The organism is Streptomyces qaidamensis, assembly GCF_001611795.1.
In the GTDB taxonomy this organism is placed as follows: Bacteria; Actinomycetota; Actinomycetes; order Streptomycetales; family Streptomycetaceae; genus Streptomyces; species Streptomyces qaidamensis.
In genome coordinates this window covers 2,963,437-3,077,084 of sequence record NZ_CP015098.1, presented here as the reverse complement: position 1 = coordinate 3,077,084, position 113,648 = coordinate 2,963,437, and the positions used below count along the sequence as shown (strand labels likewise).

Below are 113,648 nucleotides of genomic sequence, written 5' to 3'. Positions count from 1 at the left end.
TCGAACGGCTCAGCGCGCACGGCCACGAGCTGGACGACGAACTCAAGCGCCTGGAGTCCGAGCCGGACCGCGCCGCGCTCACCGAGCGGCTGCCCGGGCTGCGCGAGCGCACCGAACGCATCACGCACTCGGCCGACTCGCTGCGCTGGGCGGCCCGCGACCGGGCCCGCCGCTTCGCGGACGACGACCTGGACTCGCTCAGCGCCCAGATCGACCTGGAGTCCGGGGCGCTGCGGCACTGGACGGCTCCGGAGCCGCAACCCACGTCCTCCACGCAGCCCCCGTCCTCGGCACAGTCCGCTTCCACGAGGCAGCAGGCCTCGTCCTCGGAACAGTCCGCGTCCGCCCGGCAGCAGGCCTCGTCGGCGCAGTCCGCGCCGCCGCCGTGGCCCGAGGCGCCCGCCGCCGATGCCGCCACGGCCGGTCAGACCTGGCCGGACACAGCGCAGTCCGGCTCCGCGCAGGAGCCGGTGCGGCCCGCCATCACGCCGCCGGCAGCGCGCCCGACCTACCCCTGGCAGAAGAAGCCCCGCCCCGAGAGCACCACTTGATCCGGCCACGCGCGCCGCAGGGCGCAGGGGCCGGACTGCCGCACGGGCGCTACGGCAGGTAACCTCCAGCTCATGTCCCGCCATGTCGCGATCGTCACCGATTCAACGGCCTACCTGCCGGCCCGGACGATGGAGCGTCACGGCATCACGGCGGTGCCTCTGACCGTGGTTCTCGGCGACCGTGCGCTGGAGGAGGGCACCGAGATCTCGACCCGCGCCCTCGCCCAGGCTTTGCAGAAGCGGCGCCCCGTGACGACCTCGCGGCCCGCTCCCGCGGTCTTCGAGGAGACGTACCGCAAGGTCGCCGAGTCCGGCGCCACCGGCATCGTCTCCCTCCACCTCTCCGCCGAACTCTCCGGTACGTACGACGCGGCCGTCGTGGCCGCACGGCAGTCGCCGGTGCCGGTGCGGGTGGTGGACACCGGCATGATCGCGATGGCGCTCGGGTTCTGCGCGCTCGCCGCCGCGGAGGCCGCGGAGTCGGGCGGGACGGTGGACGAGGCCGTCGCGGCCGCGGAGAAGAAGGCCGCCGGCACCTCCGCCTACTTCTACGTCGACACCCTCGACTACCTGCGGCGCGGCGGCCGTATCGGTGCCGCGCAGGCCCTGCTGGGGTCGGCACTTGCGGTGAAGCCGCTGCTGCAACTGGCCGACGGCCGTATCGAACCGCTGGAGAAGGTGCGGACCGCGTCCAAGGCGATCGCCCGCCTTGAGGAGATCGCGGCCGACCGTGCGGGCAGCGCCCAGGTGGATGTCGCCGTGCATCATCTTGCCGCCCCTGACCGGGCATCGGCCCTCGCCGACCGGCTGCGGACGCGAGTGCCCGGGCTGGCCGATCTGCATGTCAGCGAGGTCGGGGCGGTGATCGGGGCGCACACGGGGCCCGGGCTGCTCGGGGTTGTGGTTTCGCCCCGGTGAACGTTGCTGTGGAGCTCGGGTCGCCCGTGTGAGGGACGGAGTTGTCCACAACCGGGGATCGTCCACGGGAATCGAGCAAGATCATCGCGAGTGGGCCGAGGTGGCCGATCCTCGTCGCATGGCACTTCGATCACGTTCACGTACAGCGACCGCGACCAGTGGGCCGGGCCGTGGGCCGGCGTCCGACGGGCGCGTCCGTCATCGCCGGGATGCGCCTGTCGCACGCGGGCGGACCCGCCGGGATCATGCGTCGGCGGAGGAACTCCGGCGGCGGGCAGGGGTGTTGTTCGGCGAGTCGGTCGCGTCGGCGGCGCCTGCTGAGTCTGCCGAGCTTGCCGTATCGGCCGAGCTTGCCGGGTCGGCCGGGTCCGACCGGTCGGCTGGGTCTCCGGGGCGGACCGAGCCGGTCGAACGGGCCGGGGAGCGGCGGGAGTCGGGGCAAGGGCCGCCGGAGTCGCCGGGGCCACCGGGTTTCGTCGGTGTCGAAGGGCCCCGGCGAGGGCCGGCTGCCGTGGGTGCTTTCGCCGAGCCGGAGGGGCAGAGCGGTGGCGTGGCGGAGGGAGCCTGGCGGGAGCGGGCCGGGCTCGCGCTGCGGGAACGGATGCCGCTGTGGTTGCAGGCGAGGTGCGCTCTGGAGCGGCGGAATGTGCTGGCCCTGGCAGTGGTGCTGGTCGTCGCAGCGGGGTTCGCCGTGCAGCACTTCTGGGCAGGCCGCTCGCAGACCGTGCGGCCGCCGGAGGTGGTGCGGGCGGTGGTGCCGTTCGGGGAGCGGCAGGAGAGCGGACAGGAGGCCGGGGAGCGGGGATCGGGCGCTGCCGGGGTGCCTGCCGGTGCTCCCTCCGGATCTTCCTCCGGGTCCGTGAGGGCGGGGGCGGCCGCGATCGTCGTGGACGTCAGCGGCAAGGTCCGTGAACCGGGGATCCACCGGTTGCCGGCCGGATCGCGGGTGGCCGACGCGCTGCACGCGGCGGGCGGGGTGAAGCCGGGCACGAACACCGACGGGCTCAACCGCGCCCGGTTCCTCGTGGACGGCGAGCAGGTGATCGTCGGGGCACAGGCTCCCGTCGCGGGACCCGGGGCGGGCGGCGGTACGGCCCCCGTTGGCTCGGCCGGTGCGGCGGCGGGCGGAGCGGCCGCCCCGGCGGCTCCCGTCTCGCTCAACACGGCCACCGCGGACCAGCTCGACACCTTGCCGGGTGTCGGCCCCGTGCTGGCCCAGCACATCATCGACTACCGCACGCAGCACGGCGGTTTCCGTTCCGTGGACGAACTGCGTGAGGTGAACGGCATCGGCGACCGCCGCTTCGCCGACCTGCGGAACCTCGTACGGCCATGAGGAGCCTCCCCGGCCCGCCGTCCCGGCAGGACGAGGCCGCGTCCGAGCTCCGGCCCGCCCGGTCGTCCGTGCACGCTTCCTCCGGCACACGCCTCGGCACTGCCCGGCCACGCCAGGAGGGTCCGACGGACCTGCGGCTCGTACCACCCGCCCTCGCGGCCTGGGGCACGGCGGCGCTCATGCTCGACGCGGCGCCGGAACGCGTCCTCGGCGTCGTGATCGGCTGTCTGGTGGCCGTCGGACTGCTGGCTCTGATCCGGCGGCGCCGGACGGCGTCATGGCCGCGAGCCTCGGCCGCAGCCCTGCTGCTGTGCGTCGCCGCTGCTGCCGCCTCGGCCGGACTGCACGGGGCGGATCTGCGCCGGGGGCCCGTGCCCGGCCTGGCGCGGGAGTACGCGACGGTGACCGCCGAGGTCGAGCTCACGTCGGACCCGCGGCTCACCCGGCCGAGGGTCCGGGGCGATCACGCGGCTCCGGCGGCCGTGCTGATCGACGCCGACGTGCGGCGCGTCCAGGGGGCGGGAGGCACGGCGGTGACGACACGGGCGCCGGTGCTGCTGATCGTCGACGTGTCCAAGGCCCCTCCCGGCCGGGCGACCGGTGCGCCGGGGCGGTCACCGTGGCTCGGCCTGCTGCCGTCGACGCGGTTGCGGATCAGTGCGCGGCTGGTGCCCGCGATGACGGGCGGCGACCGGATCGCTGCGGTGCTGCGGGTGCGGGACCAGGGCGAGCCGGACGTGGTGGGAGAGCCCTCGGGGCCGCAGCGGCTCGCCGGGCGGCTGCGCACCGGGCTGCGCGAGGCGACCGACGGACTGCCCGCGGACGCCCGGGCGCTGCTGCCGGGGCTGGTCGTGGGGGACACCTCGCGGATCACTCCGGAGTTGGAGGAGGCGTTCAAGGAGACCGACCTCACACACACTTTGGCCGTATCCGGGGCAAACTTCACAATCCTTCTCGCGCTGCTGCTCGGGCCGCCAGGGCTGGCGCAGCACGTCGAGCGGCGGGGGCTCGCACCCCGGCTCGGCATCTCCCTGCGCGGGACGGCGGTGCTCGGAGGTGCGCTCTCGCTCGGGTTCGTCGTCGTGTGCAGACCGGACCCGAGCGTGGTGCGGGCCGCGGCCTGCGGGGCCGTGGCGCTGCTCGCTCTGGCGACCGGCCGCCGCAGATCGATGATTCCCGCGCTGGCGACGGCGGTCCTGCTGCTGGTGCTGTACGACCCCTGGCTCGCGCGGAGTTACGGGTTCCTGCTGTCCGTCGTGGCGACCGGCGCCCTGCTCACGCTCGCGCCGCGCTGGAGCGCCGGGCTGCGGCGGCGTGGCGTGCCCGCGAGGCCGGCTGAGGCGCTGGGCGCCGCCGCAGCCGCGCAAGCCTTGTGCGCCCCCGTTGTCGCCGTGCTGTCGGCGCGGGTGAGCCTGGTGGCGGTGCCCTGCAACCTGCTCGCGGAGTTCGCGATCGCGCCGGCGACCGTGCTGGGGTTCGCGGCGCTGGCCACGGCGCCGGTGGCGATGCCGGTGGCCGAGACGCTGGCCTGGTGCGCGCACTGGCCCGCCGAGTGGATCGCGCAGATCGCCCGGACCGGGGCGGCGCTGCCGGGCGCGGGAGTGGACTGGCCGGGCAGGTGGACGGGCGCGGCGCTGCTCCTGGCCGTGACCGTCGTGGTGGTGCTCGTCGGGCGGCGGCTGCTCGGGCATCCCTGGTGGTGCGGGGTCTGCGGAGTGCTGCTGATGCTGGTGGTGGTGCAGCCGCCGCCGCTGGCCCGCGTGGTCACGGGCTGGCCGCCGTCGGGCTGGCGGCTGGTGATGTGTGACGTGGGGCAGGGCGACGCCCTGGTGCTCGCGGCAGGTGAGGGGACCGGCGTGGTGGTGGACGCGGGGCCCGACCCGCAGCTCGTCGACCACTGCCTGCGCTCACTGGGCATCAGCAGGATCCCGCTGGTCGTCCTCACCCACTTCCACGCCGATCACGTGGCGGGCCTGCCCGGGGTGCTGCGCGGGCGGGCGGTGGGCGCGATCGAGACGACGGGGTTCGAAGAGCCCGCGGACCAGGCCGCGTTCGTACGAAGACTGGCGGCGGCACGGCGGATCCCCGTGACGCGGGCAGCGGCCGGGGAGCAGCGGCGTACGGGGGAGCTGGCCTGGCAGGTGGTGTGGCCGCCCCCCAGCCCGCCGCCGGACTCGCCCCCAGGGGTGGCTCCGGGGCTGCTTCCGGCTCACCCGGCCCCGCCGGCTCAACCGGCCCCACCGGCGCCGGAGGGGCCGAACGACGCCAGCGTCGCCATGCTGGTCCGCTCGGGCGGACTGCGCCTGCTGCTCCTCGGGGACCTGGAGCCCCCGGCGCAGCGGGCACTGGCCCGCTCGCCGGCGGCTGAGGCGCTGGAGGGTGTGGACGTGCTGAAAGTCGCTCATCACGGCTCGGCCTACCAGGATCCGGGCCTCATGGGGCGGGTCGCCCCGAGGCTGGCCCTCATCTCCTGTGGTGAGGACAACTCGTACGGCCACCCGGCGCCCGGCACGGTCGCGGCGCTGCGCGACTGGGGCGCGGCGGTGCTGCGGACGGACCGGGACGGTGCGCTCGCGGTCGTGGGAGGGGGCGGAGAGCTGAGCGTGGCGAGAGACTGAGGGCATGAACTCAGCACAGGTTGATGCCTACCTTCGCCGACTGGGAGTCGAGCACCCGGCGTGGCCCACGGTCGACGCGCTGCGCGAGCTGCACCTGCGCCATCTGCAGACCGTGCCGTTCGAGAACCTCTCGATCCACCTGGGCGAGGAGATCGTGCTGGAGGAGAAGCGGCTGCTGGACAAGGTGGTGGGCGCGCGGCGGGGCGGGTTCTGTTACGAACTCAACGGTTCCTTCGGGGCGTTGCTCGCCGCGCTGGGGTACGACGTGGCACTGCTGGCGGCGCGGGTGTACGGCGACGAGGGGCGGCTCGGGATTCCCTACGACCATCTCGCGCTGCGGGTGCGGACGGTGGACGGGGGCGACTGGCTGGCCGATGTGGGGTTCGGGGCGCACAGCCACCTTCCGCTGGCGTTCGGGGACAGGGGAGAACAGGAGGATCCGGGCGGCACCTTCCGCATCGTCGAGGCGGAGCCGGACGCGGCCGGGGTGCGTGGCGGGCACGGCACGGTGGAGGCGGCGGACCTGGACGTGTTCCGGGGCGGCACACCGCAGTACCGCCTGGAGGTGCGGCCGCGGGTACTGGGCGACTTCGTGGCCGGCGCGTGGTGGCACAGCACGTCGCCGGTGTCGCATTTCACGCGGTCGCTGGTCTGTACGCGGGTGACGCAGGACGGAGGAAGGATCACGCTCAGCGGGCGCAGGTTCACGGCGACGGCGGCCGACGGGACGCGGGAGGTGCGGGAGCTGGAGACGGACGAGGAGGTGCTCGGGGTGTACCGGGAGCGGTTCGGGATCGGGCTCGACAAGGTGCCGGCACTGCGCGATCCCGCGTAGACGCGCAGCAGCCAATTCCGGCCGCACAGGGCCACACACGGCCACACGCTGCTACACAGGACCACTCGGGACCACACGGGGCTACTCGTGCGTAGTGCCAGCACATCTGCTGGATTCCCGTGATGTGGTCCCGTGTTGCCCCGAAAGCCTCACCAGTGATCGAATGCGTCTTCGGCATTGTGTGATCAACAGTGATCAACAGGCGATTTCGAGCCACTCAGGGAGTCGTGGATGATCGGCCGCTGGCGGGGAAGCCGCACCAGCCGGGTGCAACGGACGAGTCCCCTGGCGGCGGTGCCGACACCGCCGAGCGCGGGAGTGCTGGCCTGCCGGGTGCTGGACCCGGTCAACGAGCCGGTCAGACACGCGGAGTTCGCGGTGACGGACGCCGCGGGGCGGCCGGTGGTCAGCGGGGGAGCGGACCCGTACGGGTCGTTCGTGACGACGGTGCCCGCCGGGGAGTACCGGCTCGCGGTGTCGGCGGACGGGTACACGCCGTACCGGGCGACCACGCAGGTCGCCGAGAACACCCTGGCGTCCCTCGGGGACGTGACGCTCCAGGTGGCCCGGCCGCCGGAGCTCCCCGGCGCCGGTGACTGGGAGATCGAGTCGGCGCACTCCTCCATCGGCTTCACCGCGCGGCACATCGGACTGGCCCGGATCCACGGGCAGTTCAAGTCGTTCGCGGGGGTCATACGGGTCGCCGATCCGGTGGAGCGCTCGGCGATGCACGTGGTGATCGACGCGGCGTCCATCGACACCAACATGAGGATGCGCGACGACCATCTGCGCTCGGCGGACTTCCTGGACGTCGAGCGGTTCCCGACGCTGGAGTTCTACAGCGAACGGTTCCTGCACAAGGGCGGGAACCGGTGGGCCGTGACGGGGGCGCTGTCGCTGCACGGCGTGACGCGGACGGTCACGCTGGACACGGAGTACCTGGGGCTGGGCAACGGCATGGAGGGCGAGGTGCGGGCGGCCTGCCGGGCCACGACCGAACTGCACCGGGACGACTTCACCGTGAACTGGCAGACGATGCTGGCGCGTGGCATCGCGGTGGTGGGGCCGAGCATCAGGGTCGATCTCGACGTGCAGGTCGTCCGCAAGGGCTGAGCGGCAGGGCCGCGACGCGGTGTCGGACAATGTCCGGCGTGAGTGATGTGCGACATGTGCTGGTGCTGCCCGACCGCGACGCGGCGGAAGAGGTGGTGGAGGCGCTGCGGGAGCGGTTCGGGGTCGTCGAGGAGCCCCAGCTGGTGCGGGACGCGCTGGCCGGGGAGGACGACGCCGAGGACGCGCAGTGGCTGGTCGTCCTGCGGGACGAGGACGGGCGGCTGGACGCCGGGGAGCTGGACGGGCTGGCCGGTGAGTGGGAGGGCTGGCGGGAGGAGCCGTAGCGGCTCCCGGCCGGGTGCGAGGGCGGCCGGCGTCGCCGCACGTCCGGGTTCGTCGGGGCCCGCTGTCAGTGGCGCGTGGGATGCTTGTCGCGATGGCCAGGAAGACTGCGAATGACGATCCCCTCGCCCCGGTGACGCTCGCCGTGGGCCAGGAGGACCTGCTCCTCGACCGTGCCGTGCGGGAGGTGGTGGCCGCCGCGAAGGCCGCCGACGCCGACACGGACGTACGGGACCTGACCCCGGACCAGTTGCAGCCGGGCACGCTCGCCGAGCTGACGAGCCCGTCGCTCTTCGCGGAGCGCAAGGTCGTGGTCGTACGCAACGCGCAGGACCTGTCGGCCGACACGATCAAGGACGTGAAGGCGTACCTGGGCGCTCCCGCCGAGGAGATCACCCTCGTGCTGCTGCATGCCGGCGGGGCCAAGGGCAAGGGGCTGCTCGACGCGGCGCGCAAGGCGGGGGCGCGTGAGGTGGCCTGCCCGAAGATGACGAAGCCGGCGGACCGGCTGGCGTTCGTGCGGGGCGAGTTCAGGACGATGGGGCGATCCGCCACGCCGGAGGCGTGCCAGGCGCTCGTCGACGCCATCGGCAGCGACCTGCGGGAGCTGGCCTCGGCGGCGTCGCAGCTGGTCGCGGACGTCGAGGGGACGATCGACGAGGCGGTCGTCGGGCGGTACTACACGGGGCGGGCCGAGGCGTCGAGCTTCACGGTCGCCGACCGGGCGGTCGAGGGGCGGGCGGCGGAAGCCCTGGAGGCGCTGCGCTGGTCGCTGGCGACCGGGGTGGCGCCGGTGCTGATCACGAGCGCGCTCGCGCAGGGCGTCCGGGCGATCGGGAAGCTGTCGTCCGCGCGCGGGGGCCGGCCGGCCGACCTGGCGCGGGAGCTGGGGATGCCTCCGTGGAAGATCGACCGGGTGCGTCAGCAGATGCGGGGCTGGACTCCGGACGGCGTGTCGATCGCACTGCGGGCCGTGGCCGAGGCGGACGCGGGAGTGAAGGGAGGGGGCGACGACCCCGAGTACGCCCTGGAAAAGGCAGTGGTCACCATCGCCCGAGCGGCCCGTTCCAGAGGACGCGGCTAGCCGCTCCCGGGTGTCCCCGGCCGAACACCGGGGACACCCCCACCTCCTCACAAAACCGGCTCCCCCACCCCCAGCAGGTTCCCCTCGCTGTCGCGGAACCAGGCGCCGCGTTCGCCCCGGGCGCCCTTGCTCGGGTAGTTCCCCTCGATCTCGGCGATTCCGCCCTGCGTGCGGAAGCCGGGGGCGTCGACCTCCTCGAAGACGACGCCGCGCCGCCGGAGCTCGGCGACCGCTGCCTCGATGTCCTCGACCTCCAGCGCCATCTGCGTGAACGTGCCGGGCGAGGACCCCGTGGAGCGGAACAGGACGAACTCCGCGCCGCCGCACCGGTAGAGCAGCCCGCCGGGCCGCTCGTCGACGGGATCCAGACCGAGTTTCTCCGAGTAGAAGCGCCTCGCCCGCTCCAGGTCCTGGGCGGGGAGCCTGGTCGCCACGCGGATCAGGACCGGCGCGCTGGTGTCGTCTGTGTCCATGTTTCCACTGTGCCGTGATCGAGTCGCCCTCCTCCTGTCGAAGAGGAGAATCGGGTGTATCAGCCGTACGTCGCCAAGTGACGGAGAGGTGGCGAAGACCATGGCTGAACACCCGCACGCAGCGCTGGTCCGCAAGGGATTCGAGGCGTTCTCACGCGGTGACATGGACACCCTGCGCGGACTGATCGCGGGGGACGCCACCCACCACGTACCCGGAGATCACCCGTTGTCGGGTGACTTCAAAGGGGTGGACTCGATCATCGAGATGTATGAGCGGCTCGGCGCGGAGACCAACGGGACGATGCGTGCCGAACTGATCGGCATCGGTGTCGACGGCCGCGGTCACGCGGTCGGCATGACCCGCTTCACGGCCGAGCGCAACGGCAAGACCCTCGACGACACCGGCTGCATCATCTTCCGGATCGTCGGCGACAAGGTCACCGACCTCGACGAATGCGTCGAGGACATCGACAAGAACAACGAGTTCTGGTCCTGAACAGGCCGAAGGCCCCGCCGGCCGCTCTGGGGAAGAGCGGAAGGCGGGGCCTTGGATTCAAGCTGCTGGATCCGCGCCCGCGTGGCGAACGCAGGCCGCGCGCGGATCCGAGGGGTGCCGGACGGGAGCGGATGAGAGAGGGCCCGCTCGATTCCCTCCGGCGTCACATCAGATGTCAGCCCTTGAGCGCGGCGACCTTCTGAGCCAGCGCCGACTTCTTGTTGGCGGCCTGGTTCTTGTGGATGACGCCCTTGGAGACGGCCTTGTCGAGCTGACGCGCGGCGACGCGCTGGTACTCGGTGGCCTTCTCGACGTCACCCGCGGCAGCAGCCTCACGGGCCTTGCGGATCGCGGTCTTGAGGGAGGACTTGACGGCCTTGTTGCGCAGCCGGGCCTTCTCGTTGGTCTTGATCCGCTTGATCTGGGACTTGATGTTCGCCACGAATGAGCCTTCTCAGGTTCTGGCACGAGACCGCACGGATACCGCACGACGACCGCACCGGGTGATTTCTTGAGGTAGCGCCTCCTGCGAGAGGGCACGAGGCACAGCCACCCAGGCTACCAGCGGCCCCTTCCGCGGCCCAAACCCGTCCGTGGTCCCCACCCGTGGGACCATGGAGGCTACGTATCGATCCGACCCGAGACCGCAGACACTGCGGACGCCTCAAGAATCAGGACCCTGCGTGCCCGCGATCCCCAGCCACGTGCCCGAGCCGAGCCGTACCGATCCGGCTCTGATCCGCAACTTCTGCATCATCGCGCACATCGACCACGGCAAGTCCACGCTCGCCGACCGGATGCTCCAGCTGACCGGAGTGGTCGAGCAGCGGCAGATGCGCGCCCAGTACCTCGACCGCATGGACATCGAGCGCGAGCGTGGCATCACGATCAAGTCACAGGCGGTGCGTCTGCCCTGGGCTCCGACCCATGACAAGAGCAACACGCACATCCTCAACATGATCGACACCCCGGGGCACGTCGACTTCACCTACGAGGTCTCGCGGTCGCTCGCGGCCTGCGAGGGCACCGTGCTCCTCGTCGACGCGGCCCAGGGCATCGAGGCGCAGACTCTCGCCAACCTGTACCTGGCGATGGAGAACGACCTCAAGATCATCCCTGTGCTGAACAAGATCGACCTGCCGGCCGCCCAGCCGGAGAAGTTCTCCGAGGAGCTCGCCAATCTCATCGGCTGCGACCCCGAGGACGTGCTGAAGGTCTCCGCCAAGACCGGTCTGGGCGTCGAGGCGCTGCTCGACAAGGTCGTCGCCGAGGTCCCGGCGCCGGTCGGAGTCAAGGACGCCCCCGCCCGCGCCATGATCTTCGACTCCGTCTACGACTCCTACCGCGGTGTCGTGACGTATGTCCGCGTCATCGACGGGCAGCTCAACAAGCGCGAGCGCATCCGAATGATGTCCACCAACGCCACCCACGAGCTGCTGGAGATCGGGACGAACTCGCCCGAGATGCTCGCCGCCGACGGGCTCGGCGTCGGCGAGGTGGGCTACCTCATCACCGGTGTGAAGGACGTCCGCCAGTCCAAGGTCGGTGACACCGTCACCAGCCAGCAGAAGGGGGCCACGGAGGCGCTCGGGGGCTACAAGGACCCCAAGCCCATGGTCTTCTCCGGGCTCTACCCGCTGGACGGCTCGGACTACCCCGAGCTGCGCGAGGCCCTGGACAAGCTGCAGCTCAACGACGCCGCGCTGGTCTACGAGCCGGAGACCTCCGCCGCCCTCGGCTTCGGCTTCCGCGTCGGCTTCCTCGGCCTGCTGCACCTGGACGTGATCCGCGAGCGGCTGGAGCGCGAGTTCGGTCTCGACCTCATCGCCACCGCGCCGAACGTGGTCTACCGCGTCCTCATGGAGGACGGCACCGAGCACACCGTCACCAACCCCAGCGAGTTCCCCGAGGGCAAGATCTCGGAGGTCTACGAGCCGGTCGTGCGGGCCACCATCCTGGCGCCCAGCGAGTTCATCGGCTCGATCATGGAGCTGTGCCAGACCCGGCGCGGCACTCTGCTCGGCATGGACTACCTCTCCGAGGACCGGGTCGAGATCCGCTACACCCTGCCGCTCGCCGAGATCGTCTTCGACTTCTTCGACCAGCTGAAGTCCAAGACCCGCGGCTACGCCTCGCTCGACTACGAGCCCACCGGCGAGCAGACCTCCAGCCTGGTCAAGGTCGACATCCTGCTGCACGGCGACAAGGTCGACGCCTTCTCGGCGATCACCCACAAGGACGCGGCGTACGCCTACGGTGTGCGGCTCGTCGCCAAGCTGCGCGAGCTCATCCCGCGGCAGGCCTTCGAGGTGCCCATCCAGGCCGCCATCGGCTCCCGGGTCATCGCCCGCGAGACCATCCGCGCCATCCGCAAGGACGTCCTCGCCAAGTGCTACGGCGGTGACATCTCCCGTAAGCGGAAGCTGCTGGAGAAGCAGAAGGAAGGCAAGAAGCGGATGAAGATGGTGGGTTCCGTAGAGGTTCCGCAGGAGGCCTTCATCGCCGTCCTGTCGAGTGATGACAGTGCGGGGTCGGGCAAGGGCAAGAAGTAATCACGGATTACCGAGGGTTACACCGCAATCCGGGTTGAACAGGGGCCCGCCGTGTGAAAGTGCGGCGGGCCCTGTGCGTACGTGGGGTAGCTCTCTGTACGAAGTGACAGGCACCGGCCCCTTACGCAGGGGCCGGTCGCCCTTTACTCTGATCCCTGCTCGATAGTTACTCACGAGTTAAACAAGAGCCGTGAGTGAACCCAGCCGCACGTGAGCCAGCCGCATTGTCGCGGGCCCCGGAGGATGTCGTGAGCGACGCACAGACCCTGATCGAGAACCGTCCGCCGTCCGTGGCGGGCCTCTTCCTGGAGCGCGTGACGGCCACGCCGGACGCCGAGGCCTTTCGGTATCCGGTCCCGTCGTCGGCGGGCCAGGGCCCGGACGAGTGGAAGTCGCTGAACTGGGCGCAGGCAGCCGAGCGGGTCTACGCCATCGCGGCGGGCCTCGTCGAGCTGGGTGTGCAGCCCGAGCAGCGCGTCGCCCTCGCCGCCGGCACCCGGATCGAGTGGATCCTCGCCGACCTCGGCATCATGTGCGCCGGCGCGGCCACCACCACGGTGTATCCGCAGACCAACGCCGACGAATCCGCGTACATCCTGTCGGACTCCGAGAGCCGGGTGCTGATCGCGGAGAACGCCGAGCAGCTGGCCAAGGCCAAGGAGAAGCGCGCCGAGCTGCCCGAGCTGACGCATGTCGTGGTGATCGACGCGGCAGGGGTGGAGACCGCCGACTGGATCCTCACCCTGGAGGAGCTGGAGAAGCGCGGCGCGGCCCGGCTGGAGAAGGACCCCGACCTCATCAAGGAGCGGGTCGGCGCGATCACCAAGGACCAGCTGGCCACCCTCATCTACACCTCCGGCACCACGGGCCGCCCCAAGGGTGTGCGCCTGCCGCACGACAACTGGTCGTACATGGCGAAGGCGATCGCCGCGACCGGGCTGGTCAGCACCGAGGACGTGCAGTACCTCTGGCTGCCCCTCGCGCACGTCTTCGGCAAGGTGCTGACCTCCGGGCAGATCGAGGTCGGGCACGTCACCGCCGTGGACGGCCGGGTCGACAAGATCATCGAGAACCTGCCGGTGGTGCAGCCGACCTACATGGCGGCCGTGCCGCGCATCTTCGAGAAGGTCTACAACGGCGTGGCGGCGAAGGCCCGGGCGGGCGGCGGCGCCAAGTACAAGATCTTCCAGTGGGCGGCCGACGTGGCCCGCGAGTACGCCAAGGTCTCGCAGGACAACTTCCGCCGGACCGGGACCGCCTCCGTGCCGTTCGGTCTCGGCGCGAAGCACAAGGTCGCCGACGCGCTGGTGTTCGCCAAGATCCGCGAGGCCTTCGGCGGGAACCTGCGCGCGTGCGTCTCCGGCTCCGCCGCCCTCGCGCCGGAGATCGGCTACTTCTTCTCGGGCGCCGGCATCCACATCCTGGAGGGCTACGGACTGACCGAGTCCTCGGCGGCGTCCTTCGTGAACCCGGGCGAGGCCTACCGCACCGGCACGGTCGGCAAGCCGCTGCCCGGCACGGAGGTGCGGATCGCCGACGACGGCGAGATCCTGCTGCGCGGCCCGGGCATCATGGAGGGCTACCACAACCTGCCCGAGAAGACCGCCGAGGTGCTGGAGCCGGACGGCTGGTTCCACACCGGGGACATCGGAGAGCTGTCGCCCGACGGGTACCTGCGGATCACCGACCGCAAGAAGGACCTCATCAAAACCTCGGGCGGCAAGTACATCGCCCCGGCGGAGGTCGAGGGGCAGTTCAAGGCGGTGTGCCCGTACGTGTCCAACATCCTGGTGCACGGGGCCGACCGGAACTTCTGCACGGCGCTCATCGCGCTCGACGAGGTCGCCATCACCGACTGGGCCAAGGACAACGGGCTGGAGGGCAAGTCGTACGCGGAGATCGTCGCCGCGCCGGTGACCGTCGAGATGGTCGACGGGTATGTGAAGCAGCTCAACGAGGGGCTTCAGAGGTGGCAGACGATCAAGAAGTTCCGCCTTCTGCCGCGTGACCTCGATGTCGAGCATGGTGAGATCACGCCGAGTCTCAAGCTGAAGCGGCCCGTGGTCGAGCGGGAGTACAAGCATCTGATCGAGGAGATGTACGACGGGTCTCGCGAAGCCTAGGGGGTGGCGGGGGCTGTGGGGCGGCTGCCGGCCCGCTGTGGCTTGTCGCGCAGTTCCCCGCGCCCCTAAGTAGCCTGCTCCACCCGGCGTCGAAGGTCCTGGATCTCCGCGCGCAGGCATTCCACCTCTCTGCCTTTCCGGTAGAGGTCCAGGAAGACGCTGACCTTGGCCCTGAGCACCCACGGGTCGAAGGGCTTGGTCACGTAGTCCGCGGCGCCGGTCGCGTAGCCGCGGAAGGCGTAGCCCGAGTCGTCGTCCGCGCCGGTGAGGAAGATGATCGGGACGTCACGGGTCTGGTCGAGGCGTTTGATGTGGGCGGCCGTCTCGAAGCCGTCCATGCCGGGCATGCGGATGTCGAGCAGGATCAGGGCGATGGGCTGCCGCAGCAGGGCCTTCATCGCCTCCTCACCGGACCGGGCGCGTACCAGCGGCTCGTTGAGGGAGGCGAGGACGGCCTCCAGGGCGGTCAGATTGTCCTCCATGTCGTCGACGAGGAGGATTCCGGCGGGTTCGGGGTGAGGGGCCGTGCTGCTCATACCTCTTCTTCCGCGCCCTCGGGGTCCAGCAGTTCGCACACGACCGTCAGCAGGCCGTCGATGTCCACCGGCTTGGGCACATAGTCGTTGGCGCCCCGGGCGATGGACTTCTCCCGGTCTCCGGGCATCGCCTTCGCGGTCAGGGCCACGATCGGCAGGCCCGCCCAGCGGGGTGTGCGGCGGATCGCGGAGATGGTCTCGTAGCCGTCCATCTCCGGCATCATGATGTCCATCAGGACCAGTTCCACGTCCCCGCTGCGCTCCAGCGTCTCGATGCCCTCGCGGCCGTTCTCCGCGTACAGCACGGTCATGCCGACCCGGCCCAGGACATGGGTGAGGGCGAAGACGTTGCGGATGTCGTCGTCGACGATCAGCACCCGCCGGCCGGCCAGGACCCGGCCCGGCCTGCCGGACGTCCACGCCTCCAGCTTGGTCGGAGACGGCCAGGCGTCATCCGCGTCGTGCGTCACCGGGAACGACTCGGCGGCCGGCCGCAGGGGCAGCGGCGGGCCGGTGGGGTCCTCGGGGACCGGTGCCGGCGCCGGGTGACCGGGGCTGACGACCGGGACGTAGAGGGTGAAGGTGGAACCCTTGCCGGGCGCGCTCTCGGCGACGATCCGGCCGCCGAGCAGGCCCGCGATCTCCCGGCTGATGGAGAGGCCGAGGCCGGTCCCGCCGTACTTGCGGTTGGTGGTGCCGTCGGCCTGCTGGAACGCCTCGAAGATCACCGGGAGTTTCTCCGGCGCGATCCCGATGCCGGTGTCGGACACCGAGAACGCGATGACGTCGTCCGTCTCCCGAACGGAGCGGTGCTCGGCGTCCTGCACTCGGTCGACCCGCAGCTCGACCTTGCCGGACGCGGTGAACTTGATCGCGTTGGAGAGCAGGTTGCGCAGGATCTGCTGGAGGCGCTGCTCGTCCGAGTACATCTCGCGCGGTACGCCCTCGCCGACCGCCACCTCGAAGGCCAGCCCCCGGTCGAGGGTGAGCGGGCGGAAGGTGGCGTGGACGTAGTCGAGCAGTTTGATCAGGGGGAGCCGCTTGGGGCGTACGTCCATTCGGCCCGCCTCGATCTTCGACAGGTCGAGGATGTCGTTGATCAGCTGGAGCAGGTCGGAGCCCGAGCGGTGGATCGTCGTCGCGAACTGCACTTCCTGGTCCGAGAGATGGCCGTCCGGGTTGTCGGAGAGGAGCCGGGCCAGGATCAGCAGGGAGTTCAGCGGCGTGCGCAGCTCGTGCGACATGTTGGCCAGGAACTCGGACTTGTACTGGGAGGACGTGGCCAGCAGGGCGGCCTTCTCCTCCAGTTCGGCGTTGGAGCGCTGGAGTTCGCCCTGCTGCTTCTGGAGTTCGTCCGAGCGCTCCTGGAGCTGCATGGCCAGGCGCTGGGACTCGCCGAGCAGGGACTCCGTGCGGGAGTTGGCGATGATCGTGTTGATGGCGACGCCGATGGTGTTGACGAACTGGTCGAAGAAGGCCAGATGCACGTCGGAGAAGCGGGAGAAGGAGGCCAGCTCGATGACGCCGAGGAGCTTGTCCTCGAAGAGGATCGGGATGATGACGATGGTCGTGGGCGCTGCCTCGCCGAGCCCGCTGTTGATCTTGATGTAGTCGGGCGGGGCGCCTTCGACCAGGATCCGCTTCTTCTCCCGGGCCGCCTGCGCGACCAGACCGTGCACGGGCAGGCCGCCGGTCTCGACGGTGGCGTCCTGGGCGGCGCCGTAGCCGGCGATGAAGGCCAGACCCTTGGTGGGAACCGCCGCGCCGTCCTCCTCCGGGTCGGCCAGGTAGAACGCGCCGTACTGGGCGTTCACCAGCGGGGTCAGCTCGCGCAGTATCAGGTCGGCGACCTCCATCAGGTCCCGGTGGCCCTGCATCAGGGCGGCGAGCCGGGCCAGGTTGGATTCCAGCCAGTCCTTCGCGCGGGTCGTCTCGCGCAGGTTGGCCACCATCAGGTTGATGTTGTCCTTCAGCTCGGCGACCTCGCCCTGCGTCTCCACCGTGATCGAGCGGGACATGTCGCCCTGGGCCACGGCCGAGGCGACCTCGGCGATGGCGCGGACCTGGGTGGTGAGGTTGGACGCGAGTTCGTTGACGTTGGTCGTCAGACGCTTCCAGGTGCCGTAGACGCCCTCCACCCGGGCCTGGCCGCCCAGTCGGCCCTCGGAGCCGACCTCGCGGGCGACGCGCGTGACCTCCGAGGAGAAGGAGGACAGCGTGTCGACCATCGTGTTGATGGTGGTCTTCAGCTCAAGAATCTCGCCGCGCGCGTCCACGTCGATCTTCCGGGACAGGTCGCCCTGCGCCACGGCCGTGGCGACCTGGGCGATGTTGCGCACCTGGGAGGTGAGGTTGTCGGCCATGTAGTTGACGTTGTCCGTGAGATCCCGCCAGACCCCGGAGACGCCCAGCACCTGGGCCCGGCCGCCGAGCCGCCCGTCGGTACCGACCTCGCGGGCCACGCGGGTCACCTCGTCGGCGAAGGCGCGCAGCTGCTCCACCATCGTGTTGACGGTGTCCTTCAGTTCGAGGATCTCGCCGCGTGCGTCGACCGTGATCTTCTTCGACAGGTCGCCGTTGGCGACGGCGGTGGTGACCTGGGCGATGTTGCGGACCTGTGAGGTCAGGTTCAGCGCCATGAAGTTGACGTTGTCGGTGAGGTCCTTCCAGACGCCGGAGACGCCCCGGACCTGGGCCTGGCCGCCGAGGTTGCCCTCGGTGCCGACCTCGCGGGCGACGCGGGTCACCTCGTCGGCGAAGGCGGAGAGCTGGTCGACCATCGTGTTGATCGTGGACTTGAGCTCCAGGATCTCGCCCTTGGCCTCGACCGTGATCTTCTTGCCCAGGTCGCCCTGGGCGACGGCGGTGGACACGAGCGCGATGTTGCGCACCTGCGAGGTGAGGTTGTCCGCCATGAAGTTGACGTTGTCGGTGAGGTCCTTCCAGACGCCGGAGACGCCCCGGACCTGGGCCCGGCCGCCGAGGTTGCCCTCGGTGCCGACCTCGCGGGCGACGCGGGTCACCTCGTCGGCGAAGGCGGACAGCTGGTCGACCATCGTGTTGATCGTCGACTTGAGCTCCAGGATCTCGCCCTGCGCGTCGACCGTGATCTTCTGGGACAGGTCGCCGTTGGCCACGGCCGTCGTCACCTGGGCGATGTTGCGGACCTGTGAGGTCAGGTTCGACGCCATGAAGTTGACGTTGTCGGTGAGGTCCTTCCAGACCCCGGAGACGCCCCGGACCTGCGCCCGGCCGCCCAGCTGGCCCTCGGTGCCGACCTCCCGGGCGACGCGGGTCACCTCGTCGGCGAAGGCGGAGAGCTGGTCGACCATCGTGTTGACGGTCAGCTTCAGCTCCAGCAGTTCGCCGGTCGCCTCGACCGTGACCGTACGGGTCAGGTCGCCGCGCGCCACCGCGGTCGTCACGGCCGCGATGTCCCGCACCTGGGCCGTCAGCCGGGACGCCATCGTGTTGACGGCCTCGGTCACGTCCCGCCAACTGCCCGACAGGCCCTGCACCTTGGCGCGGCCTCCGAGTCGCCCCTCGGTGCCGACCTCGCGGGCCACCCGCGTCACCTCGCCGGTGAACAGGGAGAGCTGGTCCACCATCTTGTTCACGGCCCGGCCCAGACGCCGCAGGTCACCGCGTAACTGCCGCGTCCCGTCGTGCAGATCGACCCGCTGGGTCAGATCGCCGCCCGCCACCGCGTCCAGGACGCGCGTGGCGTTCGCCGCCGGGGCGACCAGGGCGTCGAGCAGCTGGTTCACGTCGTTGACCCGGGACGTCCACAGGCCCTGGCCCGGGCTGGCCGAGAGCCGCTCGTCGAGCCGGCCGTGGCGCACCAGCTCCCGTCTGACGCGCTGCACCTCGGTGGTGAAGTGGACGCTGCGGTCCATGATCTGGTTGAAGACCGCGGTGAGTTCGGCCGCCATCCCGTGGCCGGATTCCGGCACCTTGCTGAAGTCGCCGTCGCGGGCGGCTGTCATGGCGGCGAGCAGGGGACGTAGATCGGATGCACGAATCTGACCGTCTTCGTACCGGTCTTCGACCACAGGAGTAGCACTGTTCTCACTCATGGCGGCCCACTTCGGTAACTCGGCGCTTATGGGCGTGGTCAGTCTGTCACTCTGTCGGCATCGACTGTGGCGTATTCGTACGAACTGCCCGGGGAGCTGTCCATGGGGGCCATTCCGACGCAACGGGAGACCGCTTCCCGTGCCTCAGAGGCGCCTGCACACGCTGGGGAGACGCCTGTGCCCGTCCAGGAAGGCTCCGTTTCCGAGGAGCCCGCACCTCGTGCGCAGGCGCACGCGCCGGGGGGTGCGCGGGCGTGCGCGACCCTGCCCGGCAGTTCGCTCGCGCCGGGCGCCGCCCGTGCTCTGGTGCGCGCGGCACTCACCGAGTGGTCCGGGCTCGGCCTGCCCGGCGCCGAGCACCTCACCGACCGCCTCGCCGACGACACCGCGCTCGTCGTCAGCGAACTCGTCACCAACGCCGTCGTGCATGCCGGCACCGACGTCGAGATGGAGTGCCGGCTGGAGGGCGACGCCCCCGGCACGGCCGCGCTCGTCGTCGAGGTCTCCGACCACCACCCCTCCCGCGCGCCGCGCGGCAGCGAGCCGGAGGCGCCGCACGGCACCCCCGAGCACGGGCGCGGCCTGCGGCTCGTCGGCGCGCTCTCCGAAGCGTGGGGGATCACGTACCGTACGGGCCGCAAGACCGTCTGGGCACGGCTGCCCGCCGGGGGGTCCACGACGGGCGAGCAGATCGAGGCGTACGCCGGGGAGCACGCGCTGGGGCGCGGTCTGCGGGTCGCGGAGATCCTGGCACCCGCGCCGCACCCGGGCGACGAGGCGGGGGAGGCCCCAGGCAGCCGGCGTGGCGCGGGAGAGCCCTGGGATCTGCGTGAGGCCGGAGAGACCTGGGGCTCGCGTGAGGGCGGAGAGGCACGGGACTGGCCGGACTTACGGGAAGCCGACGGCCTGCGTGACTGGAACGACCTGCGGGACTGGCGGGACCGGCACGAGAACCGCCTCGGACGCAACGGGCCCGACGGCGCCTGGCTCGGCCGCGGCGCCCTCTCCTTCCTCGCCGAGGCCTCCGACCTGCTGGCCGGGCAGCTCGACGAGGACCTGGTCGCGGCCCTCGCCGGGCAGCTGATCGTGCCGCGGCTGGCCGACTGGTGCGCGGTGTGGCTGGAGGACGAGGCCACAGGCGGCGGCTGGAGCGGCGGAGCCGGCGTGGGCGGACCGCGCCTCGCCCGGGTCTGGCACGGCAGCGAGAACCGGATCGAGGAGCTGCGCCGCGTCCTGGAGAAGGACCCGCCGCAGCCGTTCGACCCTACGGGGACGTCCCCGTTCGAGCGCGGCCGGGAGCGCGGCGGCTCCGGGCCCGTCGACTACCCCTGGCCCGGCGAGGCGCTCGGTGACGGCGAGCCCGGCGCGGCCCTCGCATACCGGCTGGTCGCCGGGGGGCGCCCGCTGGGCACCCTCGTCATCGGACGCTCCGGGAAGGCCGGCTTCCCCGACGAGATCACCGGCCTCGTCGAGGACCTCGGCCGCCGGGTGGCCCTCGCCATCGGCGCCGCCCGCCAGTACGCCCGCCAGGCCACCATCAGCGCCGTCCTCCAGCGCGGCCTGCTGCCCGGTGCCGTGGCCGAGATCCCCGGCATGCGCAGCGCCCTCGTGTACGAGCCGTGCGACAAGGGCGGGCCGAGCGGCGACTTCTACGACCTGTTCCCGGCCGGCGACGGCCGCTGGTGCTTCGCCGTCGGCGACGTCCAGGGCAAGGGGCCCGAGGCGGCCGTCGTGATCGGCCTGGCCCGGCCCTGGCTGCGGCTGCTCGCCCGCGAGGGCTACCGCGTCGCCGACGTCCTCGACCGCCTCAACCAGCTGCTGCTCGACGACGCCACGGAGGCCGCGGACGCGGCGGCCCGGGCCCTGGTGGCGGCGGGTGCGCGGCCGACCCCGCCCGGCGACGGCCCGCAGACGCGCTTCCTGTCCCTGCTCTACGGCGAGCTGGTCCCCTTCGACGGCGGGGTCCGCTGCACCGTCGCCTCCGCCGGGCACCCGCTGCCCCTGCGGCTCGGGGCGGGCGGCGAGGTCCACCCGTGCGCGCAGCCGCAGACCCTGCTGGGCGTCGTCGAGGACGCCACCTACACGAGCGAGACCTTCGAGCTGCGCTCCGGCGACACGCTGCTGTGCGTCACCGACGGCGTGACCGAGCGCCGCTCCGGCTCGCGCCAGTTCGACGACGGGGACGGGCTCGCCGCGGCACTGGCCGGGTGCGCCGGGCTGGACGCGGAGCTGATAGCCGAGCGGATCAAACGGCTCGTGCACGAGTTCGGGGCGCGGCCCCCGGCGGACGATCTCGCCCTGCTGGTGCTCCAGGCGGACTGACCGCGCGAGTGCTGGACAATGGAAGGCATGCCTTCCGCACTTCCCGACGGCGATCCCGTCCCCGACGACGGCACGCTGCCCGCGTCCGCGCTCGCCGGCGCCGCCGACCGCCCGCTCGGGTTCTACCTGCACGTCCCGTACTGCGCGACCCGCTGCGGCTACTGCGACTTCAACACGTACACCGCGACCGAGCTGCGCGGCACCGGCGGAGTCCTCGCCTCCCGCGACAACTACGCCGAGACGCTGGCCGACGAGGTCCGGCTGGCGCGCAAGGTGCTGGGCGACGATCCGCGGCCGGTCCGGACGGTGTTCGTGGGCGGGGGCACGCCCACGCTGCTGGACGCCGGTGATCTCGTCCGGATGCTGAAGGCCGTCCGCGACGAGTTCGGGCTCGCGGAGGACGCCGAGATCACGACGGAGGCCAACCCGGAGTCGGTCGATCCGGCGTATCTGGCGGCCCTGCGCGAGGGCGGCTTCAACCGGATCTCCTTCGGGATGCAGAGCGCCCGGCAGCATGTGCTGAAGGTGCTGGACCGCACGCATACGCCGGGGCGGCCCGAGGCGTGCGTCGCGGAGGCCCGGGGCGCCGGGTTCGAGCATGTGAACCTCGACCTGATCTACGGCACGCCGGGTGAGTCCGACGACGACTGGCGGGCCTCGCTGGACGCGGTGCTGGGGGCCGGGCCGGATCATGTCAGCGCCTACGCCCTGATCGTCGAGGAGGGGACGCAGCTGGCACGCCGGATCCGCCGGGGCGAGGTGCCGATGACCGACGACGACGTGCACGCCGACCGGTACCTGATCGCGGACGAGGTGCTCTCGGGCGCGGGCTTCAGGTGGTACGAGGTGTCGAACTGGGCGACCTCGGAGGCCGGGCGGTGCCTGCACAACGAGCTGTACTGGCGGGGGGCCGACTGGTGGGGGGCCGGGCCCGGTGCGCACAGTCATGTGGGCGGGGTGCGGTGGTGGAACGTGAAGCATCCGGGGGCGTATGCCGCTGCGCTGGCTTCGGGGAGGTCGCCGGGGGCCGGGCGGGAGCTTCTGAGCGACGAGGACCGGCGGGTCGAGCGGATTCTGCTGGAACTGCGGCTCAGGGAGGGCGTGCCGTTGTCGCTGCTGCGGGAGGAGGGGCTTGCGGCGTCTGGGCGGGCCCTGTCCGAAGGGTTGCTTGAGGAGCGGCCGTATGCGGAGGGGCGGGCCGTGCTCACTCTGCGCGGGCGGTTGCTGGCGGACGGGGTCGTGCGCGATCTCGTGGACTGAGGTGCTCGGCGTCGGTACTGAGGGCGGGGCGTCGCGCAGCCCGGCGTAGCGGGGCGCCGCTCTCCTTGGGACGGGTGCCGCCCCTGGCGGCACGCATGCCCGCAGCTACGCGGTCACGAAGTCGATCAGTTCTTCCACCCGGCCCAGCAGTTCCGGCTCCAGGTCCTTGTACGAGTGGACCCCCGACAGGATCCGCTGCCAGGCCGCGCCCGTGTTCTCCGGCCAGCCCAGCGCCCTGCACACCCCCGTCTTCCAGTCCTGGCCGCGCGGGATTCGGGGCCAGGCGTCGATGCCCAGGGACGACGGCTTCACCGCCTCCCAGATGTCGATGTACGGGTGGCCCACCACCAGTGCGTGCCCGCTCGTCACCGACTGGGCGATGCGCCACTCCTTCGAGCCCGGCACGAGGTGATCCACCAGGACGCCCAGCCGGGCGTCCGGCCCGGGGGCGAAATCGGAGACGATCGACGGGAGGTCGTCGACGCCCTCCAGGTACTCCACGACCACGCCCTCGATGCGCAGGTCGTCACCCCACACCTTCTCGACCAGCTCGGCGTCGTGCCGGCCCTCGACGTAGATGCGGCCGGCGCGGGCGACACGCGCGCGTGCGCCGGGAACGGCCACCGAACCGGAGGCCGTGCGAGTGGGACGCGCGGGGCCGCCCGGCGCGGGGCGGACGAGCGTCACCACCCTGCCCTCCAGCAGGAAGCCGCGCGGCTCCATCGGGAAGACCCGGTGCTTGCCGAAGCGGTCCTCCAGCGTCACCGTGCCCGCCTCGCAGCGGATCACCGCGCCGCAGAAACCCGTCCCCTGCTCCTCCACCACCAGGCCGGGCTCCGCCGCGACCTCGGGCACCGGCTTCGGCTTCTTCCACGGCGGGGTCAGATCGGCGGAGTACTGGCGCATTCGAATGACGATAGGAGAAGGCGGACGGCGATCACCGCGACACGCCGAAACGCGCCGCCAGCGCGTCCCGTTGCGCCCGCACGAACGCCGCGTCCACCACCGCTCCGTGACCGGGCACGTACAGCGCGTCCTCGCCGCCCAGGTCGAGCAGCCGGTCCAGGGCCGCCGGCCAGTGCGACGGCACCGCGTCGGGGCCCGCCTGCGGCTCGCCGGACTCCTCGACCAGGTCGCCGCAGAACACCACCTCCGGATCGCCCGGCACCAGCACCGCCAGGTCGTGCGCGGTGTGCCCCGGGCCGACGTTCGCCAGCAGCACCTGCCGTCCGCCGCCCAGGTCGAGGGTCCACTCGCCGGAGACCAGGTGGCCGGGCGGGGCCAGCCGCTCCGCCGCCTCCTGGGCCGCGGGCGCCGCCAGGCCCTGGCGCACCCCGTCCTCGCGCAGTTCCTCGCGGTCCCGCACCCGCGTCAGCAGCGCGTCCACGCCCACCGCGCCGAACACCTCGGTGTCCGGGAGCGCCGCGGCGCCGAAGACATGGTCGAAGTGCGGGTGGGTCAGCGCGAGATGTGTCACACGGTGACCGGTGAGTGCCCGCGCCTGCGCGCCCAGTTTCGCGCCCTCGGCGAGGCTCGACCCCGCGTCGATCATGAGGACCGCCCCCTCTCCGGCGACCAGCCCGATCGTGCAGTCCCACACCGGCAGCCGGCACCGCCCCACACCGGCGGCCACGCGCTCCCATCCGAGGTCTTCCCAAGTCACCGTCATAGGGCGACGCTAGCGGTGCGCCCCGCTCGGGGCACGGCGCCGCACGACCAGCCTTGCCGGGGGAGTACCCCACCGCCGTACACTGGGCGGGGGAATGCTGGCACTCGCACGCGCAGAGTGCCAGGCTCGACAGACAGGACCACGAGCGGACGACTTCTGGAGGTGTGCGCGGTGCTCAGTGAACGCAGGCTTCAGGTGCTGCGCGCCATCGTCCAGGACTACGTCGGCACCGAGGAGCCGGTGGGCTCCAAGGCCCTCACCGAGCGGCACAGCCTCGGCGTCTCCCCGGCGACCGTCCGCAACGACATGGCGGCCCTGGAGGACGAGGGGTACATCGCCCAGCCGCACACCAGCGCCGGGCGCATCCCCACCGACAAGGGCTACCGCCTGTTCGTCGACAAGCTCGCCGGAGTCAAGCCGATGACCGCGCCCGAGCGGCGCGCGATCCAGAACTTCCTGGAGGGTGCCGTCGACCTCGACGACGTCGTGGCGCGCACGGTACGGCTGCTCGCGCAGCTCACGCGCCAGGTCGCCGTCGTGCAGTACCCGTCGCTGACGCGCTCGACCGTGCGGCATGTGGAGTTGCTCTCCCTGGCGCCCGCGCGGGTGATGCTCGTGCTGATCACGGACACGGGGCGGGTCGAGCAGCGCGTGGTCGACTGCCCGGCGCCCTTCGGCGACGCCTCGCTCGCGGATCTGCGCGCGCGGCTCAACAGCCGCGTGGCGAACCGCCGTTTCGCGGATGTGCCGAGTCTGGTGGAGGATCTCCCGGAGGCGTTCGAGCACGAGGACCGGGGTACGGTCTCCACGGTGCTCTCCACACTCCTGGAGACGCTCGTCGAGGAGAACGAGGAGCGGCTGATGATCGGCGGCACCGCCAATCTGACCCGCTTCGGGCATGACTTCCCTCTCACGATCCGGCCGGTGCTGGAGGCGCTTGAGGAGCAGGTCGTGCTCCTCAAGCTGCTCGGCGAGGCGCAGGATCCGGGCGTGACCGTACGGATCGGTCACGAGAACGCCCACGAAGGACTCAACTCCACGTCCGTCGTGTCGGTCGGCTACGGTTCGGGCGGCGAGGCAGTCGCCAAGCTCGGCGTGGTCGGACCGACCCGCATGGACTACCCGGGAACGATGGGAGCGGTACGCGCAGTGGCACGGTACGTCGGACAGATCCTGGCGGAGTCGTAGTGGCCACGGACTACTACGCCGTACTCGGCGTGCGCCGCGACGCGTCGCAGGAAGAGATCAAGAAGGCCTTCCGGCGGCTCGCCCGCGAGCTGCACCCGGACGTCAACCCCGATCCGAAGACCCAGGAGCGGTTCAAGGAGATCAACGCCGCTTACGAGGTGCTGTCGGACCCGCAGAAGAAGCAGGTCTACGACCTCGGCGGCGACCCGCTCTCGCAGGCCGGCGGCGGCGGCGCGGGCGGCTTCGGAGCCGGCGGTTTCGGGAACTTCTCGGACATCATGGACGCGTTCTTCGGCACGGCGTCGCAGCGCGGACCGCGCTCGCGCACCCGCCGCGGCCAGGACGCGATGATCCGCATCGAGGTCGAGCTCGACGAGGCGGCCTTCGGCACGACGAAGGACATCCAGGTCGATACGGCCGTCGTCTGCAACACCTGCAGCGGTGAGGGCGCGGCCCCGGGCACCTCCGCCCAGACGTGTGACATGTGCCGCGGCCGCGGTGAGGTCTCGCAGGTCACCCGGTCCTTCCTGGGCCAGGTCATGACGTCCCGTCCGTGCCCGCAGTGCCAGGGCTTCGGCACGGTCGTGCCGACCCCGTGCCCGGAGTGCGCGGGCGACGGCCGCGTCCGGTCCCGCCGCACGCTCACGGTCAAGATCCCGGCCGGTGTCGACAACGGCACGCGGATCCAGCTCGCCGGCGAGGGCGAGGTCGGTCCCGGCGGCGGTCCGGCCGGTGACCTCTACGTCGAGATCCACGAGCTGCCGCACAGCACGTTCCAGCGGCGCGGCGACGACCTGCACTGCACGGTGACGATCCCCATGACGGCGGCGTCCCTCGGCACGAAGGTGCCGCTGGAGACGCTCGACGGCATGGAGGAGGTCGACATCCGCCCGGGCACCCAGTCCGGCCAGTCGATCCCGCTGCACGGCCGGGGTGTCACACACCTGCGCGGCGGCGGACGAGGCGACCTCATCGTCCACGTCGAGGTCCAGACCCCGAGCAAGCTCGACCCCGAGCAGGAACGCCTGCTGCGTGAGCTCTCCAAGCTGCGGGGCGAGGAGCGGCCGACGGGGCAGTTCCAGCCGGGGCAGCAGGGGTTGTTCTCGCGGTTGAAGGATGCGTTCAACGGTCGCTGACGTGAGTGGTCCGGCCGCTGCCCGGGGGCCCGGGGGTCGTCCTCCGGGCAGGCGCAGTCGGCCGGGCGGCAGGGGTTGTTCTCGCGGTTGAGGGACGCGTTCAACGGTCGCTGACCGGGCGCCCCTCAGGCGACAAGAGGCGCTTGTTCCTCTGGTCTATGCCAGTCGGCAGGCCGGTTTCGGAGTTGTTCGGAGGACGTGACAACATGCGGTCATGTCCTCCGCACTGACCGATCTCTTCCCCCACCCGATCGTGCAGGCCCCCATGGCGGGCGGCGTCTCCGTACCCCAGCTCGCCGCTGCCGTGTGCGAGGCGGGCGGGCTCGGGTTCCTCGCCGCCGGGTACAAGACCGCCGACGGGATGTACCAGGAGATCAAGCAGATCCGGAGCCTCACCGGCAGGCCCTTCGGCGTCAACGTCTTCATGCCGCAGCCGGAGTACGCCGACCCGGCCGCCATCGACGTCTACGCCCACCAGCTGGCCGGCGAGGCCACCTGGTACGAGGCCGAACTCGGCGACCCCGACAGCGGACGCGACGACGGCTTCGAGGCCAAGCTCGTGGTGCTGCGCGACAACCCCGTACCGGTGGTGTCGTTCCACTTCGGCGTCCCGAGCCGTGAGGTCGTCGACGCCCTGCACCGCGTCGGCACCTTCGTCCTGGCCGCCGCGACCACCCCCGACGAGGCCCGGGCCGTCGAACGGGCGGGCGCGGACGCGGTCATCGCCCAGGGCATCGAGGCCGGCGGCCACCAGGGCACCCACCGGGACGTCCCCGAGACGGACGGTTCCGGCCTCGGGCTGCTGTCGCTGATCGCCCAGGTCCGCGAAGCCGTGAGCATCCCGATCGTCGCCGCCGGCGGCATCATGCGCGGCGGTCAGATCGCCGGTGTGCTCGCGGCGGGCGCGAGCGCCGCCCAGCTGGGCACCGCCTTCCTCGCCACGCCCGAGTCGGGCGCGAACGCCCTGCACAAGCGGGCCCTGACCGACCCCCTGTTCGTCCGCACGGAGCTGACCCGGGCGTTCTCCGGGCGGCCCGCGCGCGGTCTCGTCAACCGGTTCCTGCGCGAGCACGGCCCGTACGCGCCCGCGGCCTACCCCGAGATCCACCACCTCACGTCGCCGCTGCGCAAGGCCGCCGCCAAGGCCGGTGACGCGCAGGGCATGGCGCTGTGGGCCGGGCAGGGGCACCGGATGGCGCGGGAGCTGCCCGCCGGACAGCTGGTCGAGGTGCTGGCCGGGGAACTGGCCGCCGCCCGGGCCTCGTTGACGGGCGGGGGCGTGCTGTGACCGCGCCGGTGTTCGTCGTCGAGCACTTCGACGCGGGCGGCGGCGGCCGGTACGTCCTGGACGGACCGGAGGGGCGGCACGCCGTCTCCGTGAAGCGGCTGCGGGCCGGTGAGGACGTCGTGCTCACGGACGGGGCCGGCCGCTGGGCGGACTGTGTCGTACTCGACACGGAAGGCAAGGACCGGCTGATCCTCCAGCTGGACTCGGTGTCCGAGGAGCCCGAGGAGCAGCCCCGGGTCACCGTCGTCCAGGCGCTGCCCAAGGGCGACCGGGGCGAGCTCGCCGTCGAGACGATGACCGAGACCGGCGTCGACGCGATCGTGCCCTGGGCGGCGGCTCGCTGCATCACGCAGTGGAAGGGCGACCGCGGGGTCAAGGCGCTGGGCAAGTGGCGGGCGACGGCCCGGGAGGCAGGAAAGCAGTCCCGCCGGGTGCGCTTCCCGGAGGTCGCGGAGGCGGCCACGACCAAGCAGGTCGCCGCCCTGCTCGCCGGGGCGGACTTCGCCGCCGTGCTGCACGAGAGCGGGGACGCGCCGCTGGCCACGGCCGAACTGCCGGCCACCGGCGAGATCGTCCTGGTCGTGGGGCCCGAGGGGGGCGTGGCGCCGGAGGAGCTGGCGCTGTTCGAGGAGGCGGGGGCGCAGGCGTACCGCCTCGGACGCAGTGTGCTGCGCACATCGACCGCCGGGACGGCCGCCGCGGCCGTACTCCTGGCACGCACCGGACGCTGGTCCTGACCGTTCCCAGGGACTGAGCGGGAGTGAGTCCTGTTGCCGCGGGACCGGTCGGTGAGGGCCGAGGTGCTCGGCGAACCGGGCGACACGGCGGCCGGTCACCGCTCCTTGGTCGTGCTGCGGGTGGACGGGCTGGACGCGCACTGCGAGGAGATCACGATGCGCGGCGCCACGGTGCTGCACGGCCCCGCGCCCATGACGGACCGGATGCGGGTGGCGCATCTCAAGGACCCCGAGAGCCACTTGGTGGAGCTCCAGGAGTGGCTGCTGCTGCGCGGCTGACGCCTTTGCGCCCTACCGCGCGGCCTCCGTCAGTGGCAGGCTCCCCTTCATGGGGGCTTCGAGGAGGAATCGGCTGGGGCCGCGCGGTCGGCGGGTGGCGGTCGCGGCGACGTTCGCCGCGGTGGCGGTGGGAGGCGCTGTGGCCTGCGAGCCGGGCAGCATCAGCTCGGCTTCCGTCGCGTACACCACCGACGAGACCGTGACCAAGGAACTCAACCGGCAAAAAGCGGGCGTGCGTTGGCTCACCTGCACCGCCTCCTACGGGGAGAGCGGCGGGAAGTCGTCACCCTCGGCGCGTGAGCGGACCGTCGCGACCGTCGACTGCGAGGGCGAGACCGACGACGGCAAGGACATCACCGTCGACGGCAAGGTCACCCACGCGGTGGACGGTGCCTGTGTGCGCGGGAACATCACGGCCAAGGTGGCCGGCAAGGTGTGGTTCGAGGTCGACGGGCTCGGCGACTGCAACTCCACCAGTCCGCCCCCCGTCGGCGGGCCGCCGGCCGGGCAGCCCGGGCCGACCGTCACCGTGACCGTCACCCAGACCATCTGGTGCGAGCAGTATCCGGACTGCCGCCCCGTCGAGGGCAAGTGATCCGAACCCTGTCCGTGCGGCGTCGTCCCTGCATAGGGTGATCAGGTGACATCGTCTGCTTACCTCCGGTTCCCCCATGTGCACGGCGACCTGGTCGCCTTCACCGCCGAGGACGACGTGTGGCTCGCCCCGCTCGACGGCGGCCGGGCCTGGCGGGTCAGCGCCGACAACACGCCGGTGACCCAGCCCCGCATCTCGCCCGACGGCACCACGGTCGCCTGGACCTCCACCAGAGACGGCGCCCCCGAGGTGTTCATCGCCCCCGTCGACGGCGGTCCGGCCAAGCGGCTGACGTACTGGGGGAGTCTCAAGACGCAGGTGCGCGGCTGGACCCCGGACGGCGAGGTCCTGGCGATCAGCACCGAGGGGCAGGCGAGCCTGCGCCGCACCTGGGCCCGTGCCGTCCCGCTGGACGGCGGCCCGGCCATCACCCTGCCGTACGGGCCCGTCGGCGACGTGGCCCACGGCCCGCACACGGTGCTGCTGTCCGCGCCGATGGGCCGCGAGGCGGCCTGGTGGAAGCGGTACCGGGGCGGTACGGCGGGCAAGTTGTGGATCGACCGTGAGGGCGACGGGCAGTTCGTGCGGCTGCACGAGGACCTCGACGGCAACATCGAGTACCCGCTGTGGGCGGGCGACAGGATCGCCTTCCTCTCCGACCACGAGGACACCGGAGCGCTCTACTCCTCCCTGGCCGACGGCTCCGACCTGCGCCGCCACACACCTCTCGACCGGTTTTACGCCCGGCACGCCGCGACCGACGGCACCCGTGTCGTCTACTCCAGCGCCGGTGAACTGTGGGTGCTGGACGACCTGGAGGGGGCCGAGCCGCGGCGGCTGGACGTGCGGCTGGGCGGACAGCGCGCCGATCTCCAGCCGTTCCCGGTGAACGCCTCCCGCTGGTTCGGCTCGGCGTCCCCGGACCACACCGCGCGCGGCAGCGCGGTCGCCGTGCGCGGCTCCGTGCACTGGGTCACCCACCGCGCCGGCCCGGCCCGCGCACTGGCCGCGACGCCCGGGGTGCGGGCCCGGCTGCCGCGGACGTTCCGCGCGGACGGCGAGGAATGGGTGGTGTGGGTGACGGACGCCGAGGGCGACGACGCCCTGGAGTTCGCGCCCGCCACCGGACTCGCACCCGGGGCGACTCCGCGCCGGATCGCCGCCGGGCAGCTCGGCCGGGTGCTGGACCTCGCCATGGCGCCCGACGGCAGCCGGGCCGCGGTCGCCTGCCACGACGGCCGCCTGCTGCTCGTGGAGCGGGAGACGGGCGAGGTGCGCGAGGTGGACCGCAGCGAGGACGGCGATGTGTCCGGGCCCGTCTTCTCGCCCGACTCGTCCTGGCTGGCCTGGTCCCACCCCGGCCCCCGGCCCCTGTGCCAGCTGAAACTCGCCAACACCACCGATCTGTCGGTCACCGAGGCGACCCCGCTGCGCTTCCAGGACTACGCGCCCGCGTTCACGATGGACGGCAAGCACCTCGCGTTCCTGTCGACCCGCTCCTTCGACCCGGTCTACGACGAGCACGTCTTCGACCTGGCCTTCGTGGTGGGCGCCCGGCCGCATCTGATCACCCTCGCGGCCACCACGCCCTCCCCGTTCGGGCCGCAGCGGCACGGCCGGTCCTTCGAGACGCCGGACCGGGAGGAGACCCCCGACAGCGAGGGCACCCCCACCACCCGCATCGACCTCGAAGGCCTCGGCGACCGCATCGTGCCCTTCCCGGTCGAGGCCGCCCGCTACACCAACCTGCGCGCCGCCAAGGACGGCGTCCTGTGGCTGCGCCACCCGGTCACCGGTGTACTCGGCGCGTCCCGGGCCACCCCCGACGACCCCGACCCCAAGTCCGAGCTGGAGCGCTACGACCTCGCCCAGCAGCGCGTCGAGCATCTCGCCGTCGACGCCGACCACTTCGCGGTCAGCGGTGACGGCAAGCGGGTGCTGCTGTGGACCGACGGGCGGCTGAAGGTCGTGCCCAGCGACCGGCGCGCCTCGGGCGACGACGACAGCGACAGCAACATCACCGTCGACCTGGGCCGCGTACGCCAGTTCGTCGACCCGGCGGCCGAGTGGCGCCAGATGTTCGACGAGAACGGCCGCATCATGCGGGACCACTTCTGGCGGCCCGACATGAGCGGCGTCGACTGGGACGGCGTCCTCGACCGCTACCGCCCGGTCGTGGAGCGGCTCGCCACCCACGACGACCTGGTCGACCTGCTGTGGGAGGTCCAGGGCGAGCTCGGCACCTCGCACGCCTACGTCACCCCACGCGGCGGCCACGGCCACGGCCCCCGCCAGGGCCTGCTCGGCGCCGACATCTCCCGCCATGAGGACGGCAGTTGGCGGGTCGACCGCATCCTGCCCTCCGAGACCTCCGACCCGGACGCCCGCAGCCCGCTGGCCGCCCCCGGCGTCGCGGTACGCCCCGGGGACGCCCTCGTCGCGATCGCGGGACAGCCGGTCGACCCCGTTCTCGGCCCCGGCCCGCTGCTGATCGGCACGGCGAACAAGCCGGTGGAGCTGACCATCTCGCCGTCCGGCGGCGGTGACCCCCGGCACGCCGTCGTCGTCCCGGTCGCCGACGAGGAACCCCTGCGCTACCACGCCTGGGTCGCCGACCGCCGCGCCTACGTCCACGAGAAGTCCGGCGGCCGCCTCGGCTACCTCCACGTCCCCGACATGCAGGCCCCCGGCTGGGCCCAGATCCACCGCGACCTGCGCGTCGAGGTCGCCCGGGAGGGCCTGGTCGTCGACGTCCGCGAGAACCGCGGCGGCCACACCTCGCAACTGGTCGTCGAGAAGCTGGCCCGCCGCATCGTCGGCTGGGCCGTCCCGCGCGGCATGCGCCCCTACAGCTACCCGGAGGACGCCCCCCGCGGCCCTGTCGTAGCCGTCGCCAACGAGTTCTCCGGCTCCGACGGCGACATCGTCAACGCGGCCATCAAGGCTCTGGGCCTCGGCCCGGTCGTCGGCACCCGCACCTGGGGCGGCGTCATCGGCATCGACAGCCGCTACCGCCTGGTCGACGGCACCCTGGTCACCCAGCCCAAGTACGCCTTCTGGCTGGAGGGCTACGAGTGGGGAGTGGAGAACCACGGCGTGGACCCGGACGTGGAGATCGTCCAACGTCCCCAGGACCACGCGGCGGGCAAAGACACCCAACTGGACGAAGCAATCCGACTGGCACTGGAGGCACTGGAGGCCAGTCCCGCGAAAACGCCCCCAGGCTTGCCCACCTGAGGGGCGCGGGGCTGTGTCGATCTGCGGCTCCGCCGCGTGGGCGCGACCAGCCACAACGCACCCGCAGCCGACGACGATACGATGCCCAGGTCGGACCGCACCGGCCCAACCCTCGGAGGAGACATGGCAGGGGAGCCCCAGGAAGACTGTCTGTTCTGCAAGATCGTCGCAGGCACCGTCCCGGCGACGATCGTCCGCCAGACGGACACCACCATCGCGTTCCGCGACATCAACCCCCAGGCTCCCACCCACGTCCTGATCATCCCCAGGGCGCACCACGAGAACGCCGCCGCCCTCGCCGCCGCCGACCCGGCGCTCACCGCGGACGTGCTCCGCGAGGCCCAGGCCGTCGCCGACGAGGAGAAGCTCGACAGCTACCGCCTCGTCTTCAACACCGGCAGTGGCGCCGGCCAGACGGTGTGGCACGTACACGGCCACGTGCTCGGCGGCCGCGGCCTCGACTGGCCTCCGGGGTAATCCGCCTTGTCCGTACGTGAACTCGTGGTCCTCGGCACCGCCAGCCAGGTCCCGACCCGGCACCGCAACCACAACGGCTACCTCCTGCGCTGGGACGGCGAGGGCATCCTCTTCGACCCCGGCGAGGGCACGCAGCGCCAGATGCTGCGTGCCGGGGTCGCCGCGCACGACCTGAACCGGATCTGCGTCACGCACTTCCACGGCGACCACTCCCTCGGCCTCGCCGGCGTGATCCAGCGCATCAACCTCGACCGGGTCCCGCACGAGATCACCGCCCACTACCCCCGCTCCGGGCAGCGCTTCTTCGACCGGCTCCGCTACGCCACCGCCTACCGCGAAACCGTCGGCATCACCGAGGCCCCGGTCGCCACCGACGGGGCGCTCGCCCGCACGGGCGGCTACACGCTGGAGGCCCGGAAGCTGTCGCACCCGGTGGAGTCCTACGGCTACCGGATCGTCGAGCCCGACGGCCGCCGCATGCTGCCCGAGCGACTCGCCGCGCACGGCATCAAGGGCCCGGACGTCGGCCGCATCCAGCGCGAGGGGGAACTCGGCGGGGTCTCACTCGACGACGTCAGCGAGACGCGGCGCGGGCAGCGGTTCGCGTTCGTCATGGACACCCGGCTGTGCGACGGCGTGTACGCGCTCGCCGAGGGCTGCGACCTGCTCGTCATCGAGTCGACGTTCCTCGACGACGACGAGGAACTCGCCGTCGAACACGGTCACCTGACAGCGGGTCAGGCCGCGCGGGTGGCCCGGGACGCCGGCGTGCGGCACCTCGTGCTGACCCACTTCAGCCAGCGCTACACCGACCCGGACGAATTCGAGCGGCAGGCCCGGGCCGCCGGGTACGACGGCGAGCTGACCGTGGCCCACGATCTCCTGAGGGTGCCGGTTCCGAAGCGTCGGTGAAACAGCCGTACGATGAATTGATGTTCCTCCCCAAAGCCGAACTGCACCTTCACATCGAAGGCACCCTGGAACCGGAACTCGCCTTCGAGCTCGCCGCGCGCAACGGTGTCACGCTGCCGTACGCCGACACGGACGAGCTGCGCGAGGCCTACCGGTTCGAGGACCTGCAGTCCTTCCTGAACCTGTACTACGAGCTCATGGCCGTCCTGCGCACCGAGCGGGACTTCGAGGACCTGGCGAACGCCTACCTCGCCCGGGCCGCCGCGCAGGGCGTGCGGCACGCGGAGATCTTCTTCGACCCGCAGGCCCACACCAGCCGCGGGCTGGACATCGGCACGGTCGTCGAGGGGCTGTGGCGGGCGCTGGGGAGCAGCGAGGCCAACCACGGTGTCTCGACCCGGCTGATCCTGTGCTTCCTGCGCGACGAGTCCGCCGAGTCGGCCCTGGCCACGCTGGACGCCGCCAAGCCCTACCTGGACCGGATCACCGGCGTCGGCCTCGACTCCGCCGAGGTCGGGCACCCGCCGGTGAAGTTCCGTGAGGTCTACGAGGCCGCCGCCGCCCTCGGACTGCGGCGGGTGGCCCACGCCGGTGAGGAGGGCCCGCCGGAGTACATCACCGAGGCGCTGGACGTCCTCGGCGTCGAACGCGTCGACCACGGGCTGCGCTGCGTGGAGGACCCCGCGCTGGTGGAGCGGCTTGTGCGCGACCGGGTGCCGCTGACGCTGTGCCCGCTGTCCAACGTCCGGCTGCGCACGGTCGACACCCTCGCCGACCACCCCCTGCCCGCCATGCTGGACGCCGGCCTGATGTGCACGGTCAACTCCGACGACCCGGCCTACTTCGGCGGCTACGCCGGCGACAACTTCGACGCCGTGCGCGCCACCCTCGGCCTCACCGACGAGCGGCTGCGCGAGCTCGCCCGCAACTCCTTCCTCGCCTCGTTCCTGGAGGACGACGAGGAGCTGCGGGCGCGGTATCTCGCCGAGGTGGACGCCTACGAGTTCCAGCGGAAGCCGTAGGGCCTCAGAAGACCTCCGACCCCGCCTTGCCGTAGGCGCGCTGGGCGGGGACGGCGGCGGCCTCCACCGAGATCTCCACCACCGGCTGCTCCGGGGCCCCGATCTCGGGGACCGCGCCGGTGGGCGTGCCCGTGGCGGCGGCGACCAGCGCGGCCGGGTGGCCGCCGCGGCGGCGGATCGCACCGGGCAGCAGCGGACGGCCGCCGGTGTGCAGGGCGACGGCGGTCATCGGCAGGGCGATCACCAGCAGCCCGGCACCCAGGACCGCTCCCATGACCGGGAACCCGGCCTGCGCCGACAGCACGCTGCCGGTCAGCGGCCCGGCGGCGGTGCCCAGCGAGGACGCCGAGCCGACCAGCACCGCCCAGCGGCCGCGCGGGTCGAGCGAGGCCGCGAGCCCGATGAGGTACGACAGCACCACCGGGTAGAGCGTGTTCCAGGCGATCTCACCGGCCGCGAAGCTCCTCAGGTCGGTCGCGGAGGCGCTGAGCACGATGCAGGCGGCGATGAGGACCGTGCCGCCGCCGATGGGTATCGCGCGTCCGAGACGGGCCCCGAGGGCACCCGCCGCGAGGACCCCGGCCAGCCCGGCGCCCAGGCCGAGGGCGAAGACCACGCCGACGGTGGCCTCGCCGAGGTGCACCTGCTCCAGGCCTATCCGGCCGCTCACGCCCCACAGGGAGTTCTGGGCGAGCGACCAGCACACCATGGCGGCGGCCAGCACCAGCCCGGAACGGGCGTGCGGCAGCCGGGCCTTGTCATGCCGGGCGGGCGCGACGGGTACACCTGCGGGGAGGCGGCCCGTGAGCGGCCAGACGGCCAGGGCCGTGAGGGCGATCGCGGCCAGCGGCAGACCGTGGCCCGGGCCGAGGTGCGGGACCGTCAGATACACGGCGCCCGCGAGGGCGGACACGGTGAGCAGCCCTGCCGTGGAGGCCCGGTGCGGATCCCGCTGACCCGCGATCAGGGTCGCGGCGACGGTCGTGGCCGTGCCCGAGCCGAAACCGCCGACGACCGCGCCGACGATGACCGCGGGGACGGCGGTGCTCAGGGCCGCGCCGCCGTAGCCGAGCAGGGCCAGGGCTAGGCCGAGCCGGGCGAGGGTGCGGGCTCCGATCCGTTCGACCCGGGAGGCCAGGACGAATCCGGCGGCGGCCGAACTCAGCAGCAGGGCACTGCCGACGGCACCGGCCTGGGTGGCGGAGAGCGGAAGGTCCGAGTCGAGTCTGCCGACGGTGGTGGGCAGCAGATACGGAGCGAGGTACCCGGCCGTGAAAAGGGCGACGGGGGGCCGGGGGGGGGTGCGGGGGGCGAACACGGGCGTTCCCAGGGCATGCGAAAGGAGCGGGGAAAAGGGGGGTTGGGCGACGACCGTCGACGGACAGGAACGCGCGAGCAATTTGTATCAAGCACGTAGTCGCCCACGGGAACCCGGGGCGTGTGATCTGGAGCACGTTGCGTTTGGGGTGGTGAAGCCCGGGTAAACGAGCGTCTTTCGTCAGGCGTCGAGCGGGCTTTCGCCGGCGCTCGTGGGCGCCTTCGCTGACGCCGATGCACTCGCCGGCGCCAGTGCATTCGCTACCGCCAGTGCACCGATCCGGGCCCCACCGGAACGCTCGCCTCGGCCTTCGCCCGGATCTCCCGCATCACGGCGACGATCCGCTCCTCGTGCGCGGGGGTGAGCCGGGCGACCGGCACCGAGCAGCTGATCGCGTCCTGCGCCGGGGTGTCGTAGCGCAGCGCGAACCCGAAGCCGACGATGCCCCTCACGCCCTCCTCGCGGTCCACGGACCAGCCGCGCGACCGGATCCCGGCGAGGTCGGCCGCCAAGGACTCCCTGCTCGTGTGCGAGTTCGGGGTCAGCGCCTCGTACGGCCCCTCGGGCAGCTCCCCGTCCGGGCGTTCCGCCAGCAGGGCCTTGCCCAGGGCCCCGGCGTGCGCGGGCAGCCGCCGCCCCACCCGGCTGATCGTGCGCAGGTACTCGTGCGACTCCCGGGTCGCCAGATACGCCACGTCCCGGCCGTCCAGCCGGCCCATGTGGATGGTCTCGCCGAGCGCTTCGGACGCCTCGTCTAGGTAGGGGCGCACGGCCCGGACGCGCGGGTCGGAGTCGAGGTAGCCGGTGCCGGTGAGCAGGGCGTGGATGCCGATGCCGTACAGGGAGCCGGTGACGTCGGTGCGGACCCAGCCGCGCGAGATCAGGGTCTGCAGCAGGGCGTACATCGAGCTGCGCGGGACGCCGAGTTCGTCGGCCAGCTCCTGGAGCCGGGCCGGGCGGTCGCCGCGCGCGGCGAGGAGTTCCAGCAGCTCGACCGTGCGTGCCGCGGACTTCACCTCACGGACGCCCCCTGTGTCTGACATGCACCGATGGTAATCGGGCCGCACTGGGCGGTTGACGTTCGCATACACAACCCTCATTCTCATACGTAGATGCCATCTATATGAGGAGATGACTGGGAGATGACGACCGTGAGCGCCGGACCGGTGGCGGTCGCGCAGCGGCTGCGGGAGGGGATGGCCGACGGTGTGCTGTCGTTCCCGCTGACCGCCTTCCGCGACGACGGCACCCTCGACCCGGACGGCTTCCGCGCCTACGTCGCCGAGCGGCTCGCCGCCGCCCCCGGAGCCGTGTTCCCGGCCTGCGGCACCGGCGAGTTCTTCTCGCTCGACGAGGACGAGTACCGGCAGGTCGTCACCATCACCGTCGAGGAGGCGGCGGGCCGCGTCCCCGTCGTCGCGGGCACCGGCTACGGCTGGGCCCAGGCCGTCCGGTTCGCGCGCATCGCCGAGGACGCCGGAGCCGACGCGCTCCTCGTGCTGCCGCACTACCTCGTCACCGCCCCGCAGGACGGCCTGGTCGCACAGCTGGAGCAGATCGCCGCCCGCACCCCGCTGCCCCTGATCGCCTACCAGCGCGACCAGGTCGCCTTCACCGCCGGCTCGCTCCGCCGCATCGCCGCCCTGCCGAACGTCATCGGCCTCAAGGACGGCCACAGCGACCTCGACCGGCTCCAGCGCCTCACGCTCGCCGCCCCCGAGGACTTCCTGTTCTTCAACGGGGCCTCCACCGCCGAGATCCAGGCCCGCGCCTACGCCACCGTCGGCGTCCCCGCCTACTCCTCCGCCGTCCACGCCTTCGCCCCCGAGATCGCCTGCGCCTTCTTCACCGCCCTGAGCACCGGCGACCACGGCACCGTCGACAAGCTGCTGCGCGACTTCTACGTCCCGCTCGTCGAACTGCGCGACCGCGTCCCCGGGTACGCCGTGTCGCTGGTGAAGGCGGCGGCCCGGCTCCGCGGCCACTCCGTGGGCCCCGTCCGGGCCCCGCTCACCGACCCTTCGCCGGCCGATCTGGCCGCCCTCACCGCCGTCCTCACCGTCGGACTCGACCTCGTGGGAGCCGCCCTGTGAACCTCACCATCACCGACGTACGGCTCACACCGATCCTGGTCGCGGACCCGCCGCTGCTGAACACCCAGGGCGTGCACCAGCCGTACACGCCCCGGCTGATCGTCGAGGTCGTCACCGCGGACGGGATCACCGGCCTGGGAGAGACCTACGGCGACGCCAAGTACCTGGAGCTGGCCCGGCCCTTCGCCGAAGCGCTGAAAGGGCGCCAGGTCAGCGATCTGAACGGCCTGTTCACGGTCGCCGACCAGGTCGCGGTGGACGCGTCCCGCGTCGAGAACGCCGTCGACGTCGGCGGGCTGCGCGGCGTCCAGACCGCCGACAAGCTGCGGCTGTCCGTCGCCTCCGGCTTCGAGGTCGCCTGCCTCGACGCCCTCGGCAAGGCGCTCGGACTGCCCGTGCACACCCTGCTCGGCGGCAAGGTCCGCGACACCGTCGAGTACAGCGCCTACCTGTTCTACAAATGGGACCACCACCCCGAGGGCGTGCCGGCCGAGAAGGACGACTGGGGCGCCGCCGTCGACCCGGCGGGCGTGGTGGAACAGGCCCGCCGCTTCACGGAGCGGTACGGCTTCACCTCCTTCAAGCTCAAGGGCGGCGTCTTCCCGCCCGCCGAGGAGATCGCGGCCGTCCGGGCGCTCGCCGAGGCCTTCCCGGGACACCCGCTGCGCCTCGACCCGAACGGCGCCTGGTCCGTGGAGACCTCCGTGCAGGTGGCCCGGGAACTCGGGGACGTCCTGGAGTACCTGGAGGACCCGGCGCTCGGCACGCCCGCCATGGCCGAGGTCGCCGCGCGGACCGGGGTGCCGCTCGCCACCAACATGTGCGTGACGACTTTCGCCGAGATCGAGGAGGCGTTCACCAAGGGCGCCGTCCAGGTCGTGCTCTCCGACCACCACTACTGGGGCGGACTGCGCAACACCCAGCAGCTCGCCGCCGTCTGCCGCACCTTCGGCGTCGGCGTCTCGATGCACTCCAACACCCACCTGGGCATCTCGCTCGCCGCGATGACCCACGTGGCCGCCACCGTCCCGAACCTCCACCACGCCTGCGACTCCCACTACCCCTGGCAGTCCGAGGACGTCCTCACCGAGCGGCTCACCTTCGAGGACGGCAGGGTCGCCGTCTCCGACGCCCCCGGCCTCGGCGTGGAACTCGACCGCGAGCGGCTGGCGGTGCTGCACCGGCGATGGCTGGACGACGACGGCACCCTGCGTGACCGCGACGACGCGGCGGCCATGCGGATCGCCGACCCCGCGTGGGTGACCCCCGCGATGCCCCGCTGGTAGGCCCCCTCCCGCCCCGCGGCGAGGGCGCGCGAGGACCGGCGCGAGCCGACGGGACGGGTGGGTCCGGCGTGATCGGCGTCACGTTGTCGGTGATGTGGTGCAGACTGGCCTGGTCCGCACCACGTCAGGGAGCGCATCGTGACCGCGTCCACCGCCCCGGCCGGAAAGGGCCCCACCGGAAAGGGATCGCCCCGCCAGAGCCAGGTCGATCCCCTCGCCCCGCTGCGCACACCGGACGACCCGCCCTGGGACGTCTACCTCACCGGCACCGTCTTCCTGGACATCATCTTCACCGGCCTCGACTCCGCCCCGGTGCGCGGGACGGAGTCCTGGGCGCGTGGGATGGGGTCGAGCCCCGGCGGCGTCGCCAACATGGCGACCGCGCTGGCCCGCCTCGGCCTGCGCACGTCCCTCGCGGCGGCCTTCGGCGACGACCACTACGGCGACTACTGCTGGGACGCCCTGGAGCACGGTGAGGGCATCGACCTCTCCCCGTCACGCACGGTGCCCGGCTGGCACTCCCCGGTGACGGTCTCCATGGCCTACGAGGGCGAGCGCACGATGGTCTCGCACGGCCACGAGCCGCCCCACGAGGAACCGGCCCCGCAGTGCCCGCCCCGCGCGCGTGCCGCCGTCGCCTCCCTCGCCCCCGGCGTGAGCGCGCCCTGGATCGCACAGGCCGCCGGCAAGGGCACCCGCGTGTTCGGTGACGTCGGCTGGGACGACACCGGGGCGTGGGATCTGGCCGGGCTGCCCGACCTGCGGCACTGCGAGGCGTTCCTGCCGAACGCGGAGGAGGCGATGCGGTACACGGGCGCGGACTGCCCCCGGGCCGCCGCGCACGCCCTGACCGCGTACGTGCCGCTCGCGGTGGTCACCCTCGGCGCCGACGGGGCGTACGCGGTGGACCGGCGTACGGGGGAGACGGCGGAGGTGCCGGCCATCGCCGTCGAGGCGCTCGATCCGACCGGGGCCGGTGACGTGTTCGTCGCCGGGTTCGTGACCGGGACACTGGCGGACTGGCCGCTGGCGGACCGGCTGGCCTTCGCCGGGCTGACGGCGGCGCTGTCGGTGCAGGAGTTCGGCGGGTCGCTGTCGGCGCCGGGGTGGTCGGAGATCGCCGCGTGGTGGCGGAGGGTGCAGTCGGTCGAGGGCCAGTCGGCGGTGGCCCTGGAGAGGTACGGCTTCCTGGCCGACCTGGTGTCGGAGGAACTGGTGAGGCCCTGGCCGCTGCGGCGTGCCGTCCCCACGATCGGTTTCCGCCGCTCGGCGTGAGGCGCCCGGCCGCAACCCCGACTCCAAAACCCCTACGGCCTTGTCACTCCCCCGTCGTACCCTGGGAATCGCGAGGCCGCCCTCAGCTGCGCGGCCGTGACGAGGAGGAACCGCAGGCCTTCAGCGCCGGCCCATGACTCAATCATCGACAGCTCACACCCCCGCGCAGGAGCAGGCGAGAGCACAGTTCACTGTCCCCGCCCAACACCCCATGGTCACCGTCCTGGGGTCCGGCGACTCCCTCCTGCGCGTGATCGAGAAGGCCTTCCCGGCGGCCGACATCCACGTCCGGGGTAACGAGATCAGCGCGGTCGGCGACCAGAAGGACGTCGCCCTCATTTCGCGCGTGTTCGACGAGATGATGCTGGTGCTCCGCACCGGGCAGCCGATGACGGAGGACGCAGTGGAACGCTCGATCGCCATGCTCAAGGCGAGCGACAACGGCGAGAGCGACGGCCAGGAGACCCCGGCCGAGGTGCTCACGCAGAACATCCTGTCCTCGCGCGGCCGCACGATCCGTCCCAAGACGCTCAACCAGAAGCGCTACGTCGACGCGATCGACAAGCACACGATCGTCTTCGGCATCGGTCCGGCGGGCACCGGCAAGACGTACCTGGCGATGGCCAAGGCCGTGCAGGCCCTGCAGTCCAAGCAGGTCAACCGCATCATCCTGACCCGCCCCGCGGTCGAGGCCGGAGAGCGGCTCGGCTTCCTCCCGGGCACGCTCTACGAGAAGATCGACCCCTACCTGCGCCCCCTCTACGACGCGCTGCACGACATGCTCGACCCGGACTCGATCCCGCGGCTGATGGCGGCGGGCACCATCGAGGTCGCGCCGCTGGCGTACATGCGTGGAAGGACCCTCAATGACGCCTTCATCATCCTGGACGAGGCTCAGAACACGAGCCCCGAGCAGATGAAGATGTTCCTCACCCGCCTCGGCTTCGAGTCGAAGATCGTGATCACGGGTGATGTCACGCAGGTCGACCTGCCGGACGGGACGAAGAGCGGGCTGCGGCAGGTGCAGGACATCCTGGAGGGTCTGGAGGACGTGCACTTCTCCCGGCTCTCCTCCCAGGACGTCGTCCGGCACAAGCTGGTGGGCCGTATCGTCGACGCGTACGAGAAGTACGACACCACGCACGGCACCCAGAACGGCGCGCACAAGAGCCGCGGCAAGTCCGGGCACAAGGGGAAGTAGACACACACAGCACCATGTCGATCGACGTCAACAACGAGTCCGGCACCGAGGTCGACGAGCAGGCGATCCTCGACATCGCCCGCTATGCGCTCGCTCGGATGCGCATCCACCCGCTCTCCGAGCTCTCGGTGATCGTCGTGGACGCCGACGCCATGGAGCAGCTCCACATCCAGTGGATGGACCTCCCGGGTCCGACGGACGTCATGTCCTTCCCGATGGACGAGCTGCGCCCGCCCTCCAAGGACGACGACGAGCCGCCGCAGGGGCTGCTCGGTGACATCGTGCTGTGCCCCGAGGTGGCCACCAAGCAGGGGGCCGAGGCCGACACGCAGCACTCCATGGACGAGGAGCTTCAGCTGCTCACCGTCCACGGTGTGCTGCACCTGCTGGGCTACGACCACGAGGAACCGGACGAGAAGGCCGAGATGTTCGGCCTCCAGGCGGCCATCGTGGACGGCTGGCGCGCGGAGCGGGGCCTGACCGGCCCGTCTCCGGCGCCGACGGTCTCGTAACGCCGCCGATGAGTCCACAACTCGCCCTGGGCGCCATCGCCCTGGTCGTCGTGGCCTGGCTCGCCGCCTGCGCGGAGGCGGGCCTGGCGCGCGTCTCCAGCTTCCGCGCCGAGGAGGCCGTGCGCTCCGGCCGCCGCGGCAGCGCCAAGCTCTCCCAGGTCGCGGCCGACCCCACCCGCTACCTCAACGTGGCGCTGCTGGTCCGCGTCACCTGTGAGATGGCAGCGGCCGCGCTGATCACCTACGGCTGCCTGAAGGAGTTCGACGGCACCACCGAGGCCCTCCTGGTCGCCATCGCGGTCATGGTCCTCGTGTCGTACGTCGCCGTCGGCGTCTCCCCGCGCACCATCGGCCGCCAGCACCCCCTGAACACCGCGACGGTCTCCGCCTACGTCCTGGTGCCGCTGGCACGGATCATGGGCCCCGTCCCGTCGCTGCTGATCCTCATCGGCAACGCGCTCACCCCCGGCAAGGGCTTCCGGCGCGGCCCCTTCGCCTCCGAGGCGGAGCTGCGCGCCCTGGTCGACCTCGCCGAGAAGGAGTCCCTCATCGAGGACGAGGAGCGCCGCATGGTGCACTCCGTCTTCGAGCTGGGTGACACCCTCGTCCGCGAGGTGATGGTCCCGCGCACGGACCTGGTGGTCATCGAGCGTTTCAAGACCATCCGCCAGGCCCTCACCCTCGCCCTGCGCTCCGGCTTCTCGCGCATCCCGGTGACCGGCGAGAGCGAGGACGACATCGTCGGGATCGTGTATCTGAAGGACCTGGTCCGCAGGACGCACATCAGCCGCGACGCCGAGTCCGAGCAGGTGTCCACGGCCATGCGCCCGGCGTTCTTCGTGCCCGACACCAAGAACGCCGGCGACCTGCTGCGCGAGATGCAGAAGGAACGCAACCACGTCGCCGTCGTCATCGACGAGTACGGCGGCACGGCCGGCATCGTCACCATCGAGGACATCCTGGAAGAGATCGTCGGCGAGATCACCGACGAGTACGACCGTGAACTGCCGCCGGTCGAGGAGCTCGGCGAGGACCGCTTCCGCGTCACGGCCCGCCTGGACATCAGCGACCTGGGCGAGCTGTACGGCCTGGAGGAGTACGACGACGAGGACGTCGAGACGGTCGGCGGCCTGCTGGCCAAGGCGCTGGGCCGCGTCCCCATCGCGGGAGCCTCCTCCGTCGTAAACCTGCCCGACGGCCGGGCGCTGCGCCTGACCGCGGAGGCCGCCGCCGGCCGCCGGAACAAGATCGTGACGGTGCTGGCGGAGCCGGTCGGTCCGGCGGGCCCGCACGGCGAGGAGAAGCCGGAGTGACCCCGCAGGAGTTGCGCGCGTTCTGCCTGTCGTTCAACGCGGCGGTGGAGGACTTCCCGTTCAGCCCGGAGATCTCGGTCTTCAAGGTGCGGGGAAAGACGTTCGCCCTGTCGTTCCTCGACGCGCGCCCCCTGAAGGCCAACCTCAAGTGCGACCCGGAGGAGGCGATCCGGCTGCGCCGCGAGCACGAGGGACTCATCGTCCCCGGCTGGCACATGAACAAGCGCCACTGGAACACGGTCACGGTCGACGGCGACCTCCCGGACCAGCTGGTGCGGGAGCTCATCGAGGACTCGTACGACCTGGTCGTGGCGGGCCTGCCCCGAGCGGACCGCCTCCGCCTCGACCGCCCCTGACGCTTCCGTATGCTCGGATCATGACCGACAGCAGCGCGCTCGACCCCGAGGACCGCAAGATCGTCACCCTGGCCCGTTCCGCGCGGGCCCGCAACGGCGTGCCCGAGGGCGCGGCCGTACGGGACGAGACCGGACGCACCTATGTCGCGGGCACCGTGGCCCTCGACTCCCTGAAGCTCAGTGCCCTGCAGACGGCGGTGGCGATGGCGGTCGCCTCGGGCGCGACGTCCTTGGAGGCGGCGGCGGTCGTGACCGAGGCGGAGACCGCGTCCGCGGAGGACCGGGCGGCGGTGCGGGACCTCGGCGGTGCGGGGACGCCCGTGCTGGTGGCAGGGCCCGACGGAACGGTCCGGACCACCGTCACCGCTGGCTGAACTTCGCTGTAACCGGCGGTAATTAGGCCAGTTTTCAACCTTGCCGCCGCCTGCCCCCCACGCATCAATGGAACCGTCAGTTCCGACGGACCGTCAGGTTCGACTCTCGGCGGTGTGCCCGCATCCATGCGCCGAGCGGTCCGCCCCCCCACGGAAACGGAGCCGGAATCCCATGAGATGCAAGCGAATCGGAGCAGGTGCGGCACTGGCGGCCGGGGCCCTCGCGGTCACCGGGCTCGCCTTCGCCCCCGCAGCCCTCGCCGTCACCCCGCAGACGGCGACGATCAACGCCGACTGCGGCACCTTCGGCAGTGGCGAGGCCACCCTCACGGCCACGCAGGACGGCACCGCCGCCACCCTCACCGTCAAGTCCTCCGCCATCACCGCGCCGATCGGGCTCGGTGAGGACTCGATCTCGTCCACCCTCACCCTGGTGAAGAGCGGCGGCGGCACCGTCGACTTCACCGGCACGGAGAACCCGGCGATGGCCGCCGGGGCTCCCGTCGAGGTCGGCCCACTCAGCGGCACCGTGGCCTCCGGCGACAGCCTGGAGGCCTTCGGCGGCTCGCTGAGGATGACCGTCTTCGGCATCACCATCACCTGCACGGCGAGCGGGCCGCAGTCACCGGGCCCGTTCGTGTTCGACTGACCCTCCGCGCACAGGTGCGGGCCGGGTGCCTACAGGGCGTCCGGCCCGCGCTCGCCCGTCCGCACCCGCACGACCGTCTCGACGGGCAGCGCCCACACCTTGCCGTCGCCGATCTTGCCGGTGTGCGCTGCCTTCACGACAGCGTCGATGACGGCGTCGGAGTCCGCGTCCTCGACGACGACCTCGATCCGGACCTTGGGCACCAGGTCGACCTGGTACTCGGCGCCGCGGTACACCTCGGTGTGGCCGCGCTGCCGGCCGTAGCCGCTGGCCTCGCTGACGGTCAGGCCGTGCACGCCGAGTTCCTGGAGGGCGTTCTTGACCTCGTCGAGGCGGTACGGCTTGACGATCGCGGTGATGAGCTTCATGCCTGGGTGGTGACCTTCTGGGCGTGGGGGACGACGGAGGAGGAGACCGGGGCGCCGTGGCCCAGGACCCCGTGATCGTAGGCCGTCTCGGCGTGCACCGTAAGGTCCAGGCCGGTCTGCTCCTGCTCCTCGCTCGCGCGCAGGCCCATCGTGACGTCGATCAGCTTGCCGATCCCGTACGTCACACCGAACGCGTACACCGCCACCACGACCACGGCCACCAGTTGCCTGCCGAGCAGGCCGGGGCCGCCGCCGTGGAGGAGGCCCTCGGCGCCGCCCGTCATCGACCGGGCGGCGAAGACGCCGATGAGGAGCGTGCCGATGACACCGCCGACCAGGTGGACGCCGACGACGTCCAGGGAGTCGTCGTAGTTCAGCTTGAACTTCCAGCTCACCGCGTACGAGCAGACGGCACCGGCGGCGAGGCCGACGACCAGCGCGCCGAGCAGGGAGACGGACCCGCAGGACGGGGTGATGGCGACCAGACCGGCGACCGCGCCGGACGCTGCGCCCAGGGTCGTCGGGTGGCCGTCGCGCTTCTGCTCCACGAAGAGCCAGCCGAGCAGGCCGGTGCAGCCCGCGGCGAGGGTGTTGAGGAACGCGGCCGCAGCGAGACCGTTGGCACCGAGCGCCGATCCGGCGTTGAAGCCGAACCAGCCGAACCAGAGCAGACCGGCGCCCAGCATCACCATGGGCAGGTTGTGGGGGCGCATGGATTCCTTCTTGAAGCCCATCCGCGGGCCCAGGACCAGGCACAACGCCAGTCCCGAGGCGCCGGAGACGATCTCCACGGGCAGTCCGCCGGCGAAGTCCAGCGCACCCAGCCTCTCCAGGATCCAGCCGCCCGGGCCCCACACCCAGTGCGCGACCGGAACGTATACGAGCAGCGCCCACACCGGCACGAAGACCAGCCAGGCGCCGAATTTCGCCCGGTCGGCGACCGCGCCGCTGACCAGGGCGGCCGTGACGATCGCGAAGGTGAGCTGGAAGGTGGCGAACAGCACCGTGGGCACCGTGCCCTGGACGCTGTCCGGGCCGAGGCCGCTCATGCCGACGTGGTCGAGCCCGCCGATGAGCCCTCCGGCGGCGTCCTCGCCGAAGGCGAGCGAGTAGCCGGCCGCCAGCCACACCACCGTGACCAGGGCGATCGACACGAAGCTCATCATCAGCATGTTGAGCACGCTCTTCGTGCGGACCATGCCGCCGTAGAACAGGGCCAGGCCCGGGGTCATCAGCAGGACGAGGGCGGTGGCGGCGAGCAGCCAGGCGGTGTCGCCGGTGTCGGCGCTTGCGGCGGCCAGAGGCACGGTGTCTCCAACGGGTGGGGGCTCCGGGGGCTCGTCAGAGATTCACCGGCCTGCGTTTCCGGTTGTGTACGGGTGTGTTTCCGTGACGTTTCGTTGCGTGAGGGTTTCTGGAAGCTCACGGGGCACGTCCGGTGCGAGGCGGCTCCGAGGATCAGGGACAATGGGCGCCATGAGCGTTCGTACCCCGTCATCCGAAGAGCCGGCCGGAGCTGTCCACAGGGCTGGCTTCGCCTGCTTCGTCGGCCGCCCCAACGCGGGCAAGTCCACCCTCACGAATGCTCTGGTCGGCCAGAAGGTGGCGATCACGGCGAACCAGCCGCAGACGACGCGGCACACTGTGCGGGGCATCGTGCACCGCCCGGACGCCCAGCTGATCCTGGTCGACACCCCGGGCCTGCACAAGCCGCGCACGCTGCTGGGCGAGCGGCTCAACGACATCGTGCGCACGACGTGGGCCGAGGTCGACGTGATCGGCTTCTGTCTCCCGGCGAACGAGAAGCTCGGTCCCGGTGACCGTTTCATCGCGAAGGAACTGGCGTCCATCAAGAAGACGCCCAAGATCGCGATCGTCACCAAGACCGACCTGGTGGACGGCAAGACGCTCGCTGAGCAGCTCATCGCGATCGACCAGCTCGGCAAGGAACTCGGCTTCGAGTGGGCGGAGATCGTCCCGGTGTCGGCGGTCGGCGACCAGCAGGTGGGCCTGCTGGCCGACCTGATCGTCCCGCTCCTGCCGGAGGGGCCGGCGCTCTACCCCGACGGCGAACTCACCGACGAGCCCGAGCAGGTCATGATCGCGGAGCTGATCCGCGAGGCTGCGCTGGAGGGCGTCCGCGACGAGCTGCCGCACTCCATCGCGGTCGTCGTGGAGGAGATGCTCCCCCGTGAGGACCGCCCCGCCGACAAGCCCCTCCTCGACATCCACGCCTTCGTCTACATCGAGCGCCCCAGCCAGAAGGGCATCGTCATCGGCCCCAAGGGCAAGCGCCTGAAGGAGGTCGGCATCAAGTCCCGCAAGCAGATCGAGGCGCTGCTCGGTACCCCGGTCTTCCTCGATCTCCATGTGAAGGTCGCGAAGGACTGGCAGCGCGATCCCCGGCAGCTGCGCAAGCTGGGGTTCTGAGGCCCCGCGAGGCGGTTGCGCAAGTCCCGCCTCCTGAGGTCCGGGCGCCGCGCTATAAGGCCCTGCCCAGGCTCGCCCACACCGCGTTGCCGCCCGTGAGGGTCGAGCGGGTGATGCCCCAGGCGTCGGCTATCTCCCGTACGAGCAGCAGGCCGCGGCCGTTCTCGTCGTCGGGGCCGGGGCAGCGGTCGGGGATGCCGCGGCCCGTGAGGTCGCCGTCGTGCACCTCCAGCCGGAAGCGCGCGTCCGTCATCAGCTGCACGCCGCACAGGATCCGTTCGCCGAGCGTGTGCAGCACGGCGTTGGTCACCAGCTCGGACACGAGCAGCACGGCGTTCGCGCACGCCTCCTCGGGCACCTGCCACGCGGCCAGCCGCGCGCGCATGGCATGACGGGCGACTCTGACGCTGGTCCGCTGCGACGGCAGCTCCAGCCAGTCGGTGCGGTCCGGGCGCACCGCGTCCAGGAACCGGGGAGTGGATGTCGTGTGGGGGGACACGGCGATCGCCTTCCGTGGGGGGGGGGCGAAGTCATGGAAGGGGCGAGCGGACAACGGACCGGCCGGATGGGGGAGGGGACGCTTCCGGCACCCTGGTCACACAAGTAACTATGCTCGGAGAGCAGTTCACGCTGCAACCATCTCCCTGAGGATCCGTACGGCATCGTGCGCCGCCTGCTGGACGTGCTGCCCTCGGGCAGCGCCCTGGCGCTGAGCCACTGCACGCCCGACTTCGACCCGTCGACCTGGCAGAAGGTCACCGACATCTACACCTCGGCCGGGACCCCGGTGCGGTTCCGCTCCCGGGCGGACGTCGCCCGCTTCTTCGACGGCCTGGACCTGCTGGAGCCGGGCGTCGCGGTCGGCCACCGCTGGCGTCCGGACGCCGCGGAGGGCGACGCCCCGACGGACGCCGAGGTCAGCCTCTGGACCGGGGTGGGCATCAAGCCGTGGTGCCCTGCGCCCTCAGCAGCTCCCGGTACCAGTGGTACGACGCCTTCGGGGTCCGCTCCAGGGTGCCGAAGTCGACGTGGACCAGACCGAAGCGGCGTGCGTAACCCTCCGCCCACTCGAAGTTGTCGAGCAGGGACCACACGAAGTAGCCGCGCACGTCGACGCCCGCCGCCACGGCCCGGTGCAGGGCCCGGACGTGGCCGTCCAGATAGGCGATCCGGTCCTGGTCGTCGACGCCCGGGTACGAGCAGCCGTTCTCGGTGATGACGACGGGCGGGAGCCGGTCGCCGTAGCGGTCGCGGAAGGTGGTGAGGAGCTCGGTGAGGCCCTCGGGGACGACCGGCCAGCCGAAGTCCGTGACCGGTCGGCCCTCGATCTCGCGGACGGAGAAGGGCAGTTCGGCGGGCATGGTGACCCCGCCGAACTCGATCTCCGCGCCCTGCGGGGCACCCACCCTGGTCGGGGCGTAGTAGTTGATCCCGTACCAGTCGAGCGGCTCGGCGATCACCTTCAGATCGGCCTCGACGTCCCCGGGCATCAGCTCGCCGATGCCGTCCGGGTACCGGCCCAGCAGCAGCGGGTCCGCGAACAGGCGGTTCAGCAGCAGGTCGTAGAAGTCCGCCGCCTCCAGGTCCGCCGCCTCGGTCGACGCCGCCCAGGTCGGGCCGTGCGAGTTGGCGACGCCGACGTCCGTGGCGCCCGCGGCGCGCAGGGCCCGGACGGCCAGACCGTGGGCGAGCAGCTGGTGGTGGGCGACCGGCAGCGCGTCGAACAGCAGCTTCTTGCCCGGCGCGTGCACGCCCAGGGCGTGGCCCAGCAGGGTGTGCTCGGCGGGCTCGTTCAGGGTGATCCACTTCGTCACGCGGTCGCCGAGACGGCCGGCCACCTGGGACACGTACTCGGCGAAGCGCTCGGCCGTGTCCCGCTCCAGCCAGTCCAGGTCCGCGGGCAGGTCCCAGTGGAACAGCGTGGGCACCGGACGGACGCCCGCCGCGCACAGGTCGTCCACCAGCCGGTCGTAGAAGTCCAGGCCCTTCCCGGACCGCACGCGCGGCCAGGAGATGGAGAAGCGGTAGGCGTTCACGCCCAGCTCGGCCAGGAGCGCCACGTCCTCGCGGTGGCGGTGGACGTGGTCGCAGGCCACCGCCGCCGTCGAGCCGTCCTTCACCCGCCCCGGCTCGGCTGTGAAGGCATCCCACACGGACGGCTCGCGCTCGTCCGCACCGCCCTCGATCTGGTGCGCCGAGGTGGACACGCCCCAGAGGAAGCCGGCCGGGAAACGGGGGATCGGGTTGCCTGCGTCAGTCGCCATGCGCTGGATCATCCGTACCGGCGGTAACGGAAGTCAACGGCCGGGCGGGAAGGAGCTGTTGCCCGGCCGGTGGCGTGGACCCGTTACACCCCTTCCTCCGTCACGCCCCTTCCTTCAGCACCCGTGAGATCAGCTTCCGCTGCTCGTCCGTCAGCCGGGGATCCGCGCAGTACACCGTCTTGCCGTCCACCGTGAGCTGGTAGCTGAACCCGTCCGGGACCCCGACCGGGGGCGTGCTCCGGCCGGCGGCCAGGGCCTCCCCGGCCAGCGTGTGCCACTCGGAGGCATCGGGCCGGCCCGAGGTGTCCACCTCGGCATGCCGATCGATACCCGCGAACCCGCCCGTGCGCCGCACCTGAATACGCATGGCACCTGTCTAGTACGGAACTACAGGGTCCGCACCCCGACCTGCTCCCAGCCCTTCGCCACGGCGTCCAGCTCCTCCCCGTCGCCGAAGCGTTCCCGGGCGGCCTTGACGGTGAGCGTGGCGAAGTCGGGGAACATCGCGTCCTGCCTCAGCTCGCCGCCGGTCAGGACGTCGTACCAGACCTGCCCGGCCCGCTCCCAGGCGTGCCCGCCGAGGGCCGTGGCCGCGAGGTAGAAGGCGTGGTTCGGGATGCCCGAGTTGATGTGGACACCGCCGTTGTCGCGGCCGGTGCGCACGAAGTCGTCCATCGTCGCGGGCTGTGGGTCCTTGCCGAGGACGTCGTCGTCGTACGCCGTGCCCGGCTCCTTCATGGAGCGCAGCGCCGTCCCCGTCACCCGCGGGGCGAGCAGGCCCGCGCCGATCAGCCAGTCGGCCTCGGCGGCGGTCTGGCCGAGCGTGTACTGCTTGATCAGGGCGCCGAAGACATCCGACAGGGACTCGTTGAGCGCGCCGGGCTGGCCGAAGTAGGTGAGGTTGGCCGTGTACTGCGTGACGCCGTGCGCGAGTTCGTGGCCGATGACGTCGATCGGGATGGTGAAGTCGAGGAAGATCTCGCCGTCCCCGTCGCCGAAGACCATCTGCTCGCCGTTCCAGAAGGCGTTGTTGTAGTCGCGGTCGTAGTGCACGGTCGCGCTGAGCGGGAGGCCGTTCCCGTCGATCGAGTCGCGCTGGTAGGCCCGGAGGAACAGCTCGAAGGTGGCGCCGAGACCCGCGTAGGCGCGGTTGACGGTGGCGTCCTTGCCGGGCTTGTCGCCCTCGCCGCGGACCTTGTGGCCGGGCAGGTCGGTGCCGTGCCGGGCGTCGTGGATCGTGCGCTGCGGCCTGCCGTCGGCGACCGCGGCGACGGCGCTCGCGCCGATGACCGTCGTGAGGCGGCGCTGGGTGCGCTCGAAGGCGTCGCGCTGCAGGGTGCGGCGGGCCGGGCCGGCCAGCGCCGGGTCCTCGGCCTGGGCGAGCTTGTCGAGGACATGTGGCGGGACAATGGTGCAGAAGACGGGCTCGAAGCCCCCGTGGGTCGTCATGCCCGGCACCCTTGCACTGCGTGACGAACCTGTCACTAGTCGCCACCATGATTGGTGAAATACCGGGACAACGAACTTCACGCTCCGTGGCGAGTGGTATGGCGAAGTGGTATAGGGCACTTTTTGTCCCGTATGCGTGTCCGGTCCCGCATACTGATACGACCCCACGCGCCGGGGAGAGGCTCGGCTAGCATGCTGCGCATCATGCGTTTCGGGCTGCTTCTCCTTAGCTGCCGCGGCGAGGGCCTGTAGTCGAGGCCGACTCCCTCCCCGCGGAGCTTGGTGCTGCGTCGTCGGCCGTCCTTCCGGACACCCTCTGAGGAGCCCTAAGCATCATGGCGAACCGCCAGCAGCCCAGTTCCATGCCGATCCACAAGTACGGCCGCTACGAGCAGGTCGACATCCCGGACCGCACCTGGCCGCAGAACCGCGTCACCACCGCCCCCCGCTGGCTCTCCACGGATCTGCGTGACGGCAACCAGGCCCTGATCGACCCCATGTCGCCGGCCCGCAAGCGCGCCATGTTCGACCTGCTGGTGAAGATGGGCTACAAGGAGATCGAGGTCGGCTTCCCGGCCTCCGGCCAGACCGACTTCGACTTCGTGCGCTCCATCATCGAGGAGCCCGGGGCCATCCCCGACGACGTCACCATCTCCGTACTGACCCAGGCCCGCGAGGACCTGATCGAGCGCACGGTGGAATCCCTGAAGGGCGCCAAGCGCGCGACGGTCCACCTGTACAACGCCACGGCGCCGGTCTTCCGCAGGGTCGTCTTCCGCGGTTCCAAGGACGACATCAAGCAGATCGCCGTCGACGGCACGCGGCTGGTCATGGAGTACGCGGAGAAGCTGCTGGGCCCGGAGACCGAGTTCGGCTACCAGTACAGCCCCGAGATCTTCACCGACACCGAGCTGGACTTCGCGCTGGAGGTCTGCGAGGCGGTCATGGACGTCTGGCAGCCCGGCCCGGGCCGCGAGATCATCCTGAACCTGCCGGCGACCGTCGAGCGCTCCACGCCCTCCACGCACGCCGACCGCTTCGAGTGGATGGGCCGCAACCTCTCCCGCCGCGAGCACGTCTGCCTGTCGATCCATCCCCACAACGACCGCGGCACCGCCGTCGCCGCCGCCGAGCTGGCCCTGATGGCCGGCGCCGACCGCGTCGAGGGCTGCCTGTTCGGGCAGGGCGAGCGCACCGGCAACGTCGACCTGGTCACCCTGGGCATGAACCTGTTCTCGCAGGGCGTCGACCCGCAGATCGACTTCTCCGACATCGACGAGATCCGTCGTACGTGGGAGTACTGCAACCAGATGGAGGTCCACCCGCGCCACCCGTACGTGGGCGACCTGGTCTACACGTCCTTCTCCGGCTCCCACCAGGACGCCATCAAGAAGGGCTTCGACGCCATGGAGGCCGACGCGGCCGCCAAGGGCGTCACCGTCGACGACATCGAGTGGGCCGTCCCCTACCTGCCCATCGACCCCAAGGACGTCGGCCGCTCCTACGAGGCGGTCATCCGGGTCAACTCGCAGTCCGGCAAGGGCGGTATCGCCTACGTCCTGAAGAACGACCACAAGCTGGAACTGCCGCGCCGGATGCAGATCGAGTTCTCCAAGCTCATCCAGGCCAAGACGGACGCCGAGGGCGGCGAGGTCACGCCGAAGGACATCTGGTCGGTCTTCCGGGACGAGTACCTGCCCAACCCCGAGAACCCGTGGGGCCGGATCCAGGTCAAGAACAACCAGTCGACGACCGACACCGACGGCGTGGACACGCTGAAGGTGGAGGCCACGGTCGACGGCCAGGACACCGTCCTGACCGGTTCCGGCAACGGTCCGATCTCGGCCTTCTTCGACGCCCTGCAGTCCGTCGGCATCGACGTACGCCTGCTGGACTACCAGGAGCACACGATGAGCGAGGGCGCCTCCGCGCAGGCCGCCTCCTACATCGAATGCGCCATCGGCGACAAGGTCCTGTGGGGCATCGGAATCGACGCGAACACGACGCGGGCCTCGCTGAAGGCCGTCGTCTCGGCCGTCAACCGCGCGGCTCGCTGACCAGCCGTACGGGTCTGCGGCCACCGGCCGCTCACCGATGCCGCAGGGGCTCCGTCCGCCGATGTCCGGCGGGTGGAGCCCCGTCGCATACCGGCCATTGTCTGTGGAGGTCACGGAAAGGTCTCCTCCGGGGTGCTGACTCCTCGTCTCCGATGTGGCTAACATCACGCAAGCACGGCGACGTTGCCGTGCGGCATGACGGAGGTGCGACGTGCTGCCAGGACGGGGACGAAACGGTCATGCCGCCAGGCTTTCTCGCATCCTGGGCACCCGCACCGCGTGGACGGCCGCCGGTGACGGCGAGTTCTTCTGCCCCGGCTGCGGTGGCGACCGCAACTACCAGCGGCTGACCGGACAGCGCCGCTTCACCCTGCTCGGCCTGCCCGTGCTGCCGCGCGGCGAGACCGGCCCGGTCGTGGAGTGCGCGGCCTGCCGCCGCCACTTCGGCACCGACGTCCTCGACCATCCGACCACCATCCGCTTCTCCGCGATGCTCCGCGACGCCGTGCACACCGTCGCCCTCGCCGTACTGGCCGCGGGCGGCGCCGGTTCCCGCACGGCACTGGAAGCCGCCGTGCTCGCCGTGCGCGCGGCCGGCTTCGACGACTGCACGGAGGAGCAGCTGGCCGCGCTCGTCGAGGCGCTGGAGGCGGACACCGGCCGGATCACCGGCGAACCCTGCGGTGCGGGGCTGGCCATAGAGCTGCACGAGGCGCTGGACCCGCTCGCCCCGCACCTCGCCGGCGTCGGCCGCGAATCGATCCTGCTGCAGGGCGCCCGCATCGCCCTGGCGGACGGGCCGTACACCCCCGCTGAGCGGGACGTGCTGGCAACGGTCGGGGCGGCGCTCACCATCTGCTCCGACGACGTCACCCGGCTGCTGGCGGCGGCCGCACGCACGCCCTCGTAGGGCCCCCGCGTTACTCCACGGGGAGTAACGCGCCGACCGGACCGCCCCCGGCAGTAGGCCCCAGCTCACCCTCACGCCCGACGAACCGGCACCCGCCCGGCGGGAGTCTGGAGACCGATCCAGACACCCGACCGGAGGGAGCCGGACCCATGGGGGCCGTAAGGACGCGTACCGGGCGCAAGCGGGCCGTGCCCTGGGTGGTGGTCGGGCTCTGGCTCGCCGCACTCGTGCTGGTCGGGCCGCTCGCCGGCAAGTTCGCCGACATCCAGCAGAACCGCGCGGTCGACTACCTGCCCGACAGCGCCGACTCGACCCAGGTGGCGCGCATCCAGGACGAGTTGCCGGGCGGTGAGGCGACCGACCTGGTGCTCGTCTACCACCGGGACGGCGGCCTGACCGACGCCGACCGGCGCACCGCCGGCCGGCAGATCACCGAGGTGAGCGGCGCCTACGACCTGACGGGGGAGCCGCGGGGCATCCCGTCGAAGGACGGCTCCACCCTGATGTACCCCGTCACCAGCACCCAGCCGGGCCAGGACGAGGAGGCCCGGGACGCCTTCGTCGACGGGGTGCGGGACATCGCCGGGGGCGGCGGCGGGCTGAGCGTCGAGGTCGGCGGGCCCGGCGCGCTCAACACCGACATGAACAAGGTGTTCGAGACGCTCGACGCCACACTGCTGCTCGCCACCCTCGGCGTCGTCACCGTGCTGCTCGTCCTCATCTACCGCAGCCCCTTCCTGTGGCTGGTACCGCTCACCGTGGCGGGCGTCGCCGCCGCCGTGGCGATGGCCGCCGGGTACGGGCTGCACGAACTGTTCGACGTCACCGTCACCGGCCAGAGCGGCGGCGTGATGACCGTGCTCGTCCTCGGCGCCGGCACCGACTACGCGCTGCTCCTCATCTCCCGCTACCGCGAGGAACTGCGGCGCCACGAGCGGCCCTACGACGCCATGCGCACCGCCCTGCGCGGCTGCGGGCCGGCGATCCTCGCCTCCTCGGGGACCGTCGCGGCCGGGCTGCTGTGTCTGCTCGCCGCGGACCTCAACAGCAGCAGCGGCATGGGACCGGTCGGCACGATCGGGGTGCTCGCCGCGCTGGTCGCCATGACGACCCTGCTGCCGGCGGTTCTCGTACTGCTGGGACGGCGGGTGTTCTGGCCGCTGATCCCGGCGTACGGGAGCGAGCCGAAGGCCCGGCGGTCACTGTTCGCCGCGATGGGCACCTCGGCGACACGGCGGCCCGTCACCGTGCTCGTCACAGGGGGCGTCCTGCTCGGAGCGCTCGCGCTCGGCACGCTGAATCTGTCCGGGAGCATCAAGCAGGAGGACTCCTTCACCGATCGGCCCGAGTCCATCACCGCCATGCAGACACTGGCACGGGAGTATCCCGAGCGCAGCAGCCGGCCCGTGACCGTCATCGCGCCCGGGGAGCGGGCCGAGGCGGTGGGCGAACGGGCCCGGGCGACCGAGGGGGTCGCCGAGGTGGTTGCCGGACGGAGCGGGGCGGGGTGGACCGAGATCGCCGTCTTCACCACGGCGGCTCCGGAGACCCCGGCCGAGACCCGCACCATCGAGGCGCTCCGGGCCGGCATCGACCCCGAGGGCGCGTACGTCGGCGGGCCCAGCGCACAGCAGATCGACCTGGCCGGGAGCGAGGCGCGGGACCGGAAGGTGATCGTGCCGCTGGTACTGGCCGCCGTGTTCGTCATCCTGGTCGGGCTGCTGCGCAGTCTCGTCGCGCCGTTGCTGCTGCTGGCGGCGGTGGTCGCGGTCTGGGGAGCGGCGCTCGGCATCGGAGGGCTGGTGTTCGAGCCGGTCTTCGGGTTCGGCGGGACGGACCCGGGACTCGGGCTGCTGTCCTTCGTGTTCCTGGTCGCCCTCGGGGTGGACTACGGGATCTTCCTGATGCACCGGATGCGGGAGGAGTCCCTGCGAGGGGCCGAGCCGGAGGCCGCCGCGCTCACCGCCCTGCGGACGACCGGCGGGGTCATCGCCTCGGCCGGGGTGGTGCTCGCGGCGACGTTCGCGGTGCTGACGACGCTGCCGATGGTGGGGCTCGTGGAACTCGGGTTCGTCATCGCGGTGGGGGTCCTGCTGGACACCTTCCTGGTGCGTACGTACCTGGTGACCACGGCGAGTGTGCTGCTCAAGCGGCGGATGTGGTGGCCGGGGAAGCTCTCGCGGGCGCCGGAGCGGACGGTTCCGCCACAGGAGCGCGAGCCCGTGGCCGCGAACGCCCCCTGACCGACCGACGGCGTCCCTCCTCTCCCGGAGGGACGCCTTCCTCGCCGAGGATGACGCCTGTGCAGGCACCCACCACCACGACGGCGGCCTGGTCGCGTCCCGCGGAGCGGATCATGGCCGCGGTCAACCGCGATCCGCTGACCGCCCCGAACGCCCTCCGAAACGACGCGGTCCTCGCCCTCCTCGTCGCCGGCTTCTCCGCCGTCCTCGCGCTCACGGTCGACGACGGCCGCAGGCCCGACGCGCTCGGCTGGGCCCTGCTGCTCGTCTCCCACGTGCCGCTCGTGTGGCGCCGCCGCCGTCCGGTGCCCGTCCTGCTCGCCGTGATCGCCTGTGTCTTCCCCTACCACTTCCTCGACTACACGCACACGGCGGCCACCCAGGCCGCCTACGTCGCCCTCTACACCGTCGCCGTCACCGGCCGGCCGCTGCGCACCGTCCTGGTCGGCATCGGTGTCATCGCCTTGGCGGTGAGCGTGATGCTCACCATCAGCGCCCACGAGGCCCTGGGATTGCTGAAAGCGTCCGGCTGGGTCGTCGCCGCGCTGTTCTGCGGAGTCGACGTGCGCTTCTACCGTCAGTACGTCGCCTCCATCGTGGGACGCGCCGAACGCGCCGAACGCACCCGCGAGGAGGAGGCCCGGCGGCGCGTCGCCGAGGAGCGGCTGCGGATCGCCAGGGACCTGCACGACCTGCTGGCCCACAGCATCACCCTCATCGGCGTGCAGACCTCCGTCGCCGCCCACGTCCTGTCGGCCGACCCCGAGCGGCTCGACCGGGAGACGGTCGCCAAGGCCCTCGACGACATCGCCGAGACCTGCCGCAGCGCCCGCGGTGAACTCCGCACCACGCTGGAGGTGCTGCGCGAGCACGACTCCCCGGAGGCCCGCGGCCCGCTGCCCGGCCTCGACGGACTGCCCGACCTGGCGGAGGCCGCGCGGCTCGCCGGTGCCCGGGTCGAGCAGACCGTACGGATACGGCAGGCACCGCCCGCCGTGGGCGCCGCCGCCTACCGCATCGTGCAGGAGGCCCTGACGAACGCGGTACGGCACGCGGGGCCCGAACCGGCCGTCCGCGTCGAACTGGCGGAGCGGCAGGGCGCCTTGCATCTGTCGGTCCGCGACGGCGGCACCGGCCCGGGCCAGGGCGGCACACCGGGCTTCGGGCTCGTCGGAATGCGGGAGCGGGCCCGCAGCGTCGGTGGCACACTCGACGCCGGACCGCGTACCGGGGGCGGGTTCGAGGTCACCGCGGTCCTGCCGCTGACCACGACGGGGGAGAGGGACGGATGACCATACGGGTGCTGCTCGCGGACGATCAGACCCTGGTGCGGGAGGCGTTCGCGATGCTCGTGGAGTCTGCCCGGGACATGGAGGTCGTCGGCCAGGCCGCCACCGGCCGGCAGGCCGTGGAACTGGCCCGCGGCGCAGGCGCCGACCTGGTGGTGATGGACATCCGCATGCCCGACCTGGACGGCATCGAGGCGACCCGGCTCATCGCCGCCGACGAGGACCTCGCGGACGTCCGGGTGCTCGTCCTCACCACGTACGACACCGACGAGAACATCGTCGACGCGCTGCGCGCCGGCGCCTCCGGGTTCCTGGTCAAGGACACCAGGCCGGCCGAACTCCTCGACGCCATCCGCACGGTCGCGGCCGGCGACTCCCTGCTGTCCCCCGGGCCCACGGCACGGCTGATCGAGCGGTTCCTGCGCAGCCCCTCCGCGCCGGAGACCGGCGGGCCCGAGTGCCTGTCGGGCCGGGAGCGGGAGGTGCTCGCGCTGGTCGCGCGCGGCCTCAACAACACGGAGATCGCCGACGCGCTGGGCCTGAGCCCGCTCACCGCGAAAACCCACGTCAGCCGCATCATGGGCAAACTGGCGGCACGGGACCGGGCCCAGCTGGTCATCGTCGCCTACGAGTCGGGCCTGGTGACACCGGGCAGCGTCTGACGGGTGGGCGGGCTCTACAGCAGACCCGCAGCCGCCAGGTACTTGCCCACCTGTTCCACCTCGTCCGGCGACAGCGGGATCTGTGGTTCCGCAGTCGCCGGGCAGGCGATCACGCCGCGCAGGTGCAGCGCCGCCTTGAAGGCGCCGATCGCCGAGGAGTTCGGGCCCATCCGGGCCGGGTCGCCGACGCTCACCATGCCGAACAGGGCGCACAGGCGCTCCTGTTCGGCACGGGCCTCGTCCCATTCCCCGGCGCGGCACAGGCCGTCCAGGCGGACGTAGCCGTGCGGATCGACGTTGCCGAGGCCGGGCACCGTGCCGTCCGCGCCGATCGCGAGGGCCGCGTCGACGATCAGCTCGGAACCGGTCAGGGCGCTGAAGCCGGTGATGCCCCGGCGTTCCCGCACGCCGGTCACGACCTGGCGGAACGCGGCCAGATCGCCGCTGGAGTCCTTGAGCCCGGCCACCACGCCGTCCGCGGCCAGCTCCAGCACCACGTCGGCCGGCAGCTTCGTGTGGACGGCGACGGGAAGGTCGTAGGCGATCACCGGGACCGGGCTCGCCGCGGCGACCGCGCGGTAGTGGCGGGCGATCTCCGCCGGGTGGGTGCGGGTGTAGAACGGGGCGGTGACGACGACCGCGTCCGCGCCCGCCGCCGTCACCGACGCCACGTGGTCCAGGACCCGGGGTGTCGTCATGTCGATCGCCCCGGCCAGCACCGGAAGCTGCCCGCCCAGGTGCCCGGTCACCGACTCGACGACCAGCCGGCGCTGCCGGTCCGGCAGGAACGCGGCCTCCGAGGTCGAGCCGAGCACGAACAGCCCGTGCACCCCGCCGGCCACCAGATGGTCGACGAGCCCGATCAGCGAGCGGACGTCCACCTCGCCGTCCGGTGTCAGGGGCGTGCACACGGGCGGGATGACACCGGTCAGCGGGGTGAACGTCATGAGGCCTCCATCGGATCGCGCCGGTGGACGAGATCACGGGTCGACTCGTCCTCCCGGACAGGATGGTGGCAGCGGAAGCGGTGCGCGGGCGCCGACGCGGCGGAGAAACCCGGCATCTGCTCCGCGCACGTCCCGTCCGCCTTCCAGCAGCGGGTGCGGAACGGGCAGCCGCTCGGCGGACGGGTCGCCGACGGGACCGGGCCCGCCAGCGGGATCGGGTCCACCGGGTCGAGCAGGCCGGGCGTGGCGGAGAACAGGGCCCGGGTGTACGGGTGCCGGGCCCGGTCGGTGACCAGGGCGGCCGGGGTCTCCTCCACGATCCGGCCCAGGTACATGGTGATCACACGGTCGCTCATCCGCCGTACCGTCTGGATGTCGTGCGAGACGAACACCAGGGCCAGGCCCAGGCGTTCCTTCAGGTCCAGCAGCAGGTTGAGGATCTGCGCCCGGACCGACACGTCCAGGGCGCTCGTCGGCTCGTCCGCCACGACCAGGTCCGGGTCCAGCGCCAGTGCCCGGGCGATCGCCACGCGCTGGCGCTGCCCGCCCGACAGCTGCCCCGGCAGGGCGTCGGCGAGGGCCCGGGGGAGGCCGACCAGGGACATCAACTCCCTGACTCTCTCCTCACGTTGCGTGCGAGTGCCCCGGTCGTGCACGTCCAGCGGGTCCCGCAGGATCTGCCGGACGGTCAGACGGCGGTTCAGGGCCGTCGAGGGGTCCTGGAAGATCATGCCGGTGCTGCCGCCGACGGCCCGGCGGCGCTCGGCTGACGGCATCTCCCACAGGTCCCTGCCCCGGAAGGACACCGACCCCCGCGTCGGCCGCTCCACCCCGACCAGCACCCTGGCCAGCGTCGACTTCCCGCAGCCGGACTCGCCGACCACGCCGACCGTCTCGCCGGGGGCGATGGCCAGGTCCGCACCGGTCAGGGCGTACACCCGGTCGCGGGTGAACAGGCCGCCGCTGCGGGCCTTGTGGACGACGTGCGTGCCGGAAAGCTCCACCAGGGCGTTCATGTCACGACCTCCGAGGTGACCAGGTCGATCGCGGGGTGGTGGCAGGCCGCCGTGTGCGTCGGCGTGCCCAGCAGGCCGGGGGGCGTCGTACGGCAGGTCCCGGTGGCGAGCGGGCACCGGCCGGCGAAGCGGCACCCCGCGGGGAAGTCGGCCGGGGACGGCACGACGCCCCTGATCTGCGTCATCCGCTCCTGCGCCGACTCCAGCGACAGCACGCTGCCGAGCAGCCCGCGCGTGTAGTGGTGCGCCGGGGACCCGACCAGGTCGGCGGTCACGCCCGTCTCCACGATCTGCCCGCCGTACATCACCACCACCCGGTCGGTGACGTCCGCGACCAGCGCCAGGTCGTGCGAGACGAGGATCAGCGCGAAGCCCAGCTCCTCGCGCAGCCGCAGCAGCAGCTCCATGACCTGCGCCTGCACGGTCACGTCGAGGGCCGTCGTCGGCTCGTCCGCGACGATGAGCTTCGGGTCGCGGGACAGGGCCATCGCGATCAGCACCCGCTGGCGCTGCCCGCCGGACAGCTCGTGCGGGTAACTGCGCAGGGTGCGCTCCGGGTCGAGCCCGACCATCGTCAGCAGCTCGGCCGGAGCGCGGTGCCCACCGCGCCGCACGACCTGCTTCAGCTGGGCGCGGATCGTCATCGCCGGGTTCAGCGACGACAGCGCGTCCTGGTAGATCATCGCCATCTCGTGGCCGAGCAGCCCGCGGCGCACCCGCATCGGCTCGGCGAGCAGATCCCGCTGCCGGAAACGGACCTGGCCCCGCACGCGCGCCCCCTTCGGCTGGAGGCCCATGATCGCCAGGGCGGTGAGCGACTTGCCGCAGCCCGACTCGCCGACCAGCCCGAGCACCTCGCCGGGGTGCACCTCGAAGCTGATGCCGTCCACGACGTCGACGCCGCCGTGCCGCCCGTCGAAGCCGATGGCGAGGTTCTCCACCGCGAGCACCGGCTGACCGTCCCGGGACAGCCGGCGCGCCCGGGCCCGCAACCGCCGCGCGGCCTCCGCCAGACCGGGCAGCCGCACGACCTCCCCGCCGCCGGGCTGCGGCGCCTCCAGCCGGTCGTCGTCCTCCGGTACGTCCACCTCCCGGGCGGACGGGGCCGCCCACGCGTCGGAGACGCCCTCGGACAGGACGTTGAGCGACAGCACGGTGACCAGCATCAGCAGCCCGGGGAACACCGTCGCCCACCAGCCGCCGGTCAGCACCATGTTCTTGCCGTCCGCGATGACACTGCCCCAGGACGGGTCGGGCGGCCGCACGCCCGCCCCGATGAAGGACAGCGACGCCTCGAAGACGATCGCCTCGGCGACCTGGACCGTGCAGAACACCAGCACCGGAGCGGCGCAGTTGACCGCCACGTGCTTCAGCACGATGTGCGGGGTGCGGGCGCCGATCACCCGTTCCGCCGTCACATAGTCCTCGCCGTACTGGTCGAGGACGTTCGCCCGCACGACCCGCGCCACCGGCGGGGTGAACAGGAACGCGATCGCGCAGATCAGCACCGTGATGCCGCCGCCGAACACCGCCACCAGCACGGCGGCCAGCGCGATGCCCGGGAACGCCATGACGACGTCCAGGCAGCGCATCAGCGTCTCGTCCACCGCCTTGCGGGAGGTCGCCGCGACCGCCCCGAGCAGCGCTCCGGCCACCAGGGCCAGCCCGGTCGCGCCGAGCCCGATCGCGAGCGACCAGCGCGCCCCGTACATCAGCCGGCTGAGGATGTCCCGGCCGAGGCTGTCCTGGCCCATCCAGTGCCCGGCGGACGGATGCCCGGTGCCGTCCACCGGCGGCTGCTGGTCGAGCGGGTCGTGCGGGGCGAGCAGCGGCGCCAGCAGCGCCATCAGCACGACGACCGCCAGGAAGCAGACGGCGATCTTCGACAGCAACGGCAGCCTGCGCAGACCGCGCAGCCGGACGCCGGGCCGGGACAGCGCCGCAGTGAGACTCTTGCGGGTCATCATGGGGTTGCGTCCCTCAGTCGCGGGTTGACCAGCAGGTACAGGACGTCGATGACGAGGTTCACGACGACGAACCCGGCCGCCGTCGTCAGCACGACGCCCTGGACGACGGCCGGGTCGCCGTTCTTCACGGCGTCGATCATCAGCTTGCCCATGCCCGGCAGCGAGAAGATCGTCTCGATGACGACCGCGCCGCCCAGCAGGTAGCCGACCCGCAGGCCGAGGACGGTGAGCGGGTTGATGAGCGCGTTGCGCAGCACGTTCCGGCCCACGACCACCCGCGGCGGCAGGCCGCTGCCGATCGCCGTGCGCACGTAGTCCCTGTCCAGCTCCTCCACCACGGCCGTCCGCACGATCCGGGTCAGCTGCGCCGCCACCGGCAGCGACAGAGCGAAGGCGGGGAGGGTCATGGTCTTCAGCCAGCCCGTGAAGGAGTCCGCCGGGTTGATGTAGCCGCCGGTCGGGAACCAGCCCAGGTCGACCGCCAGGTACTGGATCATCAGCAGTGCCAGCCAGAAGCCGGGCGCGGCGACACCGGTCAGCGACACGACCCGGATGATCTGGTCGGGCAGCCGGTCCCGGTGGATCGCCGCGGTCACCCCGCCCACGAGGGACAGCACGACCGCGATGCCCAGGCCGAGGAACGTCAGCTGGAGGGTGAGCGGCAGCGCGGTGGTGACCTGGTCGATCACCGGCGCCCGGGTCAGTGCGCTGGTGCCGAGGTCGCCGTGGAGCAGGTCGGCGACGAAGTCCGCGTAGCGCACCGGCAGCGGGTCCAGCAGGCCGTGTTCCTCGCGGAAGTCGTGCAGCTGCTGGGGTGTCGGGTTGGCGCCCTGGAAGAACGCGGACGCCGGGTCGACGTCCGAGAACCGCATCACCAGGAACACGAACAGCACGATGCCGAGCATCAGCGGCACGAGCAGGACGACACGGCGGAGCAGGATCCGCAGAACGGCCGTCATACGCTCAGGCCCACTTGGCCTGGAGGAGGTTGATGCCCGGGTACGGCTGTGCCCTTATGCCGCTGAGCAGTTCCGGGTTCCAGGCGGTCATCAGCTCGTTGTGGACGACCGGGTAGAGCACGGCCTGCTCGGCGACGACGTCGATGTAGTCCTGGACCATCGTCTTCTTCTTCGCCGGGTCGGGCTCCCGGGTGGCCCGGTCCATGTCCTTGAAGAGCTGCCGGGCGACGGGGTCGGAGGCCCACCGCGTGTACTGCATCCAGAGGTTCTCGGGCCCGTAGTTGTAGTGCATGATCAGGTCGGCGTCGAGGCCGAACTGGTTGGGGTTCGAGGCGGCGGCCACGACCTGGTAGTCCTGCTTCTGGTCCATCTTCGTGAAGACGGCGGTGGTCTCCTGCGGGGACAGGGTCGTCCGCACTCCGATCGCGTCCCAGGAGGCCTTGACGGTCGGCAGGCAGTCGACGATCCAGCTGACGTTCACGGCCAGGATCTCGATGCTCAGCCCCTTCACCCCGGCCTGCTTCAGCAGGGCCTTCGCCTTGTCCGGGTCGTAGGCGTAGACCGTCCTGGCCCGGCGGTAGGACGGGTTGGCCTCGTCGAGGAAGGAGGTGGAGGGCTTGCCGTGGCCCTTGAGGGCGACCTCGACCATCTTCTCGGTGTCGATGGCGTAGTGCAGGGCCCGGCGCACGCGCGGGTCGTCGAAGGGCTTGTGCCCGGTGTTGAACATCAGGAACAGGTTGTTCATCCCGGCACCGCCGGCGACCGCCATCCCGCCGCTCTCCAACTGCCCGATGTTGGCGTACGGGATGTTGTCCGCGATCTGCGCGCCCGCGCTCGACCCCGAGATCTTCGCGACGCGGGGGGCCGCGTCCACGATCGTCAGCCAGTTCATCTTCCGGAAGGCGGGCCTGCGGGGGCCGTTGTAGCCGTCGAACGCCTCGAAGGTCGTGTTCGACTTCGGATGGTGCGCGGTCTGCCGGTACGGCCCCGAGCCGATCGCCTTGCCCTTGATCGCCTCCTCCCAGGCCCCCGGCCGGGAGAACACGTGCTTCGGCATGATCTTGGCGAGTGTCAGCCGTGAAAGACCGTCCGGGAAGGGGAACTTCAGCACCAGCTCGACGTTCCGTGCGTCGATCTTCCGGACTTCCTTCAGCCAGCTCGCGAAGAAGCCCTTGGCGAGGGTCTGGGTGCCCGGGTCGAGGATCCGCTCGAAGACGAAGACCACGTCGTCGGCGGTCACGGGCTTCCCGTCGTGGAACGTCGCGCCCGCCCGCAGGGCGAACTTCCAGGAGGTGCTGTCCGGATTCCCCGGCACTTCGGTCGCCAGCGCCGCGTACGGCTCACGGGAGATCGGGTCCGTGTCCAGCAGGCCCTCGTAGATGTGGTGGTTGGCGGCCATGGAGAACGCGGACGCCGTCTGGGTGGGGTCCCAGCTGCCGTCGTTGCCGTAGCCGATCACCGCGGTGAGGGTCCGGTCCCGGCCACCGCCGGTGCCGGTGTCGTTGGTGGACTGCGGACCGGACGAACAGGCCGACAGCGACGCGGAGACGGCGGCGGTCGCGCCGAGCGCGCCGGTGTACTTCAGGAACGACCGGCGGTGCGGCGCCGGCACGTCGGGGGTCACGTCGCGCACGGGTCCTCCAGCGAGATGCGGTGGCAGGGGACTGGCAGGGGAGATACGACGTCCTACGTCCTGGGGTCAGCGCGACCATAGGAGGGGCCGTGGGGGCGGTCAAGGGATCGCACACGAATGGCGTATCCACCCGAGGCCGGGCCATCGGCACCGCCTCCGACGTGAGTTGACCGCCTGTCAGGGGGAGTCCGCCACCGGGCGGACGAACGCGGAGCATGATGAGGAGCGTGAGCGAGCTGTGGAGCGAGAGTGACGCCGGTGCCCTGCGACTGCCCTCGGGCCGCCTGGTACGAGGCCGGGGCCTACGGCACCCCCTGAACCCCGACGCGCCCCTGCCCTCCTACGGCGTCTACCTGCTCGGCAGGCAGCCGCCGGAGGTCCCCTGGGAGTCCGCCTGGATCCACTGGCCCGACTTCCGCCTCCCGGCGGACCGGGCGGCCGCCCGCGCGGTGCTGGCCGGCGTATGGGAGCGGGCCGCCGGGGAGCGGGTGGAGATCGCCTGCGGCGGCGGACGCGGCCGCACGGGCACGGCCCTGGCCTGCCTGGCGGTGCTCGACGGCGTGCCGGGGGAGGAGGCGGTGGAGTACGTCCGCCGGCACTACGACCGGCATGCCGTGGAGACGCCCTGGCAGCGGCGGTACGTACGCCGCTTCGGCGAGGGACGAGCCTGATGAGCGTCTCCTTCGGCGCGGCACCTCATACCTCGGTCGCGCTGCCGTAGACCTTCGGCCGACAGCCGGCCCCGGCGCCCGCTCGGCACAGTGGGCGGCATGGAAGAGCCCAAGGGGATCAAGCAGGCGAAGGGGATCAGCCGGTCGCAGTTCCTGGCCGGGGCGGCGGCGGTGGGGATCGCCGGGGCGGTGGGACCGAAGGGGCAGGCCCGGGCCACGGAAGCCCGGCCCGGCCGGGGACTGCGCCGGCGGGGCGTCGTCTACACGGTCGGGGCGGGGGAGACGCCGGGCACCGCGTGGAGCGCCCGGCGGATGCGCCACGACATCCGGGCCATCCGGGACGACCTGCACGCCGACACCGTCGACGTCACGGGCGACGGCGTCGAACGCCTCACGAGCACCGCCGCCGAGGCCGCCGAGCGCGGACTGCACGTGTGGCTGCAGCCGACCCTCGGGGACGCCCCGCAGCGCGACATCCTGGAGCACCTCGCCGAGACCGGGCGGTTCGCGGAGCGGCTGCGCAGGCAGGGCGCGAGCGTCGACTTCAGCGTCGGCTGCGAGTTCTGGCTGTTCGTCCCCGGCATCCTGCCGGGCGAGACGGTTCTGGACCGGATCAGGCACCTCCAGAACGGCACGGTCGACTGGCCCCGGACGCTGCGCCGGCTCGCCGACTTCACGGCGAAGGCCGCGAAGGCCGGCCGCTCCGTCTTCAAGGGAAACCTCGGCTACGCCGCCGCCCAGAGCATCGACGACCCCGACTGGAGCCTCTTCGACATCGTCGGCATCGACTACTACGCGCACTTCGAGAAGCCGTCCGACCACGTCCGGGAGCTGAAGCAGTACCTGCGGTGGGGCAAGCCGCTCGCCATCACCGAGTTCGGCACGTGCGCGTACGCCGGTGCACCCGAGACCGGCGGCATGGGCTGGGACATCGTCGACTACGACAAGGAGCCGCCGGAGATCAAGGGAAACCCGGTCCGCAGCGAGCGCGTCCAGGCCGACTACGTGGGCGGGCTGCTGGACGTCTTCGCGTCGATGGGCCTGTACGCGGCGATGGCCTTCGAGTTCATCAGCGCGGACGCCCCGCACCGCCCGGAAACCCCCCGCCTCGACCTCGACATGGCGTCGTACGCCCTCACCAAGGTGATCAAGGATCACCCCGACGACCCCGCCTCCGACTGGCACTGGGAGCCGAAGGAGGCGTTCCGCGCGGTGGCACGCCGGTACGGCCGGCACGGCTGACGCGCGCGGTCCGTGCGGCGGGGGGACCATGGCCGGGGAGGTGCGCGTATGGACTGGACCCTCGAAGTGCTCGTCGTGCCGGTCTCCGATCTGGACCGGGCCAAGGCCTTCTACCAGGACCAGTGCGGATTCCGCGCCGAGACCGACGCCGCGTTCTTCGAGGGCGTCGGCCGCTTCGTCCAGCTCACCCCGCCCGGGTCCCGCTGCTCGATCGTGCTGGAGTCGGGGATGCCCGAGTCACCGGGGCAGCCGCGGATGGCCCCCGGTTCGCTGCGGGGCCTCCAGCTCTGCGTGACGGACATCGAGGCGGCCAGGGCGGCGCTGGTGGGGCGCGGGGTCGAGGTGACCCCGGTCCTGCACGTGGGCGCGTCCGGCTGGGCGGAGGGCCGGGGCGAGGACAGCTGGAACTCCTTCCTCTTCTTCCAGGACCCCGACGGCAACGGCTGGGCGGTCCAGGAGGCCCCGGCCCCCCTCACCGAACGCTGAACGGTCCCTGGTCGCAGTACCGGTCCCGGTGAGGGCGCTCGCCCGTCGCCAGGAAGCGGGAGACCGTGGCGTCACCGCAGGCGTTGCCGTTGGCCAGATAGGCGTCGTGGCCCGTGGAGTTCACGGTGACCATGACCGCCCGGTCGCCGAGGGCCTGCCGCAGCTTGAGGGCTCCCGCCAGCGGGGTGGCGACATCCCGTTCGTTCTGCACGAGCAGGATGTTCGAGGGGCCGCGGTCGGTGATCCGCACGGCCGGCTCCTTCGGCTTGTACGGCCACGCGGCGCACACCATCGGCCCGCGCGGCATACCCGCGGTCAGCGGGTACGCGGCCCGGCTCTCGTCGACGTCCTTCTGGTACGCGGCGGCCGAGCCGGGCCACTCGACGTCGTTGCAGACGGTGCCGACGCCGACCGCGGCGACGTTCTGCAGGACCGGCTCGGGCGGGGCCTCGGGCGCGGGCGGCACGGTGTCCTTGCGGGCGGCCCGGACGGCCTCGGCCAGGACCGGGTAGTCGTCGGGGTCGTAGAGGCTGGACAGCATGGTCTGGCGGAGCGCGTTGCCGTCCAGCAGCGGGGGGTTGGCGCCGGGCCAGGGGAGCGGGTCGCGGTCCAGCCGGGCGGCGAGCCGCAGGAAGCCGGAGCGGACCTCGGCGGGCGTACGGGCGACCCGGTGCGGATTGCCCGGCCTGGACGCCCACTTGGCGAACTCGGGGAAGTTGTCCTCGACGCCGGTCTCGAAGGCGGCGAGCCAGTTGCGGGTCACGCGGGTGTGGTCGGGGTTGTTGTTGCTGTCCAGCACGATGCGGTCGGTGCGGTGCGGGAACAACTGGCCGTAGACGGCGCCGACGTAGGTGCCGTACGAGACGCCCCACGCGGAGATCTTCTTCTCACCGAGGGCGGCCCGCAGGCGGTCCAGGTCGCGGGCCTCGTTGGCGGTGCTGATGTGCCGGATCAGCTCACCGCCGTTTCGGGCACAGGCCTCGGCCGTACGCCGGGCGGTGGCCATGTTCCCGTCGACGGAACCGTCCGGGGCCGGCCAGGGCAGACGCTTCGTCATGCTGATGTCGGCCGGGTCGAGCTTGCAGTCGACGGAAGTGGAGGGCGCCATCCCGCGCGGCGCGAACCCGATGAGATCGTAGGCGTCCCGCACCTTCTGCGGCAGCTTCTGCCCCTTGCCGGAGGGGTCGCCGAGACTGTCCCCGCCGGGCCCGCCCGGGATGAGTAACAGCGCGCCCCGCCGCGCGGACGGCTTCTCACCGGGGATCCGGCTGACGGCGATCCGGATCTCCGGGCTGTCGGGGTCGGAGTAGTCCATGGGGACGGCGAGGGTGGCGCACTGCTGTCTGGGGTCGAGGCCGGACCCGGTGCACCGGGTCCAGTCGAGGGAGCCCGGTGCCGGCTCGGACGCCCCACCGGGCCCGGCGAACCCGAGCATCGCACCGGCGGCGGCGACCAGCGCCACATGCTTCGTGATCTGCTTCATACCGAGCAAGCCTGGCGGACTTCAGCCGGCGGCCACATCCGGGTAACTCCCGGAATTCCAGGGGGATTACCCCAGGACGAGTGCCCCGCTGAATTGGCGCCCTTTTGCAGCGCCCCGTGCCGAACCCCTTTGTGCCGCGCCGCAGTTGTACGGCACAGACCCTTCCAGAGTGTAGACGCGGAGCGTGACCAGGGGGATGCGAAGAGTGAAACCGTGAAAGGAAGGGGAGCACGGTGGAGGCACGACACTCGGCGCTCTGCGCCGGAGAAGCGGAGGACGTGGTGAAAGAATTGCGGGCAGAACTCGTCAAGGCCGGAATTAATTTCCCCTCACCGGGACTTGACCCGGTGAGTTTTGTGAGGGAAGTGTCCTGCCCGCTCGTCGAAGGGGGCCGGTGTGCATCGGCTACCGCCCGGCGGCTCGCGGCGGTGCCGCGATGAAGCCCCCCGTCGGCGCGTACGTCGTGGACACCCGCAGCGGCCGCATCGGCATCGTGATGGGGCATGAGGGGCCCTACGTGCAGTTGCGGCCGTACGGGGGCGGCAGGGAGTGGGACGCCGAGCCCGGAGCCGTCCGGCACGCCACCCCGGCCGAGCGGCTGCGCGCGGCGACCGCGTACGCCAACGCCCGCAGCAGGGGCGAGGTCCCTTGACGTGACGACCCTGCCAGAATGGCTCCATGAGTCTGTTCCGCGACGACGGCATCGTGCTGCGCACCCAGAAGCTGGGTGAGGCGGACCGGATCATCACGCTGCTCACACGCGGTCACGGACGGGTGCGCGCGGTGGCCCGGGGCGTGCGCCGGACGAAGTCGAAGTTCGGTGCGCGCCTGGAGCCGTTCTCCCACGTCGACGTGCAGTTCTTCGCCAAGGGCAGCGAGCTCGTCGGGCGGGGACTGCCGCTGTGCACGCAGAGCGAGACCATCGCGCCCTACGGCGGCGGGATCGTCAGCGACTACGCGCGGTACACGGCCGGCACCGTCATGCTGGAGACCGCCGAGCGGTTCACCGACCATGAGGGGGAGCCGGCCGTGCAGCAGTACCTGCTGCTGGTCGGAGGCCTGCGGACCCTCGCCCGGGGGGAGCACGCACCGCACCTCGTGCTCGACGCGTTCCTGCTCCGCTCCCTCGCCGTCAACGGGTACGCCCCGAGCTTCACCGACTGCGCCAAGTGCGGGATGCCCGGGCCCAACCGGTTCTTCTCCGTCGCGTCGGGCGGTTCCGTCTGCGTGGACTGCCGGGTGCCCGGCAGCGTCGTACCCTCGCCCCAGGCCCTGGAACTCCTCGGCGCCCTGCTTACGGGAGACTGGGAGACCGCGGACGCGTGCGAGGCGCGCTACGTCCGCGAGGGCAGCGGGCTGGTGTCCGCGTATCTGCACTGGCACATGGAGCGCGGCCTGCGCTCCCTGCGCTACGTCGAGAAGTAGCGCGAGCAGCGCAGACGCGAGCAGCGGACATCGCCAGCAGCGGAAAACAGAGCAAGCGAGCACGAGGAGACGAGAGACACATGGCCGTACGCGGGATCCTGGGGCGCCAGCGCCGGGAGTACAGGACGCCGGAGCCGCACCCGTCCGGCGCGCGGCCCCCGAAGATCCCCGGGGAGTTCGTACCGCAGCATGTGGCGATCGTCATGGACGGCAACGGCCGCTGGGCCAAGGACCGGGGCCTGCCGCGCACCGAAGGGCACAAGGTCGGCGCCGAGCGCGTGCTGGACGTGCTCCAGGGGGCCATCGAGATGGGCGTGGGCGCCATCTCCCTGTACGCCTTCTCCACCGAGAACTGGAAGCGCTCGCCCGACGAGGTGCGCTTCCTGATGAACTTCAACCGGGACTTCATCCGCAAGACCCGCGACCAGCTCGACGAGCTGGGCATCCGGGTGCGCTGGGTGGGCCGTATGCCCAAGCTGTGGCGCTCGGTCGCCAAGGAACTCCAGGTCGCTCAGGAGCAGACCAAGGGCAACGACCGGCTGACCCTGTACTTCTGCATGAACTACGGGGGCCGGGCCGAGATCGCCGACGCCGCCAAGGCCATGGCGGAGGACGTGAAGAGCGGCAGGCTCGACCCGTCCAAGGTCAGCGAGAAGACCTTCGCGAAGTACCTGTACTACCCGGACATGCCGGACGTGGACCTGTTCCTGCGTCCCAGCGGGGAGCAGCGCACCTCCAACTACCTGATCTGGCAGAGCGCGTACGCCGAGATGGTCTTCCAGGACGTGCTGTGGCCCGACTTCGACCGGCGTGACCTGTGGCGGGCCTGCCTGGAGTTCGCCTCGCGGGACCGGCGCTTCGGCGGGGCCGTCCCGAACGAGGAACTGCTGGCCATGGAGGGCGAACAGCCGTAACGCGCGGGCGGCCCGGCACCCCTCCGGTGGCAGCCGGGCCGCGGCGGCGGTGTCCTGGTGGCATGGGTTCCACCGGCGTCGGCGTACCCCGGCGTACCCCGGCGGACCACCCGACGGGCCGGGGTCTTCCTCGCGTCCTCGCTCGCCCTGTTCTGCATCCAGCTGGACTTCTTCGCGCTCGACCCGGCCGTCCCCGGGATCTCCGAAGAGCCGGACACGACCGTCTCCGCGGCCCAGTGGACGCTGTCCGCGTACATGCTCGCCGTCGGCTGCCTGTTCACCGTCGGCGGGCGACTGGGCGACCTCCTCGGCCGGCGTCCGGTCCTGCTGGCCGGGACCGGGCTGTTCGCCGCCGCCTCCGTCGGCTGCGCCCTCGCGCCGGACCTCGGCGTGCTCGTCGCGGCCCGGACCGTGCAGGGCGCGGGCGCGGCGCTGATCTTCCCCGTGTCGGTGTCCGTGATCACCAACGCCTTTCCCGAGGCGACCCGGGCCCGGCCTGGTCCTGGTGGTTCTGCCTGCCGGTCGTCACCTGGTGCGCGCTCGGGCTCGGCCTGGGCTGGACCTTCGTCGGTGTGGCCACCCAGCAGGTCGTCTCGCCCGCCCGCGCCGGCGAGGCCTCGGGCGTCGTCCTCACCGCCCTCGTCACGCTGGGCGCCGTCGGCCTCGCGGCCACGGCGGCGGCCATCACCTCGCTCACCCCGGAGACCGCCCCGGAACGCGCCTACGACCTCACCCTGCGCGTCGGCGGCACCGTGATCCTGGCCTCCACCGCCCTGTCCCTGCTCGTCCGCCGCCGACTCAGCGCCCGGCCGCGTAGGAAGCCTGGAGTCTTCCGCCCTCAGGGGCGCGGGGCTGTGCCGATGCGGCTCCGCCGCGGGGCGCGACCAGCCACGATCCAGCCGCAGCCGACGAACTGCGCCCACCCCCACGGCGATCAACGGCTCAACCGCCGGAGGCCCCCGCACAGTCCGCGCAGGTCCCGAAAATCTCCACCGTATGAGCCACGTTCACATACCCGTGCTCGGCCGCGATGGACTCGGCCCACTTCTCCACCGCCGGCCCCTCGACCTCGACGGCCTTGCCGCAGCTCCGGCACACGAGGTGGTGGTGGTGATCGTCGGTGGAACAGCGCCGGTACACCGACTCACCGTCGGCCGTGCGCAGGACGTCGACCTCACCGGCGTCGGCGAGGGACTGCAGGGTGCGGTAGACCGTGGTGAGCCCGACCGAGTCGCCCTTGTGCTTGAGCATGTCGTGCAGTTCCTGCGCGCTGCGGAACTCGTCGACCTCCTGCAGGGCCGCCGCCACAGCGGCCCGCTGCTTGGTGGCGCGGCCCTTCACGGACGGTCCAGCGGTCGTCACCGTTGCCTCCTCACGTCTGCCTTGCCCGGGCCATTGTGCCAGCCCGTGGTGGGGGCGGTCAGACGCCGACCTCGTCGGCCGCCGCCCGGCTGCCCGGAATCGAGCACTCGGCGGGGTCGGCCGTCGTGTCCCCGCCCGCCCCGGCGCGGGCGCGGCGGCGGGCCAGCGGGGTCGCGAGCGCCGTCAGCACGATGAACGCGCCGATGGTCAGCAGCACGATCGTCGCGCCGGGCGGCACGTCCTGGTAGTACGAGGTGACCGTGCCGCCGATCGTCACGCTCACACCGATGGCCACGGCGATCGCGAACGTCGCGGCGAAGCTCCGGCCGATCTGCTGGGCGGCCGCGACGGGCACCACCATCAGCGCGCTGACCAGCAACAGCCCGACCACGCGCATCGCCACCGTCACCGTGACGGCCGCGGTGACCGCCGTCAGCAGGTTCAGCACGCGCACCGGCAGGCCCGTCACCCGGGCGAACTCCTCGTCCTGGCTGACCGCGAACAGCTGCCGCCGCAGACCGAGGGTGACCAGGACGACGAAGGCGGCCAGCACGCAGATCGCCGTGACGTCCGAATCGGAGACCGTCGACAGGGAGCCGAACAGGTACGACGTCAGGTTGGCGTTGGAGCCGGTGGGCGCGAGGTTGATGAACATCACACCGCCGGCCATGCCGCCGTAGAACAGCATCGCGAGGGCGAGGTCGCCGCGGGTCTTGCCGTACCAGCGGATCAGCTCCATGAGGACCGCGCCGAGGACGGAGACGAGGGTCGCCATCCACACCGGGGACCAGGTCAGCAGGAAGCCGAGACCGACACCGGTCATCGCCACGTGCCCGATGCCGTCGCCCATCAGGGCCTGGCGCCGCTGGACCAGGTAGATCCCCACGGCGGGGGCGGTGATGCCGACCAGGACGGCGGCGAGCAGGGCCCGCTGCATGAAGGCGTAGTCGAGGATGTCCATCAGCTCAGCAGTCCCGTGCGGAGGGGTTCGGCGCCCGCGGGTGCGTGCGGGTGTACGTGGTCGTGGCCGGGCAGGGCATGCTGCCCGACGGCCTTCGGGGGCGGCCCGTCGTGGACGACGCAGCCGTCGCGCAGGACGACCGCCCGGTCGATGAGGGGCTCCAGGGGGCCCAGTTCGTGCAGCACGAGCAGCACGGTCGTGCCCTGGCCGACCTGCTCCCGCAGGGTGTGCGCGAGGACCTCCTGGCTGGCCAGGTCGACGCCGGCCATCGGCTCGTCCATGATCAGCAGCTCGGGTTCGGAGGCGAGCGCGCGGGCGATGAGGACGCGCTGGTGCTGGCCGCCGGAGAGGGCGTCGACCGAGTCCTTGGCCCGGTCGGCCATGCCGACGAGGTCCAGGGCGCGTCGTACGGCCGCGTGGTCGGCCTTGCGCAGGACACCGAAGCGGGCCCGGGACAGGCGGCCGGAGGAGACCACCTCGGTCACCGTGGCGGGCACGCCGCCCGCGGCCGTGGTGCGCTGCGGGACGTAGCCCACGCGGTGCCAGTCGCGGAACCGCCCGCGGTCCGTGCCGAACAGCCGGATCTCGCCGGCGCCGGTCTGCACCTGGCCGATGATGCTGCGCACGGCCGTCGACTTGCCCGAGCCGTTCGCGCCGAGCAGGGCGACGACCTCACCATGGCGGACGGTGAGGTCGATGCCGCGCAGCACGGTGCGCGAGCCGAGGTCCGCGCGGACCCCTTGCAGGGATACGACGGGCTCGGTCATGCCGTCCTCCGATGGGTCGATCACTTGGCTCCCAGGGCCGCCTGAAGGGCCTTGAGGTTGGCTTCCATGACCTGGAAGTAGTCGTCGCCGCGGGACTTGTCCGTGATGCCCTCCAGGGGATCGAGGACGTCCGTCTTCAGGTTCGCGTCGCGGGCGAGGGTCTTCGCGGTCTTGTCGGAGACCAGTGTCTCGTAGAAGACGGTGGTGACGCCGTCGGCCTTCGCCTCCTGCTGGAGTTCCCGGACGCGGGCGCCGCTGGGCTCGCTCTCGGGGTCGATGCCGGAGATGGCCTCCTGGGTGAGGCCGTAGCGCTCGGCGAGGTAGCCGAAGGCGGCGTGGTTGGTGAAGAAGACCTTGGACTTGGTGTTCTTCAGGCCGTTCTCGAAGTCGCCGTTCAGCCCGTTCAGCTTCTTGACCAGGGCCTCGGTGTTCTTCTTGTAGTCGGCCGCGTGGTCGGGGTCGGCCTTCTCGAAGGCCTTGCCGACGCCCTGGGCGATCTCGGCGTACTTCACCGGGTCGAGCCAGACATGCGGGTCGCGGCCGTGCTCCTCCTCCTCGGCGTGGCCTTCCTCCTCGGCGTGGCCCTCCTCACCCTCGTGGGTGTGGCCGCCGGTGCCGTGGTCCTCCAGGTGGGTCAGCGAGGCCGCGTCGATCTTGGTCTTGATCCCCGTCTGGCCGATGGCCTCGTCGACGGCGGGCTGGAGGCCCTTGAGGTAGAGCGCCGCGTCGGCCTCCTCCAGCTGCGCGCGCTGCTTGGTGCTGATCTCCAGGTCGTGCGGCTCCTGGCCGGGCTCGGTCAGACTGGTGACGTTCGTGTGGTCGCCGCCGATCTGCTCGGCGAGGAACGCCATCGGGTAGAACGACGCGACGACGTCGAACTTGTCCGTGTTGCCCGAGGCCGCGCTGTCGCTGGAGCAGGCGGTCAGGGCGCCGAGACCGAGAGCGGAGGCCAGGGCGGCGGGTATGAGGCGTCGTCGTACGTTCATGACACTCATTTTCAGCAAATATGGAAACCGTTGTCAATAAACGGTCCGGCCAGTGGGATCCGGAGGGGGGCCGGCGGCGGCCGAAGGGGGAGCGATTTGATTGAGGGGGCGCCCCCGCCGGTAACCTGAAGCATTCGCTGGAAGCAACTCGCTTCGTCGCCCGTCGTCGTAATGAAGAGAGCACCGTGGCCGCCGACAAGATCGACACCATCGTCAGCCTGAGCAAGCGCCGTGGCTTCGTATTCCCCTGTAGTGAGATCTACGGCGGTCAGCGCGCCGCTTGGGACTACGGCCCCCTGGGTGTCGAGCTCAAGGAGAACCTCAAGCGCCAGTGGTGGCGCTACATGGTGACGTCGCGCGAGGACGTCGTGGGCATCGACTCGTCCGTGATCCTGGCCCCCGAGGTCTGGGTCGCCTCCGGCCACGTCGCCACCTTCACGGACCCGCTGACCGAGTGCACCTCCTGCCACAAGCGGTTCCGCGCGGACCACCTGGAGGAGGCCTACGAGGAGAAGAAGGGCCGCGCCCCGGAGAACGGCCTCCTCGACGTCAACTGCCCCAACTGCGGCAACAAGGGCCAGTTCACCGAGCCCAAGCAGTTCTCGGGCCTGCTGTCCACCCACCTCGGCCCCACGCAGGACTCCGGCTCCGTCGCCTACCTGCGCCCCGAGACCGCCCAGGGCATCTTCACCAACTTCTCGCAGGTGCAGACCACTTCGCGCCGCAAGCCGCCGTTCGGCATCGCCCAGATGGGCAAGTCCTTCCGCAACGAGATCACGCCCGGCAACTTCATCTTCCGCACCCGCGAGTTCGAGCAGATGGAGATGGAGTTCTTCGTCAAGCCGGGCGAGGACGAGACGTGGCAGGAGTACTGGATGGAGCAGCGCTGGAACTGGTACACCGGTCTCGGCCTGCGCGAGGAGAACATGCGGTGGTACGAGCACCCGAAGGAGAAGCTCTCCCACTACTCCAAGCGCACCGCCGACATCGAGTACCGCTTCCAGTTCGGCGGCAGTGAGTGGGGCGAGCTCGAAGGTGTCGCCAACCGCACCGACTACGACCTCGGTGCCCACTCCAAGGCCTCCGGCCAGGACCTCACCTACTTCGACCAGGAAGCCGGCGAGCGCTGGACGCCGTACGTCATCGAGCCCGCGGCCGGTGTCGGCCGCGCGATGCTGGCGTTCCTGCTGGACGCCTACATCGAGGACGAGGCCCCCAACGCCAAGGGCAAGATGGAGAAGCGCACGGTGCTGCGCCTCGACCACCGCCTCGCCCCGGTGAAGGTCGCGGTCCTTCCGCTGTCCCGCAACCCGGAGCTGTCCCCGAAGGCCAAGGGCCTCGCCCAGGCGCTCCGCCAGAACTGGAACATCGAGTTCGACGACGCCGGCGCCATCGGCCGCCGCTACCGCCGCCAGGACGAGATCGGCACGCCGTTCTGCGTGACCGTCGACTTCGACACCCTGGAGGACAACGCGGTCACCGTCCGCGAGCGCGACTCGATGAAGCAGGAGCGCGTCTCCCTCGACCAGATCGAGGGCTACCTGGCGTCCCGCCTGATCGGCTGCTGATCGCCTTTCGCCGGGCCGCGGTGCCGGGTTCCTCCTCGGAGGGGCCCGGCACCGCCGCGTTTCACAGGTCCAGGTCGACGTAGACCGCCGCGTGGTCCGAGGCGCGGTTCCACTTCGAGGTGACCGTGTCGAAGGACTTGATGGTCGAGGGCGCCCAGATGCCGCGCCGTTCGACCTCCACGTGCTGCACCTGCTCCCACAGCGGCGGCGGCAGCATCACGTAGTCGAGCTTCTGGCTCTCGGAGTTGCCCGTGCCGTGGGTGCCCGGGGCGCCCCGGTAGGACGGGTGACCCATCACGTCCCGCAGGCCCGTGTCCAGCAGGGCCCGGATCGCCTCGCTGGACGGCTCGTCGTTGAGGTCGCCGGCGACCACGACGTACGGCGAACGCTCCAGTGCGGTCTGGTAGATCGACGCCACCCGCCGGGCCTGGGCGACGCGCAGCTCCGGGTCGTCGCCGCTCTGGCTCTTGAGGTGGTTGCCCAGCAGCCACAGCGGTGTGCCGCCGATCTGGATCTCGTACTCCGGGCAGTCCCGGCTGAAGAGGTACGCCCCCGGGCGGTCCGGGTCCGGGTCGAACAGATGCGTCCGCATGGACGTGACCGGGTGGCGGCTGAGGATCCCCACGTCGATGCCGCGCGGATCGTTGCCGTCGATCACCAGGTCGTACGGGTACGGCGTCTTCTTCAGGTCGGCGCCCAGCACCTGCTCGTTGAAGCGGCGCAGGGTCGTGCGGTCCTCCACCTCCACCGTGAGCAGGATGTCGGCGTCGACCTCGGCGATCACCCGGCCGGTGTTGTGCACCGCCGCCCAGTCGAGGTCGTCACGGACCAGCTCCACCCAGCCCGTCCACCCCGAACGGCCCTTGGCCACGATCTCGAACGTGACGTGCTCGCCGCTGCCCTTCGTCTTGTACAACGTGCCCTGGCCGCGCGTCTCGTTGACGAAGAACGGCCTGTCCTTGCGCGAGTCGTGCACCCGGTGCTTCTTGAGGAGTGCGGCGATGCGGGTCTTGGTGTCGTCGTCGTAGGTCTCCTGCTCCAGGAGGGAGACCAGCCCGGCGTAGTCGTCGAGGACCTCGCGGCGCTGCTTGTCGCCCTGGAGGCGGAAGACCTTGGGGCGGCGGAAGAGGTTCTCCGTGTTGAAGGTGGCGATACGGACCGTCATGGCGCGCTCCCTCGGGCGGCGCAGGAGTTCCGCGCGACCGGCGGGCGGGCGCCGCCGGGGAGACCACCCACCGGCACTTCCATTGTCGGATCGGGTGTGAAGCGTGTCGAACGGTGGTGACGCTGAGGTCCCTGGGATCGGGGGACTGGTCCCGTAGCGCCGAGGCCGATTGGTCCTGTTGCCGGGGCGGGAGGCCGCGCCAGGGTGACGGCATGAGCATCGCCTTCCTGCTGACCACCCTCGTCGTCGTCGCCACGCCGGGCACCGGCGTCGTCTACACCCTCGCCGCCGCGCTCTCCCGGGGGCGGCGCGCGAGTGTCGTCGCGGCCGTCGGCTGCACGCTCGGGATCGTGCCGCACCTGCTGGCCACGGTCACCGGCGTCGCCGCGCTGCTGCACGCGAGCGCGACCGCGTTCCAAGTGCTGAAGTACGCGGGTGTCGCCTACCTGCTGTACATGGCGTGGGCGACGGTGCGGGACAAGGAGGCGCTCGTGGTGGAGGAGCGGGAGGGGGCCCCGGACCTGCCGGCGCGGCGGGTCATCGTGCGCGGGGTGCTGATCAACATCCTCAACCCGAAGCTGACGATCTTCTTCTTCGCGTTCCTGCCGCAGTTCGTCGCCCCCGGGGAGCCGCACGCGGTACTGCGGATGGCGGGGCTCGGCGGGGTCTTCATGCTGGCGACCTTCGTCGTGTTCGCCGTGTACGGACTGCTGGCCGCGTCGGTACGCCGGCATGTCCTGGGCCGGCCGCGGGTGACGGCCTGGCTGCGGCGGGGCTTCGCGGGGTCGTTCGTGGCGCTGGGGGCGAAGCTGGCGTTCACGGCGCGGTAGCCGCGGACGGCGAGCGGGGCCGGGACGCACTCAAGGGGCTGACAAGTATCGAATGACAGATATTGAAATCTGTCAGCTGTCATGGCAAGGTGGAGGGCATGACGATGCGAACCCGCCCCCTCGGAACCACCGGCCCCCAGGTCTCCGCCCTCGGTCTCGGCTGCATGGGCATGTCCGCCCTGTACGGCGAGGCGGACCGGGCCGAGTCCATCGTGACCCTCCACGCGGCGCTCGAAGCGGGCGTCACCCTGCTCGACACCGGCGACTTCTACGGCATGGGTCACAACGAGATGCTGATCGGCGAGGCCCTGCGCGCCACCCCCGCCGCCCGGCGCGAACAGGCCCTGATCAGCGTGAAGTTCGGCGCTCTGCGCAGTCCGGACGGCAGCTGGCTCGGCTACGACGGCCGGCCCGCCGCCGTGAAGAACTTCGCCGCCCACTCCCTGCAGCGCCTCGGCGTCGACCACATCGACGTCTACCGCATCGCCCGCCTCGACCCGGACGTGCCGATCGAGGAGACGGTCGGCGCGATAGCGGAACTCGTCGAGAAGGGCTGGGTACGGCACATCGGCCTCAGCGAGGTCGGCGCCGAGACGATCCGCCGGGCGGCGGCCACGGCACCCGTCTCCGACCTCCAGATCGAGTACTCCCTCATCTCCCGCGGCATCGAGGAGGAGATCCTGCCCACCACCCGCGAGCTGGGCATCGGCATCACAGCGTACGGCGTGCTCTCCCGGGGCCTGATCTCCGGCCACTTCACCGCCGACCGGCAGCTCGGCCCGGGCGACTTCCGGGCCATGTCGCCGCGCTTCCAGGGCGACAACCTCCGGCACAACCTGAACCTCGTCGAGGCGCTGCGGAAGATCGCCGAGCAGAAGGGCGTCAGCGTCGCGCAGATCGCCATCGCCTGGGTGCTCGCCCGCGGTGAGGACATCGTGCCCCTGGTCGGCGCCCGCCGCCGCGACCGGCTCACGGAGGCGCTGGGTGCGCTGGACGTGACGCTGGAGCCGTCGGACCTGGCCGCGATAGAGGAGGCCGTACCGGCCGGTGCCGCCGCCGGCGACCGCTACCCGGCAGCCCAGATGGCGCACCTCGAAAGCTGAACGGGGCTTTGGGTACGGTCAGGGCATGGCACCGACCAGCGAGACTCTGACCGCCGAGCGCATCCTCGAAGCCACCGAGGAGGTGCTGCGCCGCCACGGACCGGCCAAGGCCACCGTGGTGGACGTCGCCCGGGCGCTCGGCGTCAGCCACGGCAGTGTCTACCGCCACTTCCGGACGAAGGCGGCGCTGCGCGAGGCGGTCACCAAGCGCTGGCTGGACCGCACGTCCGGGCAGCTGTCCGGGATCGCCGAGGCGGATCGCGTCCCGGAGGCCCGGCTGCGGGACTGGCTCGCCGCACTCTTCGCCGCCAAGCGCCGCAAGGCGGGCGAGGACCCGGAGCTGTTCGCCACGTACACGGTCCTCACCGGCGAGGCCGGTACGGCGGTGGGGGAGCACATCACCGACCTGGAGTCCCAGCTGACCCGCATCATCCAGGCCGGCGTAGAGACCGGTGACTTCGCCGCCACCGACGCGGAGGCGTCGGCCAGGGCGGTCTTCCAGGCCACGGGCCGCTTCCACGACCCCTGCTACGCGAGGGAGTGGGAGGAGCCGGGGACCGAAGCCGATTTCGCGGCGGTCGTCGACCTGCTGGTGCAGGGACTGCGGCGAACACCGTAGGGGGGTCCGGCAGTACCGGGTGCGTCCCGGCCGGGACGGGCACAGGATGGGAAGCGAGGGGTGGGTCGCCGCGCGGGGGCGCGAAGAAGGGATGGCGATCGTGACTCTCACACTGCGCCCGGGCACTGCGGACGATGCCGCAGAGTGCGGAAGGATCTGCTACCAGGCCTTCGCCGGCATCGCCGAGGAGCATGCGTTCCCACCCGACTTCCCCAGCCCCGAAGTGGGTGTCGCTGTGATCGAGGGAGCCCTGACACACCCGGGCTTCTACGGTGTCGTCGCCGAGCTCGACGGGCGGATCGTCGGCAGCAACTTCCTCGACGAACGCTCGGCCGTCGTCGGGGTCGGGCCCGTCACCGTCGACCCCACCACGCAGAACGCGGGCGTGGGACGCCGCCTGATGCGGGACGTGATGGAGCGGGCGGCCGAGCGCGGGGCGCCGGGCATCCGGCTGTTGCAGACCGGCTACCACAACAGGTCGTTCTCGCTGTACGTCGGCCTGGGCTTCGTCCACCGGGCCACGGTGGCCTGCGTGCAGGGCCCGCCGATCCGGCGTGCGATGCCCGGATACCCGGTGCGGGAGGCCACGGACGCGGACCTCGGCGCCTGCAACGACGTGTGCCGGCAGGTCCACGGCGTCGACCGTGGCGGGGAGGTCGCCGACGCGCTCAAACAGGGCACCGCCCGGGTCGTCGAACGCGAGGGACGCATCACCGGGTACGCCACCGACCTGGCCTTCTTCGCGCACGCCGTGGGCGAGACCACCCCGGACCTCCAGGCACTCATCGCGGCGGCCCCGCAGTTCGGTGGCCCGGGCATCCTCGTCCCCACGGAAGACAGCGCGCTGCTCAGGTGGTGCCTGTCCAACGGCCTCAAGGTCGTGCAGCTGATGAGCCTGATGACCATCGGCCTGTACAACCGGCCCGACGGTGCGTACCTGCCCTCGATCCTCTACTAGCAGGTGACCGGGCCGGCTCACGCCGCCGTCGGGTCCACCGTCGCCTGGTGGGCCTCCGCCAAGTGCTCCTCCGCCTTCAGCCAGGGCAGGAACTGGGCACTTCTGCGCCAGCCGCAGGTGTCGCATCTGATCGTGCGCTGCACGCCCGTCCGGTGCACACGCACCACATGCTCCCGGCCGTGCTGGTCCCAGCGGCTGACCTTGCTCGTGTCGATCTGCGTCATGGCGCCCTCCCGTGTCGAGAAATCCGGCGTTCCGGTCTGCTCGCAGCAAGGAGTGTGCAGCAAGACCAACATCAACAGGGTTTCCCCGGGGACGAGTTCTCAGACGCCGACGGGTCCGATGCGCGTGGTGCCGCACGACAACCTGCCGATATATACCGGGAGATGAGCGACGGAGCCCTGCTAGGGTGCGCCGATGTCATCGATCAGGCAGGTCCAGGTCACGTTCGATTGCGCGGAGCCCGAGCGGGTGGCCCGCTTCTGGTGCGAGGTGCTGGGGTACGTCGTACCGCCCCCGCCGGAGGGGTTCGCGAAGTGGGGCGACTACGAGCGCACCCTGCCGCCCGAGCGTCAGGGTGCGGGGTTCGTCTGCGGTGATCCCTCGGGTGTGGGCCCGCGGCTGTATTTCCAGCGCGTCCCCGAAGGCAAGGTCGTCAAGAACCGGGTGCATCTGGACGTGCGCGTGGGCACCGGGCTCGTGGGCGAGGAACGCCTCGCCACGCTCGAAGCCGAGTGCGCACGGCTGGTCGCGCTCGGCGCCACACGTGTGCGCGTGCTGCTCGCCGACGAGTACGACGAGTCGTGCATCGTGATGCAGGACATCGAGGGCAACGAGTTCTGTCTCGACTGAGCCGACCCCAGTCGCAGAATCGGCCGGCACCGGCGACCGCCGGGCCCGGGAGCCGTTCCGGACTCAGCCGCTCGTCCCGACGGTCTGGCGTACCTCCGCCGCCTCCAGCCGCTCCGCGGCCCGCTCGGCGGTGCCCCTGGCCCACCGTCCGCTCGTCACCGCCCCCAGCGCCAGGACCGCGAAGCCGCACCCCACGAGGATCCACCAGCCGGGCCGCGCCGCGGACACGAAGGCCTCGCGGTAGGAGGACGAGCCGATGCCCGAGGCGAGCACCGCGCCCACCACGGCGACACCCAGCGTCTGGCCCAGCTGCCGGCTCGTGGAGGCGACCGCGGCGGCCACGCCCGCCTGGGCGCGCGGCATGCCGGAGACCGCCGTGTTGGTGATGGGCGCGTTGACGAAACCGAAGCCGATGCCGAAGAGGACGTAGCCGGCGAAGAGCGTGACGTTCGACGTCTCCGTCTCGAACGCGGCGAACAGGACACCGCTCGTCGTCATCGCGAAGCCCGCGATCAGCAGGGGCAGACGGGGGCCGCGCGTGCCCACCAGGCGGCCCGACAGCGGCGCGCACAGGAACGTCGGGACCGCCATGGGCAGCATCCACAGACCCGCCTCCAGGGCGCTCAGGCCGCGTACGTTCTGCAGGTACAGCGTGGACAGGAAGAGGAAGCCGCCGAGCGCGGCGAACGCGCTGATCGCGATGACCGTGGCCCCGCTGAACGGCGCCGAGCGGAAGAAGCGCAGGTCGATCAGCGGTTCCTTGCGGCGCGGCTCGTGGACGAGCAGTGCCGCAAGGGCGGCCAGGGCGACGACGGCCAGGGGCGCGACGGACCGGAACGGGGTGCTCGGCGCCTCGATGATCGCGTACGTCAGGGAGCCGAACAGCACGATCACCAGCACCTGCCCGACCGGGTCGGGGCGGCGGGCGCGCGGCGCGCGGGACTCGGGGACGAAGCGCAGGGTGAGCAGCAGGGCCGCCAGACCCACCGGCAGATTGATCCAGAAGATGGAGCGCCAGCCGACGGAGTCGACCAGGAGGCCCCCCACCAGCGGGCCGGCGGCCATGGAGATGCCGACGACCGCTCCCCAGACGCCGATCGCCCGGGCCCGCCCGCGCGGGTCGGTGAACGTGTTGGTGATGATCGACATGGCGACCGGGTTCAGCATCGAGCCGCCCACCGCCTGGACCATCCGGAAGGCGACCAGCGCCTGAAGGTTCGGCGCCAGGGAGCACAGGACCGAGCCGATGGTGAAGACGACCAGACCCGCCATGAAGACCCGCTTGCGGCCGATCCGGTCGGCCGTGGAGCCCGCGAGCATCAGCAGCGAGGCCAGGACGAGCGTGTACGCGTCGATGGTCCACTGCAGACCTGACGTGCCGGCGTGCAGGTCCTGCTGTATGGCGGGCAGGGCCACGTTCAGGACCGTGTTGTCGAGGCTCACGATCAGCAGGCTCAGGCAGCAGATCGCGAGCACCAGCATGCGGCGGCGGTGACTGAGCTCGGGCATGCGGTCCATCGTAGCCAATGTCGATAGTGTTGCTAACTAATGATTCATTGCACGTTTCATTGCACGGCACAATGGAGGCATGTCCACGCCCCTGGAGATCGGCCCGCACACCGTCCAGCCGCCCGTCGTCCTGGCCCCCATGGCCGGGATCACCAACGCGCCCTTCCGCACCCTGTGCCGGGAGTTCAGCGGTGGCAAGGGCCTGTTCGTCAGCGAGATGATCACCACCAGGGCGCTGGTCGAGCGCAACGAGAAGACCATGCAGCTCATCCACTTCGACGAGTCGGAGCGGCCCCGGTCGATCCAGTTGTACGGCGTGGACCCGGCGACCGTCGGCAAGGCCGTCCGCATGATCGCGGAGGAGGACCTCGCCGACCACATCGACCTGAACTTCGGCTGCCCGGTGCCGAAGGTGACCCGCAAGGGCGGCGGCTCCGCTCTGCCGTACAAGCGGAACCTGCTGCGGGCCATCCTGCGCGAGGCCGTCAGCGGCGCCGGTGATCTGCCCGTGACGATGAAGATGCGCAAGGGCATCGACGACGACCACATCACCTTCCTCGACGCGGGCCGGATCGCCGTCGAGGAGGGCGTCACCGCCATCGCCCTGCACGGCCGCACCGCCGCCCAGCACTACGGCGGCACCGCCGACTGGGAGGCCATCGCCCGGCTGAAGGAGCACGTGCCGGAGATCCCGGTCCTCGGCAACGGCGACATCTGGTCGGCCGAGGACGCCCTGCGGATGGTGCGCGAGACCGGCTGCGACGGCGTGGTCGTGGGCCGCGGCTGCCTCGGGCGGCCGTGGCTGTTCTCGGACCTGGTCGCCGCCTTCGAGGGCCGCACCGAGGACATCGCCCGCCCCGCCCTGCGCGAGGTCGCCGACGTCATGGTCCGGCACGCCACCCTGCTCGGCGAGTGGATCGGCGACGAGGCCCGGGGCGTGATCGACTTCCGCAAGCACGTCGCCTGGTACCTCAAGGGCTTCGCGGTCGGTTCCGAGATGCGCAAGCGCCTCGCGATCACCTCCTCGCTGGAGGAACTGCGCTCCGGCCTGGACGAGCTGGACCTCGACCAGCCCTGGCCGACCGGCGCCGACGGGCCCCGGGGCCGTACGTCCGGCAACAACAGGGTGGTGCTGCCGGACGGCTGGCTGAAGGACCCCTACGACTGTGCCGGGGTCGGCGAGGACGCCGAGCTGGACACCTCGGGCGGCTGATCAGCCCTTGGAGGGGTGCGGTGTGGAGCCGAACGCCTTCAGGAAGCGGTCGCGGAACGAGCTCATCTTCCACACGGGCGCGTCCCGGTCGGGTTTGAGGCCCTCCGTCCAGTTCCAGCCGGCGACCTTGTCCAGGACCTTCGGGTCCTTCGCGACGATCGACACCGGCACGTCCCGGGAGGCGCCGTTCCCGCTGACCCGGGCGATGGGCTGGTGGTCGCCGAGGAAGACCAGCACGGTGTCGTCGGTGCCGTAGCGCTCCAGCCACTGGGTGAGGCTGGTGAGCGAGTACTGGATGGACCTGCCGTACTCCTCGCGGGACTTGGTGGTGTCGGTGAGGACGTCCGAGGCCTTGTTGCCGGCCTTCTGGATGGCGGCGAAGACCGAGCCGTCGCCGAGTTCGTCCCAGCCGACCATCTCGGGGAGGGGCGCCCAGGGCTGGTGGCTTGAGGTCAGGATGACGAACGACATCAGCGGCTTGTCGCGCTTCTTGCCGTGCACCTGCCGCTGGAACGCCTCCAGCGCGTACTGGTCGGGCATGGTCGACCAGCTGAACTTCGGTCCCCGGTAGCCCAGGTCGCGGGAGTCGTAGAGCTTGTCTAGGCCGTACCACTTCTCCTCAGGCCAGCCCTTTTGCACGCCCGGCATGACGCCGACGGTGTCCCAGGCGCCGGTCTTCTGGAAGGCCTTGGTGAGGGTGAGGTGGTCGCCCGCGCTGACCGTGCGGTAGCGGCGCTGGTTGTCGATCCACAGTCCGGACATGGTCGTGGAGTGGCCGAGCCAGCTGCTGCCCCCGTACGTCGCCGAGGTCAGCCAGCCGCTGCGGGCGGCGAAACCGGCCTTCTCCAGGACCTTGGTGCTGGTGTCGAGGGTCCGGCCGACGCCCGGCGCCATGATCGGGTCCTCGACGGCGCTGCGGCCGTAGCTCTCGATGAACGTGAAGATCACGTCCTTGCCGCGCAGGTCCGGGAGCAGCTGTGCGGGCGGGGTGTTGCCGAAGGTGTCCGCCTTCGACTGCTTCACGAACGCGGCCTCGTCCCGCAGCGACTGCACCGTCCGCTGCGCGTGCGCCCGGAGGGCTCCGGCTCCGCGCTCGGAGGCGATCGGCCCGCCGAACAGGGTCAGGCCCAGCGCGGAGCAGGTGACCCAGACGGTGCCGGCGATCAGGGCACCCTTGGTCGCCCGTACCCGGTGACGGGCCAGTACGGTCGCGAGCCGGATCGACGCCGCGACCATGACGGCCGCCACGAGCAGCACGAGCACGACCGCGCCGACCGCGGCGGCCGTCGCCACACCTCCGCCCAGCGTGTCCTCGACGTACGCCTGCGCGTCGGGCAGCAGATCCCAGTCGAGCGCGGCGTTGAAGCCCCGGCCCAGGTACTCGTTGAACCCCATGTCGAGCAGGTTCACCGTGGTCAGGACGGTCAGGCCGAGCCCGTACAGCACCGCCGCCACCAGTCGGGGCCGACGCGGCAGCGCCAGCACGACGACGGCCCCGATGACCGCCTCGGCCGGGATCCGCGCGAAGCCGGCCGCTTCGAGGGCGGGGAGGGTGTTGGGCAGCAGCAGCGCGCCGAGGACCAGGACGGCGGCGAGGGCGGTGGTGGTCAGGTGGAGCGCGCGGGCCGTCCGGGGGTGCCGGGTGCGCCGGGTGCGCAGGCGGGTGAGGTGGTGCCCGAGGGGGGTCCGGGAGGCGGCCGGGCCCGGACCGGGTGCTGCCGTTGCCTCTCTCTCGCCGTCCTCCCGCTCCCCGCCCGCCGGCTCGTCCTCGGCCTCGGGTACGCCGTCACCCGGCTGTGACGACCCGCTGAAGCGTGTGAAGACAGGCACCCGGAGGTCCTTCCCGTTCAAAGCCCGGTGAGGTGGCGGACCCGCGTGGGGGTGCGGGTCCGCCACCGTTCCGTACGGGGCGCTCCCCAGGTGTGTTCAGCCCGCCGGACCAGCGCTCGGCAAACACCCGGCAAACGGCGGACCAACCGGCCCTCAGACCACGCCGACCGCCGTGAGCAGCGCCAACGGGGCCGACGCCGAACGGGATTCCCGCACGCACGCGTGCGGGTACGGCACCGGCTCCGGGTGGGTGTCACGGCCGTAGCCCGCGAGGACCTCCGGGAGCCGGTGGCCGGTCGCGGCCGCCGCGTCGACCAGGCCGTGGGCGATCGCGCGGGCCTCGTCGTGCAGCCCGTAGCGGGCCAGGCCCAGTGCGATCAGCGCGTTGTCGTGCGGCCAGACCGAGCCGCGGTGGTAGGAGAGCGGGTGGTAGGCCGGCTGCCCGGCCGCGAGGGTGCGGACGCCCCAGCCGGAGAAGAAGTCCGGTTCGAGCAGCCGCCGGCCGGCGAGTTCGCCCTGCTCCTTGTCCAGCAGCCCCGACCACAGCAGGTGCCCGGCGTCGGAGGCCAGCGCGTCGACCTGCTCACCCCTGCCGTCGAGCGCGAGGGCGGGGAAGGAGTGCTCCGGCATCCAGAAGTCGCGCCGGAACCGGTCGCGCAGGTCGCCGGCCGCCTGTTCCAGCAGGTGCGCGTAGGTCGTGTCCTGCCACACCGTGCGGGCCAGGCCCGCCGTGCGGCGCAGGGCGTCGTAGGCGTAGCCCTGGGCGCCCGCCGCCGTCACCGGCCCATGGGGGCGGGTGCCTTCGGCGGAGCAGATGGCGCCGGGGGAGTCCTTCCAGTTCTGGTTGGCGAGGCCGCCCTGGTCGGCGCGGTAGACGAGGTAGCCGCGCGAGGTCAGGCCACCGTGGTCGAGCATCCAGCCGACGGCGGCGCGGGCGTGGGGTTCGAGGCGGCGCGCCGGGCCGGTGTCCCCGGTGTGCTCGGTGTACGCGCCGAGCAGCACGAGGAACAGCGGGGTGGCGTCGACCGAGCCGTAGTAGCGGCCGTAGGGGACCTGGCCGAAGTGGGCCAGTTCGCCGTGCCGTACCTCGTGCACGATCTTGCCGGGCTGGGCGATCCCGTCGGCGCTGCTCCCGGTGGCCTGGGTGGCGGCGAGCGCCAGCAGGGTGGCGGCGGCCGGCCCCGGCCGGTAGGGCAGGGCGAACAGCGAGGTCAGCAGGGCGTCCCGGCCCAGCAGCGTCAGGAACCAGGGGGCGCCGGCGGCCGGGACGCGCAGTTCCTCGCCGTCGGGGCCGGTCGCCGGCACCTGGAGCGCGGCCAGGTCGGCGAGACCCCGGGTGCAGGCGGCGGCCAGCTCGGGCCAGCCGGTGGGAAGCTCCACGCCTCGCGCGAACTCGCCCTCGCGGGCGCGCAGCCGCTGCCGGACGGCGGCGGGGGAGCGGGGCACGCGCAGGGCGCGCCGGTCACCGTGCGGGCGGGCCATGACCCGCAGGGTCAGCTCGGCGGTGCCGTGCGCTTCGAGGTCCAGCGTCCAGGCCAGGCGGCGGGCGCCGGTGCCGGTCTCCTCCACGGCGTCCGGCGGGGGGTCGGCCGTCACGGTCGTGACGGAACGCCATTCGCCCCGCCGGTAGGCGAACTCCACGCCGTGCCCGAGGGCGTGGCGGGAGCGGACGGCGCCGGCCTTGGTGTAGGTGCGGTGGTCGGAGCGCAGCTCGAACTGGTCGGTGAAGTCGGCGTCGGCGGTGACCGCGAGGTGGACGGTCGTCGGCACCGGGCGGTTGCTGGTGACGCGCAGCGACTCCACGAACGAGGAGTCACCGACGGCCTGTTCGCGGAAGAGCGTGTACGCGGGAGGCTCGTCGCGGCCGCCGCGGGGGACGAGCACACAGCGCGCGGTGTCCCCGTCGGCCACCGGCGTCAGCGTGTCGGGCACCGCTCCGTCGACGGTGAGCTGCCACCGGCTCAGATGCCGGGCGTCCCGTACGAACAGGCCGTCCGGAGCGCTGCCGCCCCGGTAGCCGCTGATGTCGCCGCGGTCGCCGACGGCGGCGAACGTCCGGCCGTGCACGAGCAGATGATGCCGGTCCGTCATTCCCGGTCCCCTCCCTTGGTCGCCGTGAGGCCGTTCCTGCCCCGTGCGGGCCGGTCGTGCAGCAGGTCGAGCGTGAGCGCGGCACTCCAGCCGAAGCCGGTGACACCGCAGGCCTGTGCCGTGTACGGGTCGACGTACTCCGCGAAGCCGGAGGCGCCGGCGGTGTGCAGCATGCCCTTGCGCAGGGCGTCTGCCCGGCCGCGCTCGCCGTGCAGCCGCAGCCCGCGCTCCAGCAGCCAGTTGGTGTTGAACCAGGCCGGGCCGCGCCAGTAGCGGTGCGGGTCGAAGGCGTCGCCGAGCAGGTCGTAGCTCGGGACCAGGCGGGTCGTGCCGCCGAGGCCGAAGTGCGGGCCGCAGACCGTACGGACCAGGGTGGCCGCGAGGTCGCTCGGCAGGCTCGGCAGCAGCAGGGGGACGAGCCCGGAGACACCGCGCTCGGGGATCAGCTCCCCGGCGCGCACGTCCCGGCACAGGAACATTCCCGCCGCCGGGTCCCACAGCCGCTCCACCAGGGCCGCGGTCAGGCGCTCCGCGCGGGCCTCCCGTGCCGGGTCCCGCGCGCCCAACTCGTGGGCGATCCGCGCCAGGGCGTACTCGGAGGCGGCGAGCAGGGCGTTGAACGCCGGGTCCTCCACGGCGAAGTCGCCCGGGCCGTCGGCGTAGCCGCGGTCCCGGTAGTCGGCCGCCAGCCGCACGTACCGCCCGTAGTCCAGATCCGTCGGCCGGTCCTCGGGGGCGCCGTGGTCGAGGTCGGCGCGGCGGAAGGAGCGGGCGGGGGCCGGAGCGACCCGGGACAACGGGCGGTCCCAGCACGGGCTGTTGTCCATGCCCTGCTCCCAGGGGTGCACGACGGACACCAGCCCGCCCCCGCCGAGGTCACGCCGGTGCAGGAGGTAGGCGTGCCAGGCGGCCAGCCGGGGGTACGCCCGGGCGAGGAAGCCGCGTGCCCTGGACAGGCCCGGGTCGGCGAGGTGCACCAGCCACGCGGCCAGCGCGTGCACCGGTGGCTGCACGATCCCGGAGGTCTGTACGGTGCGCGGGGCGCCCGCCCTCCGCCCGGCGGCCGACGAGCGCCAGAAGTCGGGGCTCGGGAAGTAGGCGTCGAGGGGGACGGAGGGGTTGAAGACGATGTGCGGGATCCGCCCGTCCGCCCACTGGGCCGCCAGCAGCGTCTCCAGTTCCGTCTGGGCCCGTAACGGCGAGAGGTGCCGCAGGCCGATCGCGATGAACGCCGAGTCCCACGACCACTGGTGCGGATACAGGCCGCGCGAGGGCACGGTGGACTGGCCCGTCCAGTTGCCCTCCAGCACCTGTGCGGCCCTGACCTGCAGGGAAGGTGGCGCGGCGGCCGGATCGTATGCGATCTCGCGCCCCGCGGGACGCGTGGTGAGCTGGGCGATGCGATCCACTCGGGGCTCTCCCAAAGACGTACTCCTGACCAGGATCGGCAGGGGCTACCGTAGGGTTACGTCTATTTAACACGCAAAACCCAATATGTAATGCAAGGTTGGGAAACACAAGGGGGTGCGCATGACGGGACGCGTTCAGGCGAGCGCCGGCGATCTGCTCGAACTGGTGCGCAGTCGCCGCGCCGTGACCCGGGGTGCGCTGCAGCAGGCGACCGGGCTGTCCCGCGCGACCGTCGGCCAGCGGCTGGACCGGCTCTTCCGCGCGGGCTGGCTGCGCGAGGGCGCCGGGGGGCCGGTGGACTCCCCGCTCGGCGGGCGGCCCTCCATCACCCTGGAGTTCGACGACGGGCACGCGGTGGTCCTCGCGGCCGACCTCGACACCCGGCACGCCCGGGCGGCCGTGCTGTCGCTGAGCGGCGAGATCCTCGCCGAGCACTCCGGCATCCTGGTCGTCGAGGACGGGCCGGACGCCGTGCTCGGCGAACTCGGGCGCTGGTTCGCCGAGTTGCTGGTCAAGTCCGGGCACGGGTCCGAGGCGGTCTGCGGGGCCGGGCTCGCGGTGCCCGGACCGGTCGACTCCGAGACCGGCCGCGTCGTCCAGCCGCCGATCATGCCCGGCTGGGACGGCTACGACATACGGGGCCGGCTGGCCCGGGCGCTCACCGAGCACACGGGCGCCACCGGGGTGCCCGTCCTGGTGGACAACGACGCCAACCTCATGGCGTACGGCGAACAGCGCGCCGGCCACCCCGACTGCTCCGCCTTCGTACTGGTCAAGGTCTCCACCGGCATCGGTGCCGGGGTCGTGGTGGACGGCTCGGTCTTCCGGGGCACCGACGGCGGCGCGGGCGACATCGGGCACATCCGGGTGCCGGAGGGCGCCGAGGCGCTGTGCCGGTGCGGTTCGTACGGCTGTCTGGCCGCCGTCGCGAGCGGTGGCGCGGTGGCGCGGCGGCTGGCGGAGGCGGGGGTGCCGGCGGCCTCCGGTTCGGACGTGCGGGACCTGCTGGCGTCCGGGCACCCCGAGGCGGTCGGACTCGCCCGCGAGGCCGGGCGCCGGGTCGGGGAGGTCCTCGCGACCGTCGTGACCCTGCTCAATCCCGGCGTCCTGATGATCGCCGGGGATCTGGCCGGAACTCCCTTCCTGACGGGCGTGCGCGAACTGCTGTACCAGCGGGCCCTGCCCCGTTCCACCGCCCGCCTGGAGGTGGTGACCGCACGGCTGGGTGAGCGGGCCGCGCTGGTCGGAGCCGGTGCGATGGTCGTGGAGCACCTTTACGCGCCCGAGCGGGTCGAGGAGCGGCTGCGCGCGCTCGGGGTGTGACGGCCGCGTTCCGGTCCCGTGACGCGTCCGCATGGTGAAATCCGGGCGGCTGTGGCAGCGTGATTCTCGCCACCCCTGATAAGGGTTGCGCTCAGATGAGCGGATCGTGAGCGGCTGCACTTCTCCAAAGGGTGGCACTGAGTGCCACCCTTTGATCGTTCATCGAGCGAAATCAAATGTGCGGAAACTCCGCTCACATGAGCACTCGGAGGGCTTGAGGGAGGCTCTTGCGTTCAAGAAGTGAAAACATGCGGCTGCGATTGCTTGCTCAGCCTTGACTTTCGATCCGCTGGCGGACGAGTGGTTACAGGCGCATGACGCACAAGTGGACGTACCCAGGCGCCTTTGATCTGGGTATGTTCCTGCCCGTCAGGGCAGCCACCGCGTCCTCGAGGAGTCGAGACCCGTGTCGGAAAACAAAGATCTCCCGGTAGCCGAGCCGGCCGCGAGCGTTGAGGGCGTGAAGTTCGTTTACGACTTCACCGAGGGCAACAAGGACCTCAAGGATCTCCTCGGTGGCAAGGGCGCCAACCTCGCCGAGATGACGAACCTCGGTCTTCCGGTCCCGCCCGGCTTCACCATCACCACCGAGGCCTGCAAGACCTACCTCGACAGCGGCGAGGAGCCGGCGGCACTGCGTGACGAGGTGAGTGCACACCTCGACGCGCTTCAGGCCCGCATGGGCAAGAAGCTCGGCCAGGCCGACGACCCGCTGCTGGTGTCGGTGCGCTCGGGCGCCAAGTTCTCCATGCCCGGCATGATGGACACCGTCCTCAACATCGGCCTCTCCGACAAGTCCGTGCAGGGCCTGGCCAAGCAGGCCGGCGACGACCGCTTCGCGTGGGACTCCTACCGCCGCCTCATCCAGATGTTCGGCAAGACCGTCCTGGGCGTCGACGGCGAGCTGTTCGAGGACGCGCTGGAGGCGGCCAAGGCGGCCAAGAAGGTCACGGTCGACACCGAGCTGGAGGCCGCCGACCTCAAGAAGCTCGTCACCAAGTTCAAGAAGATCGTCAAGACCGAGGCCGGCCGGGACTTCCCGCAGGACCCGCGCGAGCAGATGGACCTCGCCATCCACGCGGTCTTCGACTCCTGGAACACCGACCGGGCCAAGCTCTACCGCCGCCAGGAGCGCATCCCGCACGACCTCGGCACGGCCGTCAACGTCTGCTCCATGGTCTTCGGCAACCTCGGCCCCGACTCCGGCACCGGCGTCGCCTTCACCCGCGACCCCGCCTCCGGCCACCAGGGCGTCTACGGTGACTACCTGCAGAACGCGCAGGGCGAGGACGTCGTCGCCGGCATCCGCAACACCGTCCCGCTCGCCGATCTGGAGCGGATCGACAAGAAGTCGTACGACCAGCTGATGCAGATCATGCAGACGCTGGAGAACCACTACAAGGATCTCTGCGACATCGAGTTCACCATCGAGCGCGGTGTGCTGTGGATGCTCCAGACCCGCGTAGGCAAGCGCACCGCGGGCGCGGCCTTCCGCATCGCGACCCAGTTGGTGGACCAGGGCCTGATCGACGAGGCCGAGGCGCTCACCCGCGTCAACGGCGCCCAGCTCGCGCAGCTGATGTTCCCGCGCTTCGACGAGGACGCGAAGGTCTCGCAGGTCGGCCGCGGTATCGCCGCCTCGCCCGGCGCGGCCGTCGGCAAGGCCGTCTTCGACTCCTACACGGCCGTCAAGTGGTCCCGTTCCGGCGAGAAGGTCATCCTGATCCGCCGTGAGACCAACCCCGACGACCTGGACGGCATGATCGCCGCCGAGGGCATCCTGACCTCCCGCGGCGGCAAGACCTCCCACGCGGCCGTGGTCGCCCGCGGCATGGGCAAGACCTGTGTCTGCGGCGCCGAGGAGCTGGAGGTCGACACCAAGCGCCGCCGGATGACCGTGCCGGGCGGGCACGTCGTCGAGGAGGGGGACGTCGTCTCCATCGACGGCTCCTCCGGCAAGGTCTACCTCGGTGAGGTACCGGTCGTGCCCTCCCCGGTCGTGGAGTACTTCGAGGGCCGGATGCACCCCGGTGCCGACGACGCCGACGAGCTGGTCGAGGCCGTCCACCGGATGATGGCCTTCGCCGACCGCAAGCGCCGCCTGCGGGTGCGCGCCAACGCCGACAACGCCGAGGACGCGCTGCGCGCCCGCCGCTTCGGCGCCCAGGGCATCGGCCTGTGCCGCACCGAGCACATGTTCCTCGGCGACCGGCGCGAGCTGGTGGAGCGGCTGATCCTGGCCGACACGGACGCCGAGCGCGAGGAGTCCCTCAAGCAGCTGCTCCCGCTCCAGAAGCAGGACTTCGTGCAGCTCTTCGAGTCGATGGACGGCCTCCCGGTCACCGTCCGCCTGCTCGACCCGCCGCTGCACGAGTTCCTCCCGGACATCACCGAGCTGTCCGTGCGCGTGGCCCTCGCCGAGTCCCGCCAGGAGCCGCACGAGAACGAACTGCGCCTGCTCCAGGCGGTCCACCGGCTGCACGAGCAGAACCCGATGCTGGGTCTGCGCGGCGTGCGCCTCGGCCTGGTGATCCCCGGCCTGTTCACCATGCAGGTCCGGGCGATCGCCGAGGCCGCGGCCGAGCGCAAGGCCGCCAAGGGCGACCCGCGCGCCGAGATCATGATCCCGCTCGTCGGCACGGTCCAGGAGCTGGAGATCGTCCGCGAGGAGGCCGACCAGGTCATCGCCGAGGTCGAGGCGGCCTCCGGTGCGCAGCTCAAGTTGTCCATCGGCACGATGATCGAGCTGCCGCGCGCCGCGCTGACCGCCGGTCAGATCGCCGAAGCCGCGGAGTTCTTCTCCTTCGGCACGAACGACCTGACGCAGACGGTGTGGGGCTTCAGCCGGGACGACGTGGAGGCGAGCTTCTTCACGGCGTACCTGGAGAAGGGCATCTTCGGCGTCTCCCCGTTCGAGACGATCGACAAGGACGGCGTCGGCTCCCTGGTGAAGCTGGCCGCCAAGGCCGGCCGCGAGACCCGCCCCGACCTCAAGCTCGGCGTCTGCGGCGAGCACGGCGGCGACCCCGAGTCGGTCCACTTCTTCCACGAGGTCGGACTCGACTACGTCTCCTGCTCCCCGTTCCGCATCCCGGTGGCCCGCCTGGAAGCGGGCCGGGCGGCGGTCCAGTCCCAGGGCAGCGACCACCGCTAGCCGGGGCCCACAGAACCCGGAGCCGTCGACGGTCCCCGACCACCCTCACCGATCGCGGCGGCTCCGGTGCACGAAGGAGAGCGGGGGCACCACCTTGTGCGGAGGTGGTGCCCCCGCTCCGTGCTGTCCCGGGATCCGTTCGGGCAGGGGCGCGTTCGGGCGCGTCGGGCTCCGGGCACCCATGCGGTATGCCCCCTTTGGGTGCTTCCTTGTGGTCCTCACGTTGTCCCTCCTCACCGCGGCCCCCGCGGGTACCGCTGCGGAGGACCCGGTCGGGTCCGCCCTGCGACGGGCCGCCCCTCCCCTGCGTACCGCCGAGCCCGGCGGGGACGCCGGTGGCCTTCGGCCGGTCGGCAGGGCGTTCGGGGACGCGGTCGTGGCGCTGGACCGGGTGCGCTGCGACCGCTTCGTCATGGACGTGCGCACGGCCCCGGGCCTCGGCCCTCCCCTGGCCGGCCGAGGCCCGGCCCACGCGCAGTGTCGGCACCGCCTGTCCGGAAGAGCGGAACTGGTTCGACATCGCGCTGGGCCGCTGCTTCGACGTGCTGATCCATCAGGACCGGGTGCGGGCCGTGACCTGCTGTCCTGAAGGATGGTCACCGGCGGCACGAAGCAGGGCGACGGGATGCGGTCACCGGGGGCGCCCTTCCCGCAGGCACACAACGGTGCCGGACCGGGCGGCGGTGAGCAGCGCGCCGAGGGTCGGCAGGAGGGTCGCCAGCGGCATGGACTCCAGTTCAGTGAGGGCGAAGAGGCCGTGGTCGTCGTGCTCCGGGCTGCGCCGGACGGGCTGCCCGGCCGGGAGGCGGCCACCGTGGAAGTAGAAGTCGATCACCGGCCCCGTGCCCAGCACATCCGCCCGGTGGTCGTAACCGATGAGCCGCGGGTCCTCTTCCAGGACGATGCCGGTCTCCTCGTGCAGCTCCCGGCGCGCGGCACCGGCGGGATCCTCGCCGTGGTCGAGCATGCCGCCCGGCAGCCCCCAGAGCCCCGCGGCGGGCAGGCCCCCGGCGTAGCGCAGCAGCAGGAGCCGGTCCTCGGCGTCGAGCAGCAGGACGCAGGACGCGACGACGGTCTGCGGCAGTGTCTTGACCCACTCGGCACGGGGCAGCACACCCGGCGCCTTCGGGACGGGCACGGTCGTGTCCACGGTGGTGTTTCCTTCCATCGGCCGGGCAGCCCGCTGCGAACTGCCCAACCGGTGGAACGGCCGGGCCCGCCGATGGTCACCGGCGGGTCCGGCTCAGGTGTCGCGCACGACCCTCGTCACGAGCGGAACGGGCCCGTCACCTCGTAGGTGATGCCGCCCGAGGAACTGCCGCTGGTGCCGCGCTGGCTGGAGAAGTAGAGGCGGGTGCCGTCGGGGGAGAAGGCCGGACCTGTGATCTCCGAGCCCGACTGGCCGTCGACGCGAAGGAACGAGGCGACGACGTCGTCCGGGGTGATCACGCAGATCTCCATGTTGCCGCCGTCCTCGGCGACGAAGAGGTCGCCGGAGGAGGCGCCGGTGATGTTGTCGACGCCGGTGAGGGGGGCCGTGCCGTTGACGAGGGAGTCGTCGTAGGCCAGTTCGTACGTGTTGGTGAGGAGGTTGAGCTGCCAGACGCGGTTGTCGCCCTTGGTGGTGAACCAGACCGTGTCGTCGGCGTAGTGGCAGCCCTCGCCGCCGTTGAAGGACTTCGAGCCGGAGACCTGGGAGCGGGTGGCGGTGGGGGAGCCGTCCGGGTCGGGGATGTCGGCCCAGGTGAAGGAGCCGCTCGTGGCGCTGCCCGCGACCATCACCTGGAGTCTGCCGGACGACAGGTTGCCCCAGGTGGCGGGGACGAAGCGGTAGAAGCGGCCGTTCGTCTCGTCCTCGGTCAGGTAGATCACCTTGCGCACCGGGTCGGCGGCCGCCGCCTCGTGCTTGAAGCGGCCCATCGCCGCACGCTGCACCGCCGCGTCGGTGCCCCACGGGTCGGTCTCGTAGACGTAGCCGAGGGACACCTCCTCGCAGGACAGCCAGGTGTTCCACGGTGTCTTGCCGCCCGCGCAGTTCTGGCGGGTGTTGGAGAGGATCCGGTACGCGCCGGTGATCGCGCCCGTCGCCGAGAACTTGACCGCGCTCGCGCCGCCCGAGGGGTTGATCTCGGAGTTGGAGACATAGATCCAGCCCGTGCCGTCGGCGTAACAGGCGCCGCCGTCCGGGGCGTTGTGCCAGGTGTACGACGTGCTGCCGACGCGCTGGCCGGACCGGGCGATCACCCGGCTCGTGAAGCCGCTGGGGAGTCGGATGCCGTTGGCGTCCGGGGAGCCCAGCGGCCCGTAGGGGCCGGTGCCGGGCTGGGCGGGGGCCGCGTACGCGGCGCCGCGCCACAACGTTCCGCCCAGAGCGGCCGATGTGCCGCCGAGGACGGCCGCACGCAGGAGGCTACGACGTTCCACTCTCACTCCAAGAGGTGCCGTATCGCCCTGCCGCCGGTCGACGGCAGGGTCGTGCGCGGGGGGAGGCGAGAGGGACGCTAAGGGGGCAGGGTTGACGGGGCATGGCCAACTCGTGGCCGTGGGGCGGCATACTGCGTGCCGGCTGCGCCCCGCGCGGCACGAGCCCTACGCCGGCAGCGCCGGTGCCTCCCGTCTCGGCCTCCTCGGGCGGTCACCGCCCGGCCCGTGGTCGCTCTCGCCCGGCGGCCGTGCGGACGGCAGCCGGATCACCACGTCCAGGCCGCCGGTGGCCGCCGCGCGCAGGGTCGCCTCCCCGCCGCTGGCATGGGCCAGGCGCTGCACCAGGGCGAGGCCGAGTCCCGTACCGCCCTTGGGGGCGCCCGGGGCGCGCCAGAAGCGGTCGAAGGCGCGGGCCCGCTGCTCCTCCGTCATGCCCGGGCCCTCGTCGGTGACGTGCAGGTCGACCCAGCGGGGGCGGCTGTCGCGCAACGCCCGCCGGGGCGGGGCCTGCAGCCGCAGTTCGACCGTGACGGTGCTGCCCGCCGGGGACGCCCGCAGGGCGTTGGACAGCAGGTTGTCCATGATCTGCTCCACGGCCCCCGGCACCGCGAGCACCGGGCCCACGCTCCCCGCGAAGAGCACCAGCGAGACGTCCTCCCGTGCGAACAGCGGCTGCCAGGTGCGGTGCCGCTCCGCGCAGACCGCACCCAGATCGACCGTGGCGGGAATGGCCGCGTGCTCCTCCAGCCGCGCCATGGCCAGCAGGTGCCCGACCATCCGGGCGAGCCGGTCCGTCTCCGTGACGGCCGCGGTGAGACTGCCCCGGGCGCGGGCGGCGACGTCCGGCTCCATGTTCTCCAGGCGCAGCCGCAGCGCCGCCAGCGGTGTCTTCAGCTGGTGCGAGGCCTCACCCGCGAACGCCCGCTGGGACGCCAGCAGATGGGCGAGCCGGGCGGCGGTGTGGTTGAACGCCGCGGCCAGACTGCGTACTTCCGGCGGCCCCTTGGTGATCGTCACCGGCTCGAACCGGCCGCCGTCGGCCAAGTCGTGCGTGGCCTGCTCCAGTTCACGGATGGGGCGGCCCGCCCAGCGGGCGAAGGCGAAACCGACCACCGCGACAGCCGTCAGCACGGCGAACCCGCCCAGCGCGAGCAGCAGCCAGACGTGGTGCACCCGCCCGTGGACCGTCCGCGTCGGCACCGTCAGCCACACCGCACCCACCGGCCGCGCCTCCTGGCCGACCGGCGCGGCCACCGACAGGTACTCGACCCCGCCGATGGTGGAGGTGCGGACGTCCACGGTCGAAGTGCCCCGCAGCGCCGCCGCGATGCCCGGCCGGGTGGCCAGCGTGCCGGACATCCCGGCGTCCAGCCGGTGCGAGGCGGCGAGCGGCGTGCCCGCCGCGTCGACGATCACCACCTTGCCCCCGATGCGCTGCGCGCAGTGCGCCACCCGCCCGGGCAGGTCCCGCTCGGCTCGCCCCGCCGCCAGGGACAGCGCCGCGTACGCCGAGACCGACTCGGCCTCGTCCTTCGCCGCGTTGACCACCCGCTCCCGCTCGCCGCGCGAGTACACGAAGCCCAGCGGGATCTCCAGGCAGAGCAGCACCAGCGCGGCGAGGCTGAGGTAGCTGAGCAGCAGCCGGCGGGTCATGGAGAGGCCACCTGCGGCCCCGTGTGCACGGACAGCCGGAATCCGACGCCCCGCAGGGTCCGGATCCACGCCGGGTGCCCCAGCTTGCGGCGCAGCGCGGCGACATGGACGTCCAGCGTCTTGGTCGGGCCGTCGTAGTGCGGGTCCCAGACGCGGTCGAGGATCTGCTGCCGCGAGTAGACCGCGCCGGGGTCCTCGCTGAGCAGCGCCAGCAGGTCGAACTCCTTGGGCGTGAGCAGGACGGGGGCGTCGCCGACCCAGACCTGGCGGGTACGGCGGTCCACGACGAGCGGGCCCGGGTCGTGCGCGGGGGCGGGGTCGGGGGTGGACGCGGACGCCGCCGGGGGTTCGTAGGACAGGGCCGGGGCGGGTTCGTAGGCCGGTTCGGCCGGTGCCGGCTCGGGGGCGCTCAACGGGCCCGGCGTCTCGGGGAACGCCGTGTGGGTGTGTTGGGTGCGTTGTGTGCGGCGGGTCACCGCACGGACCCGGGCGACCAGTTCCCGCACGCTGAACGGTTTCGCCAGGTAGTCGTCGGCGCCCAGCTCCAGACCCAGCACGCGGTCGGCCTCCTCGCCGCGTGCGCTGAGGATGACGATGGGCACGTCCGAGACCTGCCGGATGCCGCGGCACACGTCGATGCCGTCCATGTCCGGCAGTCCCAGGTCGAGCAGCACGACGTCGTTGTACGGGCCTCTCAGGCCGTCCGTCCCGGTGGCGACGTGGTCGACCGTCAGCCCGAAGTGGCCGAGCCCCTCGGCGAGCGGCTCGGCGATCGTCTCGTCGTCTTCGATGAGCAGCACTCGTAGGCCCATACGTCCTGTCTCTCCGTGAAACCGGCATGAATCCGGGCAGTGTGAATAACATTCCCTGCCGCGGAGTTCACACGCTACAAGAAGACGCTGCAACTGGGAATCCGGACAAAGAATGTGCAATTGCTGGCCGGGCTCTGGGGTTTACTTAACCTTCCTCTGTAGGTCGGCGGTCTACGGTGGAGCGCACAGGGAGGAACCCCAGCTCAGGAGAGTGCGATGAGGGCTTTGCTGGACCGTGCCCGGACGTTCAGGACGCGCGTCGATTTCAACAGCGGTGAATACCGGAAACTGGCCGAAGGGCAATATCCCGAGGCGCTTTTCATTACCTGCTCGGACTCGCGGGTCATACCCGCGATGATCACCGGAGCGCGGCCGGGAGAGATATTCGAGCTGCGGAACGCGGGAAATATCGTGCCGCCCTACGGACGGCCCGGGGCCAGTGGAGAGGCGGCCACCATCGAGTACGCACTGGAGGTGCTCGGGGTTCAGGACATCGTGGTGTGCGGTCACTCACACTGCGGTGCGATGGGCGCGCTGAAGTCCGGCGACGACCTGTCGGCCCTGCCCGGCGTGGACGCCTGGCTCCGCATCGCCCGCCCCGAGCTGACCTCCGTCCTGGAGACCGCCCCGGACGACCCGTCCCTTCCGGAGGTGTCCCAGGGCAACGTCGTCAACCAACTGGCCGCGCTGCGCAGTTACCCCGTGGTCCGGCAACGCCTCGACTCGGGCCGGCTGCGGCTGCACGGCTGGTACTACGAGGTCGACACGGGCTTCGTCTACGAGCTGGGCGACGAAGGCGACTTCCGGGTGCACGCCGCGTGAGCGGGGCCCATGCGCGGGGGAGGACGCGGGGCGGCCCGGGGGGCGGGCGGCCTGCGGGAGCGGCGGGAGCGGCGGGAGGTATGGGTCGACGGCGATCCAATGGGTCGTCGGGCGGCGAGGGGGGCTGGCGGTCGGGCGGTCCTCCGACGGGCGGGTTCGCCGACTGGGGGAACGGTTCCGCGGGGGATACGGGGGGCTGGTCGACGGGCGCTCTGGAGGGGGGCGCGGCGGGTTGGTCGGGCGGGGGCCCGGCAGGGGGCCCGGAAGCCTGGCCGGTGGACGGTGGTGTCAGGGGTGGGCCGCCCGAAGATCCCCCGCAGGTGCTCGGAGGCCGGGGCGGCGGCTGGTCCGAGGGCAGTTCAGGGGGGCGCTCGGACCGCGGGCAGGGCGAGCACCTCCAGGGTGGCCTGGACGGCCCGGGAGCCGGTACCGCGGTCGGTGGTGCGCTGGGCGGGCTGCTCCGCGGTGTGCTGAGCGGTGCCAAGGGTGTCGGCGGCGAGGGGGGAGTGAAGGGTGCCGGCGGCAGAAGGGGAGCGAAGGGCTCCGGCGGCAAGGGCGGAGCGGAAGGCCTCGGCGGCAAGGGTGGCGCCAAGAGGGACCTGGCCACCGACATCACCGCCTCCCTCGTCGTCTTCCTCGTGGCCCTGCCGCTGTGCATCGGCGTTGCCGTCGCCTCCGGCGTCCCCGCCGAACTCGGGATCATCTCCGGGGTGATCGGCGGCCTGGTCGTCGGCGCGGTCCGGGGCAGCACGCTCCAGGTCAGCGGCCCGGCCGCGGGGCTCGCCGCGCTGGTCGCGGAGACGGTCGCCGAGGTCGGCGTGGCCATGCTCGGCGTGATCGTGCTGTTCGCCGGCCTCCTCCAGATCGTCCTGGGACTGGTACGCCTCGGCCGGATGTTCCAGGCCATCTCGGTCGCCGTCGTCCAGGGCATGCTCGCCGGCATCGGTGTGCCCCTGATGTTCAGCCAGGCCTACCCGATGGCCGACGCCAAGGCCCCCGGCACCGCGCTGGAGAACATGGCCGGGATCCCCGGGCTGCTGGCCGGCGTCCTGACGAACCCGCAGGCGATGATCGCCACGCTGCTCGGGGTCGTCACGATCGTGCTCAGCTTCGTCTGGAAGAAGGTGCCCGGGCCGGCCGGGAAGATCCCCGCCGCCCTGGTCGCCGTCGGCATCGGCATCGTCGTCGCCGCGCTGCCCGGCGTGGACGTGAAGACCCTCCAGGTGGGCAACCTGCTCAACTCCGTGCGGGTGCCGGGCGCGGAGCAGTTCGCCGGGCTCGCCGACGGGACGATCATCACCGCGATCCTCACCTTCACGGTCATCGCGTCCGCGGAGAGCCTGTTCACGGCCGCCGCCGTGGACCGTATGCACAACGGCCCGCGCACCCGCTACAACACCGAGCTGATCGCCCAGGGCGCCGGCAACACCGTCGCGGGCATCCTCGGCGCGCTCCCCATCACCGCGGTGGTGGCGCGCAGTTCCGCCAACGTCCAGGCCGGGGCCAAGACCCGGCTCTCCCGCACCCTGCACGGCCTGTGGCTGCTGCTGTTCGCGCTGCTGCTGCCGCAGGTGCTCGCGCTGATCCCGATCTCCGTGCTCGCCGGCGTCCTCGTGCACAGCGGCTGGAAGCTGTTCGGGCCCGCCGAGTTCCCGAAGATGTGGCGTCAGGACAGGGGCGAGTTCGCGGTGATGACGTTGACCATGCTGGTCATCGTGGCGACCGCGCTGCTGGAAGGCGTGCTGTTCGGTCTTGCCGCGGGGATCGTGCTGGCCGCGCTGCGCATGTCGCAGACGGTGATCCGCCAGCACGTAGAGCAGGACACGGCCAAGGTCGTCATGGCGGGCAACGCCACGTTCCTGCGGCTGCCGAAGGTGATCGACGCGCTGGAGGCGGCCGCCGCGTCCGGGAAGCCGAGGATCCGCCTCGACCTGACCGGCGTGACCCACCTGGACCACGCCTGCCGCAACCAGGTCGAGGAGTTCACCGCCCAGCAGCGGGGTCTTGGGCTGCGGGTGGAGCTGCTGATGCCGGGGGAGGCGAAGCAGGGCGTCGAACCGGGCCCGGCACCGACGCCGCTGCCCAGGCGCCCGGTCCCCGGCGAGGAGGCGGCGGAACCGGCGCCCTGGCCCACCGCGGACGCCGAATGGTTCTACCTCGACACGCGGCCCCTCCCCGAGGAGCACGCGCGTTCGCCCCTCGTCGGCTGACCCCGCCCCGGTGGACATGCCGAGGTGGCGTGCACGCCTGGGCAAGCAGGCGTGGCACGCCACCGCGTTGGTGCCGGGAGCCGGGTCAGCCGCAGCTGCCCGAGATCCACCGGTGGGAGCGGACCTTGTACGTACCGGCGAGGTTTCCGCCGTGCTGCTGGCGGGTGCAGCCGACCCGGTCGCTGTAGTTGGCGCCCCGGTAGTACGCGACACCGCTGGAGCTGCTGGTGCCGGCGTTCCACACGGACTTCACGTTGGTCGTGGCGGCCCAGGAACACCGGACGGCACCGCTCTGCCAGTCGGGGTCGGCCACGTCCCAGGCGCACTTGCTGCCGGTGAAGTTGGCTCCGGTCCAGAAGCAGATGTGCCCGGACGCGCAGTCCACCGCGGCGGGCGCGGCCGGGGCCGCCGACGCGGAGCTCGGCACGGCCAGGGTGGTGACGGCGGCGGCGCTGACGGCGAGCACGGCGAGCAGCGAGTTCGCACGGGAGTTCCGGCGGACGGAAAGGCGCATGAGCCTGGTCTCCTCGAAGGTCTGGGGACGGTGGTGCGGACGGCCCGACGCTGGCAAGGCGCGACCGGGCCGGGCAAGGACGTTGGTGCCCGCTGGGATGCCGGGACGCCGGGAGGCCGCGTACCTGGCGCGTTCCGGAACCGTTGGGACGGCCATGGGACGCCTTTGGTGGCACAGTGTCGGCACGAGACGCCCGACCAGCGTCCTGTGGTAATTCCCGAGGGGGGAACGGCCTTGTCCGCATGCCCGGAAACGGAGCGGTTCGCCGCGTTGTTGCGTTCGTTGAAGAGCCGGTCCGGCCTGAGTTACGAGGCCCTCGCCAGGAAGTCCGGCCTGGCCGGCTCGACCTTGCACCGCTACTGCCGGGGCACGTCGGTGCCCCAGGACTACGGGAGCGTGCACCGGCTGGCGACGGTCTGCGGCGCGACCCCGGACGAGCTGCGCACCCTGCATCGCCTGTGGGCACTGGCGGACGCGGCACGTGCCGCCGCGGAACGGGGAGCGGTGTCGGAAGCGGCAGGGAGGACGGAACCGGAAGCGACGCCGGAAGCCGAGCCGGAAGCCGAGCCGAAAGCCGAGCCGAAGGCCGAATCGAAAGCCGAGCCAAAAGCAAAGGCGCCCACCAAGGACCCGACTCCGGTCTCCACCCCGGCCCAGGGCCCGGCCTCACCTCCGGCCCAGGAAGGGGCCTCAACCCCGGCCCAGGGCCCGGCCTCACCCCCGGCCACGGAAGGGGCCTCCACCCCGGCCCCGTCCCCGGCCCCGGAGGGCGACCGGGCACCGGAGCAGCCCGCCCCCGGTGCGGCACCCCGGCCCGCGCGGCAGCCGCGCCGGCACCGGCTGCGCGTCACCGTCGTCGCCGCGGTCCTCGCCGCCGCCACGGTCTCGGCCTGGGTGCTGTCGAGCGGCCGGTCGCCCTCAGGCGACGGTGACGGCGCCGGTGCCGGCGGTGGCCGGAGCACCGGCGAGGCGGTCCGGACACTGTTCTCGGCCGGCTGCCCGCCCGTGATCGCGATGGGCGAGCACGACGAGTGCGTGCGGGAGGTGCAGCGTCTGCTGCACGCCAAGGGCGCGGACATAGGCGTGGACGGGGACTTCGGCCCGCAGACCCTGCGCCGGGTCACCGCCTTCCAGGTGCTCGCCGGACTGCAGCCCAACGGGGTCGTCGCGGAGCCGACGAAGAAGGCGCTCTACACCTCGCCCGTCCGGATGGGGGTGTGGTCGCCACGGAAGGTGCGGCAGCGGGTCCGGGAGGTGTTCCCCGAGGTGCCGGACAAGGCGGTGGCCATCGCCGACTGCCAGTCCTTCCTCGACCCGCTGCACATCCTCCCCAACACCAACGGCACCCGGAACTGGGGCCTGTTCCAGATCTCCGACGCCCGGCTGCTCGAACTGGGCGGCACGCCGCGTGAGGCCCTGGACCCGGAGTGGAACATCCAGGCGGCCCGGAAGCTGTGGAGCCGGGACCGCGATTTCGGCGACTGGCCGCACTGCGAACGCGCCGCTGACGCACCCCGGTCCCCGACCCCTCGGCACTCTCCCACGGTGTCACCGTCACAGCGCTGAACGTCGTCGGTGGCCTGCGAAGCGGCATCACCGTGACAGCGGTCGTCTCCAGCTCAGTCCGAACAGCGGGCGAGCGCCGAACGGGGGAGCGGAGCCGGGCAAGGAAAACACCCCTTCGTGAAGAAGGGGTGCTCCTGATCCGAGAGGTTCAACGGCCCGGCGGCTACGACGTCCGCACCTTGTAAGCCGTCACCCGAACCGCCTCGTCGTCCAGGCACTGCCCGGACGCCAGGTCGAAGCGCTGCTTCAGCAGGGGCGAGGCGACGAACGGGCGGCCCTGGTGCGTGCCCGTCAGGCCGCGCGAGAGGACGGCCGCGCCGGTGAAGGGGTCGCGGTTGTCGATGGCGAACAGCTCGCCGGAGCGGTCACGGAAGATCGCGGCCTGCCGGCCGTCCGGCAGCAGTGCGGCCACCCCGCGGCCCGGGAGCAGTGCGCTCAGGTCACAGACCGTGAACCAGTCGTCGTCCAGGGCGAGTTCGACCTTGAGGTCGGTGGTCTCCGGTGCCAGGGTCATCGCTGGGCGCTTCCTTCCAGTACGTCGGCGGGTCGCATGCCGATGGACAGCAGCGGCAGGTCGGGCTTCATCTGGTCGCGCTCGGGCACGAAGGCGACGACCGGGTCCGGGGTGTCCGGGGCGTTCACGAAGGACACGAACCGGGCGAGCTTCTCGGGGTCGTTGATGGTCTCGGCCCACTCGTCGCGGTAGTGCGCGACGTGCGCCCGCATCAGCTGCTCCAGCTCGTCGCAGATGCCGAGCGAGTCGTGGACGACGACGTCCCGCACGTGGTCGAGGCCGCCCGGGATCCGCTCCAGCCAGGTCGAGGTCCGCTCCAGGCGGTCGGCCGTACGGATGTAGAACATCAGGAACCGGTCGATCAGGCGCACCAGTTCGGCGTCCGACAGGTCCTGTGCGAGCAGGTCCGCGTGGCGCGGGGTCGCGCCACCGTTGCCGCCGACGTAGAGGTTCCAGCCGTTGGCGGTGGCGATCACGCCGAAGTCCTTCGACTGGGCCTCGGCGCACTCGCGCTGGCAGCCGGAGACCGCCGACTTCAGCTTGTGCGGGGAGCGCAGGCCCCGGTAGCGCAGCTCCAGGTCGATCGCCATGCGGACGGAGTCCTGGACGCCGTAGCGGCACCAGGTCTGCCCGACGCAGGACTTCACCGTGCGCAGCGACTTGCCGTAGGCGTGGCCGGACTCGAAGCCGGCGTCGACCAGCCGGGCCCAGATCACCGGCAGTTGCTCGACGCGCGCACCGAACATGTCGATCCGCTGGCCGCCGGTGATCTTCGTGTAGAGGCCGAAGTCGCGGGCGATCTCGCCGATGACGATCAGCTTCTCCGGGGCGATCTCGCCGCCGGGGATCCGCGGGACGACCGAGTACGAGCCGTTCTTCTGCAGGTTGGCCAGGAAGTGGTCGTTGGTGTCCTGCAGCGCCGCCTGCTCGCCGTCCAGGACGTAGCCGCTCGCGCCGATCGTCGGGGCGAGGGAGGCGATGATCGAGCCGACCGTCGGCTTGCAGACCTCGCAGCCGTCGCCGCCCCGGGCCCCCTCGCGGCCGTGCCGGTCCAGCAGGTCCTGGTAGGTGGTGATGCGCAGCGCGAGGACGATCTCGTACAGCTCCTCGCGGGTCTGCGCGAAGCAGCCGCACAGGCCCTTGTCGACCTCGACGCCGCTCGCCTCCAGCTCGGCGTTGACGAGCTGGCCGAGGACCTTGACGCAGGAGCCGCAGCCGGTACCGGCCTTGGTGCACTTCTTCACCTCGGGCACGGTCGTGCACTGGTGGTCGGTGACCGCGCCGCGGATCGCGCCCTTGGAGACGTTGTGGCAGGAGCAGATGATCGCGTCGTCCGGCAGGGCGGAGGGGCCGAGCTGGACGGACTCCCCGGCGCCGGCCGGCAGCACGAGCGACTCGGGGGCGACCGGCGGGACCGAGCCGGTGAACGCCTTCAGCGTGCCGTACGCCTCCGCGTCACCGACCAGGATGCCGCCGAGCAGGGTGCCGTCGCGGCCGATGACCAGCTTCTTGTACAGGCCCGCGCGGGAGTCGGAGTAGACGACGTCCAGGCAGTCCTCGGCGGTGCCGTGCGCGTCACCGAAGGACGCCACGTCCACGCCGAGCAGCTTCAGCTTGGTGGACAGGTCGGCACCGGTGAAGGACGCCTCGTCCGAGGCGATCGTGGCCGCCGCCGTCTCGGCCTGCTCGTAGCCCGGCGCCACCAGGCCGTACACCCGGCCGTCGGAGGCCAGCGCGCACTCGCCGATCGCGAAGACGTGCGGGTCGGCGACCGTACGGCACTGCTCGTCGACCGTGATGCCGCCGCGCTCGCCGACCGTCAGGCCGCAGTCGCGGGCCAGCTGGTCGCGGGGGCGCACACCGGCGGAGAACACCACCATGTCGGCGGCGAGTTCGGAGCCGTCGGAGAGCTTCATGCCGGTGACGGCGCCCTCGGCGTCGACCAGGATTTCCTGCGTGCCCACGCCCGTGTGGACGGTCAGGCCCATCTCCTCGATGGTGCGCAGCAGCGCGGCACCGCCGCCGTCATCCACCTGGACGGGCATCAGCCGGGGCGCGAACTCCACGATGTGGGAGGTGAGTCCGAGCCCCTTGAGCGCACCGGCCGCCTCCAGCCCGAGCAGACCGCCGCCGACCACGGCACCCACCGTGGCCTTCGACTTCGCGTACTCCTCGATCGCGAGCAGGTCCTCGATCGTGCGGTAGACGAAACAGCCCTCGGCGTCCTTGCCCGGGACCGGCGGGACGAAGGGGTAGGAGCCGGTGGCGAGGACGAGGACGTCGTAGTCGAAGACCTCGCCGGACCTGGCGGTGACCTTGCGGGCCTCGCGGTCGACGGCGGTCGCCGGGTCACCGACGTACAGCTCGATGCCGTGCGTCTCGATGAACTCCATGTCCGTCATGGACAGGTCCTCGGGGGTCTTCCCCGAGAAGTACGACGTGAGCGCCACGCGGTCGTAGGCCGGGCGCGGCTCCTCGCAGAGCACGACCACGCGGTGCGTGGCGGTCAGGCCGCGCTCGGCGAGCGCTTCGAGGAAGCGCTGGCCGACCATGCCGTGGCCGACGAGCACGATCGTGGGGGTGGCCTCCGTGGCCTCCGGGGTGGCGGTCATCAGGAGCCTCCATCGTTGGTGAGCAGGTGGAGCAGCGGGCCGCCGTCGGAGGGGAGCGGCTCTGCTCCCTCCCAGGCGCGGGCGAGCGCGCCGACGGTGCCGAGTTCGCCGACGAGCACCCCGCCGACCAGGCGGTCGTCGCGGACGACGACCTTGCGGTAGGTGCCGCGGGTGGCGTCGGTGAGCTGGACGACGTCGTCGCCCGGAAGCGCCTCGGTCTCGCCGAACGCGGCGAGGTCGAAGGGGCTGTCGTGCCCGTTCAGCGTGAGCCGGGTCAGGGAGCGGGTGCCGGTGTAGCGGGCGTTCGCGTCACCGGCGAGCAGCTCCGCGAGCGCGTCGGCCTGTTCGAGCGCGGGAGTGGCGAGTCCGTACAGGACGCCGTCGTGCTGGGCGCAGTCGCCGATCGCGTGGATGTACGGGTCGGAGGTGCGCAGTTCGTCGTCGACGACGACCCCCTTGCGGACCTCCAGGCCGGCCGTCTGGGCGAGGCCCACCCGCGGATGCACACCGCAGGCGACGACCACCAGGTCGGCGTCGAGCGCGTACCCGTCGGCCAGCTCCACGGAGCGGACGGCGCCGCCCACGCAGCGCACGTCCCGGACGCGGCACTCGGTGTGCACCTCCACGCCCAGGTCGGTCAGGTGCCGCTTGACGAGCTTCGAGGCGGCCGGGTCGAGCTGGCGCTCCATCAGCCGCTCGGACTGCTGGGCGAGCACGACCTGGGCGCCGCGCCGGGCGAGCGCCCGGGCGGCGGAGACCCCGAGGAGCCCGCCGCCGATGACGACCGCCTTCACACCCGGGCGGAGCGCCTTGGACAGGCCCAGGCAGTCGTCCATGGTGCGGAACGCGTGGATGCCCTCGGGCAGTGCGTGCTGTTCGCCGGTCCCGGTGAACAGGCCGCGCAGCGGCGGCAGCACCGGGTTGGAGCCGGTGGCGAGGACGAGCCGGTCGTATGCGATCACGGACCCGTCCGCACAGGCGACGGTCCGCCCCTCGCGGTCGATCCCGGTGATCCGGCCGCGCCTGACCCGCGCGGGCGCCGGCAGGGCGATCACCTCGGGGCTGTACCGTCCGGCCAGCACCTCGGCGAGCAGCACCCGGTTGTACGGCCGGTGCTCCTCCTCGCCGATCAGCAGCGCGGGCGTGCCGAGCTCACCGAGCCGCCGGGCGAGCCGTACGCCCGCCAGGCCGGTGCCGATCACCACCACACGCTCATTCGAGGTCATGCACTTGAGCGTGCGGTGCCGGTGTTACCCGGCAGCATCACCTCTGTTTCCCGCGGGGAACGCTGCCCTCAGCGGGCCGGGGTGGTGGGTGTGAGGGTTCCTGACGTGCGGCGACGGCGGCTGTGAGGGGCGTCGCAGCGCTGTCCCACCGGGCTCGCATAGGGTCGCGATCATGCCCGACATATCGCTGACCGTGATCGTCCTGCTCTGCGTCGCGGCTCTCGCCGCAGGCTGGATCGACGCCGTGGTCGGCGGGGGCGGCCTCCTGCTGCTGCCGGTGCTGCTGCTGGGACTGCCGGCGAACACACCCGCCGCGCACGCGCTGGGCACCAACAAGGCCGTCGCCATCGTCGGCACCACGGGCGCGGCCGTGACGTACGCCCGCAAGGCTCCGGTGGACGTCCGCACCGCCGTCCGCATCGGGCTGGCCGCCCTCGCCGGTTCCTCCGCCGGGGCCTTCTTCGCGGCCGGGATGAGCACCGAGGTCCTCAAGCCGGTCATCATGGTGGTGCTGCTCGCGGTCGCCGCCTTCGTGATCCTGCGACCGGCCTTCGGCACGGCCCCCGCGACCGGCCCGGCCACCCGCCGCCGGGTCCTCGCGGCGATCGGCCTCGCCGGCCTCGGCATCGGCTTCTACGACGGCCTGATCGGCCCCGGCACCGGCACGTTCCTGGTCCTCGCGCTCACCGCGATCCTCCACCTCGACCTCGTCACGGCCTCCGCCACCGCCAAGATCGTCAACTGCTGCACCAACGCGGGGGCGCTGGCCACCTTCGCCTGGCAGGGCGCTGTGCTGTGGCAACTGGCCGCCCTGATGGCCCTCTTCAACCTCGCGGGCGGCACCCTCGGCGCCCACACCGCCCTGAAGAAGGGCAGCGGTTTCGTCCGGATCGTGCTGCTGACGGTGGTGTTCGCGCTGGTGGGGAATCTGGCGTACGAGCAGTGGATCGCCTAGTCCGCGCGCAGGTCCAGCAGTTCGACCATCCCCGTGCCGTCCTCGTCCCCGTGGCCCTGCGCGAGCCTGCGCTCCATCAGCTCCATGTACGGCGTCAGCAGCTCCGGGCTGACCCGCTGCTCCTCGGCGGTGCGCAGCAGGGTGGCGTTGCCCGCCGCCTGCATCGCCAGGCTGGAGACGACGTTGCGGGTGTAGTCGCCGCTCTCCAGCTGGTCGGCCGTCTGGTGCACGGCCGGGGCCATCGCGGTCAGCCAGTCGGCGAGCAGCGGCGCGAAGTCCTTCGGCGCGATGTCCTCCGGGCGGATCAGGGCGAAGGCGTGGGTGAGGCCCGCGAACATGCCGCTCATCGCGCTCAGCAGCGCCACGTCGTGCAGCGCTGCGAAGCCCGGGTCGGCTCCGACGTAGCGGGTGCCGGCCGGGACGGCGAGGGTGGCGCGGTGCTCCTCGAACAGCTCCGGTGAGCCGCTGTAGAAGACGTAGCCGCCGGAGTCCGCGACCCCGATCATCGGCGGTACGGCCATGATCCCGCCGTCCAGGAACCGGGCGCCGCGCGCCTCGGCCCAGGCGGCCCGCGTCCGGCCCTCGCCCGGGGTGCCGGTCGTCAGGTTCACCAGGTCCCGCCCGGCGAGAAGGGCCCCGTCGAGGGCGTCGCCCACGGAGGCGTCGTCGAGCAGGCAGACGATCACGAGCCGGTTCGCGGCCACGGCATCGGCGGCGCTCCGGGCGACGACGGCGCCCTCGGCGGCGAGGGCCTGAGCGCGGGCGGGCGTGCGGTTCCAGACGGTCACCTCGTGCCCGGCGGCGAGCCAGGCCCGGGCGAGGGCGGTGCCCATGGCACCGGTCCCGAGGAGAGTGAGGGGGGTACGGGTTCGGCGAGCAACTGTGTTGGTGGTCATGGCGTTCAGGCTCGTCGTAGGGGAAGCGCCTGCTCAAGTACGCACTTCGAAGTGGGTGGTTACCTTGGGGGAAGAGTCCAGGCAGCGAAGGGGAGGGGACCGGGCATGGGGACGACGGGACGGCGGCCGGGTGCGTACGTCTGCGGCATCGACGCGGCGATGGACCTGATCGGCGGCAAGTGGAAGGTGCTGATCCTCTGGGCGCTGAACGAGCGGCCCTGCCGCTTCGGCGAGCTGCGCCGGGAGTTGCCGGGCGTCACCGAGAAGGTTCTCGCCTCGCACCTTCGGGAGATGGAGGCCGATGGCCTGGTGCACCGCGAGGCGTACGACGAGGTGCCGCCGCGCGTGGAGTACTCGCTGACGCCCCGGGGCGTGTCCCTGAACGCGGCACTGGAACCGCTGGGGGCCTGGGGGAGGGCCAACATCCTGGGCGTGCCATCGGCTCCCGGTTCACCGGCTCCCGGTCAGATGCGCGAAGACGACGACGTTCCCCTGGTAACCGGTGCCGCGTGAGTAGGTGCCGCCGCAGGTGATGACCCGCAACTCGGGGCGCGGGGCGGGGCCGTAGACCCTCTCGTCGGGGAAGTCCTTCGCCGCGTACACCTCCACGGCGTCCACGGTGAACACCGCGACGCCGCCGTCCCGCCGGTCCACCTCGATCGTGCTGCCCCTGGCCAGGGCGCCGAGGTCGTAGAACACGGCGGGGCCGTCGGCGTTGTCGACGTGACCGGCGACGATCGCCGTGCCGCGCTCACCGGGGGTCATGCCGGCCTCGTACCAGCCCGCGAGGTTCTTCTCCGCGGCGGGCGGTACGTCGAGGCTGCCGGTCTTCGTCAGGCCGAGCCCGGTCAGCGGCGCGTTCACCCCGATCGCCGGGATGCGGATCCGGTCGGGCGGTGAGGGCGGCAGCGGGGGCACGGCGGGCCGCTCGACGGACCGGCCGTCCAGCCCGGCCCGGGCCTGCGCGGCGGTCGGCTGCGGCGGGGCGTGCGTCCCGGCGCCGTCGCGCAGCAGCCACACCCCGGAGCACAGGGCGAACACCGTGACCGCGGCCATGGCCGCGGTCGCGGGATCGCGGACGCCGCTGCCGAGCCTGGGGAACCTGCGCATACCCACCCTCTTCTGATCCAGCCCCGTGCCCCCTCCGGGCCGCGAGGGGCGTCGGACCCGGAGGGGAGGGACATGCGGTACCGGCGACGGACAGCGGAGGGTGTCCGTCAGATCCCGTCGCCTCTCGCCCGGCGATGCAGGAGCCAGGTACCGCCCGCGGCGGCGACGGCGAGGGCCGCCACACCTGCCGCGGTCTGCACGGGATCGGGGCCCAGAGCGCCGCCGACCCCCGTCTTCACGCTCCCCCGGGGATGGACCTGTTCGAGCGCCGGTGTCAGCGTGACCACCAGGTCCCCGGTGATCCGCCGGCCGCTGCCGGCGCAGGTCGCGATGATCTCGTAGGTTCCCGGCTGCGCGCCCGGCGGCACCCGGAACCGGCCGGTCGCGCCCGGCCCGTGCGCGTCCGGCGCCAGGCCGATGGAACCCGCCCCGACCGCTCCGGCGTCCCCCGTCGCCGAGCCGCCGTCGCCGCAGGCCGCCGTGCGTACCGTGACCTGACCGCCCGGCACGACCGAGGCCGGGGACAGCTCCAGGCCACCGGCGGACGCGCCGTACGCGGGGGCGGCGGCGAGAGCCGCGGCGGCGACGGCGAGCGCGGTACCGGTCAGCGGCGGGGCGATACGTCGCATCGGTGCTCCTTCGAGCGGTTCGGTCTGCGCCTGCCCTTCCGAGGTAACGGGCAGCGGGACGACCGCGCTTGCTGAAGGGGCGTCAGAATTGGGGTGA

At 71.9% G+C, this 113,648-nt stretch carries 99 protein-coding genes and 2 pseudogenes (1 of these 101 running past the window's edge); 60 read left to right on the top strand and 41 right to left on the bottom strand.

The features are described 5' to 3' along the window. The 8 genes from A4E84_RS13475 to holA all read left to right on the top strand — a co-directional run. Positions 1–551 carry the 3' portion of a hypothetical protein gene (locus A4E84_RS13475; RefSeq protein WP_062926811.1) on the top strand. It extends 295 nt beyond the left edge of the window, so 551 of the gene's 846 nt are visible here — the last part of the coding sequence; the start codon falls outside the window, past its left edge; its stop codon occupies positions 549–551. A gap of 72 nt (positions 552–623) precedes the next feature. Then, positions 624–1,469 carry a DegV family protein gene (locus A4E84_RS13470; protein WP_062926810.1) on the top strand — a complete coding sequence of 282 codons (846 nt, stop codon included), beginning with the start codon at positions 624–626 and terminating at the stop codon, positions 1,467–1,469. 118 nt (positions 1,470–1,587) lie between these two features. Further along, positions 1,588–2,805, top strand: coding sequence for a ComEA family DNA-binding protein (locus tag A4E84_RS13465; protein ID WP_062926809.1), 1,218 nt, complete (start codon positions 1,588–1,590; stop codon positions 2,803–2,805). After that, on the top strand, positions 2,802–5,423 hold the full coding sequence (locus A4E84_RS13460) for a ComEC/Rec2 family competence protein (RefSeq protein WP_079128956.1): 2,622 nt from the start codon (positions 2,802–2,804) through the stop codon (positions 5,421–5,423). The genes A4E84_RS13465 and A4E84_RS13460 overlap by 4 nt, the downstream gene beginning before the upstream one ends. A 4-nt stretch (positions 5,424–5,427) precedes the next feature. Continuing rightward, complete coding sequence (locus A4E84_RS13455; protein WP_062926808.1) at positions 5,428–6,258, top strand: arylamine N-acetyltransferase family protein; 831 nt, start codon at positions 5,428–5,430, stop codon at positions 6,256–6,258. A 231-nt stretch (positions 6,259–6,489) separates the two neighbouring features. Further along, entirely contained in the window at positions 6,490–7,371 is an 882-nt protein-coding gene (locus tag A4E84_RS13450; protein ID WP_107308316.1) for a YceI family protein, read from the top strand. Between the two features lie 38 nt (positions 7,372–7,409). Beyond that, on the top strand, positions 7,410–7,655 hold the full coding sequence (locus A4E84_RS13445; RefSeq protein ID WP_079129358.1) for a hypothetical protein: 246 nt from the start codon (positions 7,410–7,412) through the stop codon (positions 7,653–7,655). Between the two features lie 92 nt (positions 7,656–7,747). Beyond that, positions 7,748–8,737, top strand: coding sequence for a DNA polymerase III subunit delta (gene holA, locus A4E84_RS13440; protein ID WP_179955392.1), 990 nt, complete (start codon positions 7,748–7,750; stop codon positions 8,735–8,737). Between the two features lie 47 nt (positions 8,738–8,784). Here the strand turns inward: holA and A4E84_RS13435 are convergent, their stop codons facing one another. Beyond that, positions 8,785–9,210, bottom strand: coding sequence for a VOC family protein (locus A4E84_RS13435; protein WP_062926805.1), 426 nt, complete (start codon positions 9,208–9,210; stop codon positions 8,785–8,787). A gap of 100 nt (positions 9,211–9,310) precedes the next feature. On the opposite strand from A4E84_RS13435, the gene A4E84_RS13430 reads away from it, so the two are divergent. Next, entirely contained in the window at positions 9,311–9,706 is a 396-nt protein-coding gene (locus A4E84_RS13430; protein WP_062931431.1) for a nuclear transport factor 2 family protein, read from the top strand. A 175-nt stretch (positions 9,707–9,881) separates the two neighbouring features. Here the strand turns inward: A4E84_RS13430 and rpsT are convergent, their stop codons facing one another. Further along, positions 9,882–10,148 (bottom strand): 30S ribosomal protein S20, encoded by a 267-nt coding sequence (gene rpsT / locus A4E84_RS13425; RefSeq protein ID WP_033306356.1) that lies wholly within the window; start codon positions 10,146–10,148, stop codon positions 9,882–9,884. A 241-nt stretch (positions 10,149–10,389) separates the two neighbouring features. On the opposite strand from rpsT, the gene lepA reads away from it, so the two are divergent. Together lepA and A4E84_RS13415 are read left to right on the top strand one after the other, a co-directional pair. Then, positions 10,390–12,258 carry a translation elongation factor 4 gene (gene lepA / locus A4E84_RS13420; protein WP_062926804.1) on the top strand — a complete coding sequence of 623 codons (1,869 nt, stop codon included), beginning with the start codon at positions 10,390–10,392 and terminating at the stop codon, positions 12,256–12,258. Positions 12,259–12,506: 248 nt separating this feature from the next. Further along, entirely contained in the window at positions 12,507–14,381 is a 1,875-nt protein-coding gene (locus A4E84_RS13415) for an AMP-dependent synthetase/ligase (RefSeq protein WP_062926803.1), read from the top strand. A 65-nt stretch (positions 14,382–14,446) separates the two neighbouring features. Here the strand turns inward: A4E84_RS13415 and A4E84_RS13410 are convergent, their stop codons facing one another. Next, positions 14,447–14,917, bottom strand: a complete 471-nt coding sequence (locus A4E84_RS13410; RefSeq protein WP_062926802.1) for a response regulator — start codon at positions 14,915–14,917, stop codon at positions 14,447–14,449. Then, positions 14,914–18,903: a HAMP domain-containing protein gene (locus A4E84_RS13405; RefSeq protein ID WP_062931430.1), complete on the bottom strand. Its 3,990-nt coding sequence runs from the start codon at positions 18,901–18,903 to the stop codon at positions 14,914–14,916. Before A4E84_RS13405 ends, A4E84_RS13410 begins: the two co-directional genes overlap by 4 nt. A gap of 192 nt (positions 18,904–19,095) precedes the next feature. Here A4E84_RS13405 and A4E84_RS13400 point away from each other — a divergent pair, with 192 nt between their 5' ends. Together A4E84_RS13400 and hemW are read left to right on the top strand one after the other, a co-directional pair. Then, positions 19,096–21,315: a SpoIIE family protein phosphatase gene (locus tag A4E84_RS13400; RefSeq protein ID WP_062926801.1), complete on the top strand. Its 2,220-nt coding sequence runs from the start codon at positions 19,096–19,098 to the stop codon at positions 21,313–21,315. Positions 21,316–21,342: 27 nt separating this feature from the next. Continuing rightward, positions 21,343–22,575, top strand: coding sequence for a radical SAM family heme chaperone HemW (hemW, locus tag A4E84_RS13395; RefSeq protein ID WP_062926800.1), 1,233 nt, complete (start codon positions 21,343–21,345; stop codon positions 22,573–22,575). A 105-nt stretch (positions 22,576–22,680) separates the two neighbouring features. On the opposite strand, the gene A4E84_RS13390 is transcribed toward hemW, so the two are convergent. Next, positions 22,681–23,481 (bottom strand): DUF3097 domain-containing protein, encoded by an 801-nt coding sequence (locus tag A4E84_RS13390; protein ID WP_062926799.1) that lies wholly within the window; start codon positions 23,479–23,481, stop codon positions 22,681–22,683. 31 nt (positions 23,482–23,512) lie between these two features. Beyond that, positions 23,513–24,244 (bottom strand): MBL fold metallo-hydrolase, encoded by a 732-nt coding sequence (locus A4E84_RS13385; protein ID WP_062926798.1) that lies wholly within the window; start codon positions 24,242–24,244, stop codon positions 23,513–23,515. A 171-nt stretch (positions 24,245–24,415) separates the two neighbouring features. Here A4E84_RS13385 and hrcA point away from each other — a divergent pair, with 171 nt between their 5' ends. From hrcA to A4E84_RS13335, 10 genes and pseudogenes are all read left to right on the top strand, one after another. Then, positions 24,416–25,432: a heat-inducible transcriptional repressor HrcA gene (gene hrcA, locus A4E84_RS13380; RefSeq protein ID WP_031103805.1), complete on the top strand. Its 1,017-nt coding sequence runs from the start codon at positions 24,416–24,418 to the stop codon at positions 25,430–25,432. Then, positions 25,432–26,568: a molecular chaperone DnaJ gene (gene dnaJ / locus A4E84_RS13375; protein ID WP_062926797.1), complete on the top strand. Its 1,137-nt coding sequence runs from the start codon at positions 25,432–25,434 to the stop codon at positions 26,566–26,568. The genes hrcA and dnaJ overlap by 1 nt, the downstream gene beginning before the upstream one ends. A 214-nt stretch (positions 26,569–26,782) precedes the next feature. Next, a complete protein-coding gene (locus A4E84_RS13370; RefSeq protein WP_062926796.1) occupies positions 26,783–27,856 on the top strand; it encodes a nitronate monooxygenase in 1,074 nt (357 codons plus the stop codon). Further along, entirely contained in the window at positions 27,853–28,593 is a 741-nt protein-coding gene (locus tag A4E84_RS13365; RefSeq protein WP_062926795.1) for a 16S rRNA (uracil(1498)-N(3))-methyltransferase, read from the top strand. Before A4E84_RS13370 ends, A4E84_RS13365 begins: the two co-directional genes overlap by 4 nt. A 39-nt stretch (positions 28,594–28,632) precedes the next feature. After that, positions 28,633–28,872, top strand: a pseudogene (locus tag A4E84_RS13360) (VOC family protein); the annotation flags it as partial. Between the two features lie 49 nt (positions 28,873–28,921). After that, the gene (locus A4E84_RS13355) at positions 28,922–29,467 is read left to right on the top strand and encodes a hypothetical protein (protein WP_062926794.1); all 546 of its coding nucleotides are present in this window, start codon (positions 28,922–28,924) and stop codon (positions 29,465–29,467) included. Between the two features lie 45 nt (positions 29,468–29,512). Continuing rightward, positions 29,513–32,704: a S41 family peptidase gene (locus A4E84_RS13350; protein WP_062926793.1), complete on the top strand. Its 3,192-nt coding sequence runs from the start codon at positions 29,513–29,515 to the stop codon at positions 32,702–32,704. A gap of 123 nt (positions 32,705–32,827) precedes the next feature. After that, the gene (locus A4E84_RS13345) at positions 32,828–33,181 is read left to right on the top strand and encodes a histidine triad nucleotide-binding protein (protein ID WP_062926792.1); all 354 of its coding nucleotides are present in this window, start codon (positions 32,828–32,830) and stop codon (positions 33,179–33,181) included. A gap of 6 nt (positions 33,182–33,187) precedes the next feature. After that, positions 33,188–34,093 (top strand): ribonuclease Z, encoded by a 906-nt coding sequence (locus tag A4E84_RS13340; RefSeq protein ID WP_062926791.1) that lies wholly within the window; start codon positions 33,188–33,190, stop codon positions 34,091–34,093. 20 nt (positions 34,094–34,113) lie between these two features. Continuing rightward, positions 34,114–35,115 (top strand): adenosine deaminase, encoded by a 1,002-nt coding sequence (locus tag A4E84_RS13335; RefSeq protein ID WP_062926790.1) that lies wholly within the window; start codon positions 34,114–34,116, stop codon positions 35,113–35,115. A gap of 4 nt (positions 35,116–35,119) precedes the next feature. Here the strand turns inward: A4E84_RS13335 and A4E84_RS13330 are convergent, their stop codons facing one another. Continuing rightward, the gene (locus A4E84_RS13330) at positions 35,120–36,433 is read right to left on the bottom strand and encodes an MFS transporter (RefSeq protein WP_062926789.1); all 1,314 of its coding nucleotides are present in this window, start codon (positions 36,431–36,433) and stop codon (positions 35,120–35,122) included. 260 nt (positions 36,434–36,693) lie between these two features. Next, entirely contained in the window at positions 36,694–37,476 is a 783-nt protein-coding gene (locus A4E84_RS13325) for an IclR family transcriptional regulator (protein WP_062926788.1), read from the bottom strand. 99 nt (positions 37,477–37,575) lie between these two features. Here A4E84_RS13325 and A4E84_RS13320 point away from each other — a divergent pair, with 99 nt between their 5' ends. From A4E84_RS13320 to A4E84_RS13280, 9 genes are all read left to right on the top strand, one after another. After that, entirely contained in the window at positions 37,576–38,526 is a 951-nt protein-coding gene (locus tag A4E84_RS13320) for a 5-dehydro-4-deoxyglucarate dehydratase (protein ID WP_062926787.1), read from the top strand. Beyond that, a complete protein-coding gene (locus A4E84_RS13315; protein WP_062926786.1) occupies positions 38,523–39,812 on the top strand; it encodes a glucarate dehydratase family protein in 1,290 nt (429 codons plus the stop codon). Before A4E84_RS13320 ends, A4E84_RS13315 begins: the two co-directional genes overlap by 4 nt. A 138-nt stretch (positions 39,813–39,950) precedes the next feature. Continuing rightward, positions 39,951–41,087: a carbohydrate kinase family protein gene (locus tag A4E84_RS13310; protein WP_062926785.1), complete on the top strand. Its 1,137-nt coding sequence runs from the start codon at positions 39,951–39,953 to the stop codon at positions 41,085–41,087. A gap of 133 nt (positions 41,088–41,220) precedes the next feature. Next, positions 41,221–42,288, top strand: coding sequence for a PhoH family protein (locus A4E84_RS13305; RefSeq protein WP_079128954.1), 1,068 nt, complete (start codon positions 41,221–41,223; stop codon positions 42,286–42,288). A gap of 14 nt (positions 42,289–42,302) precedes the next feature. Continuing rightward, positions 42,303–42,800 (top strand): rRNA maturation RNase YbeY, encoded by a 498-nt coding sequence (ybeY, locus tag A4E84_RS13300; RefSeq protein WP_062926783.1) that lies wholly within the window; start codon positions 42,303–42,305, stop codon positions 42,798–42,800. Between the two features lie 8 nt (positions 42,801–42,808). After that, a complete protein-coding gene (locus tag A4E84_RS13295) occupies positions 42,809–44,113 on the top strand; it encodes a hemolysin family protein (RefSeq protein WP_062926782.1) in 1,305 nt (434 codons plus the stop codon). Further along, the gene (locus A4E84_RS13290; RefSeq protein ID WP_062926781.1) at positions 44,110–44,469 is read left to right on the top strand and encodes an MmcQ/YjbR family DNA-binding protein; all 360 of its coding nucleotides are present in this window, start codon (positions 44,110–44,112) and stop codon (positions 44,467–44,469) included. The genes A4E84_RS13295 and A4E84_RS13290 overlap by 4 nt, the downstream gene beginning before the upstream one ends. A 20-nt stretch (positions 44,470–44,489) precedes the next feature. Further along, positions 44,490–44,843 (top strand): hypothetical protein, encoded by a 354-nt coding sequence (locus A4E84_RS13285; protein ID WP_062926780.1) that lies wholly within the window; start codon positions 44,490–44,492, stop codon positions 44,841–44,843. 172 nt (positions 44,844–45,015) lie between these two features. Continuing rightward, a complete protein-coding gene (locus tag A4E84_RS13280; protein WP_062926779.1) occupies positions 45,016–45,492 on the top strand; it encodes a hypothetical protein in 477 nt (158 codons plus the stop codon). Between the two features lie 29 nt (positions 45,493–45,521). On the opposite strand, the gene A4E84_RS13275 is transcribed toward A4E84_RS13280, so the two are convergent. Continuing rightward, the gene (locus tag A4E84_RS13275) at positions 45,522–45,860 is read right to left on the bottom strand and encodes a P-II family nitrogen regulator (RefSeq protein ID WP_062926778.1); all 339 of its coding nucleotides are present in this window, start codon (positions 45,858–45,860) and stop codon (positions 45,522–45,524) included. After that, positions 45,857–47,167, bottom strand: a complete 1,311-nt coding sequence (locus A4E84_RS13270) for an ammonium transporter (RefSeq protein WP_062926777.1) — start codon at positions 47,165–47,167, stop codon at positions 45,857–45,859. Before A4E84_RS13270 ends, A4E84_RS13275 begins: the two co-directional genes overlap by 4 nt. Before the next feature lie 160 nt (positions 47,168–47,327). On the opposite strand from A4E84_RS13270, the gene era reads away from it, so the two are divergent. Next, positions 47,328–48,290, top strand: a complete 963-nt coding sequence (era, locus tag A4E84_RS13265; RefSeq protein ID WP_418082199.1) for a GTPase Era — start codon at positions 47,328–47,330, stop codon at positions 48,288–48,290. 52 nt (positions 48,291–48,342) lie between these two features. Here the strand turns inward: era and A4E84_RS13260 are convergent, their stop codons facing one another. Then, the gene (locus tag A4E84_RS13260; RefSeq protein WP_079128953.1) at positions 48,343–48,789 is read right to left on the bottom strand and encodes an ATP-binding protein; all 447 of its coding nucleotides are present in this window, start codon (positions 48,787–48,789) and stop codon (positions 48,343–48,345) included. Between the two features lie 147 nt (positions 48,790–48,936). Here A4E84_RS13260 and A4E84_RS40640 point away from each other — a divergent pair. Beyond that, positions 48,937–49,239, top strand: a pseudogene (locus A4E84_RS40640) (SAM-dependent methyltransferase); the annotation flags it as partial. Here A4E84_RS40640 and A4E84_RS13255 read toward each other — a convergent pair. From A4E84_RS13255 to A4E84_RS13245, 3 genes are all read right to left on the bottom strand, one after another. Then, complete coding sequence (locus tag A4E84_RS13255) at positions 49,232–50,554, bottom strand: GH1 family beta-glucosidase (protein WP_062926776.1); 1,323 nt, start codon at positions 50,552–50,554, stop codon at positions 49,232–49,234. The pseudogene A4E84_RS40640 and the gene A4E84_RS13255 sit on opposite strands and share 8 nt — an antisense overlap. A gap of 100 nt (positions 50,555–50,654) precedes the next feature. Further along, positions 50,655–50,921 (bottom strand): protealysin inhibitor emfourin, encoded by a 267-nt coding sequence (locus A4E84_RS13250; RefSeq protein ID WP_062926775.1) that lies wholly within the window; start codon positions 50,919–50,921, stop codon positions 50,655–50,657. A gap of 20 nt (positions 50,922–50,941) precedes the next feature. Further along, positions 50,942–52,003, bottom strand: a complete 1,062-nt coding sequence (locus A4E84_RS13245; RefSeq protein WP_062926774.1) for a M4 family metallopeptidase — start codon at positions 52,001–52,003, stop codon at positions 50,942–50,944. A 335-nt stretch (positions 52,004–52,338) separates the two neighbouring features. Between A4E84_RS13245 and leuA the strand changes: the two genes are divergently transcribed. The 5 genes from leuA to A4E84_RS13220 all read left to right on the top strand — a co-directional run bounded on the left by leuA (position 52,339) and on the right by A4E84_RS13220 (position 59,164). Further along, positions 52,339–54,060: a 2-isopropylmalate synthase gene (leuA, locus tag A4E84_RS13240; RefSeq protein WP_062926773.1), complete on the top strand. Its 1,722-nt coding sequence runs from the start codon at positions 52,339–52,341 to the stop codon at positions 54,058–54,060. A gap of 211 nt (positions 54,061–54,271) precedes the next feature. After that, a complete protein-coding gene (locus A4E84_RS13235) occupies positions 54,272–54,970 on the top strand; it encodes a TerB family tellurite resistance protein (protein ID WP_062926772.1) in 699 nt (232 codons plus the stop codon). A gap of 149 nt (positions 54,971–55,119) precedes the next feature. Beyond that, positions 55,120–57,213 carry an MMPL family transporter gene (locus A4E84_RS13230; RefSeq protein WP_062926771.1) on the top strand — a complete coding sequence of 698 codons (2,094 nt, stop codon included), beginning with the start codon at positions 55,120–55,122 and terminating at the stop codon, positions 57,211–57,213. Between the two features lie 50 nt (positions 57,214–57,263). Then, positions 57,264–58,505 carry a sensor histidine kinase gene (locus tag A4E84_RS13225; protein WP_062926770.1) on the top strand — a complete coding sequence of 414 codons (1,242 nt, stop codon included), beginning with the start codon at positions 57,264–57,266 and terminating at the stop codon, positions 58,503–58,505. Then, positions 58,502–59,164 carry a response regulator gene (locus A4E84_RS13220; RefSeq protein WP_062926769.1) on the top strand — a complete coding sequence of 221 codons (663 nt, stop codon included), beginning with the start codon at positions 58,502–58,504 and terminating at the stop codon, positions 59,162–59,164. Before A4E84_RS13225 ends, A4E84_RS13220 begins: the two co-directional genes overlap by 4 nt. 14 nt (positions 59,165–59,178) lie before the next feature. Here the strand turns inward: A4E84_RS13220 and A4E84_RS13215 are convergent, their stop codons facing one another. From A4E84_RS13215 to A4E84_RS13195, 5 genes are read right to left on the bottom strand one after another with little or no spacing between them, the layout of a single operon-like run. Next, positions 59,179–60,111 (bottom strand): dihydrodipicolinate synthase family protein, encoded by a 933-nt coding sequence (locus A4E84_RS13215; protein ID WP_062926768.1) that lies wholly within the window; start codon positions 60,109–60,111, stop codon positions 59,179–59,181. Next, the gene (locus tag A4E84_RS13210) at positions 60,108–61,127 is read right to left on the bottom strand and encodes an oligopeptide/dipeptide ABC transporter ATP-binding protein (protein ID WP_062926767.1); all 1,020 of its coding nucleotides are present in this window, start codon (positions 61,125–61,127) and stop codon (positions 60,108–60,110) included. The genes A4E84_RS13215 and A4E84_RS13210 overlap by 4 nt, the downstream gene beginning before the upstream one ends. Continuing rightward, a complete protein-coding gene (locus A4E84_RS13205) occupies positions 61,124–63,094 on the bottom strand; it encodes a dipeptide/oligopeptide/nickel ABC transporter permease/ATP-binding protein (protein ID WP_062926766.1) in 1,971 nt (656 codons plus the stop codon). The genes A4E84_RS13210 and A4E84_RS13205 overlap by 4 nt, the downstream gene beginning before the upstream one ends. After that, entirely contained in the window at positions 63,091–64,053 is a 963-nt protein-coding gene (locus A4E84_RS13200) for an ABC transporter permease (protein WP_062926765.1), read from the bottom strand. The genes A4E84_RS13205 and A4E84_RS13200 overlap by 4 nt, the downstream gene beginning before the upstream one ends. Positions 64,054–64,057: 4 nt before the next feature. Continuing rightward, on the bottom strand, positions 64,058–65,686 hold the full coding sequence (locus A4E84_RS13195; protein ID WP_062926764.1) for an ABC transporter substrate-binding protein: 1,629 nt from the start codon (positions 65,684–65,686) through the stop codon (positions 64,058–64,060). Positions 65,687–65,913: 227 nt separating this feature from the next. Here A4E84_RS13195 and A4E84_RS13190 point away from each other — a divergent pair, with 227 nt between their 5' ends. The 3 genes from A4E84_RS13190 to A4E84_RS13180 all read left to right on the top strand — a co-directional run bounded on the left by A4E84_RS13190 (position 65,914) and on the right by A4E84_RS13180 (position 68,085). Beyond that, positions 65,914–66,357 carry a protein-tyrosine phosphatase family protein gene (locus tag A4E84_RS13190; RefSeq protein WP_418082198.1) on the top strand — a complete coding sequence of 148 codons (444 nt, stop codon included), beginning with the start codon at positions 65,914–65,916 and terminating at the stop codon, positions 66,355–66,357. 99 nt (positions 66,358–66,456) lie between these two features. After that, positions 66,457–67,599 carry a hypothetical protein gene (locus A4E84_RS13185; protein ID WP_062926762.1) on the top strand — a complete coding sequence of 381 codons (1,143 nt, stop codon included), beginning with the start codon at positions 66,457–66,459 and terminating at the stop codon, positions 67,597–67,599. A 48-nt stretch (positions 67,600–67,647) separates the two neighbouring features. Continuing rightward, positions 67,648–68,085, top strand: a complete 438-nt coding sequence (locus A4E84_RS13180; protein ID WP_062926761.1) for a VOC family protein — start codon at positions 67,648–67,650, stop codon at positions 68,083–68,085. On the opposite strand, the gene A4E84_RS13175 is transcribed toward A4E84_RS13180, so the two are convergent. Next, positions 68,072–69,568: an alpha/beta hydrolase gene (locus A4E84_RS13175; RefSeq protein WP_062926760.1), complete on the bottom strand. Its 1,497-nt coding sequence runs from the start codon at positions 69,566–69,568 to the stop codon at positions 68,072–68,074. The genes A4E84_RS13180 and A4E84_RS13175 overlap by 14 nt on opposite strands. A gap of 436 nt (positions 69,569–70,004) precedes the next feature. Here A4E84_RS13175 and A4E84_RS13170 point away from each other — a divergent pair, with 436 nt between their 5' ends. The 4 genes from A4E84_RS13170 to A4E84_RS40625 all read left to right on the top strand — a co-directional run bounded on the left by A4E84_RS13170 (position 70,005) and on the right by A4E84_RS40625 (position 72,663). Then, positions 70,005–70,220, top strand: coding sequence for a hypothetical protein (locus A4E84_RS13170; RefSeq protein WP_062931427.1), 216 nt, complete (start codon positions 70,005–70,007; stop codon positions 70,218–70,220). Positions 70,221–70,246: 26 nt separating this feature from the next. Then, positions 70,247–70,993 carry a DNA repair protein RecO gene (gene recO / locus A4E84_RS13165; protein WP_003990109.1) on the top strand — a complete coding sequence of 249 codons (747 nt, stop codon included), beginning with the start codon at positions 70,247–70,249 and terminating at the stop codon, positions 70,991–70,993. A gap of 80 nt (positions 70,994–71,073) precedes the next feature. Further along, positions 71,074–71,907, top strand: a complete 834-nt coding sequence (locus tag A4E84_RS13160) for an isoprenyl transferase (protein WP_062926759.1) — start codon at positions 71,074–71,076, stop codon at positions 71,905–71,907. A 57-nt stretch (positions 71,908–71,964) separates the two neighbouring features. Next, positions 71,965–72,663, top strand: a complete 699-nt coding sequence (locus A4E84_RS40625) for an MFS transporter (protein ID WP_107308314.1) — start codon at positions 71,965–71,967, stop codon at positions 72,661–72,663. A gap of 186 nt (positions 72,664–72,849) precedes the next feature. Here A4E84_RS40625 and A4E84_RS13150 read toward each other — a convergent pair whose 3' ends face one another. Genes A4E84_RS13150 through A4E84_RS13135 form a run of 4 tightly spaced genes read right to left on the bottom strand, consistent with a single transcriptional unit; the run spans position 72,850 to position 75,983 of the window. Then, positions 72,850–73,269, bottom strand: coding sequence for a Fur family transcriptional regulator (locus tag A4E84_RS13150; RefSeq protein ID WP_062926757.1), 420 nt, complete (start codon positions 73,267–73,269; stop codon positions 72,850–72,852). Between the two features lie 58 nt (positions 73,270–73,327). Further along, complete coding sequence (locus tag A4E84_RS13145) at positions 73,328–74,230, bottom strand: metal ABC transporter permease (protein WP_062926756.1); 903 nt, start codon at positions 74,228–74,230, stop codon at positions 73,328–73,330. Further along, complete coding sequence (locus A4E84_RS13140; RefSeq protein ID WP_062931426.1) at positions 74,230–74,997, bottom strand: metal ABC transporter ATP-binding protein; 768 nt, start codon at positions 74,995–74,997, stop codon at positions 74,230–74,232. Before A4E84_RS13140 ends, A4E84_RS13145 begins: the two co-directional genes overlap by 1 nt. Before the next feature lie 20 nt (positions 74,998–75,017). Continuing rightward, the gene (locus A4E84_RS13135) at positions 75,018–75,983 is read right to left on the bottom strand and encodes a metal ABC transporter substrate-binding protein (protein WP_062926755.1); all 966 of its coding nucleotides are present in this window, start codon (positions 75,981–75,983) and stop codon (positions 75,018–75,020) included. A 185-nt stretch (positions 75,984–76,168) separates the two neighbouring features. On the opposite strand from A4E84_RS13135, the gene A4E84_RS13130 reads away from it, so the two are divergent. Then, positions 76,169–77,551 (top strand): glycine--tRNA ligase, encoded by a 1,383-nt coding sequence (locus tag A4E84_RS13130; protein ID WP_062926754.1) that lies wholly within the window; start codon positions 76,169–76,171, stop codon positions 77,549–77,551. A gap of 61 nt (positions 77,552–77,612) precedes the next feature. Here A4E84_RS13130 and A4E84_RS13125 read toward each other — a convergent pair whose 3' ends face one another. Further along, entirely contained in the window at positions 77,613–78,716 is a 1,104-nt protein-coding gene (locus A4E84_RS13125) for an endonuclease/exonuclease/phosphatase family protein (RefSeq protein ID WP_062926753.1), read from the bottom strand. 212 nt (positions 78,717–78,928) lie between these two features. Between A4E84_RS13125 and A4E84_RS13120 the strand changes: the two genes are divergently transcribed. From A4E84_RS13120 to A4E84_RS13105, 4 genes are all read left to right on the top strand, one after another. After that, on the top strand, positions 78,929–79,546 hold the full coding sequence (locus A4E84_RS13120) for a LysE family translocator (RefSeq protein WP_062926752.1): 618 nt from the start codon (positions 78,929–78,931) through the stop codon (positions 79,544–79,546). Positions 79,547–79,644: 98 nt separating this feature from the next. Beyond that, positions 79,645–80,649: an aldo/keto reductase gene (locus tag A4E84_RS13115; protein WP_062926751.1), complete on the top strand. Its 1,005-nt coding sequence runs from the start codon at positions 79,645–79,647 to the stop codon at positions 80,647–80,649. A 25-nt stretch (positions 80,650–80,674) separates the two neighbouring features. Then, complete coding sequence (locus A4E84_RS13110; RefSeq protein ID WP_062926750.1) at positions 80,675–81,268, top strand: TetR/AcrR family transcriptional regulator; 594 nt, start codon at positions 80,675–80,677, stop codon at positions 81,266–81,268. Between the two features lie 91 nt (positions 81,269–81,359). Beyond that, complete coding sequence (locus A4E84_RS13105) at positions 81,360–82,226, top strand: GNAT family N-acetyltransferase (protein ID WP_062926749.1); 867 nt, start codon at positions 81,360–81,362, stop codon at positions 82,224–82,226. Positions 82,227–82,243: 17 nt separating this feature from the next. On the opposite strand, the gene A4E84_RS13100 is transcribed toward A4E84_RS13105, so the two are convergent. Further along, entirely contained in the window at positions 82,244–82,450 is a 207-nt protein-coding gene (locus A4E84_RS13100) for a hypothetical protein (protein WP_062926748.1), read from the bottom strand. A gap of 193 nt (positions 82,451–82,643) precedes the next feature. On the opposite strand from A4E84_RS13100, the gene A4E84_RS13095 reads away from it, so the two are divergent. Then, positions 82,644–83,078, top strand: coding sequence for a VOC family protein (locus A4E84_RS13095; RefSeq protein WP_062926747.1), 435 nt, complete (start codon positions 82,644–82,646; stop codon positions 83,076–83,078). A 63-nt stretch (positions 83,079–83,141) separates the two neighbouring features. On the opposite strand, the gene A4E84_RS13090 is transcribed toward A4E84_RS13095, so the two are convergent. Further along, complete coding sequence (locus tag A4E84_RS13090) at positions 83,142–84,587, bottom strand: MFS transporter (RefSeq protein ID WP_062931425.1); 1,446 nt, start codon at positions 84,585–84,587, stop codon at positions 83,142–83,144. A 79-nt stretch (positions 84,588–84,666) separates the two neighbouring features. Here A4E84_RS13090 and dusB point away from each other — a divergent pair, with 79 nt between their 5' ends. Next, positions 84,667–85,800: a tRNA dihydrouridine synthase DusB gene (dusB, locus tag A4E84_RS13085; protein ID WP_062926746.1), complete on the top strand. Its 1,134-nt coding sequence runs from the start codon at positions 84,667–84,669 to the stop codon at positions 85,798–85,800. Here dusB and A4E84_RS13080 read toward each other — a convergent pair whose 3' ends face one another. From A4E84_RS13080 to A4E84_RS13070, 3 genes are all read right to left on the bottom strand, one after another. Next, positions 85,801–87,630, bottom strand: coding sequence for a sulfatase-like hydrolase/transferase (locus A4E84_RS13080; RefSeq protein WP_062926745.1), 1,830 nt, complete (start codon positions 87,628–87,630; stop codon positions 85,801–85,803). A 153-nt stretch (positions 87,631–87,783) separates the two neighbouring features. Continuing rightward, positions 87,784–89,721 (bottom strand): amylo-alpha-1,6-glucosidase, encoded by a 1,938-nt coding sequence (locus A4E84_RS13075; RefSeq protein WP_062926744.1) that lies wholly within the window; start codon positions 89,719–89,721, stop codon positions 87,784–87,786. After that, on the bottom strand, positions 89,718–91,130 hold the full coding sequence (locus tag A4E84_RS13070) for an MGH1-like glycoside hydrolase domain-containing protein (protein ID WP_062926743.1): 1,413 nt from the start codon (positions 91,128–91,130) through the stop codon (positions 89,718–89,720). Before A4E84_RS13070 ends, A4E84_RS13075 begins: the two co-directional genes overlap by 4 nt. Before the next feature lie 121 nt (positions 91,131–91,251). Between A4E84_RS13070 and A4E84_RS13065 the strand changes: the two genes are divergently transcribed. Continuing rightward, the gene (locus tag A4E84_RS13065; RefSeq protein ID WP_107308312.1) at positions 91,252–92,454 is read left to right on the top strand and encodes an ROK family transcriptional regulator; all 1,203 of its coding nucleotides are present in this window, start codon (positions 91,252–91,254) and stop codon (positions 92,452–92,454) included. 406 nt (positions 92,455–92,860) lie between these two features. Further along, complete coding sequence (ppdK, locus tag A4E84_RS13060; RefSeq protein WP_062926741.1) at positions 92,861–95,608, top strand: pyruvate, phosphate dikinase; 2,748 nt, start codon at positions 92,861–92,863, stop codon at positions 95,606–95,608. A gap of 631 nt (positions 95,609–96,239) precedes the next feature. On the opposite strand, the gene A4E84_RS13055 is transcribed toward ppdK, so the two are convergent. From A4E84_RS13055 to A4E84_RS13040, 4 genes are all read right to left on the bottom strand, one after another. After that, entirely contained in the window at positions 96,240–96,758 is a 519-nt protein-coding gene (locus A4E84_RS13055) for an NUDIX hydrolase (protein ID WP_062926740.1), read from the bottom strand. 116 nt (positions 96,759–96,874) lie between these two features. Beyond that, entirely contained in the window at positions 96,875–98,032 is a 1,158-nt protein-coding gene (locus tag A4E84_RS13050) for an alkaline phosphatase PhoX (protein WP_062926739.1), read from the bottom strand. Between the two features lie 165 nt (positions 98,033–98,197). Beyond that, positions 98,198–99,685 carry a sensor histidine kinase gene (locus A4E84_RS13045; RefSeq protein ID WP_062926738.1) on the bottom strand — a complete coding sequence of 496 codons (1,488 nt, stop codon included), beginning with the start codon at positions 99,683–99,685 and terminating at the stop codon, positions 98,198–98,200. Then, complete coding sequence (locus A4E84_RS13040; protein ID WP_062926737.1) at positions 99,682–100,497, bottom strand: response regulator transcription factor; 816 nt, start codon at positions 100,495–100,497, stop codon at positions 99,682–99,684. The genes A4E84_RS13045 and A4E84_RS13040 overlap by 4 nt, the downstream gene beginning before the upstream one ends. Before the next feature lie 216 nt (positions 100,498–100,713). Here A4E84_RS13040 and A4E84_RS13035 point away from each other — a divergent pair, with 216 nt between their 5' ends. Both A4E84_RS13035 and A4E84_RS13030 read left to right on the top strand, forming a co-directional pair. Beyond that, positions 100,714–101,319, top strand: coding sequence for a carbonic anhydrase (locus A4E84_RS13035; protein ID WP_062926736.1), 606 nt, complete (start codon positions 100,714–100,716; stop codon positions 101,317–101,319). A gap of 599 nt (positions 101,320–101,918) precedes the next feature. Further along, positions 101,919–103,529 (top strand): SulP family inorganic anion transporter, encoded by a 1,611-nt coding sequence (locus A4E84_RS13030; RefSeq protein WP_079129357.1) that lies wholly within the window; start codon positions 101,919–101,921, stop codon positions 103,527–103,529. A gap of 85 nt (positions 103,530–103,614) precedes the next feature. Here A4E84_RS13030 and A4E84_RS13025 read toward each other — a convergent pair whose 3' ends face one another. Continuing rightward, a complete protein-coding gene (locus tag A4E84_RS13025) occupies positions 103,615–104,043 on the bottom strand; it encodes a peptidase inhibitor family I36 protein (protein ID WP_062926735.1) in 429 nt (142 codons plus the stop codon). Positions 104,044–104,277: 234 nt separating this feature from the next. Between A4E84_RS13025 and A4E84_RS45325 the strand changes: the two genes are divergently transcribed. Beyond that, on the top strand, positions 104,278–105,609 hold the full coding sequence (locus A4E84_RS45325) for a helix-turn-helix domain-containing protein (RefSeq protein WP_062926734.1): 1,332 nt from the start codon (positions 104,278–104,280) through the stop codon (positions 105,607–105,609). 163 nt (positions 105,610–105,772) lie between these two features. Here the strand turns inward: A4E84_RS45325 and nirD are convergent, their stop codons facing one another. Genes nirD through A4E84_RS13005 form a run of 3 tightly spaced genes read right to left on the bottom strand, consistent with a single transcriptional unit; the run spans position 105,773 to position 109,961 of the window. Further along, on the bottom strand, positions 105,773–106,123 hold the full coding sequence (gene nirD / locus A4E84_RS13015; RefSeq protein ID WP_062926733.1) for a nitrite reductase small subunit NirD: 351 nt from the start codon (positions 106,121–106,123) through the stop codon (positions 105,773–105,775). Further along, positions 106,120–108,735, bottom strand: coding sequence for a nitrite reductase large subunit NirB (gene nirB, locus A4E84_RS13010; protein ID WP_062926732.1), 2,616 nt, complete (start codon positions 108,733–108,735; stop codon positions 106,120–106,122). Before nirB ends, nirD begins: the two co-directional genes overlap by 4 nt. Then, positions 108,735–109,961 (bottom strand): NAD(P)/FAD-dependent oxidoreductase, encoded by a 1,227-nt coding sequence (locus tag A4E84_RS13005; protein WP_062926731.1) that lies wholly within the window; start codon positions 109,959–109,961, stop codon positions 108,735–108,737. Before A4E84_RS13005 ends, nirB begins: the two co-directional genes overlap by 1 nt. A 172-nt stretch (positions 109,962–110,133) precedes the next feature. Between A4E84_RS13005 and A4E84_RS13000 the strand changes: the two genes are divergently transcribed. Continuing rightward, entirely contained in the window at positions 110,134–110,916 is a 783-nt protein-coding gene (locus tag A4E84_RS13000; RefSeq protein ID WP_062926730.1) for a sulfite exporter TauE/SafE family protein, read from the top strand. Here A4E84_RS13000 and A4E84_RS12995 read toward each other — a convergent pair. Then, a complete protein-coding gene (locus A4E84_RS12995) occupies positions 110,913–111,812 on the bottom strand; it encodes an NAD(P)-dependent oxidoreductase (RefSeq protein ID WP_062926729.1) in 900 nt (299 codons plus the stop codon). The genes A4E84_RS13000 and A4E84_RS12995 overlap by 4 nt on opposite strands. Before the next feature lie 105 nt (positions 111,813–111,917). Between A4E84_RS12995 and A4E84_RS12990 the strand changes: the two genes are divergently transcribed. After that, positions 111,918–112,325: a winged helix-turn-helix transcriptional regulator gene (locus A4E84_RS12990; RefSeq protein WP_062926728.1), complete on the top strand. Its 408-nt coding sequence runs from the start codon at positions 111,918–111,920 to the stop codon at positions 112,323–112,325. Here the strand turns inward: A4E84_RS12990 and A4E84_RS12985 are convergent. Beyond that, the gene (locus A4E84_RS12985; RefSeq protein WP_062926727.1) at positions 112,263–112,922 is read right to left on the bottom strand and encodes a class F sortase; all 660 of its coding nucleotides are present in this window, start codon (positions 112,920–112,922) and stop codon (positions 112,263–112,265) included. The genes A4E84_RS12990 and A4E84_RS12985 overlap by 63 nt on opposite strands. A 107-nt stretch (positions 112,923–113,029) precedes the next feature. Further along, on the bottom strand, positions 113,030–113,551 hold the full coding sequence (locus tag A4E84_RS12980) for a hypothetical protein (protein WP_062926726.1): 522 nt from the start codon (positions 113,549–113,551) through the stop codon (positions 113,030–113,032). Positions 113,552–113,648 lie beyond the last annotated feature (97 nt).

Excerpts from the sequence above, each read along its gene's own strand:
- A4E84_RS13470 (WP_062926810.1), top strand. The coding sequence starts at position 624 with ATGTCCCGCCATGTCGCGATCGTCACCGATTCAACGGCCTACCTGCCG.
- A4E84_RS13465 (WP_062926809.1), top strand. The coding sequence starts at position 1,588 with ATGGCACTTCGATCACGTTCACGTACAGCGACCGCGACCAGTGGGCCG.
- A4E84_RS13460 (WP_079128956.1), top strand. The coding sequence starts at position 2,802 with ATGAGGAGCCTCCCCGGCCCGCCGTCCCGGCAGGACGAGGCCGCGTCC.
- A4E84_RS13455 (WP_062926808.1), top strand. The coding sequence starts at position 5,428 with ATGAACTCAGCACAGGTTGATGCCTACCTTCGCCGACTGGGAGTCGAG.
- A4E84_RS13450 (WP_107308316.1), top strand. The coding sequence starts at position 6,490 with ATGATCGGCCGCTGGCGGGGAAGCCGCACCAGCCGGGTGCAACGGACG.
- holA (WP_179955392.1), top strand. The coding sequence starts at position 7,748 with ATGGCCAGGAAGACTGCGAATGACGATCCCCTCGCCCCGGTGACGCTC.
- A4E84_RS13435 (WP_062926805.1), bottom strand. The coding sequence starts at position 9,210 with ATGGACACAGACGACACCAGCGCGCCGGTCCTGATCCGCGTGGCGACC.
- A4E84_RS13430 (WP_062931431.1), top strand. The coding sequence starts at position 9,311 with ATGGCTGAACACCCGCACGCAGCGCTGGTCCGCAAGGGATTCGAGGCG.
- A4E84_RS13410 (WP_062926802.1), bottom strand. The coding sequence starts at position 14,917 with ATGAGCAGCACGGCCCCTCACCCCGAACCCGCCGGAATCCTCCTCGTC.
- A4E84_RS13405 (WP_062931430.1), bottom strand. The coding sequence starts at position 18,903 with ATGACAGCCGCCCGCGACGGCGACTTCAGCAAGGTGCCGGAATCCGGC.
- A4E84_RS13400 (WP_062926801.1), top strand. The coding sequence starts at position 19,096 with ATGGGGGCCATTCCGACGCAACGGGAGACCGCTTCCCGTGCCTCAGAG.
- hemW (WP_062926800.1), top strand. The coding sequence starts at position 21,343 with ATGCCTTCCGCACTTCCCGACGGCGATCCCGTCCCCGACGACGGCACG.
- A4E84_RS13390 (WP_062926799.1), bottom strand. The coding sequence starts at position 23,481 with ATGCGCCAGTACTCCGCCGATCTGACCCCGCCGTGGAAGAAGCCGAAG.
- A4E84_RS13385 (WP_062926798.1), bottom strand. The coding sequence starts at position 24,244 with ATGACGGTGACTTGGGAAGACCTCGGATGGGAGCGCGTGGCCGCCGGT.
- A4E84_RS13370 (WP_062926796.1), top strand. The coding sequence starts at position 26,783 with ATGTCCTCCGCACTGACCGATCTCTTCCCCCACCCGATCGTGCAGGCC.
- A4E84_RS13355 (WP_062926794.1), top strand. The coding sequence starts at position 28,922 with ATGGGGGCTTCGAGGAGGAATCGGCTGGGGCCGCGCGGTCGGCGGGTG.
- A4E84_RS13345 (WP_062926792.1), top strand. The coding sequence starts at position 32,828 with ATGGCAGGGGAGCCCCAGGAAGACTGTCTGTTCTGCAAGATCGTCGCA.
- A4E84_RS13335 (WP_062926790.1), top strand. The coding sequence starts at position 34,114 with ATGTTCCTCCCCAAAGCCGAACTGCACCTTCACATCGAAGGCACCCTG.
- A4E84_RS13325 (WP_062926788.1), bottom strand. The coding sequence starts at position 37,476 with ATGTCAGACACAGGGGGCGTCCGTGAGGTGAAGTCCGCGGCACGCACG.
- A4E84_RS13320 (WP_062926787.1), top strand. The coding sequence starts at position 37,576 with ATGACGACCGTGAGCGCCGGACCGGTGGCGGTCGCGCAGCGGCTGCGG.
- A4E84_RS13305 (WP_079128954.1), top strand. The coding sequence starts at position 41,221 with ATGACTCAATCATCGACAGCTCACACCCCCGCGCAGGAGCAGGCGAGA.
- ybeY (WP_062926783.1), top strand. The coding sequence starts at position 42,303 with ATGTCGATCGACGTCAACAACGAGTCCGGCACCGAGGTCGACGAGCAG.
- A4E84_RS13295 (WP_062926782.1), top strand. The coding sequence starts at position 42,809 with ATGAGTCCACAACTCGCCCTGGGCGCCATCGCCCTGGTCGTCGTGGCC.
- A4E84_RS13285 (WP_062926780.1), top strand. The coding sequence starts at position 44,490 with ATGACCGACAGCAGCGCGCTCGACCCCGAGGACCGCAAGATCGTCACC.
- A4E84_RS13280 (WP_062926779.1), top strand. The coding sequence starts at position 45,016 with ATGAGATGCAAGCGAATCGGAGCAGGTGCGGCACTGGCGGCCGGGGCC.
- A4E84_RS13275 (WP_062926778.1), bottom strand. The coding sequence starts at position 45,860 with ATGAAGCTCATCACCGCGATCGTCAAGCCGTACCGCCTCGACGAGGTC.
- era (WP_418082199.1), top strand. The coding sequence starts at position 47,328 with ATGGGCGCCATGAGCGTTCGTACCCCGTCATCCGAAGAGCCGGCCGGA.
- A4E84_RS13255 (WP_062926776.1), bottom strand. The coding sequence starts at position 50,554 with ATGGCGACTGACGCAGGCAACCCGATCCCCCGTTTCCCGGCCGGCTTC.
- A4E84_RS13250 (WP_062926775.1), bottom strand. The coding sequence starts at position 50,921 with ATGCGTATTCAGGTGCGGCGCACGGGCGGGTTCGCGGGTATCGATCGG.
- A4E84_RS13245 (WP_062926774.1), bottom strand. The coding sequence starts at position 52,003 with ATGACGACCCACGGGGGCTTCGAGCCCGTCTTCTGCACCATTGTCCCG.
- leuA (WP_062926773.1), top strand. The coding sequence starts at position 52,339 with ATGGCGAACCGCCAGCAGCCCAGTTCCATGCCGATCCACAAGTACGGC.
- A4E84_RS13230 (WP_062926771.1), top strand. The coding sequence starts at position 55,120 with ATGGGGGCCGTAAGGACGCGTACCGGGCGCAAGCGGGCCGTGCCCTGG.
- A4E84_RS13225 (WP_062926770.1), top strand. The coding sequence starts at position 57,264 with ATGACGCCTGTGCAGGCACCCACCACCACGACGGCGGCCTGGTCGCGT.
- A4E84_RS13220 (WP_062926769.1), top strand. The coding sequence starts at position 58,502 with ATGACCATACGGGTGCTGCTCGCGGACGATCAGACCCTGGTGCGGGAG.
- A4E84_RS13215 (WP_062926768.1), bottom strand. The coding sequence starts at position 60,111 with ATGACGTTCACCCCGCTGACCGGTGTCATCCCGCCCGTGTGCACGCCC.
- A4E84_RS13210 (WP_062926767.1), bottom strand. The coding sequence starts at position 61,127 with ATGAACGCCCTGGTGGAGCTTTCCGGCACGCACGTCGTCCACAAGGCC.
- A4E84_RS13205 (WP_062926766.1), bottom strand. The coding sequence starts at position 63,094 with ATGATGACCCGCAAGAGTCTCACTGCGGCGCTGTCCCGGCCCGGCGTC.
- A4E84_RS13200 (WP_062926765.1), bottom strand. The coding sequence starts at position 64,053 with ATGACGGCCGTTCTGCGGATCCTGCTCCGCCGTGTCGTCCTGCTCGTG.
- A4E84_RS13185 (WP_062926762.1), top strand. The coding sequence starts at position 66,457 with ATGGAAGAGCCCAAGGGGATCAAGCAGGCGAAGGGGATCAGCCGGTCG.
- A4E84_RS13180 (WP_062926761.1), top strand. The coding sequence starts at position 67,648 with ATGGACTGGACCCTCGAAGTGCTCGTCGTGCCGGTCTCCGATCTGGAC.
- A4E84_RS13175 (WP_062926760.1), bottom strand. The coding sequence starts at position 69,568 with ATGAAGCAGATCACGAAGCATGTGGCGCTGGTCGCCGCCGCCGGTGCG.
- A4E84_RS13170 (WP_062931427.1), top strand. The coding sequence starts at position 70,005 with ATGAAGCCCCCCGTCGGCGCGTACGTCGTGGACACCCGCAGCGGCCGC.
- recO (WP_003990109.1), top strand. The coding sequence starts at position 70,247 with ATGAGTCTGTTCCGCGACGACGGCATCGTGCTGCGCACCCAGAAGCTG.
- A4E84_RS13160 (WP_062926759.1), top strand. The coding sequence starts at position 71,074 with ATGGCCGTACGCGGGATCCTGGGGCGCCAGCGCCGGGAGTACAGGACG.
- A4E84_RS13145 (WP_062926756.1), bottom strand. The coding sequence starts at position 74,230 with ATGGACATCCTCGACTACGCCTTCATGCAGCGGGCCCTGCTCGCCGCC.
- A4E84_RS13140 (WP_062931426.1), bottom strand. The coding sequence starts at position 74,997 with ATGACCGAGCCCGTCGTATCCCTGCAAGGGGTCCGCGCGGACCTCGGC.
- A4E84_RS13135 (WP_062926755.1), bottom strand. The coding sequence starts at position 75,983 with ATGAACGTACGACGACGCCTCATACCCGCCGCCCTGGCCTCCGCTCTC.
- A4E84_RS13125 (WP_062926753.1), bottom strand. The coding sequence starts at position 78,716 with ATGACGGTCCGTATCGCCACCTTCAACACGGAGAACCTCTTCCGCCGC.
- A4E84_RS13120 (WP_062926752.1), top strand. The coding sequence starts at position 78,929 with ATGAGCATCGCCTTCCTGCTGACCACCCTCGTCGTCGTCGCCACGCCG.
- A4E84_RS13115 (WP_062926751.1), top strand. The coding sequence starts at position 79,645 with ATGACGATGCGAACCCGCCCCCTCGGAACCACCGGCCCCCAGGTCTCC.
- A4E84_RS13110 (WP_062926750.1), top strand. The coding sequence starts at position 80,675 with ATGGCACCGACCAGCGAGACTCTGACCGCCGAGCGCATCCTCGAAGCC.
- A4E84_RS13105 (WP_062926749.1), top strand. The coding sequence starts at position 81,360 with ATGGCGATCGTGACTCTCACACTGCGCCCGGGCACTGCGGACGATGCC.
- A4E84_RS13100 (WP_062926748.1), bottom strand. The coding sequence starts at position 82,450 with ATGACGCAGATCGACACGAGCAAGGTCAGCCGCTGGGACCAGCACGGC.
- A4E84_RS13095 (WP_062926747.1), top strand. The coding sequence starts at position 82,644 with ATGTCATCGATCAGGCAGGTCCAGGTCACGTTCGATTGCGCGGAGCCC.
- A4E84_RS13090 (WP_062931425.1), bottom strand. The coding sequence starts at position 84,587 with ATGCCCGAGCTCAGTCACCGCCGCCGCATGCTGGTGCTCGCGATCTGC.
- dusB (WP_062926746.1), top strand. The coding sequence starts at position 84,667 with ATGTCCACGCCCCTGGAGATCGGCCCGCACACCGTCCAGCCGCCCGTC.
- A4E84_RS13075 (WP_062926744.1), bottom strand. The coding sequence starts at position 89,721 with ATGACGGACCGGCATCATCTGCTCGTGCACGGCCGGACGTTCGCCGCC.
- A4E84_RS13065 (WP_107308312.1), top strand. The coding sequence starts at position 91,252 with ATGACGGGACGCGTTCAGGCGAGCGCCGGCGATCTGCTCGAACTGGTG.
- A4E84_RS13045 (WP_062926738.1), bottom strand. The coding sequence starts at position 99,685 with ATGACCCGCCGGCTGCTGCTCAGCTACCTCAGCCTCGCCGCGCTGGTG.
- A4E84_RS13040 (WP_062926737.1), bottom strand. The coding sequence starts at position 100,497 with ATGGGCCTACGAGTGCTGCTCATCGAAGACGACGAGACGATCGCCGAG.
- A4E84_RS13035 (WP_062926736.1), top strand. The coding sequence starts at position 100,714 with ATGAGGGCTTTGCTGGACCGTGCCCGGACGTTCAGGACGCGCGTCGAT.
- A4E84_RS13025 (WP_062926735.1), bottom strand. The coding sequence starts at position 104,043 with ATGCGCCTTTCCGTCCGCCGGAACTCCCGTGCGAACTCGCTGCTCGCC.
- nirD (WP_062926733.1), bottom strand. The coding sequence starts at position 106,123 with ATGACCCTGGCACCGGAGACCACCGACCTCAAGGTCGAACTCGCCCTG.
- nirB (WP_062926732.1), bottom strand. The coding sequence starts at position 108,735 with ATGACCGCCACCCCGGAGGCCACGGAGGCCACCCCCACGATCGTGCTC.
- A4E84_RS13005 (WP_062926731.1), bottom strand. The coding sequence starts at position 109,961 with ATGACCTCGAATGAGCGTGTGGTGGTGATCGGCACCGGCCTGGCGGGC.
- A4E84_RS13000 (WP_062926730.1), top strand. The coding sequence starts at position 110,134 with ATGCCCGACATATCGCTGACCGTGATCGTCCTGCTCTGCGTCGCGGCT.
- A4E84_RS12995 (WP_062926729.1), bottom strand. The coding sequence starts at position 111,812 with ATGACCACCAACACAGTTGCTCGCCGAACCCGTACCCCCCTCACTCTC.
- A4E84_RS12990 (WP_062926728.1), top strand. The coding sequence starts at position 111,918 with ATGGGGACGACGGGACGGCGGCCGGGTGCGTACGTCTGCGGCATCGAC.
- A4E84_RS12985 (WP_062926727.1), bottom strand. The coding sequence starts at position 112,922 with ATGCGCAGGTTCCCCAGGCTCGGCAGCGGCGTCCGCGATCCCGCGACC.
- A4E84_RS12980 (WP_062926726.1), bottom strand. The coding sequence starts at position 113,551 with ATGCGACGTATCGCCCCGCCGCTGACCGGTACCGCGCTCGCCGTCGCC.